Origin of the sequence: Streptomyces sp. NPDC058464 (assembly GCF_042721035.1) — a bacterium.
Taxonomy (GTDB): Bacteria; Actinomycetota; Actinomycetes; order Streptomycetales; family Streptomycetaceae; genus Streptomyces.
In genome coordinates, this window is record NZ_JBHXMA010000023.1 from 1 (window position 1) to 111,437 (window position 111,437).

Here is a 111,437-nt window from a genome sequence, read left to right on the forward strand (position 1 = left end):
GCCCCGATCCCGCGCCGGCGGGCGTCCTCGGCGACGGCGACCGCTTTGATCTTCGCGTACATGAGCATCGACATCAGGACGTACCGCCTGCCGACCGGCAGCTGGGAGAGCCCGGACAGGACCGTGCCCGAGGGGACGCCCAGCAGTGCGCCGACGACCTGGCCGTCGCCGTCCCGCGCGACCAGCGGCAGGGACAGTTCCCCCGCCGCCCGCTGAGGCTCCCCGGCAGCGACAGCCCTCACGAGCCGTTCCCCGGCGTCGGCGCCCGCCAGGGCGTCCAGCAGCCACGTCCCGCACTCCCCACGAGCCAGCGCCTCAAGATGGCCTGCCTCCAGATCGTCGGCCGCCGCCTTCAACAGCGTGGTCATCGCCCCGGCCTCCCCCGGCACCGCGAACCCGATCCGCACACCGTCTGGCCCGGACACACCGTCCAGCATCTGCTGCCGCGTCAACCGCTCCGGCCCCGCTAAGGAACCCGTCTTCGCCGCCCTCTTCGTCCTCTTCTTCTTCGCCATCCCGGGGATCTACCCGCCGAAGGTGCTGCGGATCCGGCGGATCAGGGACGGAGCAGGGAGACGGCCGTCAGGGCGGGCCCGGGCGGATCGAGCAGGGCACGGGCTCGGCGTGGACAGGCGGTTGCGGTCACGAGGCCCGCCGGAAGACGGTGGCCGGTCCAATGACCTGGGCGCCGAACCGGGCGCGGATCTGGTCGATGGCGCTCTCCGCGGGGGCCGCAGGCGCCGGCCGCGTTGTCGTTCCGCCTCGCGGGACCGCATCGGGTGTCGGTCTATGAGGTGGAATCACGCGCTTCGTCGGGGTGTCGCAGGTACTTGACGACTTGGCCGGCGGGAAAGGAGAGGCGGGCGGTGGGGATGACCCACGGTTGCCAGGGGCCTAGGCACGTGGGCAGATCGAGCTGGTGGGCGCTGGCGGCATCGGTGATCTGGCGTAGCGCAGTGTGCAGTTCGGTCCACTGCTGGACTTCAGAGGGACTCAGATCGCCGCGGATCGCGTTGCGCTTGGTGGTCGGCCCCTGTGGAAGCAGCCCGGCCACGAAGACGGACCAGGTGGTGTCGGGAGCGGTGCTGGCCTGCTGGTAGAGGTGCCGGCAGAGATCGGGGCCGAGGGAGGGGAAGGCGACCAGGGAAGCGAGCAGGACCAGTCCGGCGCGGTAAGGGCGGTAGTGGGTGCTGGAAGCGGTCGCCGAGCTGGGGTTGGGGCAGTCGGTGTGGTCGGCCTCGTGGTGAGGCTGGCGGAGCGCGGTCAGCAGACCGTAGCTGTTGGTCAGACGTTTGACGGACCGGGGGGTCAGAGGCAGGCTGGGCGGGCCGACGAGCCGCAACAGGCGTGCCTCTTCCTCGGTGAAGGCGAGGGGGTCGGTCAGCTCCACAAGAGGCAGAGCCTGGACGGCGGGCCCGTACAGGTCCTCGTCCCAGTCAGTGGCGTCGTCTGCGGTGGAGCGGGCCGGGCCGGCTGCGGCTGCGCGGGCAGCTGACGGCTCGGGCGCGCCGCTGTCGGCGGCCGTGGTGGGGGCGGACGAGGCGGGGGCGCGCACGGCGATGAGGGCGTCGAGCATCCGGGCGTAACCGGCATCGTCGACGGGCGGCAGGGCGAGGACGATCTGGAAGATCTTCTCCAGGTACTGGGCGGGCGTGGAGATCCAGGCGTCGTCCATGTCCGATGGTCCGCTGCCGGCCCGGTGCAGCACGTCGCGGTAGTGGGCGGCGACGGAGCGCAGGAGCCAGCGCGGGTCGATGGCGACCACGACCACGAACAGGTCGACGGCCAGCAGCAGGTGGATGGCTTCCAGCATTTCCATGACCCGGGCGGGCGGGCAGCGGTCGAGGTCGTCGATGTAGACGATGATGCGGTCGATCTGCGGTAGTTCGTCACTCGCCTCGTCACGGAGCGGTGCGGTGGTGTCGCCGGGTCCGGGCGACGGGGTGTCGCGGTCATGGGCGGCTTGGGCGAGAAGCACGGCCATCCGCTGGAAGTCCTCACGGATCTGCGTCATCAGCCCGAGCTGGCTGCGGTAGCCGCCGGCGGCGGCACGCTCGCCGACCAGGCCCGCCAGCTGGCCAGCAGCGGTGAGGTTCTGCACCTCCAGCTCCAGCGCGGCCACCTCGGCCGTCGCGACGTCGACCGCGGTCTGCAACGGCGTCCGCAGCCCCTCGACGGCCCGACGCACCCTCTTCCGCGCCTCCGCCAGGCTCTTCCACGCTGGCTTGACCCGGGAGACTGCGGAGCGGACCACCTGCGCCAAGAAGACCACTCCGCTGAGAGCCAGCCACCGGGAAGCGTGCGGCCACACCCACGCGATACCGAAGGGCAGGACCACGCTCGCCACCAGAGCCAGAACGAACCACCCCCACGCGCGCCACCCTGCGGAGCGTATGAGTGCCCGGGCGTTGCCGACGGCGGCGCGTACCACCCGGACAGTGCTCACGCTCTCCCGGTACAGTGCCTCGGCAGGGAGCTCGCGTCCGGCAGCTTCCACGATGCTGCGACGGCCGTTCTCGGCCAGGTTCTCCCAGGGGACCTTGACCTGGGACAGGGCCCGCTGGAGGTCCTCGCGGCGTTGCCGGGCGGCAGCAAGGCGCTCCCGCACTTGGCGCTGGGCGACCAGGTCAGCGGTCAGCCTGGACAGCTGCCGCTGCGCGGTACCCGGATCACTGTCCGGGGCGGCGCAAAGCTGCGCGAACATCTCGGTGACCAGGCTCGCCCACAGGCTTGTCTCGGCGTAGTGCCAGGCGTTGAAGCGGACCTGCCGTACGTACGTGCACGCCAGCTGGCTGCCGCTCACTTCCTCGACTTGCTGGGCCAGCAGATCGAGGAAGTGGCTCTTCCCCTCGCCCCAGTCGCCGAACAGCCCCACCGCCAGCGGCGGACGAGCCGAGCGCGAGGTCACCAGCTCGGCGACAGCACGCGCCTCGCCGTCCCGATCCAGCTCGTCGGCCGCCCGTCCCCCGAACCCGTCCGAACGGTACCCGGGCAACCGAGGCACCGTACGCTCTTCCTGCAGCTGCCACAGAGACAACACCCGGTCGCTGGCGGCGGCAAGGAGCAGCCGGGATCCGTCCCGCGCCCACGCCACCAACGTCGGTCCGCTGTCGGGGTCGGTGGGTGGTTGGCTGAGTGGTTCGGGGGTGTTAGCGCCCTCACGCAACTGCCACAGATCCACGCGGTTGCCGGTGCCAGCGGCAAGGAGCAGCCGGGATCCGTCTCGTGCCCATGCCACCGACATCACCGCGCCGGTGGGGCGGGGTGTTTGATTGTGCGGTGTCAGGATGTCAGCGCCCTGATGCAGCTGCCACAGATCCACGTGGATGCCGGTGCCGGCAGCGGCGAGGAGCAGCCGGGACCCGTCCCGCACCCACGCCACCGACATCACCGCGCCGGTGGGGCGAGATGGTTGGCTGAGTGGTTCGGGAATGTCGGCGCCCCCGCGCAACTGCCACAGATACACCCGACGGTCGGTGCCGGCAGCGGCGAGGAGCAGCCGGGACCCGTCCCGCGCCCACGCCACCGACGTCAGCCCGCTGTCGGGGCCGGTGAGTGGTTGGCTGAGTGGTTCGGGAATGTCGGCGCCCCCGCGCAACTGCCACAGATACACCCGACGGTCGGTGCCGGCGGCGGCAAGGAGCAGCCGGGACCCGTCCCGCGCCCACGCCACCGACGTCACCGAGCCTTCAGGGCCGAGGATTGGTTGGCTGAGTGGTTCGGGGGTGTCGGCGTCCCGGCGCAGCTGCCAGAGATCCACGCGGTCGTCCCCGATGGCGGCAAGGAGCAGCCGGGACCCGTCCCGCGCCCACGCCACCGACCTCAACGGGCCCTTGGAGCCGGGCAGTGGCTGCCCCAACGCCGACCACCGGACAGAAGTACTCGGTTGAAAGGAGTTCGAGGGTGAGGGCGTGGTCACCGCCCGATGATGCATCAACGCCCACGTCGCAATCTCCTGAACGCCCAACCTCGCGTCCGACTGCACCGAGGCACTGACGTTCGTACCCCACGGTGAGGAAAGCAGCCGAGCGCGCACGAGCGCCGGTGCCGGTCCGGGCCACCTCGAAGGCGATGCGGCAGGCGCCCCAGCGGGGGTTCGCCCTGCGCATCTCACACACCAGGGCCTCGACCTCGGCAGGAAGCCTGGTCGGGCTGGTGCGCGGGCGCCGGGACTTCTCCCTCGACCCTCCGAGCCCCCCGGCCTCGTGCTTCGACTGGCCGCGGTGCTGGTGGAGCAGGTGCGGGTGGAGGACGGCAAGGTACTGGTTGTTGCCCGGACCCGGGACGGCACGGCCGTGCCCTGTCCCGACTGCGGTACTCCGGCTCGGCGGGTGCGCAGTCGCTATCGGCGGCGCCTGGCCGATGCCGGCGTCGGCGGGCGCCCGGTGGTCATCGATCTGTGTGTCCGGCGCTTGTTCTGCGACACTGATAGCTGCGCCCGTCGGACCTTCGCCGAGCAGGTGGCAAAGCTGACCGTGAGGTACGGCCGCCGCACGGTCGCCCTCGCAGAGATTGTGCAGGCGATCGCTCTGGCCCTGGCAGGGCGGGCAGGTGCCCGGCTCGCGGCTGTCCTCAACATCCTGATCCGCGGGAGCACCCTGCTCAATGTCGTGATGGCGATACCGGATCCTCCCCGGCCTTGCCTGCGCGTGCTCGGCGTGGACGACTTCGCGACCCGCCGGGGGCGGCGGTACGGGACCGTGCTCGTCGACCTGGACTCGCATCGCGTGCTGGACCTGCTGCCCGGCCGCGAGAAAGTCCCTCTGGTCGCCTGGCTGTCCGATCACCCCGGCATCGAAATGATCTGCCGGGACCGGGCCGGCGCCTATGCCGAGGCAGCGAGCGCCGGAGCACCCCAGGCCCGACAGGTCGCCGACGCGTGGCACCTGTGGGACAACCTGGCCCACGCGGTCGAACGCACCGTCATCGCCCATCGGTCCTGCCTGACCCCGCCGTCGTCGGAGCAACGCGGGCCCACGCCAGTGGCAGCGCCCGATGCCGCTCTCAACCTGGATACCAGCGCCGAGAAGTGGCTGATCACCCGCGCGCGGGAGCGTTACCGGGCGGTCCAGGACCTGCTGGCCCAGAGATGGACGATCAGCGCGATCGGACGTGAGCTGGGACTGGCCCGCCACACCGTCCGCCGCTACGCGCGCTGCGAGAACCCCGACGCCCTCGCCGACCACGCCATCCGCACCACCCGCCTGGACGCCTACCGCCCCTACCTGATCAACCGATGGAACCAGGGCTGCACCAACGCCTCCACACTCTTCGGCGAGATCCAGGCCCAGGGCTACCCAGGCCGCACACCGCAAGCAGTCCGCCGTCTCCTGCGCCCGTTACGCGGCACCGCGAAGAGCGCGCCGGCACCGCCGCCGAAACCCCAGGACCTCAGGGCGTGGATCACTCGTCACCCCGGACACCTACGCGCTGAGGAGGAACAGCAACTCGACGGCCGGGTCTGATGCACGATCGGGTGACCGTCACCCAAACCTGCAGCAGACCCGACGACCTGGACGGGGACGTCGCACCAGGCCACTCCTTTGCGCAGCACGTACACGATGCCCGCCAGCGCGACCCGGTCCGGCACCGGCAGCCGTCCGGGATGACGGTGACGTCTGGGCGGCCGCTCTGGCAGCAGTGGAGCTATTCGCTCCCACAGGCCGTCGGAGACAAGATCGATAGACACCAGCCGGACCCTGCCCAGAAGGACCTTCAACCACCAGCCGACACGCCGATCTCACCTGAAACGCTCATCGGCCCTCCTCCGGCGCTGACCGCCGGTCGGTGAGGCGCTCCTGGTCGGCGGCGTTACCGGCACGAGCCTCGGTGCGGTGACCCCGTGCCAGGTAGTCCCGGACGATCAACTCGACAGCATCCTGCGGGCTCCTGGTGCCGGCCAGCAACATGACCTCAATGGCCAAATCGCTGTCCAGGCTGATGGTGACCTTCGCCATGACACCTCCTGAAGGGTTCCCGCGGAGCCTATCCAAGCGGCTAACGGTCGGCGATGGGTAGGTTGCCGCACGTGGGAAAGAGGGACGAAGCCGGAAACCCAGCCGGTCACGTGGGATCGACCAGCACGATCTTCCGCGAGCGGGCGAAGCGGAAGAACTGTCCGAGCACGACGAGCCGACGGTTTCGGGCCTTGGGCGAGTCGGCGAGGAAGGCTTCGACGTCGTGGACGTCGCTCAGCGCCCAGTCCTGCTTGTCGCGTTCGCCGGCGAGGAAGCGTGCGAGGTCGCGCATGATGGCCAGCGCCGCCTCGACGGTCGCATCGCTGCGAGGCCGTGTTCCGGCTCGGCGGGCCCTCTCGCGCGAGCGCATCATGAAGTCGGCGAATGCATCCACCGCTGGCCGCAGGGTTTCGGGGGTCGCATCGATGCGGCGCTGTCGGCGGCCGGCCGCGAGCCGTTCGGCCTGGTCGGTGGCCATGGCCATGCCGTGACCGGTGAAGAAGGTTTCCAGCGCGCGGGCGAGGGAGCCCATCGAGCGTCCGGAATGACGGGAACGTTCGAGCAGTGCCTGCGGGTGGTTGGGGTGGTCGTCCAGGAGAAGTCGTCCCAGGGAGGTGATCATCGTGCAGGCGCGACTGACGCAGTACTTGGCGGCGATGTCGGCGGCGAAGTCCCGCAGCCAGTCCGGAGGTTCGGCGAGTTCGGCGATCAGATTCTCGGTCCGGACGAAGGGACGGTCGGGGTGACGCTGCCAGCAGGCTGAGCACAATCCCAGCCCTGCATGCCGTCGCACGCGGCCGCATTCGCGGCAAGGCCGGGGCGGCTGTTTGGTCTGGCGGGGACGCGAGCAGTGCCCGCACCGGCCGGTGTCCTCACGCAGATAGCCGGGCCGATGACACCGAGGGCAGGGCGCCTTGGCGGCGTCGCGTTCAGCCGTGCGCAAACAGTCCCGGCACAATGTCGCTGTCTTGTCTCTCACCGGGTGACCGCAGGCGGTGCACACGCGTGAGCAGGTGATGCACCGGCCGGTGTCCTTCTGGAGTACGCGCTGCTGGCCGCAGCGTGGGCAAACAGCTCTGGCCGCCGCTTCTTTCTGCCGGGCGGTGCAGCGGCAGCAGTATTGCCGGTCGATGAAGCCGACCGGGGCCCCGCAGCCGATGCAGTCGCTCTGTTTGACGCCCACGATGCCACCCGGGTCAGAGCGGCGGCATTGAACGGCCGCGGGCTGAGGCCGCCTTGGGCAGGTCAGCGACTGGCCGGGGTGGGGCGGCAGGACGCTCGACGGGGGTGGTGTCGACCTCGAACAGGTCGTTGGGAGTGCATTCCAAGGCGGTGCACAACGCGATCAGGGTGGACATCTTCACCTGGGAGGGCTCTTTGGTGAACAGCGCGGACACCGACGCGGAGGACATTTGCAGGCCGGCACGTTCGGCGAGGAGTCGCTGCAGCTGGGTGCCGGTCCAGACCTCACGCTGGGCGGCGGCCATCCGCAGGCGCCATCGGATCTTCATGCGGGGCTGCCCTCCTCGGCCGTGAGTTCGCCCAGTGTGGTGGTCACCGCGCGGCGATAGGCGTCCTCGATGAACGTCGCGGACGGCCGTAATGGTGGAGTCGGGTATTGGAACTCTCGGAATGAGTGGGACTACTCGTCGAGGTACCGGTGTCTGATGTCGGCTGGTGTGATGAAGAGTTGGCCATCGCGGACCTGCCATTCGGTTGTCCCATCAGCTTCGTGGCTGGCAAGGAACAGACCCTGGACGCGGTCTCCGTCGTCGTCGGAAGCGGGGATCCGAGCGATCTCTCTGATCTGGTCGGTGAACCAGTCCAGTGCCGACTCGCGGATGTCGGCGCCGTAGAAGATGTAGTGGATCCAGTTGATGTGCTGGCGGGGTGAGCCCCATCCGTTGGTGTAGTGGTTGTCTTCGTGTGAGGAGATGATCTCTTGGATGGCGGCGAGTTGTGTCTTGTCGCACTCCAGCCACCCCCTGATCGATACGTAAACGCCCATTGGGATGTCCTCTCTCTGGTCGTCAGTTCTGACGTGACAGCCTTCGGCTCACGTCGGCTGCGTAGGCGCCCCAGTCTCCGGCGGCGGCCCGCTGCCACTTGACGGCGACGGTGATGTCGATGCCGAGGGTGCGGGCGAGGACCGCGGCGGGCAGTTCGGTGGCGAGCTGGAACAGCGCGGTCGAGCGGGTCTCCGCGAGCCGGATGCCGAGTTTGCGGAGCCGTTCGCCCATGGCCCAGGCACTGATCGGGCGGCCGGGCTGGCCTCCAGGGAAGAGCCAGGGTGAGGCCGTGCGGCCGAGGACGGCATGGCTGCGGCGACTCTCGGCTTGTCGGAGGGCCAGTTCCGCGACGAGTGCGGGTAGCTCGACGGGGACGGCGCCGAAGCGGATACGGACGGCTCTCTCCGTCTCCTCGATGCGGTCGACGGTGAGCCGGGAGATCGCCGCAGGCCACTGGGCATAGAGGAGCAACAACAGGCCGGCGAGGCGGTCTTCGGGCTTGAGGGTGTCGTCGTGCAGCAGGCGTCGGGCGGTGGCCCAGCGGGCCTCGTCGTCCATCGGCTGGGAGGGGCCGTTCCATCGCGCGGCCGGGAAACTGAGATCGCGAGCGATCTTCTGGGCCAGAGCCCAGCGCACGAAGTGGCCTGCCTCCTGGCGAAGACTAGCGTCCTCGCTGGTCATCCAACGTTCGAGGTCGGTCTGTCGACACGTGGCAAGGGTCAAGTTCTGGCCCGCAAGCCAGTCCAGGAGATAGACGCCCGCCCGCAGATGTTGCCGCGCGACCTGGAGCTGGTAATAGGTGGTCTCCTTGCCGCGGCTGCGTCGGCGGAGCCAGCGCAGGAGGTGCCAAGTCGCGTACCGGTGCAGGATTTTCCGTCCCTCGGCCGTCGCGTGGGAGGTGACGAGGTCTTTCACGTGCCGTTCGAGCCGAACCATCTGCTCGTCCCGCTTGGGCAGGGCTTCGGTGGCGACGAGAACACTGCGGATGTGCTCGATGACCTTGCTTTCGGGGAGTTCGTCCAGGGCCTCGTGGGTGAGGGGGCGGCGGCCGGAGCCGAGATCGGAAAGGACGGTGGAGACGATGCCCTTGGAGAGCCAGCTCATAGCGGTGGCCGCGCGTTCGGAGCTGGCCAGGGCGTCGTGGAGGGGCTGCAGCTTCGGAGGTATGGCGCCGGTGCCGTCTGCGAGGAGCTCGTGGAGCCGCTGCTTGAGGGTGCAGCGAGGACACGGTCCTGGCGCGTGCAGCCGTTCGGCTTGTCCGCAGGTGGGACAGGGGCGCCAGAGCTCGGCGTCGGGTGTGGTGCAGGGGCCGCAGACAGGGGCGTCGGCGGTGCCGGAGTGGATGCCGCGGAGCCGTCCGCAGACGGTGCAGTGGACCTGGCGCTGTCGGCAGCCGCCGCAGCGGGGCAGGCCGGTGAGCTTCGAGAGTGTGCAGGGTGCGGTGTGGCCGCAGATCGTGCAGAGCACTATGGGCAGGGGACGGCAGTTCGGGCAGATGGGACCGTCGGCGGTGCGGGAGTTGACCATACGTGACTTGCCGCAGACGATGCAGATCTCCAGGTTGGCCGGATCGGTGATCAGGCAGTTCGGACACAGCGGTCGCTCTTGGTCGTCGCGGGTGGCCGGCTCGCGCCGAGCGCCGCAGCGTACGCATTCTTCGATGCGGGACTTGGCGATGCAGTTGCGGCAGACCCGCTGCCCGTCGAGCGGCTTGTCGATGCGGACCACCCGGTGGCAGCGAGGGCAGGCGGGCCGGGCGATCCCGGCGACACCGGCCTCGTGTAGCAGGTCAATGAACCTCAGGATGGCGCGGTGCGGCGCCAGATAGCCCTCCCCGGTCAGCAGACGAGGGTTCTCCTCCAGGGCCCAGACCACTCGCTGCCGATAGTGGGGACGGTGCGGTGCCGTCCGCCGCAGGGCCTCGGCGACCACGTCACGGTCGGCGCCCGGAACGATCGCGGCGATCAGCTCATGAGCGACCGTGGCGGGATCACGGTCGTCGGTGTCAGGACACATCGAACAGCGCGGCAGGCCCTTGCGGTCCCGGAAGCCGATGCGTCGGACGTTTCCGCAGGCAGTGCACTCGGCGGTCTCCTGCCCGCAGACTCCGCAGTACCAGTCCTGGCCCTTGCGTTGGAGAGTTCACAGCTTCTTGCCGCACTCGGCGCAGACCGGGGGCGCGACCGCCGAGGCGCCGGCTTTGCGCAGCTCGATGAGCAGATCGCCGATGGCCCGGGGCGCCGGGGACCGGCCGTCGGTCAGGACCGCGGGCCGTATCGCCAGGGCCTTGGCCAGGCTCCGTGACTTCGCGCGGCCACCCGCGACCGCGGTGACCACAGCCTGGATCGTCTCGACGCCGAGTTCCTTCTCAACGCCGGCGACGAGGTCCGTGATCAATCCGACTGGGTCTGTGACGGCTCGGTCGAGCTGGTCGGCCATGGTCATGAGCGGTCAACACCCCTGATCCGTGCTCGCTTTGGCCGTAGTCCGCCGAGTCCCTCCGCATCGGGCGCCGAGCCGCCGACGGCGGCTTTCTTCGGCTTCTTCACGGTCCCGGCCGCCGCGATGGGCTCGATGAGGTCGTCCATGGTGCAGTCCAGGATGTCGAGCAGGGCCATGAGGATCTTCAGACTCAGTCGCTCGGGTCGCTCGACGACGAGCCGGTAGACCTGGCTGGAGGACAGGGTGATGCCGCGTTCGGCGAGCGGGGGCAGGAGGTCGGTGGTGGAGAACATCCCACGATCGGCCATGACTTTGCGCAGGTGCCAGTGGTAGTCGAGCTTGGCGGCCGTCGCCGGATCCCTCCTGTCAGGCCCTGGCGAACGCCGGGGCCAGTGCCTTGTGCAGGGAAGTGTTCATGAAGTCGTCGCTGACGTGCGTGTAGATGGCCAGGGAGCTGTCGCACTCGTGGCCGACCTGCTGCTGGATGAAGCGCCGGTCCACCCCGTCCTCGGTCAGATGCGTGACGTATGAGTGGCGAAGTCCGTGCGGTGACAACTCTTTGGGAAGCCCCAGGGCGTCCCGGTATGCCTCGAACCGGTCGTTGATCGAACCGGGCTGCAGGCGGCCACCGCGCTCGGTGATCCACAGTGCCGGGAGATCGGGGAATCCGAAGCGGGGGCGGACGTTCTCGACGTAGTCGGCGACCGCCTCGACGGCCCAGTCCATCACCGACAGCACGTTCCGCCGACGCGGCGGCTGGCCCTTCTTCGCCTTGCCGTAGCGGACGTTAAGCGTGCCGTACCGGCCGAACTGCCGGGCCTGCGGGTTGCGACCAAAGTCGACCACGTCGAGCTTGGAGGTCTCGGTCCGGCGTAGGCCCCACCCGTAGATCACCTTGAAGAGGGTGGCATCGCGGTAGGCCGCCAAGGCGCCCTTGCGTTTCGCCCGTACCGCTCGTTCGACCTGGTCGTCGGCGTAGTCGAGGAAGAGCTGCAACTCTTCCCGCGTGAAGGGCCTCGCCTCCGGGTCGCCTTCGTAATCTTGCAGGTGAGGCAGGGTATTCCACTCATGGCAGATCGCCACCGGAAAGGTGCCGAAGGCTTCCTCGCATGCCGGACCCCAGCCGTATCGGGCGTCGATGAGGAGCTCGGTGAACAGCCGGACGATGCCCTGGTAGCTGCGAATCGTCGACGGCGCCAAGTGCTTCTCGCTCGTCAACGACGCTGACCACTCGTCCAGGTGGGCGGGCGTCCATCGCCACGGGTACTCGTTCGTGAAGTCCAGGAACCGGCGGATCAGCCGTTCCCTCGGGTCGATCGTGTCGTCCTTCAGCCCTCGCGACTTCTGCTGAGCACGCCAGCCCCGCAGCATCGCGTCGAACATCGCGTCCTCGGGACGCAGCTGGACCACCCCGGAGACGAGCTCCATGTGGGCCGCCCCGGCCAGGGACACCTTGCGCTGATGCACCACTCCAGACCATCCCTTCTGGAGGGCAGATCATGCATCAGAAGGGCTCGACTCGGCAACATCCCTGCTCAGACGGCCAGTTCGTAGACTCCACGGACTCCTTCCGATTCCTGTCGTGACCAGGTGACCTGCGACTCCTCGCCCGTCTGATGCAATTCCCGAGGGTTGACGTATCTCATGGTCGAGCTGACCGTCCAGTGACCGAGGAGTTGCTGGATCGCCACGAGGTCCACGCCGCGTTCGTAGTTGTGGGTCGCGCAGGCCCGCCGCAGGGCATGCGGGCTGAACCGGTCGGCGGCCGGGCGTCCTTCGATCTCCATCAGATAGCGGAGGCGGTTGCGGATCGTCCCGCGGTGCAGGCTGCCGCCGGACTCGTCCGCGAACAACACCGGCGAGTCGGGGAACTTGCCCCGCACGTCGTCGAGGAACCAGTGCAGAACGAGGTCCAGGCCGTCCAGCATGGGCACCCAGCGCGGCCGCGGGCCGGAGGTGCGAGCGCCTTTGCCGAATCGCACGTGGAGTTTTCCGAACGGGCCCCGCGAGAAGTGGACGTCGGGACGATCGAGCAGGGACGCCTCTTCCGAGCGCAGGCCGGCGTGATAGAGGGTCCGGAACATGGCATAGTCCCTGGCCGCGGGCCCGTACTTGCGGGCGCTGGCGATCCGGGACTTGAGGAAGTCGAAGAACTCCGCCACTCGTTCCGGAGTCGGCGGCGGCAGTTGAGCCGGGGAATCGTCGCCGACATGCCGTGAGGCGTTGAACTCGTCCACCGGGCAGACCAGACGGACACCGAACCCCGCTTCAATCTCAACGGCCTTGCGGACCTGCAGGAACCGGTGAAAGCCCTTGAAGATCTGCACATACTCGCGCCGGGTCGATGCCGCCCGCCCGGCGAAGGCCAAGTCGCCGACGACGCGGTCGATGTCCTCCGGGGTAACGTCCCACGCGGGTCGGCCCAGCGCAGTGAGAGTTCGTTCCAGCAGGCCAATTTCGTTCTCGACCGTCACCGGGCTGAACCCGCGGGCCCGCCACGAGGCGACGAACGCCTCGACACACTCGGCCTGAAACTCCCACGGATCGGCAGTCACCGGCTCCAGCAGGACGGCACCACCCTCGATCACCCGCAACTGGGATGTCACCGGCACACCTTCCTCGCACCTGACCGATCAAGGCAGCACCTGGAGAATCCGAGTGCCACCGCGAAGACCAACGAGGACCGCAGAAGATGGATACGGGCCGGTGGCAGCAGCGATCCTCGAAAAGGAACATGTGCCAGCCCCAGATGGCTGGACGAAGACCTTCACCGACCCTCGCCTCTGCGCAGCCATCGTCGACCGTCTCACCTTCAACGGCACCATCATCGAGACCGGCACCGAGTCCTACCGCCTCGCCCAGACCAAGGCCAAACAACAGGCCGGGCGATAGACCAGCCCCCGCAGTCCGCTCCTACCCAACCATCTGGGGCAGTTCGCGGATCACCGCGTCGATGCCCTGGCTCTCCGCGATGGCAGTCAGCCGTGGACGCAACCTGCCGAGGAAGGACACACCCTCCACCCCGACATCCCCCATCCTGAGCCCTCTGCCAGCCTGTTCGAACACCCAGAAAGTGATCTCGGTCGGCTCCTCATCGACAAGAGCACCGGTCATGACCCTGAACTCGCTGCTGTCGTCCGGATCCCTATCCGTGATGACCAGGGACGCACTCGTCAGGGGAAGGTCCGCGATGAGCGCGGCGACGTGGTCTGTGAGGGCAGCCAGGGTGGCTTCGCGCTGGCTGACGCTCAGTTCCTCCCAGCTCGGACCCACCGCAACCGGCGCCAACTTGCGCCAGTCCAACACAGACGAGACGAAGGCGACTCTGTCCGGCTTCGCCACTTCGGCAAAGCCGGCGAGGAACGTGCTGATGAACGCCGAGGCGGCTTCTGCAGTGAACACGGAAAGCAACGTAGTCGCTTGATCCTGCCAGCGAAAGATCATCCAGAAGACCTGAGGCCGGTCCCCGCCGGAACCCGGGGCCACCACAAGCCGGAACGACGGCCGCGTGAACCATGCAGCGGGGCCAGCTCAGGCCGGAGAGACGGGGCCACCGCAGGCCGTTACTGCCAATGGGCCGCGGATCGGACGGCCGTGGTGTCTGCCGCTTGCCGACCGGGTGCTGGTGGTAGCGGTCTACTACCGCACGAACCTCACCATGCGGCAGCTCGCTCCGCTGTTCGGGGTCTCGCCGACGACGGTGTGGAGGGTCATCCAGCGGCTCGGTCCTCTCCTCGCGATCGCGCCGGTCTCGCGTCCGACCGATGCCACGGGCCGGTTGTGGATCGTCGACGGCACGCTGGTCCCGGTCCGCGACCGCACGGTCGGCGCCTCGAGCCGCAACTACCGGTTCTCCGCGAACGTGCAGGTCATCATCGATGCCGACACCCGCCTGGTCGTTGCCACCGCCCGTCCAGGCCCGGGCAACAAGGCCGACGCCCACGTGTGGCGCCACTCTGGTCTCCCGGACCAGTGCCAAGGGGTCACCGTGCTCGGCGACGGCGCCTACATCAACACCGGCCTGGTCGTCCCGCACCGCAAAGGACCCGGCCGTCCTCTGCTCGCGGGCGAGGAAGCCGGCAACAAGGAGCATCGCCGGGTCCGCGCGCGGGTCGAGCACGCGATCGGTCGTCTGAAGCAGTACAAGATCCTTCGTGACTGCCGGCAGCACGGCGACCGCCTCCACCACGCAGTCCAGGGCGTCGCACACATGCACAATCTCGCCCTGACCGCGTGACCAGCACAGCCGTAAGCGGGCCCTGACCTGCAATCCACGGCCTCCTGCAACATCCTTTAGCCACATGGGGAAGCGTGACCGCGAGGGTGGGGAATTGCCTGACGTCGAACCCGCCCAAGGTGGGGAATTACGTGACCGTCGACACGGCTTCGTGTTGGTGGCAGACACTGCCCTCCCCTCGGGTCCCGGTGGTCGCTGAAGGCGATCCTGTCCGCGGCAATCGTCTCCCTGCCCGGCGGATCGTTCGGGAAGGCTCAGCCGCCGGTCAACCCCGAACCGTGCGACCCAAGGCCGTCCGCGGGTCCCGCTCAGGAAGGTCCAGGGGTATCAGCAGTGCAGGGCGGGTTCCGGCTTCGCACCCTTCACCAGCGACTTCACCAGCGTGAACAACTTGCCGGTCTGGGGATCGTGCTCCAGCCGGGTGCCGACCGGAGCGACGGCCACACGGTACGCCGCGAGCTGCGCCGCACCGGCTTGCCCCACGACCAGCCCTCCCGTGCAGAGCTGGGTGAGTTCATCCGCGTCCTCTGCCTGCAGTTCCGACATCGTGTCTTCGAAGGCGGCGGACGCGGCCTGGACGAGCGCCTGGCGTTGGTGGGGACTCAGGCGCTTCAGCGCGGTGTCACTGACGAAGGGGACGACCATGCGGGGCCACAGCACCAGATTCCCGGTGAGGTACTTCTTGGAGGAGGCGTAGCCTTCGTGGTTGAAGGAGGCGATCGAGGACTCGATGGCGTCCATGTCGCTGACCGACCCGGACAGCGGATACCAGCGGGTGCGTGCGCCCAGAGCGTGGAAGGTGTCGTCCGCCAGCTTCGACTGTGCCACGCCGACGAGCCGCCCGTGCAGACCGGTGGGGGTCGGGGCCGAGCGACTCGCGGTGAACAGGTAGCGAAACTGGCCCGGGAGCAGGCCCAGGCCGGTGATCCCCGGGACGCTCAGTGCGGTGCCCAGCCGCTTGTAGAGGGGGCTCGTGAACAGCCGTTCCTGGGCTGCGTAACTGGTGATCAGCTCTGGCGCGCTGAGCATCCGCACGGGGCCGGGGAAGGCCCGCGTGCCTGCCACCCCCAGATCCGCTTTGCCCGCCTGGACGTCCGCGATCGTGCCGTCCTCGTAGGCGAGCCGGCCCGTCCGCCACTTGAGCTTGGCGTCGATCTGCAGGGATCCCCCGGTCGCCTCTGCGACCCGTTGGATGAACCTCTCCACCGAAGACGTGGTGCCATAGGGCACGGCCATCGTCAGATGGACCACCTTCGGGGACGCTCCCGCCGAGCCGGATGCGGACTGCTGCGCCTTCGGCGCGCCCGACGTGCAGGCGGCGAGCGCCAGCAGCGGCGCGAGCAGCAGCGCCGGGACTCCCAGGATCCTTCTCACCTTGACACCTCCTGGCGCCCTCGGGCGCTCCCTCGTTCAGCAGCTGCGCGTCGTCCACTGCCACAAGGATCTGCACTCATCGGAATCTGACGGTCCGGAGCATGCCCTCGAACCGTGTGACGGCGGCCGAAGGATCCTGGACATGGGTGAGATCTGTCGAGGTCCATGCCACCAGTGGCCTGCTGGGAGCGTCGATGACGACCACTCGAAGTTCGTAGTCGGGCTGGAGGCCGAAGCAGTCCTTGTCGGGATCCGCTTCGGCCGTCGGGCAGCCGAGCGATCCGTCCATCGGTTCATTCGTGGTGCCGGTCAGCAGTGTGGCGGCGCGACCACCGACGGTCGTGGGCTTCTCATCCCGCCAGTTCGCGTGATGTCCGGCCTGCTCATGAAGGAACGCCACATAGCCCTTGTAGGTGGCAGGCGGCTTTTCGGGGCTCCCGCTGCCCCCTGGCCGGTACACGACCGCGGGCAGCAGGAACCGGACCTTGTCGCTCGACTTCACCCACGTCAGGAAGGTACTCGTGTCCGATACCGGCAGCGCTCCCAGCGAGGCGGGGACGGTGATCGTGAACGGCGTCGCGAAGGACCGGCCGGTGTACGCGGGCGATACTGCTGCCGAACGTGAGGGCTTGGCAGCTCGTTCTGCACCGCCACCACAGGCCGCCACAGCGAGCAGAGCGCACGCGCCCACAGGGGAAACCACTAATTGACGAGCGCGCGTACGCCTCATCCGGCCACCCCCAAGGTCGTGAAGTACAACTTTGGGGTCGCTGCATCGGCCGCGGCAAGAGCGAAGACGGGCAGACCGATCGGCACGGTCTCGGTGCCTCACGGGTGATCACCCAAACGTCGTGTCCCAGATACGCATGGACGACCGGCGGCACGCGCGTGAAGAGACCGTGCCGCCCACTGCCATACTCAAAATGGCTTCCCAATGGAGAAGTCAAGCCGTGAGACATGGGCATCAAACCCGTTTGAGAGAGCTCGCGATCTCTCCTAGGTTGACCCGCGTGACGATCGAGGTGCCCTACCAACCCCTGCCGGTCGACCAGTCGGACGTCCGCTACGCCCACGGCCCCGACTCTGCTGTCCAGCCCGGCGTGCCGGTCGGCGAGACAAACGAGTTCGACTGGGACGACAGCGCGATCTACCCGGGCACCTCCCGGAAGTTCTGGGTTCACGTGCCCGCCCGGTACGACCCCGCACAGCCGGCGTCGCTGATGGTGTTTCAGGACGGATGGTGGTACTTGGACCCCGAAGGAGAGGTCCGCGGCGCGATCGTCCTGGACAACCTCGTCCACCGCGGCGACATCCCGGTCACCATCGGCGTGTTCGTCGACCCCGGCGTCTTGCCCGACGCCGCGGACCCGAAGAACCGCAACACTGAGTACGACGCATTCGACGACCGGTACGTCAGTTTCCTCCTGGACGAGATAATCCCCGAGGTCACGCAGCGGTACACGATCACCGAGGACCCTGACCGGTGGGGCATCTGCGGTGGCAGCAGCGGCGGCAACTGCGCCTTTACCGCAGCGTGGCTGCGCCCGGACAAGTTCCGCCGCGTCCTCGGGTACCTGTCCAGCTTCACGCAGATGCCAGGCGGCAACCCCTACCCCGAACTGATCCCCTGTGTTCCCCGCAAGCCACTGCGCATCTTCTTGCAAGCGGGCCATCGTGACCTGCGCTGGAACGAGCCCGAAGCGAACTGGCTCGCCAGCAACCTGCGTGTCGCGGCCGCACTCGCGGAAGCCGGTTACGACTTCCGCCTCGTCCTGGGCGACGGCGGTCACAGCCCCAACCACGGTGGAGTCCTGCTCCCTGATGCCTTGCGCTGGTTGTGGCGGTCGGATGATCGCCCGGACCAGCCGGTCGGCTGGGGCGGGACCACGTTGTAGCAGCGCCGGTCGCGGATCAGGGCCCACAGGACGTTGACCCTGCGACGGGCGAGAGCGATCACCGCCTAAGTATGACGCTTTCCCTCAGCACGCTTGCGACCTTGGAGGGCGGTACGTGGATTAATGTCCCTTTCGACCCTTCGGGGGGGGCGGGTTGGCGCCTGCCTGAACCGGATGCAATACCAGCCTGGCCTAATCGACGGGTTCATTGCCGAGACCGGATTGATGCTGGCCCGGAAGTGGCATCACCTCCGAACCCGATGCGTCATAGCGCCGATCCACGTCGTCGCTTGCCCGTTCGCGGAGCCGGGCCAGGTCATCCGCGTTGGTCGCGGTGTGGGTCTGACCGCGAGAGTGGTGGGCGACATAGACGGCCATGGAAAACCGGTAGCGCCCATGAAGGGCTGTCGTTACCGTCCCAGGGATGGAAATCGAGGTCAGGGAAGTCTTGGACGGACGCCGGGAGGACGACCCGGTTTGGGCACTGATCGATGAACTTGGCCAGAGCGACTGGGTGCGGTTCACCGCGGGATTCCACCTGAGTTCCCACCTGCTCGCCGCGTACTCACCGGACACACTGCTGATGGGCTTCTGCCGCTACGTCGTGCAGCCCATAGGTCCTGACACCGGCTGCCCGCCCATCACCGTCCAGGGGCAAGCGGTACACGAAGCGAAAATCCTCGCCTTCGGCGTTCCCGAGCGGTGGCGTCGGCGGGGTGTGGGGACCGCCTTGCAACGAGCGGTCATTGCGGCGGCCGGCAGGAAGGGCTGCCACCAGGTCAGGTCGCACAGCTCGGGCGAGAACGTCGAGAACCACCAGCTCAAACTGCGGCTCGGCTTCGCCGTTCACCCAACCGTCCGGGACGACGATGACAGGGGCTGCTATTTCATCCTTCCGCTGCCCCAGCGCGGCTAGCTCAATCGTCGCTGGTCATTGCCGCCGCGCCAGCGCGTATGCGAGTTGATACGTGACTTGTCGTCACCTGAACATATGGAACTATGGCATCCCAGCCGGTCGGCGGGCTCGGGCGTGCTGGGCTGGACACCGTGAGCGAGCGAAAGCCCTACAAGAGCGACCTGTCCGACGAACAGTGGGCGCTGGTCGAGCCGGTGATCACCGCGTGGAAAGCAGCGCACCCCTCCGTCAGCGGCCATCAGGGCCGGTACGAGATGCGGGAGATCGTCAACGCGCTCCTCTACCAGGGCCGCACCGGCTGCCAGTGGGACCTGCTTCCGCACGACCTGCCGCCGCGCGGCGCGGTGATGTACTACTTCACCAACTGGCGCGACGACGGCACCGATCAGACCGTCCATGATCTGCTGCGCCGGCAGGTGCGGGAGATGTCGCGGCGCAAGGCGGACCCGAGCCTGGTGGTGATCGACGCCCAAAGCGTGCACGCAGCGGCCGGGGTGCCCGCAGAGTCGACGGGACGTGATGCGGCAAAAAGAGTACCGGGCCGTAAGCGCGGCCTGGCCGTTGACGTGTTGGGCCTGGTGATCGCGGTGATGGTGCTCGCCGCGTCCGTGCACGACAACACCGCCGGCATCGCGCTGCTGGACAAGGTCGCCGCTGACACCGACACGGTGGAGAAGGCCCTGGTCGACCAGGGCTTCAAGAACGCCGTCGTCGCACACGGGGTGCAGGTGGGCATCGAGGCGGAGATTGCCGAGCGCAACCCGGCCCAGAGGGGGTTCGTGCCGATCCTCAAACGGTGGGTCGTGGAGCGCGCCTACAGGATCTTGATGCTGCACCGCAGGCTGGTGCCCGACTACGAGCACCTGCCGCGCAGTTCGGAATCGCGGGTGTACTGGGCGATGGCTGCGGTGATACCGCGCCGGCTGACCGGGGCCACCGCTGCGGCCTGGCGCAGCACATGACCGGCGGGGAGCTGACGCTGCGGGCGGTGCTGGCGCGGATCGAGGAGCGGGAAGGGGAGATCGCCGCGCAGGCCGAGGCAACGAGGGAGCACATCGCGCAGCTGACCACGCGGCTGGACGAGCTCGGCCGGGCCGCCGAGGAGATCCGGATCACCCGCAAGACGCTGCTGGAGCTGCCTGATAGCAGGGGGCGTTGATGTGATCTGTTGGCGCGGATCGCAGCAGGGGTTGTGGCACTGCAGGAAGACCACCACGCCGATGAGGTCGGGTTCGATGCCGTGGCGGGTGCCGATGCAGGCCGGGGCGATCCGCTGGTTCTGGTCCGGCAGGGGTGGTCAGGGGCTGGGGTGCATGGAAGGCGTCCCTTTCGTATGGCGTCGTGGTGGGGAGTCCGCCCGGGCAGTGGCCTCGGAACCGGTGGCCGGAACGGGGCTCCCCACCTTCTCTTCTTCACGGGCCGTGGGGGCCTGACGCACAACTCCTCCGTGCCGGCGACGGGGCAACGAGGAATTCACCGAGGCCCCGGAAAAGGGGCATATCGTTATCCGTCGGAGACGCTCGCTCACCGAATACATCGCATCACTCTGAGAGCTGTATAGTTCAGCCGTCAACTGGCGCCGTCGGCATGCCAGTTCCCCTTCTTCCTTCCTCAGAGCGGAGGCAAGGTGACCCTAGTGCGCAGCCTGACGGGCGCAGACGCAACTCGGTCTCTTTCCAGACATGCATTTTCCGTGCAGTGACCGGGATCTCCCCTAACCCTCCCCCACACATCTCATCGAGAGCCTCCCTCTTTCGTGGCCATCACCGTGCACGAGGACCGGCCCGTCGGTCGGCATGCCGCCGTTCCGGCCGGCAGTCTCTTTCGGCGAATATATGCTCCGCGCGCGAGTGACGCGCTGGCGTTTTCCATGGCGACGTACGCCATGCCCCTCCTGGTCCTGTCCATTACCCGTTCCGCGTCTTTGACGGGCCTGGCGTTCGCATTGGAGTGGACGCCGCGGATCGCGGCGTTCGTCGTCGCCGGCAAGGCGGTCGACCGACGCGGTGCGGCGATCGTCTGCTTCATCGCCTCGCTCGCGCGGACCGTGGTGGTGGCCGTCTCCGCGGTGGCCCTGCTCATGCTGCCGCCGGGCCCGGCGGAGACCGCTGTGACGCTGGTCCTGGCGGCCGTCACCGGCACGCTCTCCCAGTTCAGTTTCGTCGCCAACGAGGCCGTCGGAGCGATCGTCACCCGGCGGGACCAGGCCCGACCGCATGGAATCCAGACGGTCCTGGTCAGCATCGACCAGACCGCCACGGTCGCCGGGCCGCTGCTCGCAGGCCTGCTCCTCCTGGCGGGTCCGGACTGGATGCTCGGATGCCTGGGCGCGGTGTCCCTGATCGCCGCCGTACTCGGCCTGCAGACTCCCCCGACTCCGCTGCGCGCCGCACGCGCCGACGGCACCGGAAAGGGCGGCGCGCTGCGCCTGGGTCTGCGGACGCTGCTGACGCTTCCCGTGCTGGGCTGGCTGGTAACCGGGCTCACCTGTTCCAACCTGGCCCTCGGCCTGCTCCAGTCCGCCAGTCCGGTGATCGTGGTGGAGACGTTCGGGCGCTCCTCCGCCGACGTCGGCGCCATGTGGTCCGCCGCCGCCGTGGCAACCCTGCTGGCCATCACGTGCTGCCGGCTCGTGCTGAGCCGCGTCGACCTCTGGGGGGTGGGCATGGTGTCCGCGACGCTCGCCTCCGCCGCGTGCCTCGCCCTCACCCAGGTCCCCTCCTTCGTCTCCTACACCGTCCTGGTGGCGATCTTCATGGCGGGGGACGGCGGCCTCACGGTCGTACTGCGTACGGTGCGGTCGCTGATCATCCCCACCACGGCACTCGGGGCGACACTCTCCCTGACGATGCTTCTCCTGCTGCTGCCCTTCCCCGCGGCGGGCGTCCTCGTGGCGCTCACGCCGCCCGCCCGTCTCGGCGACGTGATGCTGGCCTGCGCTCTCGTCCAGGCCGCCGCGCTGGCCACCATCTTCGTCAGGCTCCGAAACGAACCCACCCTGCGCATGGTGGCCGCCCGCGGGTGACGTCGGCGCCCTCGCTCCAGGGGCGCGGTGTGTCACTTGATGCCCGTCGTGGCGATGCCCTGAACGATCTGCCGCCGGAAGACCAGGAAGACCGCGATGAGAGCTCCTACTGAGCTTGTACTCGGGTTGTCGTGGGCGGGAGTGACAGCCCGGTTCCGGCGAGGCACTCGTCGATCAGGCCGGGGCGGTACTGGATCGTTCTCAGACCGCGGCGGACGGCTTGGATCAGGTGCTCGGGCGTGGTGAAGGCGGTGTTGGACAGCCAGCCGCGCCGCAGCAGGGACCAGATGCCCTCCACCGGGTTGAGGTCCGGTGCCTAGGAGAGCAGCTGGTAGACGGTCAGCCAGTCCCGGTCGGCGATGAACTACCGCATTCCGGCGGTGAGGTGGACGTTGAGGATGCCCCTATGTTGCGTCAAGCGGCAGAGGGCGACACAGCGAGGGGTGACGGCGGCTGGAGTTGACCGTAGATTTCACGGGCGACGTAGCGTTTGAGACAGCGGATGATCTCGCGTTTCGGCATGCCCTGTTTCGTGCGGCGTTCAAGGTAGAGACGTGTCCGGGCATCACGGCGCAGGCGGGTTATGACGATGCGGTAGAGGGCGGCGTTGGCCTGCCGGTTTCCTCCGCGGTTCAGCCTGCGACGCTGGGTCTTTCCGGAGGACTGCTCGACGGGGCTGACGCCGCACAGAGCGGCGAATGATGCCTCGCTGGCCAGCCGTTCCGGGTTGTCGCCGGCGGCGATCAGCAGGGCAGCGGCGCTGTCGGGCCCGACGCCGATGACGTCCAAGAGCTGCGGATGCCAGCAACGGACGGCCTTGGTGGTCCGGCGGCCGAGTTCCTTGACCTCGGCGGTCAGCTGCTGGATGCGCCGGGCCAGCAGCCGGAGCGTGAACACGGCTGCATCGCCGCCGTCGGGAAGGTCAGCGCACGTGGCGATCAGGGCTGTGTTGCTGAGGCTGGACAGGGCCTCGCGCAGCCCGGGATCGACGCCGAGGAGTACGGCCTTGAGCTGGTTCTTCGCCTGCGTGCGGGCCTTGACGGCCGACTCCTTCGCCAGCCGGAGCACACGCATGTCGGCCGCTGGGCCCTCGCCGGATTTGGGTATGACGTCAGCGCGCCCGGACAGCACCGCACGGGCGGCCTCCGCGTCGACGGCGTCGGTCTTGCCGCGCTTGCGGCGGATGGCGCGGTCTGGCTGATTGACCTCGACGACCTGGACGTCCCCCCGCTTCAGGTAGCGCGCCAGGGCCGCTCCGTAGGATCCGGTGCATTCCACACCCGCCCGGCGCAAGGCGCCGAAAGAGCATGCCCAGGCCAGGAGTTGGCGGTATCCGGCGGCGGTGGCCGGAAACTCTTGGTGGGCCAGCATCGCTCCGAGCACCGTGATCACGGCAGCGACATGCACATCCTTGTGGGTGTCGACCCCCAGGATCACGTCCTCAGCCGGCGGATCTTCCGGCTGTGTGGGCAGAGTCGGCTGGGGCATGCTGGTGATGGTCACGCGGCTCCTCGATCGTCACGGGGCTGTGGCCGACGTCGGGCCGGTGGGCGGTCAGAACTGTGACGGTGCCTTGTGAGGCAAGACCCCTATCGGGACACATCCACTGGTCCGGCGGCAGCAAGCACCGCCCGGGACCAGGGCCGACAGATCCTTAACAAGGCAGCCTGGGCCAGTTGTCCCACGGGTCAGACCCTGGCCCCGGACGGCGCCCCACGAGTCTCACAGTTGTCCCAGACCAGCACGATCGGGCCGCCGAGCTGCTGGTGTGCGGCGTCGAGCAGGCGGGCGTAGTCGGTCTCGGTGAAGCCCTTGCGCCGGCCCTTGGCGGGGCCGCGGTCGAGGTGGATGCGGTAGATCAGCCGGGGCCGGTGGCCGGACTTGGTGCAGACCAGTGCCGCCATGGAGACGCGTTTGGTGCCCGCGGCGGTGACCTTCACGACGGGTGTGGCCTCGTCGGCCCCAGGTGCGGCCCTTGGGCGGCCTCAGCCCCTGGCCGGCTTCGTCCTCGAAGCACAGCCAGGCGCCCAGGTCCGCCGCCGTCTTTTTATGACGGGCCACTGCTCGTCCTTCCAGGCGGCGATCTTCTGCTCGTCGCGCTCGGTGGCCTTGCGGGAGGGGACCTGCACACTCCAGCCGATGCGGTGCAGCAGCAGGTCCAGCCCGGCAAGGGTGTACTTGACGCCGAACCGACGACGCACGACCTCGACAATCCGGACCAGCGTCCAGCACTGGTCAGGCCAGCCGACGGCCGCTGGGCCGGTATCCAATACCGCTTCCAGAACCCGGAGCTGGCTCGCATCGAGCTTGCAGCGGGCACCGCCAGGCCCCTTGGAGACCAGGGCCTGCCGGCCACCTGAAGCCAACGCCCGCCGCCAGCGGTTCGCCGACATCCGGGTCACCCTGAACCGCCGCGCCACCTCCCGGTCACTGGCCCCCGCCTCGATCAGATCAGCGGCCACCAACCGGACCCGCTCACGCCGAGCCCGCTCCTCAGCCGTCAGCCCTCCGCCATCGGGATACCTCATCCCTGCGGAATAGCGCGGCCCACGGCAGCCGTCACGAGTCGTGCCCCGCCCCGTGGTGCAGGCCGTGAGCATCTCCGCGGCGAATCCGGTACAGCACACACGGGCGAAGCGGCCCCTCGGGCACGGTCGGATCCTCGAAGTCGTCGGCTGGATCCCGGGTCATGCCGATCCGCCGCATCACTGCCTGGGAACGAAGGTTGTGGACGGTCGTCGACGCCACCACTTCCAGCAGCCCGAGGGCCTCGAAACCGAAAGCCAGGCAGGCCAGGGCGGCCTCGGTGGCGTAACCGTGACCCCACGCCGAACGCATCAGCCGCCACCCGATATCCACTCCCGCGAACGGCATGTCCTTGCCCACCTCGTCCAAGCCGGCACGGCCGATGAACTCACCAGTCTCCCGTGCTTCGAGCGCCCACCACCCAAAACCTCGCTCGTCGAACTCGGCCTGCATGAGCGCCACCGCGGCATCGCTTTGCTCCCGTGCCAGCAGTTCCCCCAGGTGTTCTCGGACTTCGGGATCGGCATTCGTAGCCGCCCACGGTTCGAGGTCGGACTCCCGCCACCGGCGGAGCAGAAGACGATCGGTTCGCAGCTCTTGCATGCCACCCAGCCAACCCGATCAAGATCAGGGTGTCGATCGGCAATGTCGAACCCTACGGTTCTCGTCCATGCCTGACCCGCTGCGCTGGTCCTCACGGCCTACACCACCCGGCGGCAAACCATCCCGTCACGACTCGAAGTAACCCGCACCGTTAAAGATCTCTAGCTAGTGCCGCATCAAGCGACGTTCGCCCTATGCGCCTCGCAAACCAGATGACGTGAGCCAGCAGCATCTGCAGAATGCCGACGGTGACTGAGTCGTTGCCGTCCATACGAGGGGCTGGTGCATCGTGACTGCTGGTGACTCACCCTCGCTTGGGCCAACCGTTGCCTGTGCCGAGTGCAGGGAGCTCTACCAGCAGGCGGGGCGGGGCAATGGCGACTGGTTCCACTTCATGGTGGTCGAGATGCACCGTCGGCCGGACGGTCAGACCCAGATCACCGGCCACTGGCGTGCGGGTGACTGGATAGATGGGATGTCGCTCGTGCTCCGCACCCGTGATGGCCGTCGCGTGGCCATCACGGGTGCGCAGATGGGGCCGCCGCTCAACAGCGCGTGCGAGGCTCGCGGACAACGGCGACTGGTCGCCCCCGAGCTCGACCTGCTGCCGTCGAGCGGTTGCATCCACGCCGCGAGGTAAGTCCCGAGGGCGCCGGCGATGTGACGCCGTCCGGCGTCCGCTCAGGCGTCATGCTGCTCGGGTGGCTGAGCGTGTGCAGGTCCACGAGATCGATGACGACGAGGGGCGACGGTTGCTGCGGATCGTCCGCCGTGGGACCGGATCGGTGGTGACCTGGCGCCGGGCCCAGATGGCGCTGTTATCGGCTCAGGGCATGCCGGTGACGAAGATTGCCGAGGTGACGTTCACCAGCCCGGACCGGATCCGGGACGTGATCCACAACTTCAACGCCGACGGCTTCGCCTCGCTTTACCCGAAGTACAAGGGCGGCCGGCCCAGGACCTTCACCCTGCCCGAACGCCGCGAGATCAAGAAGATCGCCAAGTCCAGGCCGGTCGAGCGATGACGAGTGCGTCGCGGGCATCGGTCTTGCCCTCACCGCGGTAGCCGTCACTGGCCCGATTGACCACACGGCCGGGAACGTAAAGGACTTCCTGCTCGTGGTTGACGAGCAGGGCGAGTAACAGGGCGGGCTCACCGCCGGCCATGTCCACCGGCCAGGTCACCTGATCGCCGAGAGAGTACGGCGTCAAGGAGCTTCAGGAGCTCCGGCTCGTCGTTGGCAACGCGGTGGGACAAGAGGGTCTCGCCGCCTTCGTTGAGGACGAGGCAGTGATGGTGGGTCTTGCCGCTGTCTGTGCCGGCCCGGATCCGGTTCATGACGCTCCAGATGTCGTGCGGGCAGTTGGTGCCACGGACGGCCTCGCCGGCATGGCCTTACACAGCGATTTTGTTCGCACTTCCCCATCTGGCGGCCGGGTCGTCGTGGGGCGCCGGGCGGCCAAGCCATTGCAGCCATGGTCGGCAGTCAACCAAAAGCCACACCCGGTGTCCCTGGGCGGCCCATCCATACGAAGGGCTCGGCTCATCCCGTCCCTGGAACGTAAGGCCAACCAGCACGCTCAGTGTGCGACACGAAGTCGCTCCAGGTAAGTAAGTCCAGTCACGATCACGTCATGCGGACGGCACCGGGCGGGTGTCGAAGACGCAGGCCACGGTGGCCATCCGTTTCCGGTTGAGTTTCTCGCCGGGGGCGAGCCGGCCCCGTCGTCCTTGGGGCGCGGCCTGGGCGGCCTTGCGGTGGGTGGCCTCGCGCAGGGCCTCGGGCCGCATGACCACGCCCTTGCCGTCGGCCTGGATGACCAGAGGCGTGTCCCGGCTGCAGGGCAGCGGGACCCTGGTCCGGTAGAAGCTGTCGACGTCCACGGCGGCCTCGACGCCGAGTTCTTCCAGACGGCGTTTGCCCACCACCGGCACGCACTGCCGACGGACGGCGGCCAGGGCCTGGCCGAAGGAGCTGCGGACGGCCTCGGTCACGGCAAGACGGCGCAGGCCCAGCGAGTGCCGCCCGGCCGGCAGCGACAGCAGCGCGTCCGCGGGATACACATTGCTCACCCCTGGCCCACGGTGAGCCACACGCCGTACCCGGACATGGCCGAAGACCGTGGACAGCTACCGCTCATGCCCCGTCCCCCGCCACGGACGCGTCCGCGTCCGCGTCCGCGACACGGGGTGTCCACCGCTGGTCGGCGGCCTCCCCCACCAGCGGGATGAACTCTGCGCACAGCTGGCAGACGTCTGAGCCGCGCAGCGCTCTCGCGAGACGGGTCGGCTGCAGCCGCTCGGCCTATAATTGAAGAGTTCTTCAATTGGCTAGTTGCATTGGTTGACAGATGATCGACGGTGTGGAGGTCGGGGTGGGAACAGTTGCTGAGGCGTTGCTGGCGCGGGTGCGGGCGGCCCGGGCCGCTGTGGCGGCCGCCCGGGAGGCGGAGGACCCCTATGCCGTCGCGGTGGCGCAGGACGAGCTTGATGACGCGGTGAGGTTCGCTCGCAGGCATGGGCTCGACGTCGAGGCGACAGAGCCGGACGAGGGGTGATCGGGATGCCGGTTCCGCTGTACGAGGCGAAGGCGGAGTTCTTCCGGATGCTCGGGCATCCGGTGCGGATCAGGGTGCTGGAGCTGCTGCAGGATGGGCCGAAGCCGGTGCGTGACCTGCTGTCCGCCATCGAGGTCGAGCCGTCGAGCCTGTCGCAGCAGCTGGCGGTGCTGCGCCGCTCGGGGATCGTCACTGCAACCCGCACCGGCTCCACCGTGGTGTACGAGCTGGCGGGCGGGGATGTGGCCGACCTGCTGGCTGCGGCACGCCGGATCCTGTCCGTGCTGCTGGCGGGGCAGCAGGAGCTGCTTGAGGAGCTGCGTTCCACGGACGCAGCCCGGTGAAGGGCGGGCACGCGTTCCGGCCGTGGCGCAGACGCCGGGCCGCGGCGGCGACAGAGCATGTGGCGTCGCCCGTGCGGCGCCACGTCGTTTCGGTCCCGGTGGGGCCGGAGGCGGTGCGGCTGGCCCGTGAGGCGGTGGCCGGACGATTCGGTGAGGTGGGTGTCGCGCCGGGTTCCGCGTTCGCCGACGCGGTGCTGCTGGTGGTCAGCGAGCTGGTCGTGAACGTGCTGCGCCACGCGCCCCGGTCTCCGGTCGCGGACGTGGGGATCACGGTCGGTGCGGGGCAGCTGGTCGTCGGCGTCGCTGACGCCGATCCCTGTCTGCCCGACTTCGAACCGGGCGCGATGGGGGCGGGACTGCAGCTGGTGGCCGAGCTGGCCGGCGAGTACGACGGCGACGTCAGCGCGGAACCGGCCATCGACCATGACGGCAAGGTGGTCCTCGTCAGTTTCCGTATGCCGTGACAGGCCAGGTGAACGTGGAGTTCGCAGGACAGGGAGATGACATCGTGAGTGAGGGAGCCGAGGCGGCCGAGCCGCCGGCGAGCACGAAACGCAAAGGGAAGGACAGAGGGAAGGACAAGGACCGCGAGTGGCAGGTCGAGCGCGGGGTTGTGATCCGGGCGGGCTTCTACATCTTCGGCACCCATCTGTTCGCCGGGTTCGTGTGGCTTCTCTTCTACCTCGGCGAGCACGCGCACAAGTAACCACGTCACCGGGGTGTCCGGGCGCCTCCGAGAGGCGCGTCATTACCCCCGGCCTGGGCCGAAAGGCCCTAGGCAACCGCTGGGACATCGGTGACGCTGTGGATCGGCCCAGTCGGTGGACGGACGTTCCTTTCCCGTGGGCGGCTGTCCTGAGTGCCTGCTCTCCGGCGGACCACTCTGGGCGGTGTGGTGAACGGTGTGGATGAGGGAGAAAGGACTGCCGAGGTTGATCGCTGTTGTGGGGCATGCGGATCTCGCGCCCTCGACCCTGGCCCTGCTGGAGGAAGAGCTGTGCGCGCGGCTGGCCCGGTGTGCCGAGGCCGGGCGGACAGGTCTGGTCCGGGTCGGGCAGGGCCTGCCGGTGGCGTTCGGACGAGCCGCGAAACAGGCCGGGCTGGCGTTGGTGACCGTGGTGCCCACGCTGAATCGGGTGCCCGCGCTGCTGCGGGAGCGGGACCGGCGGGCGGCCGGGGAGTTGCTGCTGCTGTCTGCGCAGGTGCGGCTGCTGGAGTACGACCCGGCGGACCGAAATGCTTGTGTGCGCGCCGACGAGCGGCTGGTGCGGGCCTGCGCCCGGGTCGTGGCGATCTGGGACGGCACCGCGTCCAACGGTCGTGACACCACCGCTCACCTGGTGGCCTATGCCCGCAGCCACGGCATCGACGTCGAAGTACTGTGGCCGGACGGTGCCGAACGGGTACCGGACGAAGTGGGAGAGGTGTCGTCCTGACGGCCGGTTCGCCGCTGAGGGTTCGGATGGTCGAGGTGGGGCGGGACAAGACGTTGGAACTGCTGGCCGCGGCGCCGCGAGGACGCGTGGTGTTCTCCGACCAGGGGCTGCCTGCGATCCGTCCGGTCAATTTTCTCGTGGCGGCGAACGGGGACATCGTCATCCGCACGCACGCCGACGACGCTGCATTGCCGGGGCGTGCGTACCGGCTGGTGGGCAGCGACGCTGGTTCCGGGCCGGTCACAGGTCGTTGCCCGCGTAGGACAGGTTGAAGCTTTTGTTGGTCAGCGGGAAGTCCGGGACGATCGTGTCGTTCAGGGCGACCGGCAGGGCGGGCCAGTTGAAGAAGGACGGGTCGACGGGCTTGACCCGGGTGAGAGTGCCGTCGGCGGTGAGTTCGACGCGGGTGACGATGGTGCCGCGCCAGCCCTCGACCAGTCCCACGCCGGTGCCGGGGCCCGCGCCGGGCAGCGGATCGGGCGCCAGTACGGCGGCGGGGGCGTGGAGCTCTTCGGTGAAGTGTTCGATCAGGGCGAGTGAGACCTCGATCTCCTGGGCGCGGACGAGGAAGCGGGCCAGGACGTCGCCGGTGATGTGGACGGGGATGTCGAGTTGTGGACCGTATGCGGTGAAGGGGTGCGCGACGCGGGCGTCGTCGGCGATGCCGCTGGCGCGGGCGACGTAGCCGAGGCAGCCGATTTCCTGGGCCGCGGTGGTCCGCAGGACGGCCGTTCCCGTGAAGCGGTCACGGACCGTGGAGTGGCCGAGGGCGAGGTCGGCGATCTCCTCGATGTCCCCGCGGAGCGCCTTCAGCCGGGCCGGATCGGGTAGGGCGCGCAGGGCTGCGCCGCCGGGGACGATGCCGCCGCGTAGCAGTCGGTGCCCGGTGATCTCTTGATTGAGGCGCAGGAGTTGCTCGCGGACGCGCTGGGCGTGGGCGTTGAGGATGCCGTGGCCGACGTCGTTGCAGAGCATGCCGAGGTCGGCGACGTGGTTGTGGATGCGCTCGAGTTCCAGCAGCAGGGCGCGGGCGCGTTGTGCCGGTGCGGGAACCTCGGTGGCGGTGGCCTCTTCGACGGCCAGGCAGTAGGCGAGCGCATGGCCGACAGCCGTGTCGCCGCTGACGCGCTCGGCCAGCGGTAGGCCGGCGGCGATGCTGCGACCTTGGAACAGTTTCTCGATGCCTTTGTGGACGAACCAGAGGCGTGCCTTGAGCTTGAGGATGGTCTCGCCGACGACGGAGAAGCGGAAGTGGCCGGGTTCGATCAGCCCGGCGTGTACCGGGCCGACGGGGATCTCGTAGACGCCGTCGCCCTCGACTTCCAGGAAGGGGTAGGGGCCTTCCTGTTCGCCGAAGGCCGGCGGGGGGCCGGCGTCGGGGTGCATGGGGTACCAGCCGCGGGGCCAGTGGAAGTGGCGGACGAGGCGGCGGGGCAGGGGGTGGCCCTGGGGGACGATGCCGAACAGGTCGCGCATCTCGCGTTCGAACCGGCCGGCGGGGAAGGAGAGAGGGGCGAGTGTGGGGATCTCCGGCCGGTCGGGGTCTAGGCGGACGTGGAGTTCGGTGCGGGTGTCGGGCGGGCCCGCCACAAACAGGTACACCACCCGCAGTCCGCCCTCGTCGTGGTGGGCGGCGACCAGGGCGAGCCGGTGACCGGCGTCGAGCAGCTCTTGCGCGCGCTGCGGTAGGTCGGTGGCTTCGATCTCGTGGATGCGGCGCATCGCTTCAGCCTCCGATCGCCTGGGCGGCGGCGTGCAGCAGGTCTGTGAGCGGGCCGGTGGCCACGCCCAGGGCGGCGCAGGCAACCAGCCCCAGTGCCAGGGGCCACACGACAGAGGGGCTTTCGTGTGTCGGTGTTCCTGGTCCGAGCAGCATCCGGGCGGTGCGGGCTGCGAGCGCGGCGAAAGCCAGGAGCACCAGCAGCAGAGCGGCCGCGGTGACCGAGCTCAGGCCCGGGCCGGCGGCGAACCCGGCCCGGGCGATGCCGAGTTCGGAGGCGAAGAGGCTGAAGGGCGGGAAGGCCATCAGGGCTACGGTCGCGAGTCCGAACGCCCCTCCCAGCGACGGCGCCTGGGCGATCAGGCCGCGGACGCGTCCGATCCGTGTGGTGCCGGTCAGCTGGAGGATGTGGCCGGAGGCGCAGAAGGCGACGGACTTGGCCAGTCCGTGGCCGGCGATGTGCAGCAGTGCGGCGGACAGGGCAAGGGGGCTTCCGATCGCCGTGGCCAGGGCGATCAGGCTCATGTGCTCCATGCTGGAGTAGGCGAGCATCCGCTTGTAGTCGCGCTGGGCGAGCAGCAGGCCGGCCGCGAGGGCAAGGGTGAGCAGCGCGATGGCGGCGAGCAGGACGCGGGTGAAGTCGGTGCCGAGGGCGGCATCCGCGATGACCCGGTAGCGCAGGATCGCGGTGAAGGCCACGGAGAGCAGGACCCCGGACATGAGCGCGGAGACCGGCGCGGGGGCCTGGCTGTGGGCGTCGGGCAGCCAGGCGTGCAGAGGGACCAGGCCGGCCTTGGCACCGAAGCCGAGGACGACGAGGGTGATGCCGAGGCGGGTGACCGCCGGGTCGAGCCGGTCGGCGCGGGTGACGAGGGTGGGCCAGTCAAGTGCCCACGCCTCCGTGATCCCGGCCTGCCGGGCCGCGTAGTAGATCAGCACGGTGCCGAGGAAGGCCAGCGCGATACCGGCCGAGCAGATCACGACGTACTTCCAGGCGGCCTCCACCGAGGTGCGGCTGCGGCGGTGGCCGACGAGGAAGGCGGTGACGATGGTGGTGGCCTCGATCGCGACCCACAGCACGCCGAGGTTCGCGGTCACCACGGCCAGGCACATGGCCGCCAGGAACGCCTGGACCAGGGCGTGGTAGCGAGGTACGGTCCGCTCGCTCGTCCTCCCGGCCTCCCGTTCGCCGCGCAGATAGCCGGGGGCACTGCCACAGGCGATGAGCGCGACGGTGCCGATGACCAGGAGCATCCAGGCGGTGAGCGCGTCCGCGCGCAGCAGCCCGGAGTAGGCGCTGCGCGGGCCGTCGGCCATGACATCGACCGCGAGCGCGCTCCCGCAGGCAACAATCACGGCGGGTGAGACGAGCGGAGCCCAGTCCCACACAGGGCGCTCCGGCACCTGGACCGGCTCGGGTGACTCCCCCACCACGACGGAGCCATGTGCGGACTCGCGCTGCCGGGCCTCGGTGAGCGCGGCGGCGAATGCCGCGACAGGCGGGCGGCGGCGCGCTCCCCCCAGTGTGTATGCCCCGGCGACCAGCAGTGGTGCGGCGGCGGGTGCGGTGAGCAGCAGGGCGGAAGCGGTGGGGCTCATCAGTCGTGCAGCTCCCGCAGGTCGTCGATGTCGGTGGTGCCGAATGCCTCGCGCATGCGGGTGGTGAGGATCTGCAGCACCAGGACCGCCAGCAGTACGTCGAAGGAGACGCCGAGTTCGACGATCAGCGGCACCCCGGATGTGGCGAGGAACGCGGTGGCGGTGATGCCGTTGTCCAGCAGGAGGAAGCCGACCACCTGGGCGAGGGCCCGTCTGCGGGTCACCAGGACGAAGAAGCCGATCAGGACGACGGCGAGGCCGACGGGCAGGGCCCGGGTGGCGGGGGTCGGGTTCAGGTCGGTCAGCGGGCGGGCCACCGCGTAGGCCAGCAGGGTGAGCAGGGCCGCGGTCAGTAGCGAGGCGGCGACATTGACCAGGGGCTGTGTCTCCCTGCTCTCCGCGACCGTCGTGCCGTACCGCTGCCGGTCGGCGGTGAGCGCGGCCAGCGCCCGGCGCATCAGATACGGCAGGGCACCCGCTCGGAGGAGGCCGATGCCGATGCCTACGCCGATGAGGTCCCAGCGTTGTTCGTGGGCACCGAGGAGCATGGCGAGGGCGGCGAGCGCGATGCCCTGGAGGGCGAAGATCCTGACGATGACGGCCAGTTCACGCACCCACAGCACGAGCACGGCCGCCAGCAGGAACAGGCCACAGGCCAGGTCCAGGAGCTGGGTGTAAAGGCCATCGTTCATGAGGCTCCGGTCAGGAAGTACGAGGCGGTCACCGCGAGGAGCGCCAGCAGGAAGGATCCGGCGAGCAGTTCGGGCACGCGGAACAGCCGGACCTTGGCCCAGCAGACCTCGGCTGCCGCGAGCACCGCGCTCAGCAGGACGAGTTTCGCCGCGAGCAGCACCAGGGCCACGGCAAGGGCGGCCCAGGAGGCGGTGGTGGCGATGCCCCAGGGCACGAACAGGGAGGAGAGCAGGCCGAGGAGCAGGGTGAGGCGCATCTGGGCGCCGAGTTCGACCAAGGCCAGGTCGGGGCCCGCGTACTCCAGCACCATCGCCTCGTGGATCATGGTCAGTTCGAGGTGGGTGGAGGGGTTGTCCACCGGGATCCGCCCGGTCTCCGCGAGTACCGCCACGGCGAGCGCGGCCACGGCCAGGAGCCCGGCCGGGGAGGCGAGACGGGCCGGTTCGTGGGCGGCGCCGGTGACGATGGCGGGGATGTTGGTGGTGCCGGCCGGTATCGACAAGGCGAACACCGACAGCAGGATGGTCGGTTCCACCAGGGCGGCGACCGTCATCTCGCGCGAGGAGCCCATGCCGCCGAACGCGGTACCGGTGTCCAGGCCGGCCAGGGCCAGGGCCAGCGTGCCCAGCGCGATCAGCGACACCACCACGATGAGATCCGCATGCCCACTCACCGGGGTGTCGGTGGACAACAGCGGCACGAGCGCGGCAGTGACCGCGGTGGTGGCGACCAGCAGCGCGGGCGCGGCCCGGAAGGCGGGCCCGGTACCGACCGGGGTGATCGGTTCCTTGCGCAGCAGCTTGCGGGCGTCCCGCCAGGGCTGGAGCACCCCGGCCCCGGCCCGGCCCTCCAGACGGGCCCGTACCTGGCGCATCCAACCCGTCAGCAGCGGCGCCCCCGCAGTGACCGCCACGATCTGGCCGGCCACAGCCGTGTATCCGACAGCACTCATCTGTTCGCTCTCACCAGCCCACCGCCAGGATCAACAGAAGGACGACCAGTCCGGCGAAGCCGTAACCGAGATAGAGGTGAACGCTGCCACCCGCCAGCCGCCGAGCCGCCTGCCCGGCACCTGCCAGGGACCGCAGCACCGGGTCATACAACCGGTGCTCGACCCGGTCGGGCACCCGGCGCTGGAAGCGCACCCGCTCCACCAGGTACGCCGACTCCCGCACCGGGGTGACATCCACGTCCTGCTCGGGTGCGAGGACGTCGTCGAAGACCCGCTGCAGCGGCTCGGCGAACGAGGTCGCGGTGTAGGCCATCCGCGGGGTCGGCGCCCCGCCCCCGCAGTCCCACAACCGGGCGTTCACCCGGCGCCTGCGCCGTCCGAACAGCCGGGGCAGCCCCGCGGCCAGCACCAGCGCCACGGTCAGGGCGGCCACCACCCACACCGGCGACAGCGTCGCGGAGACATCGGCGAGCCGCACCCTGAGCCCACCGCCCGACACCGCACCGCTGCCAGGAAGCCCGACCGCGCCCACGGCCCGGTCGAGGCCGTCGCCCAGCAGCCCGGGCACCAGTGCCAGGGCCGCACTCCCCGCCCCGAGCAAGGCCATCGCCACGAGCATCGACAGCGGTGCCTCCTTCGCGGCCGCCGCCTGCGTGCTGCGCGGCCGGGCGAAGAAGCCCACCCCGAGCGCCTTGACGAAGACAGCCGCGGCGATCCCCGCTGACAGTGCGATCAGTGCCACCGCCAGCGGCAGGACGACCGCCACCGCGACGCCCGGCACCACCAGCCCATGGATCAGGGACTGCAGCAGCAGCCACTCACTGACGAACCCGTTGCCCGGCGGCAGCGCCACCGCACCCAGCGCGCCCAGCGCGAACAACCCGGCAGTGAACGGCATGGACGAGCGCAGCCCGCCCAGCCGGTCCAGGTCCCGCAAGCCGGTGGCCCGCACCACCGAACCGGCCGCACAGAACAACAACGCCTTGAACATGGCGTGGTTGACCACGTGCAGCAACGCCGCGGCCAGCGCCAGCGCGGCCAGCGGCCGGTTGCCGTAGGCGGCGAACAGGCCCGAGGCACCCACCCCGATCAGGACCAGACCCATGTTCTCCGAGGTCGAGTACGCCAGCAGCCGCTTGAGATCGGAGGCCATCGCCGCCTGCAGGATCCCGTACACCGCGCTGGCCCCGCCCACCGCGATCAGCCCCAGCCACCACCAGGCCGGACCGCCGCCGAGCAGATCGACGCCGGTACGAACCAGGCCGTAGATCCCGAGGTTGACCATGGCGGCACTCATCAACGCCGAGACGGGGCCGGGCGCTTCGGAATGTGCGCGCGGCAGCCAGGCGTGCAGCGGCACGGCACCCGCCTTCGATGCGAAGGCGAGCGCGACCAGGACGTACACCAGGCCGCGGACCGTGGGCGACATGGTGTGCGCGCCCGCGCGCAGCGCGGCGAAGGTCTCCCCGCCTGTCTGCCCGGCGAACAGGGCGAAGCCCGCGAGCAGCAGTACCAGGCCGAGGTGGGTCATCACCGCGTACCAGATGCCGGCTTGCCGCACCGAGTCCCGCTCGCGGTGCTCGGCCAGCACCAGCAGCAGCGACGCGAGCGCCATCACTTCCCACATGGCCAGGAACGTGGACACGGATGCCGCGACGGGCACCAGCACGAGGGTGAGAGCGAACAGCGGCAGCACCGCCTGCGCGGTACGTGAGCCGAGCCCGTGCGCGCCGTGCCCGGCCGCGTACCCGATCCCGTACACCGCGACCGCGCCCACGACGGCCCCCGCCACAGCCATGAAGAGGCCCGCCAGCGCGTCCACCGCGACGTGCGCCCCTGCCAGCGGAAGCAGGCCGGGGAAGGCGGCGCTCCAGCGGCCGCCTCCCAGTGCGGCCACCCCCGCCGTACCGCCGGCAACCCCCACACCCGCCGTCAGTACGCCGGTGGCCGGAACGCGCAGCCGGTAGGGCAGCGCGCACCCGGCCGGCGCACCCGCTCCGGCCAGTGCGGTGGCTGTAACGAGGGCGGCCGGGATCACGCTCACCGCCCCGTCACTCTCCTGAGCGCGGCGATGATCTCCGCGGGTTCCGGCGGACACCCCGGGACCTGGAGATCCACCGGTACGACGTCGGACACAGCGCCCTCGACGCCGTGTCCGCCCGCGAACTCCCCGCAGTTGATCGCGCAGTCCCCGACCGCCACCACGAGCCGCGGCTCGCCCATCGCCGCGACGGTACGCCGCAGCGGCTCGGCCATGTTCCGCGTCACCGGCCCGGTCACCAAGGCCACGTCCGCATGCCGGGGCGAGGCCACCAGCCGCGCCCCGTACCGCTCCGCGTCATACACCGGGTTGAAGGCCGCCGCGATCTCGATCTCGCAGCCATTGCAGGACCCGGCGTCCACACACCGCACCTGCACCGACCCGCCCAGCTCCCGCGCCGTCGCCGGTACGTCGCCCTGCGGAGGGCGGGGCGGCGCCGGCTCGGCCACCTTCCCGGTGGCGCGGATCTTGCGCAGCAGGCCCATGAACCCTCCCTGAGTCGGTGAGGACTTCTCCGCAGGGGGCCAACCGGCGATCCCATGAGCAGAGTTACGGCACTTTTCCGACGCTTTGCCCTGATGGAGAATCTTTGTGAAGGCGGCCGCCTCCCGGCACCACAGAGCGCTGTCAACTCTCCGGGGAGACGGCCGCCGTCTTGGGGCCGCCGCTACGACGGCGGCTTCGCCTCCCCCTGCGCGGCCTGCAGGTCGGCGAGCAACTCGGCCTGCCCGGCCAGCACGCCGGAGAGGATGCCCCGTGCCACCCGCAGCAGCTCCGCGAGGTCCGGGCTGGCCAGCGAGTAGTACACGTTGGAGCCCTCCTTCCGGGTCCGCACGAGGTTCGCGCGCCGCAGTACCGCGAGCTGCTGGGACAGGTGCGCGGCCTCGATGCCCACCTCGGGAAGCATCTCCGCGACCGCGTGCTCGCGCTCGCTCAGCAGCTCCAGGACACGGATGCGGGCCGGGTGGCCGAGGGTTTTGAAGAACTCGGCCTTCAGCTGGTACAGCGGTGTACTCACCTGGCCGTCTCCTCCCCCGTACAGCAGCACGGCACCACCGGCCGGGCCTCGGCGCATCGCATCCACCCACTCGTCAAGAACATGCGGCCCATCCTCACCTGCGGCACCGGCCAAGCCGAAACCGCACCGGAGGAGAGGACCGTCGAATCCGCTAGTGATGACCTCAGGAATTGCTAACATTAGCAATTCCTTAGGTCTTGTGAGGAGGGTTGCGTGAGGATCACCCCGCTGCGCGGCAGTGGCGTCGCCTGGTTCAAGTGCCCCGGCTGCCGTCTGAAGTGCCGGCCCACCGCCCTTGCTCCGGACGGCAGCTGTCCGCGCTGCGGCGAGTCCCGCCTGCTGAAGCTGGCCTTCGGAGGCCGTGCCGATCAGCCCACCCCGTATCCCCGCCAGGGATGAACCCTGCGCGGCAGGCGGAGCCGGGGAGGGATGCGACGGGCGACCGAGATCTCCGGCTCGGCAGCGGTGCCTGTTTCCAGTGGGCCCCACCGGGGCGCAACGCCTCGCGCTGGAGGTGGCCTGTCCGGTCATCGTCTGCGTGTTGTCCTTCAGTACGTCGGTGATCGCCGCCGGCGAGCGGTGGCCCGACGAGCGCCTGCGAGCTGCCCTGGAAGACCTGCTGGGCGCAGGCGCCCTCGTCTCCGAGCTTGGCGCCCAGGGCGCGGGTCCGCCGTCCACGGAGGCCGCGGCCGCGAAGGCGGGCTACGAGGACTCCTCCACGCTCGTGCCCGTCCGGGACGGCGACAACGCCTTCGCGCCCGGCCGAGCCGGGTAGGTCACCCGGCGCTCGGGTCACCGGCAGGCCAGCCGGTGCGTCCGGTTCACAGGGGGAGGGTGATCCAGATGCTCTTGCCACCGCCGTCGGCATCCGCGCGGACCACCGCCGTCCCGCCCAGGGCGAGCGTGAGTTCCATGACCGTGGCCAGGCCGCTCGTCCCGGTACCGGTGACCGCGCCATACAGCGGCGGCTGGTAGGGGTGGCGGTCGTGGACGGCGAAGGCCAGGCAGTCCCGCCCGGCCGCGTAGATCACGGTCACCGTCGGGGAGAGGACGGCGGCGTGCCGGACGCTGTTGGTGACCAGCTCGGCAAGGATCAGCAGCGCCGGATCCACTGCGGGGTGACGCAGCCCGATGCCCCACTCGACCAGGGCCTGCTCGGCGGTCTCGCGGGCTGACCGTACGGCGGACGGCTCACTGGGCAACGTGAGCACATGTCGGTGGGGCAGCGCTTCAAGTTGAGCGGACATCATGCCTCCGCGCGGGCGAGGCGGAATCCGGTGACGGTCTTGGGGTGCAGGCGCAGCAGGGTGTCGTGCGGGCCGTGGCTCCAGCCCGCGAGGGTGCGCCGGTAGTGGCCGGCCTCGTCGGGGCCGGTGATCACCTCGGCGGGGCCGGACACGGTGACCGTCCAGCCGGTGCCGGAAACGGCCCGGATGTCGTCGACGTGGTACGTCGCCGTCGCAGGCACCGCCGCGACCGGCACGGGCGTGCGGACGACGAGCCGGCCGTACTCCCACACGTGGTGGGCGGGACGGATCACGGCCAGGTCCCGCTGCGCGTACACCAGCCGGCCCAGTGTGCTGCCTTCCAGCAGCCACAGAGCCTCCGCGCCGGAGACCTCGACCAGGCGAAGGGGGGTGAGGGGAGAGCTCATCGCAGGGCTTCCTCGCTGGAGGTTCGAGGCTTCTGGGCGGGAAGGGCCGGCAGGACTCCGGCCGTTTCCAGGTGATCGCGGGCGGCCCGGATGGCCTCGGGAGTGGTGGCGTACTCCCCGCCCTCGTGGCGCAGCAGGTCCAGCGCGCCCACGGAGTCCAGGACCTGGCGCTGGCCGGGGCGTATGCCGGAGGACATGACGACGATGCCGCGCCGGTTGAGTTTCTCGACCGCGTCCTTGAGGACGAGGGCGCCGGTGGCGTCGATGGTGGTCACGCGGGACATGCGCAGGATGACGACGCGGACGTCGGCGACCTCGGACAGTTCCAGGAGGAAACGGTGGGCGGCGGCGAAGAACAGCGGGCCGTCGATGCGGTAGGCGACGATGTGCTCGGCGAGCAGCGCGTGTTCTTCGGCGCTGTGGTCGCCGCGGTCGAGCGGGACCTGGTCCAGGCGGGCCTGCCTGGCGACGGCACGCAGGGCGAGGGCGCCCGCGACGACCAGGCCGATGATCACCGCGTACACGAGGTCCAGGGCCAGGGTCGCGACAGCGGTGAGCACGAGGATCAGGGCGTCGGAGCGGGTGGCCTTCGCCATCGCCTTGAGCGAGCCGACCTCGACCATGCGGATCGCGGTGGCCAGCAGCACCCCGGCGAGCGCGGCCAGCGGGATCCTGGAGACGAGGGGCGCGGCCGCAAAGACGATCACCGCGAGGACCGCGGCGTGGATCAGGGCGGCCAGTCGGGAACTCGCGCCGGTGCGGACGTTGACCGCGGTGCGGGCGATCGCTCCGGTCGCGGGCACGCCGCCGAACAGCGGGGCGACGATGTTGGCCAGGCCCTGACCGAACAGCTCCCGGTCCGCATCGTGTTTCTGGCCGACCGTCATGCCGTCGGCCACCGAGGCCGACAGCAGCGACTCCAGAGCGGCCAGCGCCGCAACCGCGACGGCGGGAGCGAGCAGGGAGCCGAGCGCGCCCGGGTCCAGGAAGGCGAGGGACGGCGCGGGCAGGCCGGACGGCAGGTCACCGATCGGCTTCGCCGCGTCCAGGCCGGCCACCTGGGCCACGACGGTGGCCGCGATCACCGCGAGAATGGAAAACGGGACGGCGGGCCGCCAGCGGGCCCCGATGATCATGACAGCGGCAACGGCCAGAGCGAAGGCGACGGCGGTCCAGTTCGGATCCTTCGCGAACTCCTCCAGCGCGCGCCAGGTCACCACGAGGACGCGGTCGCCCTCGGGCTTGGGCACCCCGAGCGCGTTGGGGATCTGCTGCAGACCGATCACGCAGGCGATGCCGAGAGTGAACCCCTCGACCACGGGCGCGGGCACGTACTGCATGTACTTGCCGGCCTTGAGCAGGGCGAGCGCGACGAGCATCACGCCGGCCATCAGCCCCACCGTGAGCACCCCACTCGGCCCGTGCGCGGCGACGATCGGCACGAGCACCACCGTCATCGCACCCGTCGGCCCGGACACCTGCAGATTCGAGCCGCCGAACACCGCGGCGAGCGCACCGGCGACGACCGCGGTCGCCAGTCCCGCCTCGGCACCCAGCCCGGAGGAGACACCGAAACCGAGCGCGAGCGGCAACGCGACGATCGCCACCGTCAGACCCGCGAGCAGGTCCCGGCGCGGGTCGCGGCGCATCTCCGCCACATCGCTACGGCCAGGCAGCAGCGCCGCGATCCGGCCCTGGATCCGGGTGAGGGCGGACGTCATCGCGCGGCGACCTCGACTTCCCGCAGCTCGGCCAGCAACTCGTTCTGCCCGGCCAGCATCTCGGTCAGGATCCGCCGTGCGGCCTTCAGCAGGTCGGCGACGTCCCCGCCGGCCAGCTCGTAGACCACCGTCGAACCCTCCCGCGCCGAGGTGACGATGCCTGAACGACGCAGCACCGCCAGCTGCTGCGACAGACTGGAGGGTTCCACCTCGATCGCGGCCAGCAGACCGCGTACCGGCATCGGTCCGTCCTGCAGCAGCTCCAGCACCCGTATCCGCACGGGATGCCCCAGCATCCGGAAGAACTCGGCCTTCGCCTGGTACAGCGGAACGGACACAACCCCTCGACTTCCCGACAGCGCCCCGGCCGGGGCAAGCGAAGGCTGCGCCCACGGCTACCTGCAGACACAACAAACACAGCATCTAGCCAATTGCGAAATTTTGCAATTCAGCATCCGATGGATGCGCTGAGGAGTCCCCCGGTGACGCGGTGGGTCTGTCGGTGAGTTTCGGGACCGCATATCGGTCAGCGCCGTGAACGCCTCGGGTTCAAAACCGGAGGGCTTGCGGTGGGAGCATGGCCGTGCTTCGCGCCGGCTCCGGCCGTCCTTCCTCCCCAAGTCACCAGTCAGAGTCTGCGACCTTATGATCGCGCGGGTTGGTTGGCGATCAGAAGCGTGGTGCCGGCGGGGCGGAAGCCCAGACGTGAGTAGATGCGAGCGACGGCGTCCTCTGCGCAGGCGAGGAAGATGGTGTTCACTCCGTTGTTACGCGCGTGGGCGACCAGGGCCGCCGTGACGGCGGCGGCCAGGCCCAGTTGCGCACGGCACTGGCCCCTGGCGCCTGCACAGGTCGTCGGCAGATTTCCAGCGGGCAGCGTAGCTGACCGAGGACCCCTCACGGGTCACGACGATCGACGGCCACGGCCTCCTCTACGCCGTGCCGGGGTCGGCGAGCGCCTGCGCGTTCCTGGAGACCGCCCCGTATCTGCCCTGGCCGTCGCCGTCTTTGAGTCCAAAGGCCATGGACAACTCCCGCCCATCCGACCCCCTGCGGGAACTGGCCCTCTCGGTCAGCCGCGTCGCGCCCGATGTGCTCTACGCCGATGTCACCACGCCGGACGTCACGGATCTGGAGATCGCCGTGGCACGGGTGATCGTGCCCGGATCCGTCCCGCCCCGGTTCGGGTCTCCCGCACGACCGCGTGCAAGCACCCGCTTCCCCCGAGGAGCCCTCTGCCGGAGCGACCCGCACCCTTTCATGTGAGGTCTGAGCAGTCATCGCGTCCTTGTCCGTAATGGGTAACGGCCCGGTGCGGGCGGAGTGGAGCGGTGCGTTGCGCGGGTACACGCTCCACGCACCGTCCAACTGGCCTCGCGCGTCACCACGTACGCGCGGCTACGGCGGAACCATCCCTCGCTGACGGCATTGTCGAAGCACGAGCCGACCCGGCCCATGGGCGGGTGACGCCGAGCTTGCACCAGGCCCGCCGGAACTTCTGTGAGGCGTAGTCGAGGTCGGTGGCAGCGGCCAGTGCGTAGGCGGCGCGGATCCGGATCGCAGGGTCGGGATCGTGCAGAAGAGGCTTCAAGAGGGGGCATCGGCGGTGATCGCGGCCCGGGCTGCAGCAACCGACCAGCCCGCTGGGTAGCCGGTCACCTCGACGCCGTAGTCGTCGTAGAGGTCGTCGTACTGGGTGTCGGCGCGGTGGAGCAGCAGTTCGCCACGGGAAGCAACGCCGAAGTAGCGGGCGCGGGCCGGGGAGGAGACTTCAGCGAGCGCGTCAGCACGGTAAGGGTGGCGGGGGTCGGCAGCGATCCGAATCAGGAACGGTACGGCGAGCACGGCGGCGGCCCGCATGTCGTTGGCGCACATGCCGCTCACAACTCCCGTTCCGGTGCGAACGGGCGAGCCGCAGGAGTGGAGCAGGCGGACGGCCTCCCTGACGTGATCCCCCTGCGGGAAGTTCTCCCAGGGCACTTCATCGAGCAAGAATCCGTCCTTGACCTCGGGCCGTATGGCGGCCACCACCGCACGCACATCGAACGGCCCGCCCACAAATGAGGACAGGTCTGCCCCGTCCGCCAACGCCCGGCACATCGCGAACGTCGGATCAGTTCGCCACTCGCCCACGTCACACCACCCCACCGCTGAGTCCGACGGAGTAGATCATCCCCGAGCGGACCGATATCGCTGTCGAGCTACTGCTCTCACGCCGCCGGGGCGGCGCGAGGCCGGCATTCTCTGGGCAGACCACGCGGACGCGTAATCGTTAGGATCACCTGTTCGAAGCTGGACATTAAACGACAAGCTCAACAACGGCCCGACCAGTGCCTGGCCACGCCACGTCACGATGACGTGACGCACTCACCGCGGTTGATGGTTCCCCTTGCGACACGGGGACACCAAGCACGTATTCCGTCACCGACCACATCGCTTACGGCGGCGGGCCGCGACCAGGGCCCGCGGGGCGATCTTCCGGTGATACGCGACGTGGCTGGTTGTTTTCTTGGAGGTCATGCCACGCATCCAACGTGCCGTGCAGCGAAAGGCTGTCCGCGTTCCAGCACCACCAGGACTGCGCGTTTCATGGTCCAGTGGGGGCGGAGAGACCTGACGGCGGACTGGTGTGCCACGTCGTTGGACGGACGGCCCCGACCGTGAGGTACGACAGTCGACTACGCTGCGCCCGGCGCAGGCAGTGGAAGCGCTACCCGTCGTCCCAGGCCGAGCTCCTCGGCCGCGTCGTTGCCGACCACGGCAAACGCTCCCGCGGGGACCCCGGGGAGGGTGGCCACGCGGGACGCCACTGCCAGGAGTTCCCGCTCACCTGCTCCGGTGACGAAGAAGACGTAGGCGTCCCCGTCGTCCTCTCCGTCGTCGAAGACCTCGACATCGCCTTGGTTTTCGAGAGCGAAGAGGAAGTCCTCGACGTCCTCGATCCAGGGAAATGGGTAGGCGCCGTCGGGCAGATGGGGTGTCGGCAGCAACGGCACATGGATCTCGACGACTGTGGTGGGCACGGAACCATCCTGCACCAGCGTCTCCGTCCGGCTCCGCCAGGGGCCGACCTCGTCAGCACTCCTGACGAGGTCGGAAGGGCTCACTGTGAAGTCCTTCGCCGACACCATTCACGTCGGCCGGATCCTGGATGAGCGGGCCCGTGATCTCCTTCATCTGCTCGCGCAGGGACCATCCGGCCAGGTCCTCGCGCCATCGGCTGCGATGCACGGAGATGCCGTACTCGGGGTCGCTCTTCCTCCCTGCGTAATCGCGGTCGGCGAAGGGCGGTCGAGCGGCACGCCACGTCTCTGCCGGGATGAGCATGAACTCCGGCCGGTCACCGCCCGTTGGAAAGATCACCAACGCGACTGCGCGATGAGGTTCCAACGGGAAGTGCTTCTTGCGCATGAATACATAGCTGTCGCGGATGCCGACCCGAACCGATTTCACCTGGACCAGCAGATGCCGACCCGCCCCAAGGTCAACCAAGAGGTCGACTCCGCGGTCGTCTGCCACGGGCTCGTACACCTGGTACTCGGCCAGCGCGAACTCGGCGGCCACCAGGAGTTCCGCCGCGGATCCCAGCATCGCCGGACTCGCCGCTTCCCATCGGCCGCCCTCGATCCGGCTGTCATCCTCGCCCATGCCCTCTGGCCCCCTCGCAGTCCCGGCCCCCGCCAACTCACGATGGAAACAGGTCCATGCGCGAGGGGCCACTCCCCATCCACTGTCCGGGCCCGTGGCTACCGGGGGGAGGCAGTGGGCCGGGGCAGCCAGGACGTCGACCTCAGGTACTTGACGACTGTGGACGCCCGCCCCAGATGATCCGCAGCACTCGTCGCGTCGACCTGGCGAACATCATGGACCCCAAGCTCGTAGCCGCCACCCTCGGCATGGACCCCCAGGCCACCCTCATCTACCTTGCTGATCACATCGACCCAGGACGTCTGCCGGACCAGCACCAGTAGAGGAACCTGCATGCGGCACCTCATGCCCTCATTCGCCCTCGCTGCCCTCCGGCGCGGCCAGCAGATCGAGCAGTTCCTCGGCAGGGTCGAACACGATGGTCACCGAGGGCTGCGGTGGGTCGCCCTCAGCCCCGGCTCATCCGGCGTGACGATCTATGTGAGTGATGTCGAAGACGTCGGCACCGACAACTTCTTCGACATCACCGAGTTCCCGCCCCTGGATCCCGAGGAGGAGACGTGGGGACGGATGATCGCGGTCCTGCCCACCTCTGAGGACGCCTTGCACCTTGCCGAGCGTGACCTCTCCGCAGTCCCCCGACGCTGGGTCAACCAGGGCATCGTCTGTGACGAGTATCAGGACTTCCGCAAGATGAACCAGTGAGGTTCGGCGCCGCCCGGCACTGGGGTCCGTCTTCAAAGGATGCTGACGGACGGATTAGAGGCAGCCGCCCGGGGCTGAACCGACCACCTCCGTTGAGTTCGTGGGCTGCCGATGGCAGGGTGCTGCCGTGGGTCGGCGCCCGGCCTCGTCCGAGGAGAGAGGAAGGCCTCTGTATGGCCTACGGCTGCATGGCATCGATGAAGACCCGACCTGGTTTCCGCGACGAAGTCGTCTCCATACTTCTGAGCGCTGTCGACGGCCTTCGCGAGGCAGGATGCGACATCTACATCGTCGGCTGGGCAGACGAGGACGACACGACGATCTGGGTGACCGAGGTCTGGAAGACCAAGGGACATCACGATGCTTCTCTGGAACTGCCCGAGGCGAAGGCGGCCATCAGCAAGGCCATGCCGATGCTCACGGGAGAGTTCACCAAGCAGGAAGTGTTGGTCGCGGGCGGCCTCGGGCTCTGACGATCACCCGTCAAAGAGATCGTGCCCGGACCAGGAGCGACGCGAGATTGACCGCTGCTTCGTAGGAGGTGACGGTCTTGTCGAACCGGGTGGCCATGCCTCGAAAGCCCTTGAGCTGGTAAGACGTCATTTCAGTTGGGGTGATCTTGCGGCAGTCCGGGGTGATGGCTGCTGCGCTTGTCGAACGGCCGTCCGTTCCCGGTGTATCTGCGGCTTCCCACCGGGTCTGCGATGTGAAGTGAACGAGTCCCGGGCGACGTACGCAGCAAGCTGCCACAGCCAGGCCACTGCCCGCGGCGTTCGGCCGCGACACGGTGCTGCCCTGTCTACCCAGCCGAGTTGTTCAACCTCCTGTCTCAGCAAACTCGTCGCCCTAATGTTGGCTGATGGGTGCATACCGCATTGACCGGCCGGCCGACCTCGACGTGGTCCGTGAGTCCTATGACAGGGTGGCCGACAACTACGCCGAGATGGTGGCGACGACGGGAATGGGCGACATCCGTTGCCATCCCTGGCTCAAGGCATCGATCGACGCCTTCGCCGACACCGTGAGCGAACTCGGGCCTGTCCTCGACGTCGGCTGCGGGCCCGGAACGGTGACCGCCTACCTCGCCGAACGCGGACTCGACGTGTCCGGAGTCGATCTCTCGCCCGGCATGATCCAAAATGCCCGCCGTCTTTATCCGCACTGCCGCTTCAGCGTCGCCTCCGCCACCGACCTCAGCCTCGAAGAGGCGTCCCTCGGCGGCGTACTCGGGTGGTGGTCACTGTTCAACCTCCCGCGCAACGTCCTTCCTCAGGTCCTCACCCTGTTCGCGCGGGCCCTGAAGCCGGGCGGACACCTCATCACCGGAACGCACGTCGGTGACGAGGACGCAGTGCGGACGGAGGCCTACGGAGGTGTGCCCGTCCACTGGACGACGCACAAATGGCGGCCGGAACAGTTCGTCGGCCTGATCGAGCAGGCCGGACTGCGCCCTGTCGCCGAACTCCGGCTCCCGGCAGATCAGTTCAGTGGGCCGGGTCTGGTCGTCATGGCCGAGCGCCCCGTCTGAGATTGGACGTCATTTCAGTGGGTGAGCCTGCGGTGACATACGAAGGTCGCGGCGATGGCGAGGAAGTGTTCCGGCTTGCGTTCGTAGCGGCGGTGGAGGCGTCGGCAGCCGGACGGCCAGGACTCGGTCCGTTCCACGACCCAACGGTGCCGGCCCAAGCGTCGGGACGACTCGATGCCCTCGCGGGCGAGGCGGTGCCGGATGCCTCGGGAAGAGAGCCAGCGCCGCAGATACCGGTAGTCATCTCCCTTGTCCCCGTGCAGTTTGCCGGGCCTGCGGCGCCGTGGGCCGCGACGTGAGCGGATGGGCGGGATACCGCGGACCAGCGGGATCAGGGCCTGGCTGTCGTGGAGGTTCGCCGCGGAGACACCGATCGACAGGGGCAGGCCGCTGCGGTCGACGATGAGGTGGATTTTCGAACCCTTCTTGCCGCGGTCGGGCGGATTCGGTCCTGTCAGCTGCCCCCTTTGAGGGCCCGGATGCTGACGGAGTCGATCGCGCACCGGGACCAGTCCAGACGCCCCCGGGAACCCAGTTCGTCGAGAACCAGGCGGTGGAGCTTGGCCCACACACGGGCCTCGTTCCACTCGGTGAACCGGCGGAAGGCTGTCACGCCCGACAGCCCGAAGCCCGGCGGCAGTTGGTTCCAGGTACAGCCTGAGGTGGCCACGAAGATGATCGCGGCCAGCCCCTCACGGTCCCCTCGCCGACGATGTCCACCATCCTGCGGCCGTTCCGGAGCCGCCGGAACCACTCGCTGGAACAACTCCCGCAGTTCTGCTGGCGCCAACCGTTCGACAAGCGCAGCAGCCATCACCTCAGGCTGCCGCAAGATCACGCCAACTGAAGTGATGTCTAAGCCTTGACGGGTGCGGCCGAGGCAGCCCTGGCGGCCTGCTCGATCTTCGCGCAGTAGGCCGCACGGGCTTCCTCGTCGATCTGTGTCTCGTGTTCGGGGCGCATCCCGGTCCGGCCGTCGAGGCCCTCGCGCAGGATGTCGGCGTGCCCGGCATGGCGGTTGGACTCGCCGAGGACATGGACCATGACGGCGAACAGGTTCGTGTTGGGACAGGGCTCCGGCCACCACGGCACGTGGCCGGGGGCGTCGAGGGGAAGCTCGTTGATCGTCACGTCCGAGTGTTCCCACGTGCGCCGGCAGAACCCGATGATCTGGTCGCGGGTCTCGTCCTCGGCCGCCCACAGGTCACTGCCGTCGTGGTCCTGCCACCGGGGCAGCGGTTCCGGGGAAGGCCGGTCGAAGACCTCGCCGAAGTACCTGGCCTCGACGGTGGCCACGTGTTTGACCAGGCCGAGGAGGCTGGTCCCGGTCGCTGTCAGAGGCCGACGGGCGTCGTATTCGGACAGGCCGTCGAGTTTCCAGAGCAGCGCCCTGCGGTCCCGCCGCAGTCTTCCGTGCAGGTTGTCCTTCGCGAATTCATCGATCATGCGGCATGAGCCTGCCATGGGCAGCTCGTGGTCTCAAGATCCCGTACGCGGTCCGCAACGACCGGCAGAGCCAAGGGGCCCGGCCATGACCGCCGCCCTGACCCGCTACAAGAAGCCCGCGAAACCTGCCACGTGAGACAACCTCTAAGACGGCGTTGTTGTACCGAACCTGATGGACGGGTTTCCGCAGGTCAGGTGTGATCTTGCCCCGGGTGCGGAAGGGTTGCTTCGTCGGCGGAGGTGTTGGGTGGCGTCGGTCGTGGGTCTGCTGGAAGCAAGGGAGTTGGCCGCGCGGGAGCGTGTGGAGGGGCTGCGGGAGGAGGTTGACCGGGTCCTGGCCGAACTCGCCGATGCCGAGACCGATTGGAAGGGCTGGGTGATCGCCCGGCAGCGTGTTGGCGAAGTCCATGCTGAATGCCCGAAGACGGGGGCATCTGCGGTTGCACCGACGTCCGCAGGTGGGGACCCCGCTCCTGTGGCCTCGCCGGAGCAGTCTGCGCCGTCTCCGGCGAGGCCGGTCAGGCCGGGCTCGATCGTGCCGGTGTGGCGTCCCGGGCTCGCGGCGGGTGCACTCGCGGTCGACTACCAGCGCATCCTCGCTCTGCTGGCCGGGAGGTCTTCGCCAGGCGGTGAGACGGTATCGTGCCAGGAACTCGCGGCCGGCCTCGGGCTGGAGCCGACCTCGGCGAACATCGAGGGCCGGGTGCGCTCGCAGGGCTTAGCGGAGCTTGTTGACGGCTTGCTCGGTGTGTTCGGGCCGGGTCTTCAGCTCGGTCGTGACGTACACGCTCATGGTGAGCCCCCTCTCCTGGGGAGGTTGTTGTGCACGGTTTGGGCGGTGGCGAGCGATGAGTTCGGCCGGTGCCGTGACGGGCCGGACGTTCTGGGGCGGGGCGTGGTGAAGGGGGCTGGGCTGCTGCCCGCGGCGGGGCTGGGTGGGTATGCCGTCGCGGGTGCGGCCGTGGTGGGGGAGGCTGGTCGCGGCGCGGGCCGGGTCCTAGGCGGTGGTGATCGTGCCGTCCCACTCGCCGCCGGACGGGACGGAGGCGTGCTGGTGGATCAGTTCCCAGCCGTTCTGCCGCCGTTCGAAGCAGTCGGTCTGCCGGGCCATGACGTGCTTGGTGGCGCCGTTCTTGAGCACGATGTCCGTGCTCTGCACCGTGCAGACGATGCCCATGTCTCCGTTGACCTTCGCGTCCAGTTCGAGGATGTCGACTTTGCAGGACTCGAAGTTGGCGAAGGTGTCGTCGAACAGCTTGCGCGCCGGCGCGATGCCCCTGGACGCGAACGGGGGGATGTCGAACCAGAGCACGTCCGGCGCCCAGTGGCGGGTGCTCTGCGCGCCGGTCATCGACTCCGCCATCTCGCGGACGATGGCGATGATGGCTTCCTTGTCCTGCTCGATAGTCGTCATGACGTTGCTCCTTTCGTCTTGCGGCCTTGATCGGCCGCTACGGGCAAGCCTGCGGTGTGCCGTCAGGGGAGGTGCAAGACCCGGCCCGGCGGCGAGACCTCCCCTGAGGGGAGGTCTCCTGCCCCGGGGCGTGCCGCCTGTGCTGGTCACCTGGGGGCTTCCCCGAGAAGCGGGACGTTCAGAGGGCGACCAGGGCGCGGAGGCGGTCGGCGAAGGCGCGCTGGGCGGCCCCGCAGTGCGGGGCGAGGCGGTCCCATCCGTGCGGGACGCCGGGATGGACGTGCAGTTCGACGGGGACGCCCGCGGCGGCCAGGCGCGCGGCGTAGGCGATGTCCTCGTCGCGGAAGATGTCGAGGTCTCCGGTGTCGATGTAGGCCGGGGCCAGGCCGGTGAAGTCGCTCAGGCGGGCCGGTGCAGCGACCGGGGAGACATCCGCGGTTCCCAGTGTGTCGCCGAGCACCGCCTTCCACGCCGTGTAGTTGTCGTCGTAGGTCCAGGTCAGGAAGGGTTCGCGGGCCGGGTCGGGGTTCTGGTTGCGATCGTCGAGCATGGGATAGACCAGGATCTGGCGGGCCAGGGGGATGTGCCGGTCGCGGGCCAGGATGGCGGTGGCCGCGGCGGGTGCGCCGCCGCCGCTGTCGCCCATCACCGCGATGCGTGCGGTGTCCACCGCCAGTTCGTGCGCGTGGCCGGTGAGCCAGGTCAGGCCGGCGAAGACGTCCTCGGCGAGCATGGTGCCACTCGCCTCGGGCGCCAGGCGGTAGCCGACGGACAGGAACGGCACCCCACTGTGCGCGACGTACCAGGAGATCAGGGTGTCGTAGGCGTCCAGGTCGCCCAGGATCATGCCGCCGCCGTGGGCGTAGAGCACCGCCGGGCCCGGCGCCATGGTCTCCCCGGAGGCGTACCAGCGCAGTTCGATCCGGGCGCCGTCGGGCGCCGTGGCGAAGTAGGTGGTGGTCCTGATCCCGGTGACCGGGGGGACCAAGGCCGCCATGGCGGCCTGGCCCAGGGTGCCGGCCTCGCGGATCGCCTTCCAGTCCCCGCGCTCGCGGGCGGGCGCGCCGGCGGCCTGCCCCGCGAGGGCTGTCAGGAGGGGGACGAGGTCCGGGTCGAGGGTGTAGTTCACGGGACGTGGTTCTCGCTTTCCAGAGGTGGACGGATGCGGGCGCAACGAGGTGGCGGTGCACGCAGCCCGGCGGGACGCTCTGCGTGCGCCGCGGGCCTCGGGCGGGCCGGACGGCGCGGCACCCCTCAGTACGGGCAGGGCTGGTTGCGGATCACGGCGAGGCTGACGATCTTGCCGTCGCGCACGCTGAAGTAGTCCGACATCACCAGTTCCACCGGAAGGCTGGTCTTGTCGTAGGTGCCGTCATAACGCGAGCGCACGATGATCTGCTCGTAGTGCTCGACGACCTCGACCGTCTCCATCGTGACGCGGTCGCCGATCATCTCCTTCTCCGCCCAGGCCCGGATGGCACCAATGCCCCGGATCTCGCGGCGCGCGTCATTCACGTAGGCGTCCTCGGCGAAGGTGGCCACCATCCGGTCCAGGTCGAAGGCGTTGACCGCCGCCAGGTACTCGGCGACGACGGGCGGCACAACCGCAGTCGTGGGCGTGGTCATGATCAAGGCTCCCTTCAGGCCGGCGGCCCGGCTGACCGCCTGCACACAGCCTCGGACCTGCCCCGACGAGAGGTACAAGACCCGCGAGCGCCCGCGCATCTCCCCTGAGGGGAGGTGGCAGAGTGGCAGGCATGGACGCGACACTGCCGATCGGGGACTTCGCGAGGGCCACCCACCTGAGCGTGAAGACGCTGCGCTACTACCACCGGGTGGGCCTGCTGGAACCGGACGAGGTCGACCGGCACACCGGCCACCGGTACTACACCACTGCACAGATCCCCACCGCGCAGATCATCCGCCGCTTCCGCGCCCTGGACATGCCCGTCGAGCAGATCGCCAAGGTACTTGCCGCCCCCGACCTCGACACCCGCAACGCCCTGCTCGCCGCGCACCTGCACCAGATGGAGCAGGAGCTGGCGCGCACCCAGAGCGCGGTCGTCTCGCTGCGCGACCTGCTCACCCGCCCGCCGGGCGGCACCCGGGCCGAGATCGGGCGCCGCAGCGTTCCCGCCACGCCGGCGGCCGCGATCACCGAGACCGTGGACGTCGCCGAGGCGCTGACCTGGTACCAGGGTGCGCTCGGTGAGATCTACGCGACGCTCGACGCCCAGGGTCTGGCCGCCGGCTCACCCGCCGGGGGGATCTTCAGCACCGACCTGTTCACCCACGAACACGGTCCGGCAACGGTCTTCGTGCCCTGCACCGAACCCGTACGCCCGATGGGCCGGGTCGACGCGCTGGTGGTACCGCCTGCCGAGCTGGCGACGATCATCCACCGCGGCCCGCACACGAACATCGACCTGGCCTACGGAACCCTCGGCGCCTACGTCGCCGAACACGCACTGGCCGTGGACGGCCCGATCCGCGAGTACTACCCCGTCGCACGCCGCGAGAGCCCGGACCCGGCCACGTGGCGCACCGAAATCTGCTGGCCGATCTTCCACACCGGACCGTCCCCCCACCAGCCCGCCGAGCCCAAGGGCGACGGCGGCCGGCAACGGACGACGCCGCTCCTCACGGACCGAGCCAGGAGAACCGGCCCTCAACAGGCGAAGCCATCCAACTGGCGAAGCCAGGGAGCACAGCGTGATCGTGCCGGTGTGGCGTCCCGAGCTCGCGGCAGGGCAACAAGCGTGTCCCACCGTCCAGAAACCACCAGCTCGCCACACCCCACCGGTTCCAACTAGCGTGTTCAGGCTCAGCAGTGAGCTGTGACACGACAGTTGGCGCTTTGTCACGAGGACTGGAACCGCCGTGGGTGACAGAAAGCTCGAAAAGTCGGCGTATTGGGGGCCGGTCGTCGCGACAGCGAGCGGGACCGGATCAACCGAGACGACGCCGACCATCCACACTCACGGGACCAGCGGGTGAGATTGTCGGCGCCCCGGCGCCGCTCAGTCACAGCCCCCTATGGCCGAGTGGGTCCGGCTGACGGGACGCGTTGTCGGCGCAGGAGCAGCCCTGCGGGCCGCCACAGGGCGAGGGCCAGGCCGAGGCCGAGCGGGATCTGCAGGAACTGCCGGATCACCGGAGGCCCGGGCTTGTCCCCCCGCCTGAGCGGGGCACGGCCCTGCGGATCGACGGTCACCGTGTAAGTGCCGCCTACCACCCGCTTCCAGCCCATGAGCCCGTTCTCCTCGAACGGAGCCAGCGGTGGGCCGTCGAGGACGGTGACCGTGTAGAGGTGGACGCCATCCCCCATGCCATCGCCGGCGGACCACCGAATCTGTCGGACCCTGACGTGTTCGGTACGCCCGTGCTCGTGCAGTACCTGCTGATCCAGCTCCTTGTTCTGCAGGAACAGCACCCCGAGGAGGCACACCGGACACAGCAGCCACCGGATGTCCCAGTACCAGCACGTGCGCAGGAACACGCATGCGAGGAGGAGTGCCAGCGCGCACAGCTCGTCGATCCACGGGGCGTGCGCGACGAAGGCTATGCGCACGATCAGACGGACGACCGCCCACAGCGCCAACGCCACGCCGGTGCTTGCGGCACCCACCAGCACCCACCAGCACCCGCCGGCCCACGCCTGTCCGCCCATTGCCTGCTTCGTCCGCGCTCGCCCTCACAGCCGCCTCGGGCACCGGGGATCCGGACCGGGCGTGAACGGCCGCCGTGGCGCAAGCTGCCGGATGCCACCGACCCAGGAGAGTGGCTGTTGGGCGAATCCCGTCCACGCGGCAACAGCCGTGCAGGTCACCAAGCGTTCAGTCCGCTTACGTGGGGTCGGTCCAGAGCCGTTCGTGCTTCGCCGTACTACCGCCTGTCCAGTCCCTACGCGTCGGGGTCCCTCCGGGCGATCCACGAGCACGGGGTGCCTGGCGGTGCCTAATTCCGCGTCAGGCAACGTTCGCCCTGTTGAGGAGCCACGCGAACACAGCCGCGCCGATGGGTACGGCGACAACGTAGCCGACGAGGATACCGACGTCTGAGTCAGCCAACGCGGGAAGGGCCCAGTTCGCTACTGCAGCCACGAACAGTGTCACCGTTGCCAGCGCAAGGAGGGCGGCAACAACGGCGAGCCGTCGGGGCGGTCCCGCACGGTACAACTCAACCGCAGGCCAGACCGCAAGCATGCTCGTGGAGAGCATGCCGAGACTGGGGTCGGGCAGCCACCCGAACGGCCACGCCAACAGGGTGCCGATCCCGAAGAAAGCGAGGCCGACGAGTTCCAGCAAGACGGTCTCCAGCACCAGGTCCCACGGACGTTGCCGGATCGAGCCGTTCCTGCTGTCCTTCTCATCGGCCACGTCGGCACAGTACCCACCGTCAGGGCGGTTGTTGCCTGATACGGCACTAGGAGCCCACTAGGAGCTGTCTGACGAATGATCAACCTCATGCCGGCCTGGGGCGGTAGGCAATGGCCTTGCCGTGGCGGTCACGGCCAGCGATGCTGGGCCGATGCCGGGGCAGCGCAAGAGAAGGCGTCAGCGCAAGGACGAGATGCGGCGGGCTGCTGACCGCTTTGCGCCGGAGGCAGGCCGCTGGGAAGTGCGTTTCGAGACCCAGGACGAGCCCGAGTGGCGCGAGCACATTCGCCGCCTCCGAGCATCGGACACGCAGATCGACTGGTCCGCAGCGCGGATGGACACCCTCTGCGGGCGCCTGATGCAGCCGACTACGTACCGGCTGAGCCTCTTCGTGCGGAACAAGGTGCCTGTCCCGGGCAAGGACTCCTCCGACAATTGATCTTGTGGCTGGCCGGGGTGAATTGACGGATGCGGCGTGGAGCGTATAGAGCCCTTGCTGCCGCAGGTGGACGGGCGTGGTCGTCCGTGGCGTGATCACCGGCAGGTGGTCAATGGTGTGTCGTGGCGGTTGCGGGCCGGTGCTGCGTGGCGTGATCTGCGCGAGCGGTACGAGCCTTGGCAGACCGTCTACGAGCTTTTGCCGCTGGGAGGCAGGCGGGACCTGAGCGAAGCTCCTGGAGCACGTCCAGGTCCGCGACGACGCGGTGGGCCGGGTGAGGTGGACCGCCTCGGTCGACTCCACGATCAACCGGGCCCACCAGCACGCGGCCGGCGCCCGCGAAAGAGGGCCGCGGACGGGGACGAGCTGGAGGATCCGGGCTGACCGGGTTCACCCCTGCCCGCAGCGGCCCGGGCGCCGCAGAGGAGCCGACCGAGCCCGACGGCGCCCCGAGCCTTCCTGGAGACGGACAGCCCGATCGCCGCCGACGACATCGCGGACGCCTCGCTCGCCACGTCGCACGAGGCACTGAGGCCCGGTTGGGCAACACCGCGTACGAGGGCTGGTGCGAGATGGCCGCCCGCACCGCCTGCGGCTGCCCGCCGAAGCACCCGTCCGCGATCGCCCACCGGAACCGCAGCGGACCCGGGCACACCACCGAAGTCGGCGGGCACATTGGCCACTCCACCAGCGTCCGGTACCACCCCGCCGCTGCCTCGGATGGATTCCCGGCGGCTGCGCCTGACCCGTGGGGCCTGGGCGCCCGCAGGCGGGCGCCCAGGTGTTCTGTCCATGGAGGTTGGTGACGGGGCCGGGTCGACTGGCGAACCGGCATGGCGGTGTTGTCGCTCGCCATGGCCCCGGGCCGGGGCTGTTTCGCTAACTGCGCCGACCGGAGGTAAGTGAGTGGATTCCGGTGTCGATGAGTTGGGCTGCGCGTTGGACGTCGGCGCTGACGGCGTCGTGCAGTTCCTCCGGGGTCCGGGCGAGGTTCAGGTGCTTGCGCAGTGCCCGGAACTGAACGGGCCACAGTGCGAGCAGGGCCGTCGCGGCTACCTGCGGTTCGGGGTCGTCCGGGCTCATCCCGGCGCGCTGGGCCAGGACTTTGGCGGCTACGGCGACTTGCTGGTCCGCCGTGTCACGCTGATAGGCCCGCAGTGACGGGGTGGATCTGATCAGCATGCCGAAGCGCAGAAGCATGGCCTTGGCCTCGGCCGGGTCGCTCTGCGCGTTCAGCCACGCCATGATGTTCGCCAGCTCGCCGGAGAGGATCTTCAGCGCCGCGTCGACCGGCGACAGGTCTGGATCGGCCAGGGTGGTTCGCAAGGAGTTCAAGGTGGCCTCGCCCAGGTCAAGGACGAGGGACTCCTTGGTCGGGAAGTAGTTGAACACCGTCTTCTCCGAGACTCCGCACGCTTCTGCGACCTCGGCGACCCGTACGGCGTCGAAGCCCCGTTCCATGAACATCTCGGTGGCCGTGTCGGACAGCCGCCGCCGCAGAATCCTCTTCTTGCGCTCCCGCAGCCCCTCGACGGCGGGTTCCTCGTCGCGCGGCCGCAGGGCCGTCCAGTCCACGGTGCGCATGGTCATCACCGAAGCATAGTCCAGTCCCTAAATATTTTCTGCTACTGTAAATTTACAGCCACTGAAGATTAATGTCGGGCTTGACGCCTGCATGCGAAAGGAGACCCTCCATGAGCGCCATCCACATCGTCCGCGACTACCCGCACCCGCAGCAGAAGGTCTGGCGAGCGGTCACCGATCCGGAGCTGGTTCCCCTGTGGACGGCTACCGGCGCCGGCGCTCGACCCGAGGGTTTCGCCACCACGGTCGGCACCACGTTCAGGTTCGTCGCGAAGCCAAAGCCCGGCTGGAGCGGTGTCGTGGTGTGCGAGGTGTTGGAGGTCCGCGAGCCTTCGCTGCTGCGCTACTCGTGGCAGGACGAAAGCGGTGGCGAGGTGACCGAGGTCGCCTACCGGCTCGAACCGCACGGCAGCGGAACGACCTTCACCTACGACCACACCGGCTTCACCGGCGCCGGAGGCTTCTTCATGGCCAAACTCCTTGGCGCCGTCCGCACCAAGATGCTCACCAAGGGCCTGCCCGCAGTTCTGAACGACCTCGACGACCAAGGCAACCTGCGACCGGCAAGCCCCCTCGGCCCCAAGCGGCTCTAGCAGGGCCGGCACGAGAACTCACTGAACAGCGGGCACATCCGAACCTCACCGCCCTTCGGGGTCACCTCCGCGGCCGGGGGCACGGGTCAACTCCCGTGCCCCCGGCCATCGTCATCGTCATCGTCATCGTCAGAACCAGAAAGACCCGCATGGTCCACCGCAACGCACCCCTGACCCAGACCGGTCTGACCGAAGTGATCCTGCGCGACGTTCGGCGCCCACTGCGGCTGCCCAGCAGACAACGCCGGGGCGCTGCCCCTGCTCGCCCACGCCCTGCAGGCCACCTGGCAGCAGCTCAACGACAACACCCTGACCGTGGACGGCTGCACCGCCAGCGGCGGCATCCACTCCGCCGTCGAAGCCGGCGCCGAACGGGCCTACGCCGCGCTCTCCCCCAGCGCCCGCCGCCGCCTCGCCCTGGGCCCGCTCGCCGCCCACGGGCCCAACCCCACCGCCACACGCCAGGCGGTGGAGGCCTTCGCCCGGGCCCGGCTGCTGACCCTGGCCACCGACCAGGTCACGATCGCCCACGAAGCACTGCTGACCCCTGAAACAACTGCGCCTGACCGTCGTTGCCCTCTCGGTACTGCTCGTGGTGACCAGCGCGGCCAGAAGAAGGAAGCGGAAGTGCGGCGCCGGGATGCCGGGCAGCGTGCCGAACGGCCAGCGTCTGCATTCCGGGCGACACGACCAGCCGGTGGGCCGGAGCAGGACCCGTAACTGCGGATGACGCCGAACCCGTGCTCCCCGATCGGTTCGGGAAGTCCGGGAGAGTCCCGTTGTCAGTGGTGGGAGGCATGATGCCGGTCATGACGACACCAGTAGCAGAGATCGTGGATACCGTCGCCTACGCGCAGGCGGTCGAGGAGGCCGTCGGGGCGGCGGCCGCGTACTACGCGGGCGGCACGTCGCCGCTGGACGACGACGCCTACGACCGGCTGGTGCGCTCGATCGCCGCGTACGAGGCCGTTCACCCCGAGCAGGTGCTGCCCGGCTCCCCGACCGGGAAGGTGGCCGGCGGCGCGGTGGGGGGCGATGTCCCGCACACGGTGGCGATGCTGAGCCTGGACAACGTGTTCTCCCCGGAGGAGTTCACCGCCTGGACCGCCTCCCTGGCCCGTCGTATCGGGCACGAGGTCGCCCGCTTCCACGTCGGACCGAAGCTGGACGGCCTCGCGATCGCCGCCCGCTACACCGAGGGCCGGCTCTCCCGGCTGATCACCCGCGGGGACGGGACGGCCGGGGAGGACGTCTCGCACGCGATCGGCATCATCGAGGGACTGCCGGAGCATCTGGCCGAGCCGGTCACCGTGGAGGTGCGCGGCGAAGTCCTCATGACCAGCGCCCAGTTCGAGTACGCCAACGAGGTGCGCACCGAGCACGGCGGGCTGCCGTTCGCGAACCCGCGCAACGCCGCGGCGGGCACGCTGCGGGCCAAGGAGCGCCTCTACACGGTGCCGATGACGTTCTTCGGCTACGGACTCCTCCCCCTGCCCGGCACCGACCCGGTGCTCGCCGAGCGGCTGACCGCGTCCGCGCACAGCGACCTGATGGACCTGGTCGCCGAACTCGGCGTGCACACCAGTGCCCGCACCGACGTTCCGGACGCCGTCGTCGAATCCGTGGAGCAGGTCCTCGCCCGGGTGGAGGAGATCGGCGCGGTCCGTGCCGGGCTGCCGTTCGGGATCGACGGCATCGTCATCAAGGCCGACTTCGCCGCCGACCAGCAGGCCGCAGGCTCCGGCTCCCGCGCGCCCAGGTGGGCGATCGCCTACAAGCTCCCGGCCGTGGAGAAGATCACCCGGCTGCTGGCCGTGGAGTGGAACGTCGGCCGCACCGGGATCATCGCCCCGCGCGGCGTCCTCGAACCGGTCGTCATCGACGGCTCCACGATCACCTACGCCACCCTGCACAACCCGGCCGACATCACCCGCCGCGACCTGCGCCTGGGCGACCAGGTCATGGTCTATCGCGCCGGCGACGTCATCCCCCGCATCCAGGCCCCGGCCGCGCACCTGCGCACCGGCGACGAGCAGCCCATTGCGTTCCCGGAGGCCTGCCCGCGCTGCGGATCGGACATCGACAGGAGCGAGGAACGCTGGCGGTGCACGCAGGGCCGCAACTGCCACCTGGTCGCCTCCCTCTCCTACGCCGCCGGCCGCGACCAGCTCGACATCGAAGGCCTCGGCACCACCCGCGTCGTCCAGCTCGTCGAAACCGGCCTCGTCACCGACCTCGCCGACCTGTTCGCCCTCACCCGCGAGCAACTGCTCGGCCTGGACCGGATGGGCGAGACCAGCACCGACAACCTCCTCGCAGCGATCGCGGCGGCCAAACTGCAGCCGCTGTCGCGGGTGCTGTGCGCACTCGGGGTACGCGGCACCGGCCGGTCCATGTCCCGCCGTATCGCACGCCACTTCGCCACCATGGACTTGATCCGTGCCGCCGACACCGGGGCGATGCAGCAGGTCGACGGCATCGGGGTGGAGAAGGCCCCCTCGATCGTCGCGGAACTGTCCGAACTCGCCCCGCTCATCGACAAACTTGCCGCCGCGGGCGTCAACATGACCGAGCCCGGCGCCACCCCGCCCGCCCCCGCCTCCGCCTCGGCCTCCGCCGACGAGGCGAGCACCGACGGCGAGACGCCCGTGGCCGCCGCGGAGGCGGGTCCGCTGGCCGGGATGACCGTCGTCGTCACCGGCACGATGACCGGAGCCCTGGAGAAGCTGTCCCGCAACGAGATGAACGAACTCATCGAACGCGCCGGCGGCCGCTCCTCCTCCAGCGTCTCCAAGAAGACCACCCTCGTCGTCGCCGGCGAGAACGCCGGTTCCAAGCGGGCCAAGGCCGAACAACTCGGCATCCGGCTCGCCTCACCCGACGAATTCGCCGCCCTGGTCGCCGACTACCTCAATTGAAGCCCCGGCACAGCATGTTCTGCAGCTCACAACGGCTTGCACGACCTGAGCGGGAACAAAGTGGCGGTGGTTGACCGTTCATGTGTACGTGACCGCGGAGGGGACAGTGTCCCCGGGCCTCACCTATAGCCCATGGGGACGATCGTCCGGCTGAAGCCCCATGGAGCCTGCCGCCGAGAGGCGACCGCCCTCCGCACGTCACCACCCACGGCCCCGGCTGGTCTCCCCCGTCCAGCCGGGGCCCTGTCACGGGGCATCAGCCGCCTGGCCGGGCGCGCCGCGATTCAGAGCATAGGGTGGGGTTCCGTACGTAGGCAGCGCGGTCCCTGCCCGGCACCCGCCTTGCAAGACGTCGTCAGCCCTGCTCGTACGCGAGAAGCGGCCAGGTCAGGGCTGCGCGGCGTGGAACGCGAGATACCGGCTGAAGGCTTCGTGGCTGTCGGGAGTGAAGTGCCATTCCAGCAGGGCCGACCGCAGCTCCGGCTCGGTCAGCCAGCCATACCAGGCGACCTCATCAGGATCGGCGGCCACCGTCTCCGGCACCACGGCTTCGTGCACGCCGAGCCAGTGAGGGCTCAAACCACTGCGGTTGAGGAACGTGAACAGCAAGCGTGGCAGCACGCGAATGCCCAGCTCTTCGGCCAGTTCCCGCGCGGCGGCCTGTTCATAGGACTCACCGACATCCACGGCGCCACCGACCACGACCTCATGGAGCCCGGGGAAGCGCGACAGCTGCTCCGACCGCCGATGGACGAGGATCCGCCCGCGCTCATCACGGCACACCGTCACGGCGACCCGGTGCAGCCACCCCTCCCGGATGGCCTGCCTGCGGCTGACCACCACCCCCAGCGCACGATCCTGATCGTCGACACGCTCCACCAGTTCGTCCACGACGCACACCCTGGCAGAGCCCACCGACAACGCCGCTTCCCGGCGCCCCACGGAGGCGGACCGCGTATGTCCGAGAGGAGTCTCGGACATACGGGCACCGGCCTCGGACGGTGACTGATCGGGGCACGGCTCAGCCAAGGTAGAAGTCCCTGCGTGCCTTGACGAAGGCCTCGATCGACTGCGGGGGGATGCCCGTCACGCGCTCGACGCCGTCGGTCGTGCGGTCGTAGCGGTTGTCGCGGTGCAGCTTGGCCATGGTGATGATGTGCTGGACGACGTGCGGCGGCAGTCCCAGCTTCGGGAGCTGTGCCTCCCACCTCTGCGGGGGCACGTCCACGTAGGAGACCTCGCGGCCCAGCGCCCGGGAGAATTCCGCTGCCAGTTCCGTCATGTCGACCGAGCGCGGCCCGGTCAGCTCGTAGATCTGCCCGATGTGCGGAGCTGGATCGCGGAGCACGGTGGCGAGGACCCGTGCGACGTCGTCCACGGCGACCGGTGAGGTGCGTCCGCTGCCGAACGGCAGGGCGATCGTGCTGTTCTCCTTGATCGTCCGGGCCGCCAGATCGGTGAACAGCGGAGTGTCCAGGAACACCGTCGGCCGGATGTGCACCACGGGCAGGCCGGACCAGTCCAGCACCTGCTCCGTCAGCCAGTGCAGCCGTTGCTGGTGGGACTCCTCGGTGCTGGTGGCGGTCATCTGCGAGACGGTCATCTGCGACAGGTCGACCAGGGCTTCCAGCTGTCCGTACTCCCTTGCCACGGAGGCCACCACGGTGGCCGCCAGCAGGTGATGCGGCGACACAGCCATCCCGAAGTACATGCGCGTCACGCCCTGCAGTGCGGCCGCCACCGTTTCGGGCCGAGTCAGGTCGCCGACGACCACCTCCGCGCCGAGCGCCCGCAGCTCGGCCGCGCGCTCGTCCTCGCTGCGCACCATGAAGCGCACGGGTACGTCCTGAGCACGCAGTTGCTCGAAGACCGTACGGCCCACGCCGCCGGCGCCGGGGATGAGCACAAGGTTGCTGGTGACCATCAGTGGATCTCCTTCGCATGAGGTGAGTGTCGGAGTCGAGGTGTGATCGGGCCGGTGGGCGACGCGGCACGGGCCTCGTCCCCGCGAGAACGTTCTTCGAGGGTTGTCTGGACCATCGCCTCGGGCGGTCGGGCGGGACGGCCTGGGCCGGGCGGTCGCCTGCGGTGTGTCGCGGGCTGACGGGGGGTCACCGCTGGGCTTCCACGGTCTGGCGCCGGGATCTGTCGGCGCCGGCCGCCGCGGCGGCCTTGCGCGGCAGGAAGGCCAGCACGACGGCGGCGCCGAGCAGGGCGACGGCCGCGGAACCTACGGCGGCGATGTGCATGGCGTGGATGAAGGCGTCGTTCGCGGGCCGCACCAGCGTTCTGCCGGCCGGTCCCAGCTTGTCGGCGACGGCCAGGGTCGCCTGGACGGATTCGCCTGCGGCGGGCCGGTCGGAGGGCGGCAGCATGCCCAGGTGGCCGTTGATGCCGTTGCGGTAGCTGGTGGACAGCAAGGATCCCAGCACGGCGACGCCCATCGCCCCGCCGACCTGGCGGAAGGTGTTGTTGATCGCGGATCCGGAGCCGGCCTTCTCCCGCGGCAACGACGACATGATCATGACCGTGGCGGGCGGCATCACGTGGGCCATCCCCGTGCCCATCAGGAAAAACAGCACTTCCAGCACCCAGATGGGAGTGCTCTGGCCGAGGAGCAGGAAGCCGGCGAAGGCCGCGGCGGTCAGGACCAGGCCGGTGGCACACACGGCTCGGGCACCGAAGCGGCCCACGACCAGCCTCGCGCGCGGGGCGAAGAACATCTGAGAGGCGGCCAGTGGCAGCACGAGCAGCCCGGATTGCAGGACGCTGTAGCCCCGGACGCTCTGGTTGTAGAAGACGCTGAAGAACGTGACCCCCATGAGGGCGAAGAAGACCAGCCCGACGGCGGCGACGGACGCGGAGAAGCGCCGGTTGCGGAAATACGTGACGTCGAGGGCCGGGTGGTCGCTGCGGGCCTCGTGGACCACGAAGCAGGCGAGGACCGCCAGGCCGGCGAGGATCGTCGTCCAGGACTCGGGCCGGGTGAAGTCGCCGTACTGGCCGCCTTTGATGATGCCGTAGACCAGCAGGGCCAGACCGATGATCGACAGCAGTACGCCGAGCGGGTCGAGCCTGCCCGGCTCGGGGTCCTTGGAGTCGGGGACGATCGCGGCCATCGCGGCCATCGCCGCGATCACGATCGGCACGTTGACCAGGAAGACCGAACCCCACCAGAAGTGCTCCAGCAGGATGCCGCCGGTGATGGGGCCAAGAGCGATGGCGAAGCCGACCACACCGGTCCAGATCCCGATGGCCTTGGGCTGCTCCTCGCGCTCGAAGACGTTCATGATGATCGCGAGCGTGGCGGGCAGGATGAACGCGCCGCCGAAGCCCATCACGGCCCGGAAGGCGATGAGTTGCCCGGAGGACTCCGACATCGCGGAGAGCACGGAGCCCACGCCGAACACCAGCATGCCGAGGAGCAGCACCTTCTTGCGGCCGAGGCGGTCACCGAGCAGGCCGGCGGTGAACAGCAGTCCGGCGAAGACCAGCGTGTAGGAGTTCACCGCCCACTCCAGCTGGCTCTGGGTGGACCCGAGACCGGTGGGAGCGGGCTGGGCGATGGTCTTCATCGCCACGTTGAGGATCGAGTTGTCGAGCATCACCACCAAGAGGCTGGAGAGGAGCACGGTCAAGATCGCCCAGCGTCGGCGGTGGACCGCCTCGGGAACCCTTCCTCCCTGGCTCGGTGGCGCGGGTGGCATGGACGCGGCGGGCGTCGAGGGCTCGGTGGGGCCGGGCGGTGGTGACACAGGAGTTCTCCAGTGCTGTCAGTGACGATGGGATTTCGGAGCGGATCACGCGGGCCTCGGATGGTGGAGGCGGCGGCAGGCTCTGCTCTCCCCGGCTGGCGATCCGGCCAATTAGATGTTGGATGGAATCTAATAGAGGGGTAGGATAGATGTCAAACGACATCCATTAGAGGAGAGTGATCCCATGGGGCGCGTGTCCCAGGCGCAGGCACAGGAGAACCGGCAGCGCGTCGTCGCGACCGCCTCCCGGATGTTCCGCGAGAAGGGCACCGCGGTGAGCGTCGCCGACCTGATGAAGGCCGCGGGGCTCACTCATGGCGGGTTCTACAAGCAGTTCGCATCGAAGGAAGACCTCGTCGATGAGGCCATCACTCACGCCTTCGAGAATCCGGCGCCCCACTCTGCGGCCGCGGCAGTCACACCGGAGGAGGGCGAGGACCACGAGGCCGCCCGCCAGGCGATGATCGACGACTACCTCTCGATCTGGCACCGCGATCACGCCGCAGACGGCTGCCCGGTCTCCGGATTCGCCGCCGACCTCGGGCGCGAGCCCGACCAGGCCGCCGGCGCCCGCGAGGTCTACATCAACGGGGTACGCAACCGCGCCGCCCGGCTGGCCACGAGCGAGGACGACGGCCTGGCCCAGCTCTGCACCCTGGTCGGCGCCCTCGCCCTCGCCCGCGCCACCCGCGGCAACCCGCTCTCCGAAGAACTCCTGCAGGCCGCACGCACAGCTCTGACCGAGAGCGGCACCAAGGGGTCCTGACGGGCCGGTTCGGGGGCCGGCTCTCCAGCCACCGCCAGGCGAGGATCCCGACGTCGGCGACGGCGTCCCGCTCTCCGACGAAATACCCCCTCGATGGCGTCGGGAACGGCGGCACCGGAGGGCGCCACCAGCGCACGCAACTTCGTCCGGCCGGGCCCGCAGGAACCGTCCTCACCCGGTGTCGGTCTCGGTCCGGAGGTCCTTGTCCTGCAGCCGGTGCTGCCGTTCAGGGAGAAGCCTACGTAAGGCCGGTAGAGCCCGTTGGCCCCTAGCCAGCGGGGACACACGCCGCCACGGATGGGAAAGTCCCTCGGATCAGTTCGCCGGCCTGCGAGTTAGGAGGTGCGGGCGCGAGGGCGGCGCAGGCCATCACTATCTCCCAACTCCATATGCGGCACCGAGCCGTCGGGTCCCCTGAACGGCGCCCACGGGGCCAGGGAGGGGCCTCAGAATGCGTCAGGGCCGATCATCCTGCTGCCACGCACGGGGAAGCCGCGGGTTCCATCACTGGCCAGGCGGGGGCTACCGACGGAATTCGCCGACCTGTGGAGATGCGCCCTGCGCCGTGTGGATCTCCCGTGCTGAGGTGCGATGCCTCCCGGGCGATTTCCCATCCGCCGGCGCGTGACCGAGTGCGGCAGTCGGCCGCTCGCGCGCCGGCGCCGACAGGGGTAGGGCTCGTGATTCTTTCGGGTGAACCGCCCCCGGACCCGGCCCCGGGCGGTGCCGATCCGGCGTCAACTTCACGGTGGGCGATCGGGAGACCACGGGGGTGGACCACAGCAAGCAACCCCAAGATCACTTAGCGTGCGAGTGCGGTTACTTTCGGTCGGCTGCCATGGAGTGGTTCGGCTGAGCAGGGCCGCACTCGTGCGCCGGCCCATTGGAAAGCAGAGCCCGGCAGGCAGCCACGCGATGGTGCACCCTTCGCTCGGGAACGAGGAGGCAGCACATGGCGAAGGCGAGGTTCGAGCGCAGGAAGCCACACGTGAACATCGGCACGATCGGGCACGTCGACCACGGCAGACGACGCTGACCGCGGCCATCACGAGGATGCTGCACGACAGGTTCCCGGACCTGAACCCGTATACGCCGTTCGAGGACATCGACAAGGCGCCCGAGGAGCGTCAGCGCGGCATCACCATCTCGATCGCACACGTCGAGTACCAGACCGACGCCCGTCACTACGCGCGCGTCGACTGCCCGGGCCACGCGGACTACATCAAGAACATGATCACCGGGGCGGCGCAGACGGGCGGCGCGATCCTCGTCGTCGCCGCCACCGACGGTCCGATGCCGCAGACCCAGGAGCACGTCCTGCTGGCCGTCACCTGTCCAGCCACATTTCGTCGGTGGTTCAGGCGGGTGTTGTGGGTGCCGGAAACACGTACCACCAACGTCGGCTTCTGCCGAATGCCTTCACGGCGTCGAGCCGAAACCCTGGCTACCGTCGGCTTTCCCGTCCGGCAGGCTCGTCGCCCTCGCGGTAGAGCACCAGGTGCTCGTGGTAGAGAACTCCGTCGCGGATGTCGCCGGTCGCGGTGAAGCCGGTGTCGTCGACGTAGTCGAGGTGGTTGCCGGTGACGGTGTAGCTGCCGGTGTAGGCACTCTGACGGTTGCCGCGGGCTTCGTCGTAGCGGCCGTTCGGCAGCAGTTCCTGGCGGATGAATCCGTCGGCGGTCACCCACATGCCGACGTACGGGTGCGGGTCGCGGGGCGTGTCGTTGCTGGTCATGCCTCAACGATCAGCCCGGCGGCCGATGACAACCAGGCCGCTGTCTCCCCAGGTGAGGGCTTCCTGGGTGCCACGCACCCACCCTCGCGAACCGGCCGGATCGTGGGTGCCGGACACCTAGGGACAGAGCGGCCTGGTTCCGGCTCCGTCACGCGACGAACCTGGTGGTCAGGCGGCTGCAACAGCCGCCGGACACTCGCCTCGGACCCGCGTCGACGCTCACTCCCGCAGCGGACACACCGGTGAGGCGACTCCACCGAGGAGCACGCAATGACCATCACCGCCACCGACACCGTGTGCTGGAACCCCGAGGCCCTCGACGAGATCCTCTCGAACGACGAGGGACGTCCCGTCCTGTTCACGAACGCCAGGATCCTGACGATGGACCCGCTGATCGGGGCCATGGTCGGCGCCGACATCCTGTTCGTCGGCTCGCTGATCGTGGGGGTCGGCCCCGGCATCGTCAGCGCGGCAGGGGACGACAACGCCATCGTCGTCGACGCCTCCGGCACGACCGTCGTCCCCGCCGTCATGGACGCGATCGCACTGGCCGGCGGCCGCGAGCACCGCTCGGAGTACGTCGCGACACTGGCCCCCGGCAACACCACCGACTTCCTGGTGGTGCCCGACGAACTCGCCGACGACGTGCCGACCGCGGTGGCCACCCTGCTGACCCACCCGGAGCGGGTCCGCGCGCTCGTCTCGGCGGGCCGGCCGGTGCTGTGGGCCGGCTCCGACGTCCCCGGCCGGGCCGCCGCACCCGAAGCGGGCATCCCGGACGCGGAGGACCTGACCGGCAGCCCGCGGGTCGGTGTCTGGATCGACCGGAACGACTTCCTGCACCAGGAGCTCACCGCCGACGGCCGCTACGACGAGACCCGGGGCGGCCGCCCGCACGCCTACCAGGGCCGGTACTGGATCGACGGTGACCGCATCGACTACCTGGACGACCTCGGCTTCTGGGCCTACGGCGAGTTCCGGGGCGACGAAGTGCACCACGCGGGCTACGTCATGAAGCTCGGCTGACTCGCCCGTCCCCGCCCCCTTTCCTCCGCCGTACCGAAAGAAGACTTCTCATGAACCTCAACGACACCACCAGCGCCGCCGTCCTCGAAGAGCTCCGGCGCCGGCCCGCCGATCGGCGGCGCATCCTGTTCACCGGCGCCACGGTCGTCACCATGGACCCCGGCCTCGGTGTCGTCGACGGCGCCGACCTCCTCGTCGAGGGTGACACGGTCACCGCCGTCGGCCGCCACCTCGACGCGGCGGACGCCGTGGTCGTCGACGCCACCGGCACGATCCTGGCCCCCGGCTTCGTCGATACCCACCGGCACGCCTGGGAGGCCCAGCTGCGCCGGATCATGCCGGACGTCGACGACCTCGGCGGCTACGTGTTGGCCACCCTGGCCGGTTACGCCACGGTCTACCGGCCGCAGGACATGTACACCGGCACCAGACTGGCCGCGCTGACCGCGATCGACAGCGGCATCACGACCATGCTCGACTTCTCCCACAACTCCCGTACCCGCGAGCACTCCGATGCCGCAATCGAGGCGCTGCGCGACACCGGCATCCGCGGTGTACACGCCTCCATGGGCCCGCACTTCGGTGACTGGGACCGGCAGTGGCCCGGCGACCTGACCCGCCTCAAGGAGCAGTACTTCGGCAGCGACGACCAGTTGCTCACGCTGCGCCTGGCGACCCTGGCCACCGACGAGATCGCCGGACCGGCGCTCGCCTACGGCCCCGAACTCGCCCGTGTGGCCAAGGAACTGGGCACCGGGGTGAGTGTGGACGCCGTCTTCGGTGCCGCCTCCTCCGACGCGGTCCTGCGCTGGGCCAAGGACGGCATCCTCGGCCCCGGCGTCACCCTCATCCACTCCACCGGGCTGACCCGCGAGGCGTGGCAGGCGATGGGCGCCTCCGGCACCACCGTGGCCCTCGCGCCGACCTCCGACGCCCAGATCGGCCTGGAGACCGCGGTCCCCGCCGTCGACGAGGCGCTGTCCGTCGGCATCCGCCCCGGCCTGAGCATCGATGTCGAAGTCGCCCTGGCCAGCGACATGTTCACCCAGATGCGGGCCCTGCACGCCATCCAGCGGATGCGCGCCGTCAACGCCGCCTACGGCACCGAGCGTCAGCCCTCCCGCATCACCACCCACGATGTCCTCGACTTCGCCACCCTGCAGGGCGCCCGCACCAACGGCCTGGCAGGCGTCACCGGTTCCCTCACCCCGGGCAAGAAGGCCGACCTCCTGGTCATCCGGGCCGAGGACCTCAACAACATGCCGCTCAACGACCCGATCGGCACGATCGTGCTGGGCTCGGACGCCCGCAACATCAGCGCGGTCCTCATCAACGGCGAGCCCCGCAAGTGGGCCGGACAGGTCCTCGACGTCGACCTGGCCGCCCTGCGCGGCGAGGTGCACGCCTCGCGGGAGTACGTACTCAACACCCCTGCCGTCTAAGCGTTGTCTCACCCCGTTCCGTGGTCCCCCCGGCCGCTCCGCCTCGCTCCTTTCCCGTCGGCCGGGGCCCACTTGGAGTCCCCATGTCCCACCCCACTCCCACCACTTCCCCCGTCGCCTCTGCCTGTCGACCGTGCTGCCGACGTCGTCGTTCGTCGCCGTGTACACGGCAGTGGCCATCGCCGGCCCGGCCGGTATCGCCGGGAACTCCGCCGCGATCCTCGCCCTGCGGGCGCGGCGACTCGAACTCGCCCTGTTCCGGGTCAAGCGGGACACCCTCACGGACCTGCGCGACGCCGGCCGTATCGACGACATCGTCCTGCGGACCGTCAGCAGACGCTCGACGTGGAGGAGGTCCGGCTGCGGGCGGGGCAAGTCCGGCCCCCTGGCCCCCGGTTCCGACCCGAGGTCAGGCCTCGGCGGCGGTGAGCGCCCCTAGGGCACTGGCCTGGGTCCGTCAGTCAGTCTGGTTCGGGCCGGTACCGGCCCAGCGCTCGCCGAGGGCGTTGAGGGAAGTCCGGTCCTGCACCCACAGGGTGTCCGCCTGCTTCCGCACGTAACTCCGGTACGTACCCGAGCCGGTGGCGGTCGCCAGGTCGGCGAGGTTGCGCAGCGCGTTCGGAGCCTTCACCACGATCACGGCCACGGGGCGACACCCCGTGCACCGACGCGAAGTTCGGCGGCCCGATCCTCGGCGAGTCGAAAGCCTGCTATACCGCCGCCGGCGGCCCGGCCGGATACGCCACGAACTGCGCGGACGAGACCAGGACCCGCGCATTCAGCGGACAGCAGACCGTGGCCTACGGCGCCCAGGGCACCTTCGTCCACCGCGCGTTCACCGGCGGCACCGCCTGCACGACCGCGGCGTTCGGCGGTGCCGACCCGCTGCCGAGCGTATGGAAGGGCCGCTACCTGACTCTCTGCGCACTGCGGCAGCCCGCCCAAGTCCGCTGGGTGGGCTGCCGGATCACTCGGGGTGCGCTACTGCCTCCTTCTGAAGCTGCACCGCCGCGAGCAGGCTCAGCCTCGGCTCCGCCTGGCGCAGGGCCTTCACCGCGGCGACCGAGTCGACATCCCCGGTGAAGCCGACGGCGGCCAGCCGGGTGCGGACCCAGCGGGCACGTAGTCGGGCATCGCTGGCGGAGGCGGTGGACTCGACCAGTGCGGCGGCGCGTTCCAGGCCCGAGCGTTCCTGCGGCGAGGCTTCCGCCAGTGCCTGACGGAGTGCCGCCGCGACCTCGTCCGCGTCCCGGATGGTCAGCACGAAGGTGTTCTTCGTGCTCAGTCCCTTGAGCCCTGTCATGCGGCTCAGTCTGACGGCCATGGTCGGTGCGCGCCAAGCGACTTGAGGAGGCTCAGAGGTGTCGCCGGGCCCTACAGCTCGCCGGGCTGGCCGTAACGGTAGTAGAACGGGCCGATCTGGCCGGCCAGTGCGCGGGTGAGACCGGAGCTGTCCTCCAGCAGCCCGGCGCCCGGGTGGAGGTCGCCGAGGTACACGGGGTCGAAGCCGGCGTCGGTGGTGAGCCGGGCGGTGATGTCCTTGGCGTCCGGTTCGGCCGCGTACAGGTTGCTCGGTGTCACGCGCTGCTCGCCGATCTGGTCGTACGCGGACGCGAAGACCGTGTTGAACGCCTTCGCCGTCGGGCCGCCGACGACGGACCTGACCTGGTGCGCGAGTGAGGGGAAAGCGGTGTCGCGCTCGCTGTAGAGGTTGCTCACGTCGATGGTCACCTGGCCGTTCAGCCCGGTGACTCCGCGCAGCGCCGTGCCGACGAGGTGGTCGGGGACGGCCACGACGACTTGGGCGTCCGAGGCTTCGCCTCCGTCCCGGCCCAGGATCCTGACCTCGTGGCCGGCCTTCGCCCACAGCCGGGCCAGGCCGCCGCCGACCCGCCCTCACCCGATCACTGTGATGTTCATGCCGGTCCTCTCCATGCCGGAACGAACGTCAGATGGCCTGCGCGGTGGGCAGGATGGTGATCTCGGTGAGGTTGACGTGGCGCGGGACGGCTGCCATGAAGGCGACCGTCTCGGCGATGTCGACGCTCTGCAGGACGTCGATGTCGTGGATCAGGTCGGCCATCAGCTTGGACGCGTCCGGGTCGGTGACGTGGTCGGGGAGCTCGGTGTCGACCATGCCGGGCTCGATGGTGGCCACGCGGACCATCTTGGGCCCGAGTTCGACGCGCAGCAGCCGGGTGAGGTGGCTGATGTACGCCTTGGTGCCGGAGTGGACGGAGAACTTCGTGAGGATGCGGGTGGCCGCGATCGAGGAGGTGTTGATCAGGTCGGCGGGCTTGCCCGCGGCGGCGGACTCCGTCAGGTGCGGGACGAACGCGGCGATCACGTTCATCAGGCCGCCGATGTTGAGGCCGATCTGGCGCTGCCAGTCGTCGACCTTGAGCTCCTCGATGCCGGAGATGAGCTGGACACCCGCGTTGTTGAACACGAGGTCGGCCTTGCCGAAGCGCGCGGAGACCTGGTCGGCGGCGGCCTGGACGGCGGCCCGGTCGGTCACGTCGACGGCCAGGGCGAGCGCGGTGCCGCCGGCGCTCTCGATGTTCTTGACCACGCCGTCCAGCCGCTCCTTGCGCCGGGCCAGTACGACCACGGTGGCGCCGAGTTCGGCCAGGCGCTCGGCGGTGACGGCACCCATGCCGCTGGAAGCGCCGGAGACGACGGCGACACGGCCGGCGAGAGGGGTACCGGTGAGCAGGGCAGCAGACATCACAAATCCTCTGTCCCTTTGATCACAGGAGGGGGAAGAGGGGTGAAGGGGAAGGCTCCGGGTGCCCGAACGGGTCTGGCGGGTCGGGCACCCGGCGGAGCGTCGACGTCAGGCGGCGTCGGCGTGCGCGGTGGCTGCGGACTTCTCGCGCCACGGGGCGAGGTCGTTCTGCACCTGCTGGTACTTGACGTCGAGCCGCTCCATCGTGTCGCGCCCCAGGTAGAGATGCGTGGGCAGCTTCTCGGTGGCGGCCACCTCGACGATGAGCGCGGCGCCCTTGACGGGGTCGCCGAGCTGGGCGTGGTTGGCCTGGTCGATCCAGTCCAGCGTGACGTGCGCGGGGGTGTCGTCGTAGTCGCTGATGCGGTTCTGGGCGACCGAAAGGGAGCTGGCGTCCAGGAAGTCGGTGCGGAAGACGCCCGGCTCGACGACCATCGACTGGATTCCGAACGGCGCCATCTCGGCGGACAGCGCCTCGCTGATGCCGGCGACCGCGAACTTCGACGCGGAGTACAGGCTGACGCCCGGCTCGCCCTCGAATCCGGAGCGGGAGCCGATGTGCACCAGCCGGCCCGAACCCTGCTTGCGCATCACGGGCAGTACGGCGCGGGTGACGTTGATCAGGCCGAAGACGTTGAGGTCGAACAGCGACCGGGCCTCCGCGTCGGTGATCTCCTCCAGTGCGCCCAGCAGGCCGCGGCCGGCGTTGTTGACCAGGACGTCGATGCCGCCGAACCGCTCCACGGCCGCCTCGACCGCCTGCGGGATGCTGTCGTTGTCCGTGACGTCCAGGGCGACCGCGAAGACCTTGTCGGAGTTTCTCAGATCGTCCGGTACGCGCTCCGGATTTCGTACGGCGACCACGACATTGTTACCGCCTGCCAGAGCGGCACGGGCGATTTCCGCGCCGATTCCGCGGGAGGCACCGGTGACAAACCACGTAGCCATGGGAAAAACCTCTTTCATTGATTTCCCCTGACGTATTCGAGTCTGTCCCTTCTCCTCAGGGGTGTGAAGGCTGTGGTTTTCCTGGGAGTCCTACACCCAGGATGACGCTCAGGTGCCGCATGCGGGGTTCTGCTGGTGCGGCACCCCGGGCACGCTGACGGAGCCCAGCAGGGCCAGCCCGTCGGCGGAGGGCGAACCCGGCTCGGCCTGCAGGATGACGAGCTGCTGTCCTGGGACGCTGCGGATGTTCAGGGCCTCGTGCCGCAACTCCAGGTCACCCACGACCGAGTGGTGGACCTGCTTGATCTCGTAGGGCGGGACCCGGCTGTACTCGCGTGCCCACAGGGCCCGGAACTCGCCGCTGCGCACCGACAGCTCACCGACCAGTTCCAGGGTGCGGGGGTCCTGCGGGGTGCTCGCGGCGGTCTGCTGGAGGTCGGCGATCGCCCGGTGCCTGGCCCGCTCCGGGCTGCGGTAGAAAGTCTTCGCCGCAGGGTCCAGGAAGAGCATGCGCAGGACGTTGTCGTGCTCCGCGAAGTCGCGGTAGAGGGCGTCGGCGAGTGCATTGGTGGCCAGCAGGTCCTGGGCGCGGCCGATGATGAAGGCCGGCGTCAGGGTCCAGCCCTCGATCAGCTGCCGCAGGTGCGGGCGGACCCGCTCGACCCGGACAGGTGCCTTGGTACGGCGGCCGCCGGGCAGGGCGAGTCGGAAGAGCGCCCGCTTGTCCTCGTCACCGAGTTGCAGCACGCGGGCCATGGCTTCCAGGACCCTGGGCGAGGGGCTGACTTCACGGCCCTGCTCAAGCCGGCTGTAGTAGCTCAGGCTGACCCCCGCCAGCGTCGCGACCTCGTCGCGTCGCAGCCCCGGCACCCGTCGCCGGCCGGCGGCGGGCAGTCCCGCCGCTGCGGGGCTCAGCCGCTCCCTGCGGGTGCGGAGAAACCGACCCAGCCCTTCCATCGGGTCGAGGTGCGTGTCGTTGTCCATGTCATCGAGGCTAGGTGGAAAACGCCCGGGAAAGTCCCGCCGACGGTGGGTGCATTACACCCAGGATTACGGACTCCACACAGCAGGACCGCGGCGAACCACTGCTCGCCATTTCGGTCACCCCCCGTCCCCGACCCCCGCCCTCTGTGATCACCGGGCAACCATCCGTGATATTGCATGACTGGCGCTTCCCATCGCCCGAAATCCATCTACTCTTGCCGCATGAGCAATGGGACGCCTTTGGGTGATTTTCTCCGAGCCCGCAGAGAAGCCCTGAAGCCGCACGACGTCGGTCTCCCCGAACACGGACGACGCCGGGTACCGGGACTGCGCAGAGAGGAAGTCGCGCTGCTCGCCGGAGTCAGCTCCGACTACTACATCAGGCTGGAACAGGGACGCGAGAACAGCCCGTCCCCCCAAGTCGTCGATGCCGTCGCGCGCGCACTGAAACTCGACGCAGAGTCCACCGACCACCTCAACCGCCTCTGCCTGGCCGCCTCGCAGCGCCCGCACAACCGGGGCGAAGCCGGCGTCAGCGCGCAACTGCTGCAGCTGATGGACGGTTGGGACCACACTCCTGCCTTCGTCGTGGGCCCGGCCCTCGACATCATGGCGGGCAACTCCCTGGCCACGGCCCTGCACAGCGGTTTCGAGACGTTCGGCAACCTCGCCCAGATGGTGTTCGTGGACCCGGCGGGGCGCGACTTCTACCAGGAATGGGAGCGAGCCGCGCACTCCTGTGTCGCCGAGATCAGGGCCGCCTACGGCCATGACCCCGAGTCCGCCCGCATCGCCGAGGTCGTCGCGGAACTGACCTCCCAGAGCGCGGAGTTCGCCGCACTCTGGCAACGGCACGATGTCAAGGGCAAGTCCCAGGAGGGCAAGCACCTCAAGCACCCTCAGGTCGGGGACCTGCACATCAAGTTCGCGACTTTCACGGTCAACGGGGCCCCGCACCAGCAGCTGGTGGTCTACCAGGCCGAGCCGGCCAGCCCGACGGCGACCGCCTTCGAGACGCTGCGGGCCATGGCCGACCAGCCGCAGCAGGCCCGGGCCGGAGCGGTGGACGCGGGCAGCTGAGTATGTGAGCTCCCGCGCAGGCTGGTAGTGGCACGCCCAGGAAGAACGCGGCCTTCATAGCGGTGTGCCCGCCTGCCGACACTCGATGCCACAGACCGCACGGCACCGGGAGCAGGCAAGATCACCGTGAACGACCTTCAGCCGCACCCCCTGGACCAGGTTCACCGTCTCATCGAACCCAGCCCTGTCATCCCGGTCACCACCCGGCACCGCGGCATCCCGAACGTGATGACCAACGGATTCAACATGCTGGTGGGCCACGCCCCGCCGCTGATCGCCTGCACGATCGGCCCCTGGGACCACAGCCACCTGGCCCTGGTCGAAACCGGGGAATGCGTCGTGTCCGTCCCTACCGCCGACATGGCCGCCACCGTCGTCGACATCGGCAACTGCTCGAGCGCCGACATCGACAAGTTCGAGGAGTTCGACCTGACCGCCGTGACCGGTGAGAAGGTCCAGGCACCGTTGGTGGCCGAATGCTTCGCCAACATCGAGTGCCGCGTCGCCGACACCAGCCTCGTGGCCCCCTACAGCCTCTTCCTGCTGGAGCCCGTCAGGGCCTGGACCGACCCTTCGCAATCCCAGCCGCAGCTGTTCCACCACCGCGGAGACGGCACCTTCACCCTCGACGGACCGACCATCGACCTGAAGGACCGCATGACCAAGTGGCAGTACCTCCTGTAGACAGGCCCGGGACTACTGATCTTTCCGGAGGTTCGGTGGGGGTGGTGGCCGTGTGGGTGGGAGGCTGTCGGGGGGCATCTCAACAGTCCCCTTCCGTTGCCGACTCCTCTCTTCCTCCCCTGTCGCGGCCTCAGTTGGCGGAGGTGCGTCGTGTTCGGGCAGTCGAGTTGTTCGAGGGCGGCGTCTCGAATGCGGAGATTGCGAGGGCGGTCGGGGTATGTGCCGAGAGTGCAGCTCAGGATCCATGCACCGGATCGTAGAAGGCCGTCCAGCCGCAGCGAGCAAGAACCGGGGAGCTGACGAGGTTCAGGCCGTGTTCTACGGGTCTGGCGTTTGGTCGAGGGCGTCCCGTCGCGCTGTGCGTCGCTCCCACATGCTGCGCGCCACTGGTTCCAGCGCCCGGCCCTGGCTGGTCAGAATGTAGCGGACGCGCGGAGGCCGGCACGGGGTGCGGTGACGCTCGATGACGCCCGCACTGGTCAACTGGGTCGGCCTGTCCGAGGGAGCGGGCAGGGCGGCGGACAGTTCGGAGTATGTGGTCTGACCGCGGCGTAGGAACTCGCGGACTACCAGCGGCGTCCACCGACCACCCAGCGCGGCGAGGGTGATGTCAACAGGGCACCGCGGTTCGTGGCCAGGCGGGGCGGATCAGTTGCGCGTGCCGGCCGGTGGGCCGACGACGGTGGTGAGCTGGAGTTTGGTCTCGTCCTCACTGCCCGACGCGGCGGTCATGATAACAATCTTGAGCTCCGTGTCGCCGTCGGTCAGGACATCGCAGTCCACCGTGACCGGGCCCACCGACGGGTGATCGACCCTCTTGTGGACCTCGCGGTTCGCGGTCACCTCTCCCGTCGCCCACAGCTCGGCGAACCTCTCGTTGCCTGCGTTCAGGTCGCGGACCAGCGCGGCCAGGCGGCTGTCCCGGGGGAAGCGGCCGGTGGCGCGGCGCAGATCGGAGACGAGGGCCGCGTCGGCGGTGTCGGGGTCCGTCTCGGTGACCGGCCACAGCGCGAGGGGGGTGTGATCGACGTCCACCGGGAACCTGTCGCGGGCGAAGTTGCGCATCCGCGGCGGCAAGGCCAAGGGGTCTCCCAGCAGGGCGGCCCACCCGTGGTTCCACCACACCAGTTGCCAGTCCGCCGCGAACACGGCCACCGGTACGTCTCCGAGGCGGACGAGTACCCGTTGCATACCGGGCGGGAGATGGTCGCAGATCGTGCCGTCCGCCGGCGGCACGATCTGGGCCAGCCGGTAGAGGTGGTCCCGCTCGGCGGTGGACAGTTGGAGAGCGCGCGCCAGGGACGCCACCACCGACGCCGAGGGTGTCGTGGCCCGCCCCTGCTCCAGGCGCACGACGTAGTCGACCGACACTCCGGCCAGGTCGGCCAGTTCCTCGCGCCGCAGCCCGACAGCCCTGCGCTTGCGGACGACCGGCAGCCCAGCGGCCGACGGGGGCAGCCGGTTCCGCCACGTGCGGATCATCGCGCCCAGCCCAGCTCCGGGGGGTGTCGTCGTCATGCTCTCCATCCTCCCGCGTCCCCGATCACATGCGGGGGCGCGAGGGTGGTACTGGTCTTCCCACCGTCGAAGCGTCCCTGGTCCGGCTCCCTCGTCAAGGCAACTATCGAAGGCATGACGATCACTTTCATCACCGGAGCCAACAAGGGCATCGGCCGCGAGACCGCCCGCCGCCTCATCGCGCGCGGTCACACCGTTCTCGTGGGAGCCCGCGACCGTGAGCGGGGTGAGGAGGCAGCCGCCGCGCTGGGCGCACGCTTCGTCCCCGTCGACGTGACCGACGACGCGTCCGTGGCCGCCGCCGCCGCGGACGTCGCCGAGCACGAGGGCAGGATCGATGTCCTGATCAACAACGCGGGGGTCCAGGGTCCCTTCGGTGATCCCGGCGACCTCACCGCCGCCGACGCCCGCGCCGTCCTCGACGTCAACGTCATCGGCGTGGTCCGCACCACCACCGCGTTCCTGCCGCTGCTGCGCCGTTCGGACGACCCCGTGATCATCAACGTCAGCAGCGGGATGGGCTCCCTCGCCTTCACCCACGACCCCGGCCGGTCCGAGTCGCACGTCGTCGTGCCGCTGTACGCCTCCTCGAAGGCGGCGCTGACGATGTTGACCACGCAGTACGCCAAAGGGCTCAAGGGCATTCGCGTCAACGCCGCCGACCCCGGCTACACCGCGACCGACATAAACGGTCACAGCGGCTCCCAGACCGTCACCGAGGGCACGGACGCGATCGTCGCCCTCGCCACCGAGGGGCCCGGTGCCGGCACCGGACGCTTCATCGACCGCCATGGCGAGATCGCCTGGTCCTGAGACCGGCGGTGCCGGGTCACCGGCCCTGAAGAACAGAACGGGCAGAACATCGAGACCGTCCCGGACAGGAGAACCGCCGCCGCTACCGGCGTCGGCGGAACCTCCGGCCGAGGTGATCAGGACCTACAAGCCGGGGCCCGGCACGTCGAGACGGTAGCCGCCGTCGGGCCCGGTGACCGCGCGGTCCGGACGGCGTTCCACATCTCCGCCGCCTTCTTGGTGGCCGCCGCTCTCGTCGCCGCGTTTGTACTCAAGCAGAAGGGCTGGGAGAGCGTCGCCGAGGCAGACGCCGCCGTCGGGATGGCGGAAGGATGACGATGCTGCGGCAGCTAGGGTTCCTGACCGGAACTACTGTGCGACGCACTGGACTTGCGAGTGAGCACGGAGACCACCCGCGCCACCCACCTCCTGCGCGCCCTGCTCGTCCTGACGAATCTTGAAGTCAACCGCTGACAGACGATCTACTCCGGAGACTGCCGCCTCCGACCAGCGTGAGAACCTCGGGAGACCGTCACGCCAGCCCTTCGACCTGTGCCTTCAAGTTGGCGGAGGCTCACTGTCGTGACGCCTGCCAGGGGTGCGCAGGATTGCCAGCGGCCGGCTTCGGCCATCGCAGGCCGGATGGATCTTCGTAGTCAGGCCTCCGCGGGATCGGACGAGGGCGTGAACGTCCGGTTCGCCCTGCCGGCACTTCCCCTTCGCAGCCAGTGGGCACAGCGTGCTGATGGGCCCGTACGACGGTCGAGTCGATCTGGACAAGCCAGTCCAGGCTGCCGGCCGCGTCCACAGGGCCCTGGAGCTGCTGGAGAGCCCTGGTGAACACGTCACTCAGGGCTTATCGGTGGAAACAGGTTTAAACAGGTGTAAACAGTCTTCCAAAGTGCGTAACATTCCGGCAGATCACGCCACGAGATCCCGGTACGGATCTTGTAGACCGTGCCGTTGACGACTCGACGGTCCATCGCCCGCGGCCGCCCCGTAGCCGCTCGCGATATCAGCGGGGCGAGTAACTCCCCGTGCTGATCAGTGAGTTCATGACGATCTACCACCCCGTGTTCAGCCGGGCTCGGACGGTTGTGTGCTGGTTGATGATTTCCGGTTCCTGGTCTGTTGTGCGGTTTTTCGGGCCGTAGGCCTCAAGTGGGCAGCGGGGGTGGGTCGGTGTCCGGCGTCGGTGGGGTGAGGATGGCGCGGAGCGCTGTCTGGAGTTCGGTGCGGAGCCAGGTGTGGGCGGGGTCTGTGTCGTAGCGGTGGTGCCAGGCGACGATGACCGGGACAGGGGGCAGGTCGAGGGGCAGGGGGCGGGCGCGCAGGCGCAGGCTGGTGCAGGCCGGTCGGCATACCTGTTCGGCGACCGCGGTGAGCATGGTGGTGCGGGCGGTGAGGTCGAGTGCCGCCGCGGTGGTGGGCAGGGCGGCGCGGACGCGCCGGCGGAGGCCGATTTCGGCGAGGGCGGCGTCGATGGGGCCGGTCAGGCGCCCGCGGCGCGAGACGGTGACGTGCTCTGCCTCGGCGAAGCGCTGAGGGGTGAGGGTGCCGGTGGCCAGCGGGTGGTCCGCGCGCATCACGGCCACCATCCGGTCGGTGCCGATGTGGGTGGCGGCGATCTCGGGGCGTTGCGGAGCGGCGGCTGCGACCTCCAGGTCGGTGTGTCCGCGTGCGAGGTCGGCGGCGTCGGCGGAGGGTTCGGCAAGGAGTCTGATCGAGACGTTCGGTGCGGCCTCGGCGACGGCCGCGGTCAGGAGCGGGGCGAGCGCCGAGACGAGGGCGTCGTGGCAACGCAGGGTGAAACTGCGTTCGAGTGTGGCGAGGTCGAGTGCGGTCACGGGGGTGAGGACCGCGGTGGCGCGGGTGACCAGGTCCCGGGTCTCCTCACGCAGTGCGAGTGCGTGCGGAGTGGGCGTCATGGTGCGTCCGGTGCGCACGAGGATGTCGTCGCCGGTGGCCTTGCGGATGCGGGCGAGGGTGCGGCTCATGGCGGGCGGGGACAGGTGCAGGCGGTCAGCGGCGGCGGCGACGCTGTTCTCCTCCAGCAGTGCGTCGAGGGCGACCAGCAGGTTCAGATCCACATGCACCACGGTAACTGATGACCTTACAAGAGTGCACTGGAAATCATATGTGCGTGCTCGTAGCGTTTACGGCGTGAGGGGCCGACCGGTCCCGAATCCCCAGGTGAAAGGGCTGCATCATGACCGTTCCTCCCGCTGCTGACGCCTCCGCGACCTCGATCGCCCCGGCCCAGGACCGAAAGCTGCTCGACACCGTGGTCGAGATCGCCGCCGAGGCCGGCCGCGCCCTGGAGGCGAGGTACTCGACCGCAGCCCGCCCTGCCGAACGCCACGACATGTTCCGGACGGGCACGGCCGACGGACAGGTGTCGCTCGACATCCTGCGCCCGGCCCTGACCGCGCTGCGCCCCGAAGCGCGCTGGCTGACCGACGAGTACGAGACCACCGAACTGCCGGCGGGCGAATGGTGGGTGGTCGACGAGGTCGAGGGCAACGTCAACCACGTGCACGGACTGCCCGAGTGGGCGGTGACCGTGGCACTGGTGCGCGACGGGCAGACGGTGCTGGCCGTGGTGCGCCAGCCCGTCGGTGACCTGACCTACACCGCACTGCGCGGCGCCGGCGCCCACCTCAACGGCACGCCGCTCAAGGTGTCGGCGAAGACCGAACTGAACGCCGCGATCGTGGTGACCGGGCAGGCCGAAGCCGACCAGGACGGCACCTACCGCCGCATCGGACAGTCGATCACCGCGATGCTCGACAGCGCCCTGCTGGTCCGCGCCAGCGTGCCCTCCACCTTCCCGATGCTGCTGGTGGGTGCCGGACACAACGACGTCTTCTGGCAGTACGAGCCCGTCCTGCCCGGCGTCGCGGCCGGCGCCCTGATGATCACCGAGGCCGGCGGCACGGTCACCCGGATCGACGGCACACCGTGGACCCCGGGCGCCGACACCATCCTGGCCACCGCTCCGGCACTGCACGACCCGGCCGTCCAGGTCCTGTCCACGATCGCCTGACCACACACACGGCCACCGCACACCATCCAGAACCGGGAATCTGTCATGAACGTGACCATCCTGGGCGCCTCCGGCGCCGTCGGGCTCGCGCTGACCCGCCAGGCCCTCCAACGCGGACACACCGTCATCGCCCTCGCCCGCACCCCGGCACGCATCGACGCGCCCGATTCGCCGCGGCTGATCCGTGTGGCCGCCGACGTGCGCGACCCGGCCGGCATCGCACAGGCGCTGGACGGCAGCGAGATCGTGCTCTCGGGGCTGGGCGTGGCCAAGGGGGACAAACCCGGCGTGCTCACCGCCGGTTCCCGCGCGGTGATCGAGGCGCACCCGGGCCGGATCATCTGGCTCGGCGCCTACGGCACCGGTCCCTCCGCTCAGGCCGCCGGATTCGCCACCCGCACCCTGCTCAAGGCGATGGGCGCGGAACTGACCGACAAGGTCACCGCAGACGGTGCCGTGCTGGAAGCCGGGGGCACCGTCTTCCACTCCGGGCCCTTCGCGAACGGCCCGGAGAGCCCGACCCGCCGCACGGTGGGACTGGACGAGACTCCCAAGCGGTTCTTCCCCGCACGTATCAGCCGGGAGACGGTCGCCGCCGCCATGCTCGACGAGGCACGGACCCCGCGCTTCCCGGGACGGATCGCCGTCCCGCTGGGGAGCTGACCCCCGCTCGGCGCCGCCGCGCCCGCCGCAGACCGGGGCCCGGCGCGGCGGTGGGGCCGCCGAGCCAAGGACAGGGAGAACGGTGGTGTCGTACGCGGAGTCCGGCATCGGCGCCACCACGGCCGGTCGCGGAAGGACAGCGACATGAAGGTCGTTCAGATCACGGGTCTGGGTGCGGCGGACGACGTACTGCCGATCGACGAAGTGGACCCTCCCGCTCCCGGCACGGGTGAGTTGCCGGTGTCGGCCGGGGCGTCCAGGGTGAACGGACACGACGTGCTCGTCCGCACGAGGAAGGCGCAGACGGTATCGGGACGCCGGTTCCCGATGGGAGCGGGGAGTGACATCCATGGCGCCCCAGGACAGGGCGGGAGTGCACAGGTCTCCGCCGGCACCGGTGACCTGGTACCCCACCTGTGAGCAGTCGAGATCGGGCAGTTCGGTGCAGCCGCACAGGGCCAGGGCGTCGCGCAGGGCGTGCGCCTCGTCAGGGGTGCCGTCCCAGAGCCGGGCGAGGTCTCCGGTCAGTTCGGTGGAGCCATGCATGGTGGCGGCGACCTGACCGATGACCACCGCGCGCGATCCGGCGTCATGGATCGCTTGGAGCAAGGGAAAGGGGTCGAAGCCCAGCGCCCCGTCGGTAGCGAAGGTGCCGAGCAAGTCGTCGGCCTCCTATGGGCGACGCCCTATGGGGACACCTTCTCGCGTTGCGTCTTCGGTCCGGGCGATCGCCTGCCGCAGGTGGAGGGGAGCTGTCTGGCTCATGGACCCATCCAACACGGCCAACCTCTACCACTGATCAGAAATGGTCCGGGCTGGTCATCCCGGCGAACTGGGCGGCCATTCTCAGTACCTCGGGGCTCGCCCAGGGGTTGTCCCGTAACTAGAGATTTTTAACGGCTGGGATTACGAAGGAGCACATCCCCTTGGAGGGGCTGTGGATGCCGCGCGGAGCCATCGCTCCGGCAAAGTCGACCGCCAAGATCGGCGGCAGGCTACTGATCGCTGCGACCGTCGCCTTGCACGTCTACGATGTGGTGGCCGCACCGAGCGGATCCAGGCGGCCTCCACGACGATGTCAGCACTGCGGGCGGCCTCGCGGGCGCGGGTTACGGTTCCGGGTTCGGGGCAGACCTCCGGACTGTCGGACCCGCGGTCGGCGGGATCTTGGGAGGTGTCGTCGGTGGCGTGGTCGGTATTGGCATCGTGGACGGGATCGAGGATCTGTCGTAGATGAGGACTTGGCTGGACAGGCTGTTCAGGAAGGAGCGGCCCCGCATCGTGAATGAGGATGCGGCGGCGGTCTCGTCGCCGGGCCCGGTATGGAGCGATCCGGAGATCCCGGACGAAGAGCGCGCGGTTCTGCTCGTACGCCTCATCGAAGACCCCACTGCGCGCGAGGACGATCAAGACGACGCGGCGTCGGATCTGGAGTTCCTCTCCGGTCCGTTCGTCGAGGCGGCCCTGATCCGGGCCATCCGGGCGGGGGACTTCCGCAGCGACTTGGCCCAGCGCTGCGCCGAGTCCCTCGCCGGAATCTGGGCCAGGGAGGGCCACGTGGACCCCGCCTTCCTGGCGGAACTGCGCAGCCTGGCGAAGGATGAGGTCTTCGGCATCCTCGGCATCCGCGCCCCACACCTGCTGCCGCCTGGCGCGCCTCTAGAAGACCTTTAACGGCTGAGGCTGCGGTGGTTGGAGGTCGAGTCCGGTTTTGGCGATGAGTCCCTCGATGAGGCGGGGTCGGTACTGCACCTGTTTCAGCAGCGTCTTCACCCGTGCGGTGAGCTGGTCGAGGCTGTCCTTGGTGAGGTTGGCCAGCGACCTCTTCAGGTGCGACCACACGCCCCCGGCCGGGTTGAACTCCGGATCGTACGGCGGCAACTGGTAGACGGTCAGCCATAACCGGGCGGCGATCATCCGTCGCATCATGTGGCTGACGTGCGTGTTCAAATTGTCCCAGACCAAGACAATGGGACCGCCGAGCTGCTGGTGTGCGGCATCGAGCAAGCGGGCGTAATCGATCTCGGTGAAGCCCTTGCGCCGGCCTTTGGCGGGGCCACGGTCCAGGTGGATGCGGTAGATGAGCCGTGGCCTGCGGCCGGCCTTCGTGCAGATCAGCGCCGCCATGGAGACCCGTTTGGTGCCCGCGGCGGTGACCTTCACAACCGGGGTGCAGCCCCGGCGGCCCCAGGTGGGGCCCTTGGGCGGCCTCAGGCCCTGACCTGCCTCGTCCTCGAAGCAGAGCCAGGCGCCCAGGTCCGCCGCCCTCTTTTTATGACGGGCCACTGCTCGTCCCTCCAGGCGGCGATCTGCGCCTCGTTGCGCTCGCTGGCCTTCCGGGCCGGGACCCGCACGCTCCAGCCGATGCGGTGCAGCAGCAGATCCAGCCCGGCCAGGGTGTCATCGACGCCGAACCGGCGGCGCACGACCTCGCCGATGCGGGCCAGCGTCCAGCACTGGTCACTCCATCCGCACGCGGCCGGCCCGGCCTCCAACACCGCCTCCAGGGCACGCAGTTGGCCGGCATCGAGCTTGCAGCGGGCGCCACCGGGGCCCTTGGAGACCAGCGCCTGGCGGCCACCCGAGGCCAGGGCCCGACGCCACCGGTTCGCCGACATCCGAGTCACCCGGAACCGCCGGACCACCTCCCGGTCACTGGCCCCCGCATCGATCAAGTCAGCTGCCGCGAGCCGCACTTGCTCACGCCGATCACGCTCCTCGGCCGCCAGCCCACCCCCATCGGGATACCTCATCCCTCCGGCACAGCGCAGCCGACGCCAACCGTGACGACCCCACGTAACCCACACCGTTAAAGATCTCTAGTTCGGCTGATGCAGCCGACTGCCACGGCGGTGCTCCGTAGCACTCGCCTGCGTGCCGCCGGTGTTGTCAGTGCTCCGGGATACGGTGCGGTGTGATGGGCCGGACGGAGATCGTGAGGGACTCGCGGCCATGGGGGGTGGGTCGGACAGGCCCCGGCAGCCAGCTCGGGACTGGAGACGTTTTGCCGCGCTCCACCCCCCACCTCCGCTGTTCAAGAGGCGTTCCGCCCGGCTGTTTCGCGGGTGCGCCGATATCTGTCTCGCCCCCAGGCCACGCCGAATCCTGTGGCAACGGCCACATTCGATCTCTACAGTCAACGCATGCCCATCGACGACGAGCACCCAGGTCCCCTCGACGTCGCTGCGATGCTCACCGACCAGACGAGCGCGTGCAAGGCAGCACGCGAGGCCATCGCTGCCGGCGGTGAGGTGGAGATCTTCGACGGGTCGGCACCCCACTGGATGGTCCACGGCATCACCGCAACGAGGCTGAGACTGTCGTTGAAACGCGGTCTACCGAAGACCATCGGCCTCGAAGAGACCGTTGGGATCCTCGCGCGGCACCGCGGCGAGCAACTGCGTACCGGGTCCGTCGTCGCGGCAGACCGGCTCTCGTTCTTCACCTTGTACTTCGACGACACCGGGACCGAGCTCTTGGCGTGCTACGGACGCTCTGCGACACCGTTCGAGCCCTGACGTGATCCGCATCCACATCCGCATCCACATCACCGGCGCCTGCACGACCGCAGCCGTTACCGACGGCCTGAATCTCAGCTTCGTGTAGCAGGTCGTGGGGGCATCTCAACTGCGGACAAGCGTTTCGGACAAACCTTGGCGGGTCGTCTCAACGATGGTGCGGCGACAGCGGATGAGGGTGCCGGCGATACCGACGAAGGCGAGGAAGTGTTCAGCCTCGTGCTCGTAGCGGCGGTGCAGGCGGCGGCAGCCGTTCAGCCAGGACATCGTCCGCTTGACCACCCGCCGGTGCCGCCCCAAGTGGCCGGACGGCTCGATGCTGCGGCGGGCCATGCGCGGCACGATCTGCCGACGGCGCAGTCGGCCTCGCAGGTGGTCGAAGTCGTAGCACTTGTCCGCGTGCAGCCTCGCCGGGCAGTCCTGAGGGTCGGCGCCGGAGATGCCCACCGAAACAGGCAGCCCGCTGCGGTCGCCGATGGCGTGAATTCTCGAACCAAACTCCCCTCGATCGATCGGTCGGTCGGTCGGATTCGGTCCGGTCAAGGGCCCTCTTTGACCGCGCGGATATTAACCGAGTCGATCGCACGGCGCGACCGGTCCAGCCCGCCGGCCGCGCCGAACCCGTCCAGCACCACTCGGTGCGGCTTGGCCCACACCCGGGCCCGCGACCAGTCCGTGAATCGCCGGTGCACCGTCTGCCAGGAGGCACCGAAGACCGGCGGTGGCTGACGCCAAGTGCCGCCTGGGGTTGCGATGAAGTTGATCGCGGCCAGTACTGCGCGGTCATCGCATCGCCGCCGGCCCCCGTCTTGGGCGCGGACTGACGGTTCCGGCGCCACGCCCTGGAAGATCTCCCACAGCCCGTCCGGCACCAGGGCCTGACAGGTCGCGTCACCGCCCCCGCACCCAACAGCAACGTCACCCGAACGGCCTAACCCGACATGTCGCCCACATGGATGAACATCAAGCTGAGTACTGTCCCAACCGAGGCAATCCGTGAAAGGCGAACCACATGCGCATTCGACGAATCCTCGCCGCCGTCATCGCCACGGCAGCTCTCGCCGGACTCGGCCTCACAGGCGCTCCCACCGCCACCGCCGCCAGCCTCACCCCGGGTGAGTGCGAGCAGGGCGGCGGAACGGTCAACTGGGCGAACAACACCTGCAAGGGCGGCATGTACGACGGGCAGATGGTCGACTGAACCCCACTGGGCGCCCCGCAACCACGCGCTGCGGGGCGCTCCCGCGGAGCGTAGCCGGGAGAGTCGCAGGGACCCGACCCGTCGGGCACGCTGGGTCCGAATCGGCCCGGAAGCACCATCGCACCGGCCGATCCGACGCATAGCCGGTTCGCGTCCAGATCAGCACCAGGGCCTGTCCGGTCGAGAACAAGGGCAGCCCTCCGCCCCGGCTGTCACGGGGTGGATTTAATGCCCAGGTGGTGAACTGGACGCAGATGCACGACTGCTACACGGACGTCGATCGCGTTCCCGTGCTCCTGGATCGGTTGGAACGCGAGGACGACCCCGAAGCGTGGGAGGAACTGGGATATCGCCTGGTCCTCGAACACGACCTCGTCTTCCCCGCCGGCTTCGCCGCGCTGCCGAGCCTGGTACGTCTCGCATCGAGGAGCACACGAGCTCGTGGACTGGCAGGGGCAATCCTGCGCCGCGCGGCGGGACACCACGGCTGCGACGATCTGCTGGCGGACTGTACCCACGCGATCACGGAGTTCCGCAAACTGCTGGACCAGCATCTCGAATCGCGACCGGTCGACTTCCTCGCCGTCTTCCTCGATCTGCTTGCAGCCAAAGGGGAGTACCACTGGAGCGCCGTCCTGGGAGGCTTCACGGACGACTCCCACCACCCTGGCCTGCCCCCACTGCGCCGTGGACGTGACGATCGCCATCGGGGACCGCGGGCGTTTTTCAGCGATCCGGGACTGGAACCTGGGCGACGTGAAGCACCGCAGCCTACGGCCCGCGACCTCCGCTGAACTCTCCGGCACTGGCAGGTGGATGCACGAGACTGCCCTCCGCGACGGACACGAGGCGCTCGCCCACGGAATCGTCCACCTCCTGGGCCAAGGGCGCAGGAGAGCGGCGAGACTCAGGAGCGAAGCCACAGCCGGATCGCGGTGACGATCACCGTGCCGTGGGAGACGTAGGCCCATTCGTCGAACCGAGCGGCCACGGCACAGAAACCTTTGAGAGCGTTGATCGTTCGCTCGACCTCGTTCCTGCGGGCATGGCACGTTCGGTCGAAGCCGGCTGGCCGACGGCCCTTGCTACCGCCCTCGCTACCGCGCTGTTGCCGATGGGCCCGCTGGTCGCGGCGGTCGGGGATGGTGTGCCTGATCTGTCGACGCCGCCGATGGTGACGGTCGCGGCGGGAACTGTACGCCCTGTCGCCGCTGAGGTGAGCCGGCCGAGTGCAAGGACGCCCGCCAGTCGGGCGCGGCACCACGACGCGCTCCAGCACCGGGATCATCCGCGTCACGAGGGCGCCGACGCGGGTGGGCGGGACCGAACGAAGAACCACCGCTGCTCCACAAACCACCGGGTGGTCATCGACGCCGACACCCGCCTGGTGGTGGTCGGCCGACCGCTGCCGGGGAACCGCGCCGCCATCGCCTTGAGCACCTCGTCGGTGGTGCGGCGGTCGAGGTAGGACTCGTCGACGCATACAACGCCGGCCAGTGGGATGTCCTCGTCGGCGGCGGACACCCGCGAACCCGTCGTCAGGCGGACTGTGCGAACCGCGTGGAGCGGCGGATTTCTACGGCCGTGTGGGCGATCCCGAGCCTCGGTGTCTCCTGAACCATCGTCCTGAACCACTGCGGATCGCTCCGCGAGTGCGGTACCTGGCGGACTCCGCGCGGGTCAGGCCGTCAGGCGTCCTGGGCTCCCTCCAGGTCCCCTTGGGGGCTGCCCGAGGGTGCCAGGGCGACGAACAGCGGCATCTTGTACAGCGGTGGAGGTTCGCCGGCCAGTCCGAGTCGCTGCCAGGCCAGCCGGGCCGAGATCTTCAGCACGCGGCGTGCGCGCATGATGAGCAGGACGGCGAGCGGCAGTTCCACCAGTACGGCCGAGGCTATGCTCCCCCACACGTCGCCTCGCCCCCAGCTCAGGGAGACGTCGAACCAGGCATCGCAGACCAGGAGCGTGGCGGCCACGAAGGAGAGCGGAACCAGGGCCTGCCGTCGCAGCCAGACCGCGACTCCGGCGCCGGCCAGCGACACGAGCAGCATGACGTCGAAGCCCACCCAGACCATGGGCCAGTACCGGGCCTCGAAGCGATCGGGCAACGAAACGGACAGGTAGACGGTCCAGGGAACGAGCAGGAACGCGGACAGGGCAAGTTGCCCCACCGCCCGGCGGTGGCGGCGGCGCACTGTGGGACTGTCCGGTGAGAATGCCGCCTCGGCCGTCATGCCTGTCGTTGCGGTGGGGTTGCTCTGCTTCCTCATCCTTGCCTGTCCCTGGTATCAGCTCCCGGCCCGGGCCGACTCCGTCGGTGACCACACCGCTGATCGCGTCTGACTGGCGACGCGCGGGCGTGAGACCACGCCGCGAGACCTGTCGAGCGTTCTTCGACAGGACGGAGAGCTCCCGTCCTGTCCGCAGACGGAGCCGCTGCCTTCGACGGCGGCGACCATGAGCGCACGTCCAGCGTACGCAGCTGGTCCCGGAGACCGGCGAGCGGGGCGGTGGTCGTACGACCACCGGTGGCCGGTGGGGTTGTCCGAGGTCTGCCAGTGGTGTCCCGGCCGTCGGAGTGGGGAGCGGCCCCGTAGCCCCGGCCGCCTCCGGTCAGTCGTCGGCCTGCCGGATTCCGTCCCGCAGGGCGATGTCCCGGGCGAGCGTGAGGCTCCCGATCAGCTCGGCACGGGTGCCGAGGGCGGAGGCGGCGACGAGGACGCGGTTGTCGAAGCCCGGCTGGGCGAGCCGTTCGATCGAGTCACGGACGCCGTCGACGAACGCCTCGCCCGCCTGGCTCATCTCGCCGCCGATGACGACGGCCGCGGGGTCGAGCAGCGCGCACAGGTTGGCCAGGACTCGGCCGAGGGTACGGCCGGATTCGGCGAAGATCTTGCGGGCCACCGGGTGGTGGGCGATCTCCGGCAGCCGGGACCGCAGGTCGGTGTCGCCCGGGTAGAAGTGCTGGACCTGCTGGAGCACCTGGCGGACCGAGACGATCGTCTCCAGGCAGCCGCGGTTGCCGCACCGGCACCAGTCGCCGTCCGGGATCACCTGGGTGTGCCCGATCTCGCCCGCGGCCCCGAAGCTGCCGCTGACCGGGATCCCGTGGACGATGAGGCCCGCCCCGATGCCGTCGGACGCCTTGACGTAGATGAGGTTGCCGCGGTGGTCGGCGGCGCCGTGCCGGTGTTCGGCGAGGGCTCCGAGGTTCGCGTCGTTGTCGAGGGAGACCCTCAGTCCGGTCCGGGAGCCCAGTTCGGCCGCCAGGTCGAGCCCGGACCAGCTGGACAGGATGGTGGGCGAGGCGATCGCCCGTTTGCTCATGTCCAGCGGCCCCGGTATGCCGACGACGCACGCACTCACCGGACCGTCGACGGTGAGCCGGACCTCCTCGACCGTCTGGCGGATCATGTCGGCCGTGATGTCCAGGGCCGCGGTCGGCCGGGCGTCCACGTCGATGGCCACCCGCCGCTCGGCCCGGACGGTCAGGTCGAGGGTGGCCGCGGCGACGGTGAGGTGCCGGTGGCCGACGTCCGCTCCGACGACCGCGCCCGCCGGATAGCGCGGCCGAAGGCGGCGGCCTGGGCGCCCGCGGCCGCCCCTGTTCTCCCCCTGGTGCTCGGTCAGCAGCTCGTCGGCGAGGAGGCCGCGGACGACGGCCGCGACGACCGGACGGCTCATGCCCAGCGCCGTCTGGAGTTCGGGGCGCGACGCGCTGCCGTGCCGCCGGACATGGGCCAGGACCTCGTCACGTGCCGACACGTGTCACCTCCCTGTGAGGGCGTCAATTTATGTCGGGCAAGAACGGAATTCCAGAGGGTTGACGCATCGAATGTGCGAATTTAACCTCCTTGAGCGTTCGATCTTTTATAGAGCCACCTGCTTCGACTCGAATTCTGTCCAGCGGAGACATAAATCGTCGAGCACTTCAGTGGTGAGGAGTTCGCATGGAGCTCGATCGGAGCTCGGTACGACGCCGCGGCAGCCGTTTACGCCGTACGGCGCTGATCGCGGGAGTGAGCGCGGCGCTGATCGCCGGGGGCACGGCCGTGGCTCCCGGCGCCTCGGGCGCGGGCAGTTCGGGCGTGACCGTCAAGGTGTCCCCGCGCGTCGCCGCTCTCATCGCCCGGATGACGCTGGACGAGAAACTGTCCTTCGTCCACGGCGGCACCGATCCGGAGGCGCTCGGGCAGGCCGGATACATCCCGGGGGTGCCCCGCCTCGGCATCCCCGAACTGCGGCTCACCGACGGTCCGGCGGGCGTCCGGGTCAACGAGCACGCCACCGCGATGCCGGCACCGGTCGCCCTGGCCTCGTCCTTCGACGACGGGCTGGCCCGGGAGTTCGGCCGGACCGTCGGACGCGACGGCCGTGCGCTCGGGCAGGACGTCCTGCTCGCGCCCATGACGAACATCATCCGAGTGCCGTACGCGGGGCGGAACTTCGAGACGTTCAGCGAGGACCCGCTGCTCAGCTCCCGCATGGTGGCCGGTGAGGTGGAGGGCGTCCAGAGCCAGGGTCTGATCGCCACCGTGAAGCACTACGCGGAGAACAACCAGGAAGACAACCGCATGGGGGTGAACGTCAACGTCGACGAGCAGACCCTGCGTCAGATCGAACTGCCCGCTTTCGAGGCCGCCGTGAAGGCCGGCGCCGGGGCGGTGATGTGCTCGTACAACTCGGTGAACGGCAACCACGGCTGCGGCAGCGAGGAACTGCTCGACTCGATCCTCAAGGAGCAGTGGGGCTTTGCGGGCTGGGTCATGTCGGACTGGGGCGCCGCCCATGCGACGACCGACATCGTGAACGGCCTCGACCAGGAGATGCCGAGCGGCGTCTACCTGGGCGGGGAACTGAAGACCGCGATTACCGACGGCACCATTCCCGTCTCGGAGCTGAATGATTCGGTCGCGCGCATTCTTCAGCAGATGACGAAATTCGGTCTCCTCGACGGTGCGGCGACCCGGCGGCCCGCACGCGATCCGAAAGGCGGCGCGAAAGTCGCCCAGAAGGTGGCCGAATCCGGCGCGGTCCTGCTGAAGAACTCCGGCGGAGCGCTTCCGCTGACCGGCAAGGACACCAGCATCGGGCTCATCGGGCCGACCGCGAAGACACCGAAGGTCACCGGCGGCGGCAGCTCCAACGTCGTACCGGACTCCGCGGCCTCGCCACTGGACACCATCACCGCGCGGGCCGGCCGGCATGCCACGGTGCGGTACGCGGCCGGCGGCGACACCGGCGACCCCATTCCCGCCTCGGCCCTCAGCCCCGCCCTGCCGGTGGACGCGGACGGCACGATCCCCGTCACACCGGACTCCTCCTTCTACTACAGCGGCACCCTCACCGTGCCGACCGACGGCGACTACTCCTTCGTCTTCGACCTTCCCGCCGCGTACGGCCTGGTGAAGATCGACGGGAACAGCGTCATCACCGGTTTCCTGGGCTCCAGCAGCGCCACGGTGCACCTCACGGCGGGAGCGCACAGCTTCGAGGCCGGCGCCCTCGCGATCCAGGGCGGACCGACGAAGGTCCGGCTGAACTGGGTCACCCCGGAGGCCGCGCAGGCCGCGCGGGAGCAGGCGGTGGCGCTGGCCCGCCAGGTGAAGACCCCCGTCGTCTTCGCCTACGACGACGGCACCGAGGGCTTCGACCGGAAGAACCTCTCCCTGCCGGCCGACCAGGACGGACTCATCTCCGCCGTCGCCGACGCCAACCCGAACACGATCGTCGTCCTCAACACCGGGTCGTCGATCACCATGCCCTGGCTGTCCAAGGTCAAGGCGGTCCTCGACATGTACTACCCCGGGGAGAACGGGGCCGAGGCCACCGCCGCGCTGCTCTACGGCGACGTGAACCCCTCGGGCAAGCTCACCCAGACGTTCCCCGCGAGCGAGTCCGCCACACCGGTGGCCGGAGACCCCCTCAGGTACCCGGGAGTGGGCGACCAGGAGAACTACTCCGAGGGCATCTACGTGGGCTACCGCTGGTACGACAAGGAGGGGGCCGCCCCGCTCTTCCCCTTCGGCTACGGGCTGTCGTACACCTCGTTCGCCTACCGCGATCTCGCGGTACGGCAGAGTCACGGCGCGTTGACCGTCTCGTTCACCCTGAAGAACACCGGGACCCGTGACGGTGCCGAGGTCGCCCAGGTCTACGTCGGCGAGAGCCCGGGGACCACCGCGCCGCAGGCGGTGCGCTCGCTCGGCGGCTACCAGAAGGTGCGGCTGCGCGCGGGCCGGTCGACGACCGTACGCATCCGGATCGACGCCCAGCAGCTGAAGTACTGGAACACGTCCTCCCACACCTGGGTGCTCGGCACCGGGAAACGGGACGTGTGGGTCGGCTCCTCGTCGCGGACGCTGCCCCTGCACGGCAGCGTCGGCGTCACCCGCTGACGGCCCGGTCCCTCGTCTCCCGCCAGAGAGGTCCCCATGACTGCCAGCAGAATCCGTGCCGCCCTGGGCGGCGTGCTGATCCTGTCCATGAGCGCCGTCGGGCTGCTGCCCGCGACGGCGTCCGCGACAACGTCGACGGCTGCGTCCGTGGCCGCGTCCGCGAGAGCGGCGAGCGTAGTGCCCACCGACGAGGGCGCCGTGCGCGGTGCCGTCTCCCAGGGCGTCGAGCGGTTCGTCGGCATCCCCTACGCGGCGGCCCCTACCGGCTCCCGGCGCTGGAAGCCGCCGCGGCCCGCGGCGCGCTGGACCGGTGTCCGTGAGGCCACCGCCTTCGGCAACCCCTGCCCCGTACTGCCCAGCGGCAACGGTCCGCGCAGCGAGACCGAGGACTGTCTCGACATCAACGTGTGGCGGCCGGCGGGTGTGCGGGCCGGCGGCCGTCTTCCCGTGCACGTGTTCATCCACGGCGGTGGCCTGACCAACGGCAGCGGCGCACAGAACGACGAGTCGAAGCTCGTACGGGAGGCGGGTGTCATCGGCGTCTCGCTCAACTACCGGCTCGGTGTCCTCGGCTTCCTCGGGCTCCCCGCCCTCACCGAGGAGGGCGGCGAGTCCGGCAACTACGGCTTCATGGACCAGCAGGCGGCGCTGCGCTGGGTGCAGCGCAACATCGCCGCGTTCGGCGGGGACCCCGCCGCGGTCACCATCGACGGCGAGTCCGCGGGCGGCTGGTCCGTCTGCGGGCATCTGGTGTCGCCCGGCTCACGCGGTCTGTTCGCCCGCGCCGTGATCCAGAGCGGCTCCTGCCCCAGCGAGCCGCAGGACCAGGCCGAGGCCACCGGAACGGCGTTCGCCCGGCAGGCGGGCTGCGACGGCACCGACTCGGCGGCCGTCCTCGGCTGTCTGCGGTCGGCTTCGGTGGGTGCGCTGCTCGATGCGAGCCGGTCCTTCTCGGCCGCCTTCGTGGACGGCACGCCGACGTTTCCGGTCGAGGTGCGCGAGGCGGTGGACAGCGGGCGGTTCGCGCGCGTGCCCGTGCTGGTCGGCGCCAACCGCGACGAGGGCCGCACCTTCGCCCAGGGCTACATAGGGGCGGGCAAGGAGGCCTATCTCGCGTTCGTCCAGGGCGTCGCCGGGGACCGTGCCGACGAGGTCCTCGCCCGCTACCCCTGGCCCGAGACGTCCGACGCGTACACCGCGGCGTACCTCGTCGGCGCGATCATGACCGACTCCGGGATGATCGGCGGGATCGGCGGGTGCGGGCAACGCTCGCTCGTGCGGACCTTCGAGCGCTACACCCCCACCTATTCGTACGAGTTCGACCACCGGACCGGGCCCGGCCTGACGCAGATACCCGGCTACGTCTGGGGAGCCGGCCACGCCGCGGAACTCGCCTACATCTGGCCCAGCTTCGACAACGGCACGCCGATCGCCCCGCTCTTCGACGCCGGCGAACGGCGGCTCGCCCGCGAGATGACGCAGTACTGGGGCGCCTTCACGAAGACCGGCCGTCCGCACGTCGCCCGGCAGGCCGCCTGGCCCGCCTACCACAGCGGCAAGGAGGTGACGCTGTCGCTGCGGGCGGGGGGCAGGAGTGTCCTGATCGACGACGCCCGGTTCGCCACGGAGCACCAGTGCTCGCTCTGGGACACCGTGCCGGTCACACACGGCTCCTGAAAGAGCGTCTGGTGCGGCGGGCATCGACCAGACCGCGCGGATACGGGCGTCGCGCCGGCCGCCGTCGTCTTCCGCGCCCGCGGCTGCCGGTCGGTTCGGCCAGCAGCAGGATCCGGGGGGAGGTGGGCAGTTGCTCGGCGAGGGTGACCTTCTGCCGGCTGGGTACGCGCAGCGTGCAGGAAGTAGTGGTGAAGAACGGCGTCTTGGTCTCCGTCGGCGACTTCCACACGCCCCCGGCATGCGGCTGACCGCCCGCCCCGACCTGGTGGTGCGGCCTACCGTGTGTGATCGTCTGCCCAGCCCCACCACCCGGCTGACTGGGTCACCACACCGGCCATCTGCCGAAGTGGGCGGTCGGTCGGCTTCGACGCCCTTGAGCGGCCCCGGAATTGGCTTGTTCGGGGGCCGCTTGTGCCTGGGCCCGTTAACGTCGAGGTCGTGGAAATCGATGAGGATTCCCTTTTGGCGGAGCAGATTGCCTACTACCGAGCTCGCGCGCCCGAGTACGACCGGGTCTATGCCGAGCGTGAGGATCTGCGCAAGCTGCTGGCCCTGGCCGACGTCCTCCCGGTTGCCGGGGATGTGCTGGAGCTGGCCTGCGGAACGGGGCAGTGGACCGGGGCGTTGGCCGCGCGGGCGCGCTCGGTGACTGCTGTCGATGCGTCACCGGAGGTCCTGGGCATTGCGCGGGCGCGGGTCACTTCCGCCAACGTCCGGTTCGATCGGGCCGACGTGTTCCAGTGGCAGCCGCCGCGCCGCTACGATGCTGTGTTCTTCGCGTTCTTTCTCTCCCATGTCCCGCCGTCTCGGCTCGGCGACTTCTGGAACACCGTCGCTGCCGCCCTCGCGCCCCATGGCAAGGCCGTCTTCATCGATGAAGGCCCCGCTGCGGCCGCCCGTGAGGAAGTGGCTTCGGACGTGCGTCGACTCGACGACGGCAGCCAGTACCGCATCGTGAAGGTCCTCCACGAACCGGCAGAACTCACCGGTGAACTGGCCGCGTTGGGGTGGTCGGCCGACATCCGGCCACGGGAGGAGTTCATCATCGGTATCGCCGAACCACGTTCCGTGCCCGTCACCTGGCGCGCTCAGCCCCCTCTCGCTTGAACTGCTGTTTCTCGTCTGCCGCCTTGACCGGCTTGTTCACCAAGTGTGCTGCGGTGGCGCAGCGGACGCGGTGGCGCCGGCCATGGCGGCCTCGGTGCCGATGGCTACAGCCTCCAGCCGCGCAGCTGGTCGGCGACGTCCTGGACGCTTATGCGGGTGTCACGCACCTTGCGGACCAGGTCGGGCAGCGCGCCGTAGGGTGGGTCGATGCCTTCGCCGGCCTGCGCCATGTACTGGGCAGCGAGGAACGCGGCGTAGAGGCTGTTGCGGTGCGGGAGCGGCTCCAGGCGCACGATCGTGTGCAGGAGGGCCGCGGCACGCCAGGCCGTGTCGGGGTCGGCGGCCGCGAGGGTGGGCAACCGGGTCTTGTGGCGGGCGACGGCCGCAACCAGCGCGGAGTAGTCCGAGACGGTCAGGTCGTCGTGGCCGAGCGCGTTCTCCTGGACGTCCAGCAGCCAGGAGACGTCGATGTAGAGGGGCGGCATCAGGCGGCAGCAGCCCCGTTGCCGCGCTCGGCGGGCGGCACCTCGTCAGGGAAGGCCTCGTCGAACTCGCCACGCAGCCGCTCGGCCCATTCGGTCGCACCGGCGACGAACTGCTTGCGCTGCATCTCGCGGATTCCGAGGTCGTGCAGGTACTGCTTGAGGCTCTTGCCCTCGGCGGCGGCCGCGGCCCGCACGCCTTCGAGTTCCTCGTCGGTGAAGGACACGTTCAGGGATGGCATAGACCGATGGTACCTAGTAGGTGCCTGCAGGTGAAGCGGGAAGCCGGAGCGGCCCTCCAGCAGCCCGCCGTCTGGTCTTGCTGCTCCAGCATGCCAGGAGCCCGCGCCCCTCGGCCCGTACGGCGTTTCCGGCCAACACGGCTGGACGGTGAACTTGCTGCGTGATCACCTTCCGGGGAAATTTCTACAGCACTGTAGATCGAAATGCGGAGTCGACCGACACCCTCAAGTCGATCTCGCCGATGGTCGAGCCCATGCCGGTGCTCGGCATGAGCGGGCGGGCCGCCTCCCACGAGTGGAGACGGCCTGCCCTCCTGCGATGGCGTGGCTGCTTCGCCCGTCGTACCTCACCAAGGGGCCGGGGCCGGTGGCGGGGCCACCGGGGGCCGGTCGTCGCAGGTGATGGTGTTCGGCAGTTCCCAGGACGCCAGCCAGGGGCCGGTCGTGCCGCCGCCGTCGTTGCCGCCGAGGTCGTTCACCGCGAACTCGGAGCCGGAGGCGGGGAAGTTGAAGGAGCCGCAGTTGTTGATGCCGACCGCGCCGACGTTGCGGGCGTCCACGTTCTCGAAGGACGCCGATCCGGCGGAGCGGGCGCTGAGCACGGAGGTGCCGGTGCCGTCCACGCGGATGTCCTTGAAACGGACGCCTCGGATCGCGTACTTGTCCTTCACCGGAAAGTCGGAGACGAGCATGATCGCGTTGTAGGTGTTGTCGAGGAAGTGGTCGCCGGTGACCTGGATGTCGGCGTCGATGTCCCGTTCCAGGGCGTAGAACCAGATGGCTCCGAGGCCGATCTTCCAGTTGAGCTCGAAGGGGCCTGAGCGGACTGTGGTGTTGTCCGTGATCCGCAGGTGCCCGGTGAAGGGCTCCGCGCCGAACCGGGAGCCGACCTGGATGGCGCTGCCCTCTCTGATCGGGTCGGCTATGAGGTTGCCGGTGACCGTGTTGTCGGTGCCGCCGTACAGGGCGATGCCGTTGGCGAGGACCGGGGTCTGCACGGTGTTGTGGGCGAAGACGTTGCGCGCGTCGCCCGCCTTCTCCGACCACATGGCCAGACCGTCGTCGCCGGTGTTGCGGACGAAGGTGTCCGAGACGCTCGAATCGGTCACGCCGGTGTGGAAGTTGAGGCCGTCGGCGATCTGGTCGGCGATCTGGGTGCGGGTGACTCGCAGTCGGGTCATCGGGCCGTCGAACCACATGCCGACCTTGGTGTGGTGGAGGTAGAGGCCGTCGATCGTCGAGTCGCTCAGCGCTCCGCCGAGGGCGTTGACCTGGTCGGTGTCGATGCGTTCGCGTACGTCGCCCTCGACGGCGAAGCCCGACAGGTGGACGTCGTGGCTGCCGCCGTCCGCGGCGTCCTTGCCGTAGAAGCCCACCCCGGTGTGGACCGAGCCGTCGGGGGCGGGGGTGTCGAGGGTGACCTGGTGGCCCTTGACGATCGTGTACCAGCTGCCGGCCCCGACGATCGTCACGTCGTCCACGACGATGTGGCGGTTCACCTGGTAGGTGCCCGGCGGCAGGTACACCTTGAGGTGCCGCTTCTTGGCGTAGGCGATGGCCCGGTCGAAGGCGTCTGCCGCGTCACGTCGGCCGGTGGGGTCGGCTCCGAAGGCGACGACGTTCGCGGCATGCGTCTCGACGTGGGGCGCGCCGACGAGTTGGGTGTCGAGCAGGTCGATGACGGTCCAGGCGGCCGTGCTGTTCCTGGGCGCGGTGAGGCGGACGGTGTCGCCGGCCGCGTACCGCTTGCCGAGCAGCAGTCTCTGCTCGTCGTAGAAGTGGCTCGGCCTGAACGGCTTGTCGATGGTGGGCGCCGGGGTGGTGGCCGCGGGAACGCAACCGCATTCGGTGATCCACCAGTCGGGGTGCAGCAGGTCGCCCTGGGGGTCGTTGCTGAACGGGTACTGGTTGTAGAGCCAGGAGTACTGCGAGGTGAGGGTCATCGTGGTGCGGTGCCGGCCGTCCACGGAGACATCGAGGGGTGCGGTGATGCCGCCGCCTCCGGGAGCGTCGGGGATGCTGTACCGCACGGTGAGGGCGCTGGCCGCGTGCGGCAGGGTGAACTCGACGTACTGGCCCGGCTTCAGGCGTACCGCCGTGCGGCCGGACGCCTCCGAGGGCAGCGTGTAGGCGGCGCGGTCCGGGCCGATGACGGTGCCGTCCGTCGCCGCGTTCTCCGCCTCCTGTTCGTCGAAGTCCACCGCGGCGCCCCGCCCCGCGACAAGGGCGGGGTCGAGCCCGGCCCGGGTCACCGTCGCGAGGCCCGCACGGCCGGCGTGCCACGACGACGCCGGGGCCGGAGCCCCGAGGCCGAGCACGAGTCCGGCGGTGACCGCGGTCAGCGCCACCAGGGTCCGAGCCGGTCTTCGCGCACGGCCTCTCAGCCGCTCCGCAGCAACGTGGTCGGTGTACCGCGCCATCGGATTCTCGTTTCTCTGGGAGCGGAGGTCACCGAGGGCCGCTCGGTGCGCGGCAGCACGACGGGAACGGGCCGTGCCGCTGCGTACCGGGACATTAGGGCGCGACAGGACGGCCGGACAAGACAGCGGACACTTCTTTCCATCGACTGATACATATTCTGCAATGGATTGTCGATTACTTGCGCTTGGATCTCCTTCCAACATGAGCAGCAGGCGGCCTCGAACCGTTGCCCATCAGCCCGTGACCTGCGATGATCCAATCTCGATTCGTGTTCACGGGGGGAGACCGAAGCGTGGGACCCTTGAGACCGGGCAGTGACGACACCCTGTCCCGTCGGAGCCTGAGACGACCGCGTACGACGCTCCTGGCGGCACTGGGCATCACCGCCATCTTCGTTGCGGGGTGCGGAAGTTCCAGCGATGACGGACTGCCGGTGCGGTTGGTCAACGAGTCGGCCTGGGGTGCTCGCGTGCTCGGCTGTCCGTCCTGCGGAGAGCGCGGCGTCACGGTCGTGGGCGACCCCGACCAAACGTCGGACGGGGGCGGTACCTACTTCGGGTGGACCGAAGAACGCGCATGGCCTGTGAGGTACAGGGTGGTCGTCCGGGGAGTGGAGTCGGTCTGCCCCGTCATCGACCCCGAGCCCGCCAAGGCAGTCGGCGAAGTCGGCACCCGAGACATCATCTACGTGGTGGACAAGACCGGGACATGTGTCGCCGGCCCGGCGAGCATGGACGACGTGTGAGTGGGCATTGAGGTGTCGCTTGCACCGTTGAAGCAAGCGGCTGGTCCGATGGCTCGCCTACAAGAGCATCCGGAAGCGAGCACCAGCCGCTACGAGACCACCGCAACCGCAGCACGCATGACGGCTTGTGCAACTCCTCGTTTCTCCGCGCTTGCGCCAGCGCACGGACGGCCGACATGTTCCGCCTGGCCGGGAGCATGAGGGGTGGCTCCCGACCAGACGCCTGCCGTCGACCCGCGCCGTCGGCCCGAGGGGGCATCGGCTGCGGCGTGAAGTGACAGCAGTATCGCGACGAGGGTGAACGGCAGAGCCGTGAACCGGTACCAGTGCTCGGAACGACGATCCGCACCGTTCCTCGCCACGCAACGCTGGGCGCCGGGTCCGGTGGAACCCCCGCCGGCGTCGGCATCTGTCCGATCTGCCGGCCGCCGGTAGCCATCGTGCGTTCCCGGTTGCCCCCTGTCGCGACCCGTTCCGCTCATCGGACCGTCACCGTTGGCGCAGCTCACCGTAGATGGCGGTCCGGCGGGAAGACGGGAACGGTCGCAGGTCGGGCCCGGTGACGCGGCCGTGACGATGTGGTGACGGCGGGCCCTGCACCGTCGACGGCATGCGAAAGCACGGATGCAGGCACGGACGCGGCCGCCTCGACGGAGACTTTCGATCCGGCCGCCGGAACGTGGCGGGTGACCGCGCCCACCACCGGATCCTGCCGCTGCGCTTCGAGCAAGTCCTCGTGCTCGGTGGCACCGGGGCTCCGGAATCGACCGGCGGCCGCCGGTCCGTCATCGCCTACGACCCCGCTCTCGACACCGGGACCAAGGCCGCCGGCCCGAATGCCGGCCGATCCGGCCTCGGTGTGGTGGAGCCCGCCGGCAATCGCGTCCTGGTCGCCGTCGGCGTCGCGGCCACCGGCGCGGTGGCCGGAAGTCCCGACGCCGCCGCGTCGGCACGAACCGGAGAGGTGCTCATACCGTGACTCAGCCACAGGACTTCCGGCTCATGATCGGCGAAGAGCCGTTCGACCCCATCGAGGTACCGGCGGCAGCCGAAGTCCTCGCGTCGGCCAGGAAGCCGATGGTCGTCCAGTTCACGGCCTCCCTCAACGGGCCCGACGCCGACCGTCTGAAGGCCGCGTACGGCTTGAGGCTCGACCGGTTCATCCCGAACCTGGCGTTTCTCGAGCGGCTCGACGACGCGACCGTCGGCAGGCTGCGGGCCGATTTCCTGGTGCGCTCGGTCGTCGCGCTGGACCCGGCGCTGAAACTCGCGTCCTGGCTGCCCGCCACCGGCACGCCGCTCGACCTGATCGCGACCCTGTTCGCCGACGCTGACCTGGCCTCCGTCGGCGCGGCGGTGAGTGCGCTGGGTGCACGCGATGTCGTGCTCACCGACGGCCGGCCGCTCGGCAGCGAGCAGTACGTCTCGTTCGCCCTCGACGACCGGGCCCTACTGCCGCAGGTCGCGGCCCTCGACGAGGTGGTGTTCGTCGAGCCGGAGCCGGAGCGCGATGTGACCGACGTGCCCTCGGCCGAGGTGTTCCAGTCGGGACGGACCGGCGGCCCGGCGGACGACACGATCTGGCGGCGCGGGCTGCACGGCGAGGGCCAGATCCTCGGACTCATCGACAAGGGCCGTCTCGACCTGAACCACTGCTTCTTCAATGATCCCGATGAGTCCAAGGCGAACGAGGACCATCGCAAGGTCCTCGGCATGTTCGACCAGAACGACGTCGGGGCGCACGACCACTTCATGTTCGTCGCCGGCATCGCGGTCGGCGACCAGCGCAGCGCCGACGGCAGGACGAGCACCCTTCACGCGAACCGGGGTGGCGCGTACGAGGCGAGGATCGTCTGCAACAGCATGGGCGACCTGGTCGCACCGGTAAGTCGCAAATACGTGGAGCTTCTCGACAGGGGGAAGAAGGCGGGGGCCTTCATCCACAGCAACAGCTGGTCCGGTCTGGTCACGACCTACAACGCCGACGCGGTCGACGCGGACAGTTTCAGCTTCAAGAACGAGGAACACCTGATCATCGGCGCTGCCTCGAACACGAACGACCGGGGATCGGGCAACGGCGCGCCGGGGATCGCGAAGAACGTGCTGTGTGTCGCCGCCGCTCAGGCCTTTCCCGACCACATGACCTTCGGCAGCGGAAAGAGCGGGCCGACCGTGGACGGGCGGCGCAAACCCGATCTCATGGCGGTGGGCAACGGCATCCAGTCCGCCCTCCTGAATCCGAGGACCCCGCCCGCCGTGTACTGCGACACCGGCCTCCCGAAGAAGAACCCCACGCTTGCCGCCACGAGCTGGGCGACCCCGAACGCCGCTGCCGCGGCCACGCTCGTGCGCCAGTACTTCACGGAGGGGTGGTACCCCAACGGGAGGAAGGAACCGGATCGCAGCGTCCATCCGTCCGGCGCCCTGATCAAGGCGGTGCTGCTCAACTCGACAGTCAACATGACGGGCATCGCCGGCTATCCGTCCAACACCGAGGGCTGGGGGCTGATCCAGCTCGATCGCACGCTCTTCTTCGAGAAGGATCCGCGTTCCGCCCGCCGTCTGTTCGTGAAGGACGTACGGCACAGTGCCGGGCTGTTGCCGCAGACCAGCGCCACGTACCGCTATTTCGTCGGCACCAGAACCGAGCCGCTCAAGATCACGCTCGTGTGGACGGATCTCCCCGCGTTCGAGGGTTCCACGCAGACGTGGCGGAACGTCATCCGGCTGGAAGTCGAGGACGCGCTGGGTGTCAAGTACCTGGGCAATGACATCGATCCCGCCACAGGTTTTTCCCACGAGGGTGGATCCGGCCCCCAGGACTTCGTCAACAACGTCCAGATGGTCATCGTAGACAACCCGTTCACAGGCCTCTGGAAGATCACTCTTCGAGGAAGCTTCGTGTTCGAACGACAAGGCTACGCACTGGTCGTGTCGGGGGGATGACGTGAACGCACCCGGTACCGCGCCGCAGTCACCGGACTTCCGCCTCATGATCGGCGACGAGCCGTTCGACCCCATCGAGGTACCCGTATCGGTCCAGGGGCTCGCGACGGCTAAGAAGGCGACCATCGTCCAGTTCACCGCCTTGCTGACCGAACCCGACGTCGCCCGGGTGAAAGCCGCGTACGGTCTGGTCCTCGCTCGGTTCATCCCGAACCTGGCCTTCCTGGAGCGGCTCGACGACGGGACCGTCGGCAGGCTGCGTGCCGACTTCCTCGTGCGGTCGTGCACCGCACTCGATCCGGCGCTGAAGCTCGCGCCGTGGATTCCCGCCACCGGCACCCCGCTTCGGCTGATCACGACCATGTTCGACGACGCGGACGCCGGCACCGTGCGATCGGCACTGGACGCGGCCGGCGCCCGGGACGTCCGGATGATCGACGACCGCCCGGCCGGCAGCCACCTGTTCGCGGAGTTCACTCTCGACGACCGTGCGGCTCTCCCCCTGATCGCGGCCATCGACGACGTCGTCTGGGCGGAGCCCGAACCGGATGCCGTGGATTTCAACGTGGAGGCGGCGCAGACGATCCAGTCGGGTGGGGTCGGCGTGCACGGCGGCACGATCTGGGACCAGGGCCTGCACGGCGAGGGCCAGGTGATCGGCATCATCGAGAAGGACGGGACGATCGACCTGAACCACTGCTTCTTCGCCGACGAGCCGAACGTCCCCGGTCCCGGCCACCGCAAGATCCTCTCGCTCACCAGGAAGAACGACACCAAGGTGAACGAGCACGCGATGTTCGTCGCGGGCATCGCGGCCGGCGACGACCGCGCGAACCCGGGCACCCACCCGCACCGGGGCGGGGCGTTCGCGGCGAGGCTAGTCGTCCGCACCCGCGACAACCATCTCCTGAAGATGCTCGAGGACGCGAAGGCCGCGGGCGCCACCATCCACAACAACAGCTGGGGGCTCGCGGACATCACGAGCTACGACAAGACGGCTCGGGACGCGGACGAGTTCAGCTTCCGCAACGAGGACCATGTGGTCGTCGGCGCCGGCGCCGGGTTCCACGAGGCGGACAACACACCGCCCGGGATCGCCAAGAACGTGCTGTGCGTCGCGGCGGCCAAGGCCTTCCCCTTGGAGATGAGCGACGGCGACGGGCTTCCCGGGCCGACGAGCCCCGACAAGCGCCGGAAGCCCGAGATCATGGCCGTCGGTGGCGGCATCAGCTCGGCGCTGGTGAACCCCGCGTCGCCGTCCGCACCGTACTGCCTGACCGGCGAGCCGCAGGTGTTCGCGGCGGTCGCCACGAGCTGGGCCGCGCCGAACGCGGCGGCCGCGGCCGCGCTCGTGCGCCAGTACTTCACGGAGGGGTGGTACCCCACCGGCAGGAAGCGGCCGGACCGCCGCCTGCTGCCGACCGGCGCGCTGATCCGGGCGGTGCTGCTCAACTCGACCGTCGACATGACCGGTCGTCCCGGGTACCCGAGCCTCACCGAGGGCTGGGGGCTCATCCGGCTCGATCGCACGCTCTTCTTCGACGGCGCTCGCCGCCGGGTGGACGTGCACGACGTGCGGCACAGCGCCGGCCTGGAGATCGGGCAACGGCGCACGCACGAAGTCGTCGTCAGCAGCATCACCGAACAGCTCAAGATCACGCTGGTGTGGACGGACGTTCCACCCGCCGAGACCCTGCACACCCTGCCTGCGCGGAACCTCCTCAGGCTGGAGGCCGAGGACCCCGGGGGAATCGCCTACGTCGGCAATGACATCGACATTCCCACCGGGCTGTCGAGGCCGGTCGGGTCCGGCCCGCCGGGCCCACCGGATCTCCGCAACAACGTGCACATGGTCATCGTCGACCATCCGCCGGTCGGCAAGTGGAAGATCACGGTCGAGGGGTCCGTCGTCTTCGGTCAGCAAGGTTACGCGCTCGTCACGTCCGGGGCTTTGAAGTGAACGCCTCCGCTACGGGCCACCCCGACCGCCGAACCGGGAGCGAAAAATGGCACTGACCGTCGAATCGCTGATGCTGGAGATGGGGCGGGCGTTCGCGCCGCTCGAACAACGCCTGCGTGGCGGCGAGATCCCCCTCCTGTTCGCCGAGATCGGGCTGCCCGCACCCGACGTGGTCCTCGGTGCGCAAGCCGTGCAGACCGCGATCGGGGGCACCGCGACCGCGCTGAGCGCACTGCCTCGCGTGGTGGCGGACCTGGCCGCGGCGATCGACTCCCGTGACACCGCCCGGATCGCGACAGCGGTGGCGGCCACGGCGCAGATCATCAAGAGTGTCACGACGGCGATCGACGTCGTGTCCACGGCGATCAGGGCGGGGGCGCAGGCGGCCGGACCACGGCAGGCCGAGGTCGAGGCGTTCGCCTCGGAGGTGGGGCAGCGGTTGCTCGGTTTCGCGCTGGCGACCTACCTCGAAGAGCAGATACCGATGGCCGGGTATTCACTGGAGCTGCTCGGTGTCCTCGAGTCGACTCCCCAGGCCGCGACGCCGGCGGCGCCCGCGCACGTGCGCCGCGTCCTGCGGTTCGACCGGCTGAACGCGCTGCTCCACGACCCTGTCGACGTCCTCTCGCAGCTCTACCGCTGGGGCACGCCCGAGTTCGACTGGGACCTGTTGCTGCGCCGGCTGGCGATCTTCCTCGGCGCGGTCACGAACTTCGCGTTCGTGCAGACCGGGCCACCGCCGTTCCTGCGTGTCGCCGCGGTCGACATCGGCGTCACCGACGACCCGGTGCCCGGCGTCCAGGCTCTGCTGCGTCTGGCGGCCGCCGAGGGGCTGAACCTGGTCCTGCCGATCGGCGACACCGTGGCGCTCGTCGTGACGTCCGACGCGGCCGTGGAGGAGAAGGCCGCGGTCGAACTGCTGCCGCCCGCCGATCTCCGGGTCGTCCCGCCGGCGGCCGAAGTCCGGGGCGGCGTGCGGTTCGGTTTCCAGGCCCCGTACGCGGCCGGGGCCCCGCCGATCCTCGTGCTGGGCACGGCCGGCGGCTCGCGGATCGAGGCGCGGCTGCTGCGCGCGACGGCGGGCGCGGACCTCGAATGGAATGCCGCCGAGGGACGTGCTGACGGCGAACTCGTGGTGGAGGCGGCCGTCGAGGGCGGCAAGGTCGTCCTGGACCTGGCCGACGCGGACGGGTTCCTCGGCACGATCCTGCCGGCCCGCTCGATCGAGCTGGACGTCGACCTCGCGCTGGCGTGGTCGTCCGCCACGGGGCTGCGCTTCAAGGGGGCCGCCGGGGCGGAGGTCGACGTTCCGGTCAGTCTCGGCGTCGGTCCCGTGACCGTCACCAGCCTGCACCTCGCGCTGTCGCTGGCCGGTGGGGACGTCACGCTCGAAGCGTCGGGTTCGGTCGATGCCCGGCTCGGCCCGGTCTTCGTGGCGGTCCAGCGGACCGGTGCCGTGCTGCGGATGTCGCAACCGGACAGTGGCGGCAGTCTGGGCCTCGCCGACTTCTCCCTCGGGTTCAAACCGCCCTCCGGGGCGGGCCTGTCGATCGACGCGGGCGGGATCTCGGGGGGCGGGTTCCTGGCGTTCGACCCGGACCGCGGGGAGTACGCGGGCGCGCTGGAGCTGGAGTTCGCGGATTTCCTGGCGCTGAAGGCGATCGGGCTGATCACGACGCGCCAGCCGGACGGTTCGGCCGGGTTCTCCCTGCTGCTTCTCCTGACGGCGGAGTTCGGCAGTGGAATCCAACTGGGGTACGGGTTCACGCTGTTGGCCGTCGGTGGCCTGGTCGGGCTGAACCGCGGCATGAACCTGGCCGCGCTCGTCGAGGGCGTGCGCACCGGGGCGATCGAGTCCGTGGCCTTCCCGAGGGACGTCATCGCCAACGCACCCCGGATCCTCTCCGACCTCGCCCGGTTCTTCCCGCCCGAACAAGGCACCTTCCTCATCGGCCCCATGGCCAAGATCGGCTGGGGCACCCCGACCCTGGTCAGCATCTCGCTCGGCGTCATCATCGAGATCCCCGGCAACATCGCCGTCCTCGGCGTGCTCAAAGCCGCGCTGCCCACGGTGGACGATCCGCTGCTGGTCGTCCAGGCACAGTTCGTCGGCGCACTCGAACTCGACAAGTCACGGCTGTGGTTCTTCGCGAAGCTCTTCGACTCCCGCATCCTCGCCATGACCATCGACGGCGGCATGGGCGTCCTCGTGGCCTGGGGCGACAACCCCGATCTGGTACTGACCGTCGGCGGATTCCATCCCGCATACCGGCCGCCACCCCTGCCGTTCCCCGTTCCCGACCGGCTGTCGGTGGACCTGCTCAACCGCGGCAACCAGCTGATCCGGGTGCTCGGCTACTTCGCCATCACCAGCAACACGGTCCAGTTCGGCGCGAAAGCCGAAGTCCGGCTCGGATTCAGCGGCTTCGGCGTCGAAGGCCACCTCGGCTTCGACGGACTGTTCCAGTTCTCCCCGTTCCGGTTCGCCGTCCACATCTCCGCCCATGTGACCCTCAAGGCCTTCGGTGTCGGTGCCTTCGGCATCGACCTCGACTTCCAGCTCGAAGGCCCCGCGCCCTGGCGCGCACACGGACGCGGCTCCATCGGCTTCCTGTTCTTCTCCATCTCCGCCGACTTCGACATCACCTGGGGCCAGGACCGCGACACCACACTCCCGCCGGTCGCCGTACTCCCCCTGCTCGCCGCCGAGATCGGCAAGACCGAAGGGTGGGAAACCCGGCTGCCCTCCGGCGGCAACCGGGCGCTGGTCAACCTGCGGAACCTGCCGGACACCGGCGAGTTGGTGCTGCACCCGCTGGGCAGGCTGTTCGTCCGGCAACGGGCCCTGCCGCTGAACGTGCGGGTGGACCGGATCGGCGGGCAACGCGCCGCGGACGGCAAACGCTTCCGCGTCACCCCGGTGCCGAACAGCGGACTCTCCACCGCCGGCGAGACGGCTGACCGGTTCGCCATGGGGCAGTTCCAAGATCTCTCCGACGCCGCCAAGCTGTCCCGGCCCTCCTACGAGACGCAGGACGCCGGGCTCGAACTCGTCGCCGACAAAGCCCTGGCCACCGCCAGGGTGGTCCGCCGCAGCGCACGCTACGAACTCCACATCATCGACAACAGCACCACCACCCCGGCGGCGGGATTCGCCGCAGCCGCAACACCGGTGAAACGCTTCCACACCGTCAGCGGGCCGGTCTTCGACCAACTGCTCAACGGCAGCAGCACCAGCCGCGCCCCCCTCTCCGCCCGCCAGGCACAGCAGAAACAGCCGTTCGCCGCCGTCGACACGGTCCGTGTCACCGAGCAGCGGTTCGTCGTCGCCTACCTCAAGAGCAACCGGCAGGCGTTCCCGCCGAGCGTGCCGGGGCGGCCGTCCCGCGGTGCGCCGGCGACGTTCCGCAGCCGGACCACCGCCGAGGACGCGCTCGCCGACTTCGTCGCCGACGACCAGAGCCTGGCCGGGCTGTTGCACGTCATCCCGGCGTCCGAGGCGGCCATCACCCCGGGCGTGCCCGGTACCTGGTCCGCCGCCGGTGTCCTGCCCGTGCCGGTGTCCGAAGTGGACCTGGTGCCGCTGGCCACCGGCCGGACCCTGTTGGCCGGCGGCACGGACGCGGCCGGCGCGCCGGTCGCCGCGACCGCGTTGTTCGACCCCACCTCGGACTCATGGGCAGCCGGTCCGCCGCTGCGCACCGCCCGGGAGCGGCACACGACCACGGGCCTCGCCGACGGGCGCGTCCTCGTCACCGGCGGGCGCTCGGCCACGAACGCGCTCGCCTCGGCCAAGGTCCTCGACCCCGCCGAGGGCGCCTGGACGCCGGTGCCGGACATGAGCACGGCCCGGCACGGGCACACGACGACCCTGCTGCGCGACGGACGGGTGCTCGTCGCGGGCGGCTCGGGCGTCCGGCCCGGGCAGGAGGACGGCGCGCTCGCGTCGGCCGAGCTGTACGACCCGCTCACGCGAACCTGGACCGCTGCCCCGCCGATGACCGACGCCCGCACCGGGCACCGGGCCGTGCCGCTGGCCGACGGCCGGGTGCTGGTCGTCGGCGGTGCCCTGCCGACCGGAAACGGCCGGGCGAACGCACTGGCGTACTGCGAGCTGTACCACCCGGTCACCGGCTGGTCCCCCACCGGCAGCCTCGCCGAGGCCCGCACAGGCCACCAGGCGACGCTGCTGCCGGACGGCAAGGTGCTGGTCACCGGCGGCGACCCGGTCGTCGCCGCCGATGGCACCCTCGACCCGCACAGCCTCGCCTCCGCCGAGCTGTACAACCCGGTGACCGGGTTGTGGACGGCGGTGGCGGCCATGCCGGGCGGGGGCCGCAGCCGGCATCGGTGCTTGCTGCTGCGCTCCGGAGTCGTCCTCCTCACCGGCGGCTCAGGGGCCCCGGAGCTCACCGCCGGCTACCGCTCCGCCCTCGTCTACGACCCCGGCGACGACGTCTGGACCAGCGTCGCCGGCCTCACCCTCGGCCGCTTCGGCCACGCCATGACCGAGCTGACCGACGACCGCGTGCTCGTCGCCGCGGGTGCCGCGGGTGCCGCCGGTCCGACCACCGATCCCGCCGGCACCGGCGAGGTGTTGATCCCGTGACCCGGCTCCTGGAGGAACGACACACCATGACCACATTCACCGCGGCCACCGTCGGGACATGGACGACCGACGCCCACGACCTGATCACCCCCGCCGCCTGGTACGGCCAGCACGACGGCCCCGTGCTGCTCCAGGACGGCACCGTCCTCGTCGCCGGCGGCGCCGACGCCACCGCCTCCGCGATCCCCGACACGGCTGTCTTCACGCCCGCGGCCGGGGCCGGCGAGTGGCGGGCCAAGGACCCCCTGCACACACCCCGGCAACTGCACACCCTCACCCTCCTCGCCGACGGGAAGGTCCTCGCCGCCGGTGGACTCAATGGCACCACCGGCCTGCGGACCGCCGAGGTCTACGACCCCGGCACGGGCAGGTGGACCGCGACCGGTCCGCTGGAAACGGCTCGCTGGGGCCACAGCGCGACGCTGCTGACAGACGGGTCGGTCCTCGTGGCAGGCGGCCGCGCGGCCCGCAGCGGCGGCGGTACCACCGCGTTGCGGTCGGCGGAGCGGTACGACCCCGGCCACGGCGGTGAGTGGCACACCGTCGCCGCCATGACCGACGCCCGGACCGGTCACACCGCCGTCCTGCTGGCCGACGGGGTCGTCCTGGTCGTCGGCGGGGTCGCCCCGACCGGGGCAGCCGACGACGCGGCCCTCGCGTTCTGCGAGCTGTACACCCCGGGCGAGGACGACGCGCCGGGACAGTGGGCGCCGACCGGGAACCTGGGGCACGCCCGCCACCACCACCGGGCCACCCGGCTCTCCGACAAGACCGTGCTGGTCACCGGCGGCACCGCCCCCGGCTCGCCCGGCGCCGCGCCGTTCGACCCGTTCAGCCGGCGGACTGTCGAGCGGTACGACCTGGACACCGGTACGTGGACCGAGCGGGCCGAGATGCCGTCGGGCCGGGCGTTCCACCGCGCCGTCGCGTTCGGATCGGGCCAGGTCCTGGTGGCCGGCGGGTCCGCGAGCGACCGGGACGAGGCCGGGTACCGCAGCGCGTTCGTCTACGACGTCGCGGGCAACACGTGGACGCCGGCGGCCGGGCTCACGACCGGGCGGTGGTCGTTCGCCGCCACCGCGCTGTCCGACGACCGGGTGCTCGTCGCCGGTGGTGCGGTCCGGTCCGGCCTGGCGGCCGCCGACCCGGCCGGCGTCGAACTCACCGCGACCACCGAGCTGTTCGACGGGAGCACGCCGTGACCAACGCGTACTCCTTCCTGCCGTGGCTGCGCACCGGCATCAGTACCAGGATCACCGAGAACCCGCAGACCGCCGAACGGGCCCATGTCGAAGTGCGACTCCAGGTCCTGGGCGACGCGCTCGACGGCGGCACGATCACCCTGCCGCCCGTCACGAAGAACGTCCAGCTCTACGGCCCCGGGGACGTCGTCGGAGTGGACCCGAGGGCGATCTCGCGGACCGAGCCGCGGCCGGGCGTGAGCACCGTGGAGCCGAACTTCCTGGCCCATATCGAGTTCTCTGAGGAGGACTTCGTCTGGCGGTACAGCCCGGCCGCACCGGACGGGACCACCCAGCGTCTCGCGCCGTGGCTGGCGCTCGTCGTGCTGGCCGCCGGCACGGAGTTCGCGGAGGTGCCGGGGCCCGGGCACCCGCTGCCCGCCATCACCGTGGCCGACCCGGCCGGCACGCTGCCGCCGCCCGCCCAGCTCGGCGCCTGGGCGCATGTCCACGTCAACGGCGCCCTGGCCGTTCCGGTCGCGACCGACGACACGGTCGCGGCGCTGGCCGCGCTCGGGGAACTCCTGCGCACCAACCCGGACAGCGCCTGTTCCCGGCTGATCTGCCCGCGCCGCCTGCGGCCCGACACCGCGTACGAGGCGTTCCTGGTGCCGGCGTTCGAAACCGGGCGGCTCGCAGGCCTCGGGCTCGACCCGGCGGCGTCGCCGGGCGCGCTGTACTCGAGCTGGGGCCCGCCCTACCCGAACCGGCCTGCCGAGGGCCAACTTCCCTACTACCACCGGTGGGGATTCAGCACCGGCACCGCGGGCGACTTCGAGTTCCTGGTCCGGCTGCTGCGACCGCAGGCCCCCGACCCGCGGGTCGTCCGCCGGGGCATGGACGTGCACCGGTCACCGGGCCTCGGGTTGCACGGGATCGACACGCCGGTCGAGCTCGGCGGGGTGCTGCCCCTCGGCGGCGCCCTCAAGGTGCCCGTACGGCAGGACGCGCCGGTCGACCCGGCCGAGAACTGGGACAACTTCCTGGGCACGCCGCCCTCGGCGCCGCCGTATCCCCACCCGTTCGAGCGGGCGCTGGCCGATGTGATCAACCTGGCCGACGACTACCAGCGGCACGCACCCGCGGCGGCGCACACGGCCACTCCCCTGGCCGGGCCTGCGGCGGCCCTCGCCGCCGGACCGGACGGCGCAGGCCCCGACCCGATCATCACACCCCCGCTGTACGGCCGCTGGCACGCGCTGACCACCCGGTTGCTGAACGACGAAAACGGCACGGACGTGCCGCCCGAGACGAGCCACAACTGGGTGCACCGGCTGAACCTGGACCCGCGGTTCCGGGTCGCGGCGAATCTCGGCGCCCGCGTGGTCCGGGACCGCCAGGAAGACCTGATGGCGGCCGCGTGGGCGCAGGTCGGCGACGTGCTGGTCGCCAACGGCCGGATCCGGGCCGCCCAGTTGGCCCGCGAGGTCGGTCACGTGCTCCAGGCCAAGCACGTCGACCCGCCGACCGGCGGCAGCCCGGCGGCACTCGCGGCGGCGCCCGCGCTGTCGGGCCGCTCCCTGACCCTCACGGCGCCGGCCCACTCCCGGGTCACGACCACCGCGGGCACCGGGACCGGTCTCGTCGCCGACACCGCGGACAAGGTCGCGGTCGGGTTCCGGGTGGCGACCAGCCAGGTCGCGGCGGCACCGGTGTCACCGGCGATGCGCCGTATCGTCCGGCCGGGCTCCCGGCTGATGCGGACCCTGCCGTTCGACGGTGCGCGAGCGGACGGCCTGCTGTCCCGGATGGACGCCCCCGTCGACCCGGTCACCGCGGCGCCCGTCAAGATCACGCCCGGGGCGCTGGTCACCCCGGCCGACCTGGCCGCCACGCTGCACCCGGACCGGCCACCGAGCGCGGACCCGGTCGACGTCCTGGCGCACAGCCCGGACTTCGTGCTCCGCGCCGTCGACGACCCGGTCCGGCCGCACCCCGGCACCACCGACAGCGAGGAGGCGCTCCGGTTCAAGGCCGCACTGCGCGAGCTGCACCAGGGATTCGACACGAGCATCGCTGTGGGGAACACCCGCAGGCCACCCCAGCTGGACGTGCTCGGCACGACGACCTCGGTGCTCGCCGGGCTGCGTGCCGACGAGACCGTGCCCCGGGCGCTGCTCGAGGGGTCGGTCAGCCTGCCCGAGCGGCTGCGGCCGTTCGCGGCGGAATTCACCGAGGCGATGGCCTACCCGGTCTTCGATCTGCCGATGTACCAGACTCTGCTGGCGCTTTCGGCCGACTCGTTCGTCCCGAACCTGAACCTGGTGCCGCCGAACTCGATCACCCTGCTGGCGAACAACCGGGAGTTCATCGAGTCCTACCTCGTGGGGCTCAACCACGAGATGGCCCGC

At 69.6% G+C, this 111,437-nt stretch carries 110 protein-coding genes and 15 pseudogenes (1 of these 125 running past the window's edge); 55 read left to right on the plus strand and 70 right to left on the minus strand.

The annotated features are described in order from the left end of the window. Together ACFWPQ_RS27950 and ACFWPQ_RS27955 are read right to left on the minus strand one after the other, a co-directional pair. Positions 1-425 (minus strand): annotated as a pseudogene (locus ACFWPQ_RS27950) (N-acetyltransferase); the annotation flags it as partial. A gap of 362 nt (positions 426-787) precedes the next feature. Continuing rightward, on the minus strand, positions 788-3,859 hold the full coding sequence (locus ACFWPQ_RS27955) for a P-loop NTPase fold protein (protein ID WP_384040353.1): 3,072 nt from the start codon (positions 3,857-3,859) through the stop codon (positions 788-790). Between the two features lie 364 nt (positions 3,860-4,223). On the opposite strand from ACFWPQ_RS27955, the gene ACFWPQ_RS27960 reads away from it, so the two are divergent. Further along, positions 4,224-5,465: an ISL3 family transposase gene (locus ACFWPQ_RS27960; protein WP_384040356.1), complete on the plus strand. Its 1,242-nt coding sequence runs from the start codon at positions 4,224-4,226 to the stop codon at positions 5,463-5,465. Between the two features lie 38 nt (positions 5,466-5,503). Here the strand turns inward: ACFWPQ_RS27960 and ACFWPQ_RS27965 are convergent. From ACFWPQ_RS27965 to ACFWPQ_RS28010, 10 genes and pseudogenes are all read right to left on the minus strand, one after another. Further along, positions 5,504-5,719: pseudogene (locus ACFWPQ_RS27965) on the minus strand (transposase); the annotation flags it as partial. A 34-nt stretch (positions 5,720-5,753) separates the two neighbouring features. Beyond that, on the minus strand, positions 5,754-5,957 hold the full coding sequence (locus ACFWPQ_RS27970; RefSeq protein ID WP_200698015.1) for a hypothetical protein: 204 nt from the start codon (positions 5,955-5,957) through the stop codon (positions 5,754-5,756). Between the two features lie 106 nt (positions 5,958-6,063). Continuing rightward, complete coding sequence (locus ACFWPQ_RS27975; RefSeq protein WP_384040359.1) at positions 6,064-6,750, minus strand: hypothetical protein; 687 nt, start codon at positions 6,748-6,750, stop codon at positions 6,064-6,066. 403 nt (positions 6,751-7,153) lie between these two features. Further along, positions 7,154-7,468, minus strand: coding sequence for a helix-turn-helix transcriptional regulator (locus ACFWPQ_RS27980; RefSeq protein WP_319171778.1), 315 nt, complete (start codon positions 7,466-7,468; stop codon positions 7,154-7,156). 131 nt (positions 7,469-7,599) lie between these two features. Beyond that, positions 7,600-7,965 carry a hypothetical protein gene (locus ACFWPQ_RS27985; protein ID WP_384040362.1) on the minus strand — a complete coding sequence of 122 codons (366 nt, stop codon included), beginning with the start codon at positions 7,963-7,965 and terminating at the stop codon, positions 7,600-7,602. Between the two features lie 22 nt (positions 7,966-7,987). Next, the gene (locus ACFWPQ_RS27990; protein ID WP_384040365.1) at positions 7,988-9,982 is read right to left on the minus strand and encodes a site-specific integrase; all 1,995 of its coding nucleotides are present in this window, start codon (positions 9,980-9,982) and stop codon (positions 7,988-7,990) included. Positions 9,983-10,108: 126 nt separating this feature from the next. Beyond that, positions 10,109-10,411: a hypothetical protein gene (locus ACFWPQ_RS27995; RefSeq protein WP_384040368.1), complete on the minus strand. Its 303-nt coding sequence runs from the start codon at positions 10,409-10,411 to the stop codon at positions 10,109-10,111. Continuing rightward, positions 10,408-10,701 carry a helix-turn-helix domain-containing protein gene (locus ACFWPQ_RS28000; RefSeq protein WP_384040371.1) on the minus strand — a complete coding sequence of 98 codons (294 nt, stop codon included), beginning with the start codon at positions 10,699-10,701 and terminating at the stop codon, positions 10,408-10,410. The genes ACFWPQ_RS27995 and ACFWPQ_RS28000 overlap by 4 nt, the downstream gene beginning before the upstream one ends. Positions 10,702-10,774: 73 nt before the next feature. Next, positions 10,775-11,878 (minus strand): tyrosine-type recombinase/integrase, encoded by a 1,104-nt coding sequence (locus ACFWPQ_RS28005; RefSeq protein WP_384040374.1) that lies wholly within the window; start codon positions 11,876-11,878, stop codon positions 10,775-10,777. Positions 11,879-11,943: 65 nt separating this feature from the next. Beyond that, on the minus strand, positions 11,944-13,014 hold the full coding sequence (locus ACFWPQ_RS28010) for a tyrosine-type recombinase/integrase (protein ID WP_384040378.1): 1,071 nt from the start codon (positions 13,012-13,014) through the stop codon (positions 11,944-11,946). A 145-nt stretch (positions 13,015-13,159) separates the two neighbouring features. On the opposite strand from ACFWPQ_RS28010, the pseudogene ACFWPQ_RS28015 reads away from it, so the two are divergent. After that, positions 13,160-13,300, plus strand: a pseudogene (locus ACFWPQ_RS28015) (ATP-binding protein); the annotation flags it as partial. Positions 13,301-13,321: 21 nt separating this feature from the next. Here the strand turns inward: ACFWPQ_RS28015 and ACFWPQ_RS28020 are convergent. Beyond that, a complete protein-coding gene (locus tag ACFWPQ_RS28020) occupies positions 13,322-13,810 on the minus strand; it encodes an ABC transporter substrate-binding protein (protein WP_384040382.1) in 489 nt (162 codons plus the stop codon). Positions 13,811-13,916: 106 nt separating this feature from the next. On the opposite strand from ACFWPQ_RS28020, the gene ACFWPQ_RS28025 reads away from it, so the two are divergent. Beyond that, complete coding sequence (locus tag ACFWPQ_RS28025; RefSeq protein ID WP_384040384.1) at positions 13,917-14,645, plus strand: transposase family protein; 729 nt, start codon at positions 13,917-13,919, stop codon at positions 14,643-14,645. Between the two features lie 327 nt (positions 14,646-14,972). Here the strand turns inward: ACFWPQ_RS28025 and ACFWPQ_RS28030 are convergent, their stop codons facing one another. Next, positions 14,973-16,019 (minus strand): TRAP transporter substrate-binding protein, encoded by a 1,047-nt coding sequence (locus tag ACFWPQ_RS28030; RefSeq protein ID WP_384040387.1) that lies wholly within the window; start codon positions 16,017-16,019, stop codon positions 14,973-14,975. 76 nt (positions 16,020-16,095) lie between these two features. Further along, entirely contained in the window at positions 16,096-16,521 is a 426-nt protein-coding gene (locus ACFWPQ_RS28035) for a hypothetical protein (RefSeq protein ID WP_384040389.1), read from the minus strand. 508 nt (positions 16,522-17,029) lie between these two features. On the opposite strand from ACFWPQ_RS28035, the gene ACFWPQ_RS28040 reads away from it, so the two are divergent. Beyond that, entirely contained in the window at positions 17,030-17,914 is an 885-nt protein-coding gene (locus ACFWPQ_RS28040; RefSeq protein ID WP_384040392.1) for an alpha/beta hydrolase, read from the plus strand. Between the two features lie 192 nt (positions 17,915-18,106). Here ACFWPQ_RS28040 and ACFWPQ_RS28045 read toward each other — a convergent pair whose 3' ends face one another. Continuing rightward, positions 18,107-18,292 (minus strand): hypothetical protein, encoded by a 186-nt coding sequence (locus ACFWPQ_RS28045; protein ID WP_384040395.1) that lies wholly within the window; start codon positions 18,290-18,292, stop codon positions 18,107-18,109. Positions 18,293-18,338: 46 nt separating this feature from the next. Between ACFWPQ_RS28045 and ACFWPQ_RS28050 the strand changes: the two genes are divergently transcribed. The 4 genes from ACFWPQ_RS28050 (at position 18,339) to ACFWPQ_RS28065 (ending at position 21,855) form a co-directional block, all read left to right on the plus strand. After that, positions 18,339-18,830, plus strand: a complete 492-nt coding sequence (locus tag ACFWPQ_RS28050) for a GNAT family N-acetyltransferase (protein ID WP_384040398.1) — start codon at positions 18,339-18,341, stop codon at positions 18,828-18,830. Between the two features lie 131 nt (positions 18,831-18,961). Continuing rightward, complete coding sequence (locus ACFWPQ_RS28055; RefSeq protein WP_384040401.1) at positions 18,962-19,792, plus strand: IS5 family transposase; 831 nt, start codon at positions 18,962-18,964, stop codon at positions 19,790-19,792. After that, positions 19,789-19,989 carry a hypothetical protein gene (locus tag ACFWPQ_RS28060; protein ID WP_384040404.1) on the plus strand — a complete coding sequence of 67 codons (201 nt, stop codon included), beginning with the start codon at positions 19,789-19,791 and terminating at the stop codon, positions 19,987-19,989. Before ACFWPQ_RS28055 ends, ACFWPQ_RS28060 begins: the two co-directional genes overlap by 4 nt. A gap of 597 nt (positions 19,990-20,586) precedes the next feature. Then, entirely contained in the window at positions 20,587-21,855 is a 1,269-nt protein-coding gene (locus ACFWPQ_RS28065) for an MFS transporter (RefSeq protein WP_384040407.1), read from the plus strand. 106 nt (positions 21,856-21,961) lie between these two features. Here ACFWPQ_RS28065 and ACFWPQ_RS28070 read toward each other — a convergent pair. The 5 genes and pseudogenes from ACFWPQ_RS28070 to ACFWPQ_RS28090 all read right to left on the minus strand — a co-directional run. Beyond that, positions 21,962-22,252, minus strand: a pseudogene (locus ACFWPQ_RS28070) (IS630 family transposase); the annotation flags it as partial. 17 nt (positions 22,253-22,269) lie between these two features. Continuing rightward, complete coding sequence (locus ACFWPQ_RS28075; RefSeq protein WP_384040410.1) at positions 22,270-23,358, minus strand: IS110 family transposase; 1,089 nt, start codon at positions 23,356-23,358, stop codon at positions 22,270-22,272. A gap of 185 nt (positions 23,359-23,543) precedes the next feature. Next, complete coding sequence (locus ACFWPQ_RS28080) at positions 23,544-23,795, minus strand: transposase (protein WP_384040412.1); 252 nt, start codon at positions 23,793-23,795, stop codon at positions 23,544-23,546. A gap of 45 nt (positions 23,796-23,840) precedes the next feature. Continuing rightward, positions 23,841-24,383, minus strand: a complete 543-nt coding sequence (locus ACFWPQ_RS28085; protein WP_384040415.1) for a winged helix-turn-helix domain-containing protein — start codon at positions 24,381-24,383, stop codon at positions 23,841-23,843. Positions 24,384-24,414: 31 nt separating this feature from the next. Further along, positions 24,415-24,984 carry a GNAT family N-acetyltransferase gene (locus tag ACFWPQ_RS28090; protein WP_384040418.1) on the minus strand — a complete coding sequence of 190 codons (570 nt, stop codon included), beginning with the start codon at positions 24,982-24,984 and terminating at the stop codon, positions 24,415-24,417. A gap of 289 nt (positions 24,985-25,273) precedes the next feature. Here ACFWPQ_RS28090 and ACFWPQ_RS28095 point away from each other — a divergent pair, with 289 nt between their 5' ends. Together ACFWPQ_RS28095 and ACFWPQ_RS28100 are read left to right on the plus strand one after the other, a co-directional pair. Beyond that, on the plus strand, positions 25,274-25,624 hold the full coding sequence (locus ACFWPQ_RS28095; protein WP_384040421.1) for a hypothetical protein: 351 nt from the start codon (positions 25,274-25,276) through the stop codon (positions 25,622-25,624). 61 nt (positions 25,625-25,685) lie between these two features. Further along, positions 25,686-26,003: pseudogene (locus ACFWPQ_RS28100) on the plus strand (transposase); the annotation flags it as partial. Here the strand turns inward: ACFWPQ_RS28100 and ACFWPQ_RS28105 are convergent. Both ACFWPQ_RS28105 and ACFWPQ_RS28110 read right to left on the minus strand, forming a co-directional pair. Continuing rightward, a pseudogene (locus ACFWPQ_RS28105) lies at positions 25,993-26,323 on the minus strand (IS110 family transposase); the annotation flags it as partial. The pseudogenes ACFWPQ_RS28100 and ACFWPQ_RS28105 sit on opposite strands and share 11 nt — an antisense overlap. Before the next feature lie 303 nt (positions 26,324-26,626). Then, positions 26,627-27,148: pseudogene (locus ACFWPQ_RS28110) on the minus strand (ISKra4 family transposase); the annotation flags it as partial. 212 nt (positions 27,149-27,360) lie between these two features. On the opposite strand from ACFWPQ_RS28110, the gene ACFWPQ_RS28115 reads away from it, so the two are divergent. The 6 genes from ACFWPQ_RS28115 (at position 27,361) to ACFWPQ_RS28140 (ending at position 29,595) form a co-directional block, all read left to right on the plus strand. Further along, entirely contained in the window at positions 27,361-27,543 is a 183-nt protein-coding gene (locus ACFWPQ_RS28115; protein WP_384040425.1) for a hypothetical protein, read from the plus strand. 5 nt (positions 27,544-27,548) lie between these two features. After that, entirely contained in the window at positions 27,549-27,887 is a 339-nt protein-coding gene (locus ACFWPQ_RS28120; RefSeq protein WP_384040428.1) for an ArsR/SmtB family transcription factor, read from the plus strand. 71 nt (positions 27,888-27,958) lie between these two features. Further along, the gene (locus tag ACFWPQ_RS28125; RefSeq protein ID WP_384040431.1) at positions 27,959-28,351 is read left to right on the plus strand and encodes an ATP-binding protein; all 393 of its coding nucleotides are present in this window, start codon (positions 27,959-27,961) and stop codon (positions 28,349-28,351) included. Between the two features lie 44 nt (positions 28,352-28,395). Continuing rightward, positions 28,396-28,593, plus strand: coding sequence for a DUF6126 family protein (locus ACFWPQ_RS28130; RefSeq protein ID WP_384040434.1), 198 nt, complete (start codon positions 28,396-28,398; stop codon positions 28,591-28,593). A gap of 226 nt (positions 28,594-28,819) precedes the next feature. Further along, entirely contained in the window at positions 28,820-29,323 is a 504-nt protein-coding gene (locus ACFWPQ_RS28135; protein WP_384040437.1) for a DUF834 domain-containing protein, read from the plus strand. Between the two features lie 26 nt (positions 29,324-29,349). Then, positions 29,350-29,595, plus strand: a complete 246-nt coding sequence (locus ACFWPQ_RS28140) for a pyridoxamine 5'-phosphate oxidase family protein (RefSeq protein ID WP_384040440.1) — start codon at positions 29,350-29,352, stop codon at positions 29,593-29,595. On the opposite strand, the gene ACFWPQ_RS28145 is transcribed toward ACFWPQ_RS28140, so the two are convergent. From ACFWPQ_RS28145 to ACFWPQ_RS28175, 7 genes are all read right to left on the minus strand, one after another. Then, the gene (locus tag ACFWPQ_RS28145) at positions 29,564-31,045 is read right to left on the minus strand and encodes an NADH-quinone oxidoreductase subunit C (RefSeq protein WP_384040443.1); all 1,482 of its coding nucleotides are present in this window, start codon (positions 31,043-31,045) and stop codon (positions 29,564-29,566) included. The genes ACFWPQ_RS28140 and ACFWPQ_RS28145 overlap by 32 nt on opposite strands. A gap of 4 nt (positions 31,046-31,049) precedes the next feature. Next, a complete protein-coding gene (locus tag ACFWPQ_RS28150) occupies positions 31,050-32,642 on the minus strand; it encodes a proton-conducting transporter membrane subunit (protein ID WP_384040446.1) in 1,593 nt (530 codons plus the stop codon). After that, complete coding sequence (locus ACFWPQ_RS28155) at positions 32,642-33,334, minus strand: hypothetical protein (RefSeq protein WP_384040449.1); 693 nt, start codon at positions 33,332-33,334, stop codon at positions 32,642-32,644. Before ACFWPQ_RS28155 ends, ACFWPQ_RS28150 begins: the two co-directional genes overlap by 1 nt. Next, a complete protein-coding gene (locus tag ACFWPQ_RS28160; protein ID WP_384040452.1) occupies positions 33,331-34,287 on the minus strand; it encodes a respiratory chain complex I subunit 1 family protein in 957 nt (318 codons plus the stop codon). The genes ACFWPQ_RS28155 and ACFWPQ_RS28160 overlap by 4 nt, the downstream gene beginning before the upstream one ends. Positions 34,288-34,297: 10 nt before the next feature. Continuing rightward, complete coding sequence (locus ACFWPQ_RS28165; RefSeq protein ID WP_384040455.1) at positions 34,298-36,331, minus strand: proton-conducting transporter membrane subunit; 2,034 nt, start codon at positions 36,329-36,331, stop codon at positions 34,298-34,300. Continuing rightward, positions 36,328-36,813 carry an NADH-quinone oxidoreductase subunit B family protein gene (locus tag ACFWPQ_RS28170; protein ID WP_384040458.1) on the minus strand — a complete coding sequence of 162 codons (486 nt, stop codon included), beginning with the start codon at positions 36,811-36,813 and terminating at the stop codon, positions 36,328-36,330. Before ACFWPQ_RS28170 ends, ACFWPQ_RS28165 begins: the two co-directional genes overlap by 4 nt. A 182-nt stretch (positions 36,814-36,995) precedes the next feature. After that, a complete protein-coding gene (locus tag ACFWPQ_RS28175) occupies positions 36,996-37,346 on the minus strand; it encodes a metalloregulator ArsR/SmtB family transcription factor (RefSeq protein ID WP_361305377.1) in 351 nt (116 codons plus the stop codon). Positions 37,347-37,559: 213 nt separating this feature from the next. On the opposite strand from ACFWPQ_RS28175, the gene ACFWPQ_RS28180 reads away from it, so the two are divergent. Then, positions 37,560-37,745, plus strand: coding sequence for a hypothetical protein (locus ACFWPQ_RS28180; protein WP_384040462.1), 186 nt, complete (start codon positions 37,560-37,562; stop codon positions 37,743-37,745). 142 nt (positions 37,746-37,887) lie between these two features. Then, positions 37,888-38,121, plus strand: coding sequence for a hypothetical protein (locus ACFWPQ_RS28185; RefSeq protein ID WP_384040465.1), 234 nt, complete (start codon positions 37,888-37,890; stop codon positions 38,119-38,121). 46 nt (positions 38,122-38,167) lie between these two features. On the opposite strand, the gene ACFWPQ_RS28190 is transcribed toward ACFWPQ_RS28185, so the two are convergent. The 8 genes and pseudogenes from ACFWPQ_RS28190 to ACFWPQ_RS28225 form a co-directional block, all read right to left on the minus strand. Beyond that, complete coding sequence (locus tag ACFWPQ_RS28190) at positions 38,168-38,593, minus strand: ATP-binding protein (protein ID WP_384040468.1); 426 nt, start codon at positions 38,591-38,593, stop codon at positions 38,168-38,170. Next, positions 38,593-39,000 carry a pyridoxamine 5'-phosphate oxidase family protein gene (locus tag ACFWPQ_RS28195; RefSeq protein ID WP_384040471.1) on the minus strand — a complete coding sequence of 136 codons (408 nt, stop codon included), beginning with the start codon at positions 38,998-39,000 and terminating at the stop codon, positions 38,593-38,595. The genes ACFWPQ_RS28190 and ACFWPQ_RS28195 overlap by 1 nt, the downstream gene beginning before the upstream one ends. Next, positions 38,997-40,721: a SulP family inorganic anion transporter gene (locus ACFWPQ_RS28200; protein ID WP_384040474.1), complete on the minus strand. Its 1,725-nt coding sequence runs from the start codon at positions 40,719-40,721 to the stop codon at positions 38,997-38,999. The genes ACFWPQ_RS28195 and ACFWPQ_RS28200 overlap by 4 nt, the downstream gene beginning before the upstream one ends. After that, the gene (locus ACFWPQ_RS28205) at positions 40,718-41,059 is read right to left on the minus strand and encodes an ArsR/SmtB family transcription factor (protein ID WP_384040477.1); all 342 of its coding nucleotides are present in this window, start codon (positions 41,057-41,059) and stop codon (positions 40,718-40,720) included. The genes ACFWPQ_RS28200 and ACFWPQ_RS28205 overlap by 4 nt, the downstream gene beginning before the upstream one ends. Before the next feature lie 305 nt (positions 41,060-41,364). Beyond that, positions 41,365-41,574, minus strand: a pseudogene (locus ACFWPQ_RS28210) (GNAT family N-acetyltransferase); the annotation flags it as partial. A gap of 734 nt (positions 41,575-42,308) precedes the next feature. Further along, on the minus strand, positions 42,309-42,854 hold the full coding sequence (locus tag ACFWPQ_RS28215; protein ID WP_384040480.1) for a hypothetical protein: 546 nt from the start codon (positions 42,852-42,854) through the stop codon (positions 42,309-42,311). 545 nt (positions 42,855-43,399) lie between these two features. Continuing rightward, a complete protein-coding gene (locus ACFWPQ_RS28220; protein WP_384040483.1) occupies positions 43,400-43,744 on the minus strand; it encodes a hypothetical protein in 345 nt (114 codons plus the stop codon). Positions 43,745-43,796: 52 nt separating this feature from the next. Continuing rightward, the gene (locus tag ACFWPQ_RS28225) at positions 43,797-44,369 is read right to left on the minus strand and encodes a hypothetical protein (RefSeq protein ID WP_384040486.1); all 573 of its coding nucleotides are present in this window, start codon (positions 44,367-44,369) and stop codon (positions 43,797-43,799) included. A gap of 176 nt (positions 44,370-44,545) precedes the next feature. Here ACFWPQ_RS28225 and ACFWPQ_RS28230 point away from each other — a divergent pair, with 176 nt between their 5' ends. The 4 genes from ACFWPQ_RS28230 to ACFWPQ_RS28245 all read left to right on the plus strand — a co-directional run bounded on the left by ACFWPQ_RS28230 (position 44,546) and on the right by ACFWPQ_RS28245 (position 46,602). Continuing rightward, positions 44,546-44,692, plus strand: a complete 147-nt coding sequence (locus tag ACFWPQ_RS28230) for a hypothetical protein (RefSeq protein WP_384040489.1) — start codon at positions 44,546-44,548, stop codon at positions 44,690-44,692. Positions 44,693-44,702: 10 nt separating this feature from the next. Beyond that, complete coding sequence (locus ACFWPQ_RS28235; RefSeq protein ID WP_384040492.1) at positions 44,703-45,074, plus strand: hypothetical protein; 372 nt, start codon at positions 44,703-44,705, stop codon at positions 45,072-45,074. 173 nt (positions 45,075-45,247) lie between these two features. Continuing rightward, on the plus strand, positions 45,248-45,547 hold the full coding sequence (locus tag ACFWPQ_RS28240; RefSeq protein WP_384040495.1) for a putative quinol monooxygenase: 300 nt from the start codon (positions 45,248-45,250) through the stop codon (positions 45,545-45,547). A gap of 386 nt (positions 45,548-45,933) precedes the next feature. Continuing rightward, complete coding sequence (locus ACFWPQ_RS28245; RefSeq protein ID WP_384040498.1) at positions 45,934-46,602, plus strand: methyltransferase domain-containing protein; 669 nt, start codon at positions 45,934-45,936, stop codon at positions 46,600-46,602. Positions 46,603-46,616: 14 nt separating this feature from the next. Here the strand turns inward: ACFWPQ_RS28245 and ACFWPQ_RS28250 are convergent. Further along, positions 46,617-47,356, minus strand: a protein-coding gene (locus tag ACFWPQ_RS28250; protein WP_384040838.1) for an IS5 family transposase whose coding sequence is annotated in 2 segments (ribosomal slippage) — positions 46,617-47,066 and positions 47,069-47,356 — 738 coding nt in all. Because the reading frame shifts where the segments join, the coding sequence is not laid out codon by codon here. Here ACFWPQ_RS28250 and ACFWPQ_RS28255 point away from each other — a divergent pair. Then, positions 47,315-47,449 (plus strand): hypothetical protein, encoded by a 135-nt coding sequence (locus ACFWPQ_RS28255; protein ID WP_384040856.1) that lies wholly within the window; start codon positions 47,315-47,317, stop codon positions 47,447-47,449. The two genes, ACFWPQ_RS28250 and ACFWPQ_RS28255, sit on opposite strands and share 42 nt — an antisense overlap. Positions 47,450-47,457: 8 nt before the next feature. On the opposite strand, the gene ACFWPQ_RS28260 is transcribed toward ACFWPQ_RS28255, so the two are convergent. The 4 genes from ACFWPQ_RS28260 to ACFWPQ_RS28275 form a co-directional block, all read right to left on the minus strand. Then, a complete protein-coding gene (locus ACFWPQ_RS28260) occupies positions 47,458-48,048 on the minus strand; it encodes a DinB family protein (RefSeq protein ID WP_384040501.1) in 591 nt (196 codons plus the stop codon). Between the two features lie 997 nt (positions 48,049-49,045). Further along, entirely contained in the window at positions 49,046-49,462 is a 417-nt protein-coding gene (locus tag ACFWPQ_RS28265) for a nuclear transport factor 2 family protein (protein ID WP_143604716.1), read from the minus strand. 178 nt (positions 49,463-49,640) lie between these two features. Next, positions 49,641-50,591 (minus strand): alpha/beta hydrolase fold domain-containing protein, encoded by a 951-nt coding sequence (locus tag ACFWPQ_RS28270; RefSeq protein ID WP_384040505.1) that lies wholly within the window; start codon positions 50,589-50,591, stop codon positions 49,641-49,643. A gap of 125 nt (positions 50,592-50,716) precedes the next feature. After that, the gene (locus ACFWPQ_RS28275; RefSeq protein WP_384040508.1) at positions 50,717-51,088 is read right to left on the minus strand and encodes a nuclear transport factor 2 family protein; all 372 of its coding nucleotides are present in this window, start codon (positions 51,086-51,088) and stop codon (positions 50,717-50,719) included. A gap of 131 nt (positions 51,089-51,219) precedes the next feature. Here ACFWPQ_RS28275 and ACFWPQ_RS28280 point away from each other — a divergent pair, with 131 nt between their 5' ends. Then, complete coding sequence (locus tag ACFWPQ_RS28280; protein ID WP_384040511.1) at positions 51,220-52,275, plus strand: MerR family transcriptional regulator; 1,056 nt, start codon at positions 51,220-51,222, stop codon at positions 52,273-52,275. A gap of 221 nt (positions 52,276-52,496) precedes the next feature. On the opposite strand, the gene ACFWPQ_RS28285 is transcribed toward ACFWPQ_RS28280, so the two are convergent. Both ACFWPQ_RS28285 and ACFWPQ_RS28290 read right to left on the minus strand, forming a co-directional pair. Continuing rightward, positions 52,497-53,090, minus strand: a complete 594-nt coding sequence (locus tag ACFWPQ_RS28285) for a hypothetical protein (RefSeq protein WP_384040514.1) — start codon at positions 53,088-53,090, stop codon at positions 52,497-52,499. Positions 53,091-53,430: 340 nt separating this feature from the next. Further along, the gene (locus tag ACFWPQ_RS28290; RefSeq protein ID WP_384040517.1) at positions 53,431-53,841 is read right to left on the minus strand and encodes a hypothetical protein; all 411 of its coding nucleotides are present in this window, start codon (positions 53,839-53,841) and stop codon (positions 53,431-53,433) included. A 151-nt stretch (positions 53,842-53,992) separates the two neighbouring features. Between ACFWPQ_RS28290 and ACFWPQ_RS28295 the strand changes: the two genes are divergently transcribed. Together ACFWPQ_RS28295 and ACFWPQ_RS28300 are read left to right on the plus strand one after the other, a co-directional pair. Then, positions 53,993-54,280 carry a hypothetical protein gene (locus tag ACFWPQ_RS28295; RefSeq protein WP_384040520.1) on the plus strand — a complete coding sequence of 96 codons (288 nt, stop codon included), beginning with the start codon at positions 53,993-53,995 and terminating at the stop codon, positions 54,278-54,280. A gap of 4 nt (positions 54,281-54,284) precedes the next feature. Then, positions 54,285-54,658 (plus strand): annotated as a pseudogene (locus tag ACFWPQ_RS28300) (IS5 family transposase); the annotation flags it as partial. A gap of 501 nt (positions 54,659-55,159) precedes the next feature. Here ACFWPQ_RS28300 and ACFWPQ_RS28305 read toward each other — a convergent pair. Beyond that, positions 55,160-55,870: a TetR family transcriptional regulator gene (locus ACFWPQ_RS28305; RefSeq protein WP_384040523.1), complete on the minus strand. Its 711-nt coding sequence runs from the start codon at positions 55,868-55,870 to the stop codon at positions 55,160-55,162. Between the two features lie 104 nt (positions 55,871-55,974). Between ACFWPQ_RS28305 and ACFWPQ_RS28310 the strand changes: the two genes are divergently transcribed. The 3 genes and pseudogenes from ACFWPQ_RS28310 to ligA all read left to right on the plus strand — a co-directional run bounded on the left by ACFWPQ_RS28310 (position 55,975) and on the right by ligA (position 59,375). Beyond that, a complete protein-coding gene (locus ACFWPQ_RS28310; protein ID WP_384040526.1) occupies positions 55,975-56,457 on the plus strand; it encodes an SRPBCC domain-containing protein in 483 nt (160 codons plus the stop codon). Between the two features lie 246 nt (positions 56,458-56,703). Then, positions 56,704-57,177: pseudogene (locus ACFWPQ_RS28315) on the plus strand (hypothetical protein); the annotation flags it as partial. An 89-nt stretch (positions 57,178-57,266) separates the two neighbouring features. Next, positions 57,267-59,375: an NAD-dependent DNA ligase LigA gene (gene ligA / locus ACFWPQ_RS28320; RefSeq protein WP_384040529.1), complete on the plus strand. Its 2,109-nt coding sequence runs from the start codon at positions 57,267-57,269 to the stop codon at positions 59,373-59,375. 387 nt (positions 59,376-59,762) lie between these two features. Here ligA and ACFWPQ_RS28325 read toward each other — a convergent pair whose 3' ends face one another. The 3 genes from ACFWPQ_RS28325 to ACFWPQ_RS28335 all read right to left on the minus strand — a co-directional run bounded on the left by ACFWPQ_RS28325 (position 59,763) and on the right by ACFWPQ_RS28335 (position 63,082). Further along, on the minus strand, positions 59,763-60,266 hold the full coding sequence (locus ACFWPQ_RS28325) for an NUDIX domain-containing protein (RefSeq protein ID WP_384040532.1): 504 nt from the start codon (positions 60,264-60,266) through the stop codon (positions 59,763-59,765). Positions 60,267-60,396: 130 nt separating this feature from the next. Next, positions 60,397-61,299 (minus strand): NmrA family NAD(P)-binding protein, encoded by a 903-nt coding sequence (locus tag ACFWPQ_RS28330; RefSeq protein ID WP_384040535.1) that lies wholly within the window; start codon positions 61,297-61,299, stop codon positions 60,397-60,399. 187 nt (positions 61,300-61,486) lie between these two features. After that, entirely contained in the window at positions 61,487-63,082 is a 1,596-nt protein-coding gene (locus ACFWPQ_RS28335) for an MFS transporter (protein ID WP_384040841.1), read from the minus strand. Positions 63,083-63,314: 232 nt separating this feature from the next. On the opposite strand from ACFWPQ_RS28335, the gene ACFWPQ_RS28340 reads away from it, so the two are divergent. Both ACFWPQ_RS28340 and ACFWPQ_RS28345 read left to right on the plus strand, forming a co-directional pair. After that, positions 63,315-63,896, plus strand: coding sequence for a TetR/AcrR family transcriptional regulator (locus ACFWPQ_RS28340; RefSeq protein ID WP_384040539.1), 582 nt, complete (start codon positions 63,315-63,317; stop codon positions 63,894-63,896). Positions 63,897-64,848: 952 nt separating this feature from the next. Beyond that, positions 64,849-65,222, plus strand: a pseudogene (locus ACFWPQ_RS28345) (GTP-binding protein); the annotation flags it as partial. 118 nt (positions 65,223-65,340) lie between these two features. Here the strand turns inward: ACFWPQ_RS28345 and ACFWPQ_RS28350 are convergent. Continuing rightward, positions 65,341-65,631: an Atu4866 domain-containing protein gene (locus ACFWPQ_RS28350; RefSeq protein WP_384040542.1), complete on the minus strand. Its 291-nt coding sequence runs from the start codon at positions 65,629-65,631 to the stop codon at positions 65,341-65,343. A gap of 270 nt (positions 65,632-65,901) precedes the next feature. Between ACFWPQ_RS28350 and ACFWPQ_RS28355 the strand changes: the two genes are divergently transcribed. From ACFWPQ_RS28355 to ACFWPQ_RS28365, 3 genes are all read left to right on the plus strand, one after another. Continuing rightward, a complete protein-coding gene (locus tag ACFWPQ_RS28355) occupies positions 65,902-66,657 on the plus strand; it encodes an Atu4866 domain-containing protein (RefSeq protein ID WP_384040545.1) in 756 nt (251 codons plus the stop codon). Between the two features lie 50 nt (positions 66,658-66,707). After that, positions 66,708-68,099, plus strand: coding sequence for an amidohydrolase family protein (locus ACFWPQ_RS28360; protein ID WP_384040548.1), 1,392 nt, complete (start codon positions 66,708-66,710; stop codon positions 68,097-68,099). A gap of 133 nt (positions 68,100-68,232) precedes the next feature. Beyond that, entirely contained in the window at positions 68,233-68,538 is a 306-nt protein-coding gene (locus tag ACFWPQ_RS28365) for a hypothetical protein (RefSeq protein WP_384040551.1), read from the plus strand. 18 nt (positions 68,539-68,556) lie between these two features. Here the strand turns inward: ACFWPQ_RS28365 and ACFWPQ_RS28370 are convergent, their stop codons facing one another. The 6 genes from ACFWPQ_RS28370 to ACFWPQ_RS28395 all read right to left on the minus strand — a co-directional run bounded on the left by ACFWPQ_RS28370 (position 68,557) and on the right by ACFWPQ_RS28395 (position 72,759). Then, positions 68,557-68,745 (minus strand): hypothetical protein, encoded by a 189-nt coding sequence (locus tag ACFWPQ_RS28370; RefSeq protein WP_384040554.1) that lies wholly within the window; start codon positions 68,743-68,745, stop codon positions 68,557-68,559. A gap of 321 nt (positions 68,746-69,066) precedes the next feature. Continuing rightward, complete coding sequence (locus ACFWPQ_RS28375; protein ID WP_384040557.1) at positions 69,067-69,402, minus strand: hypothetical protein; 336 nt, start codon at positions 69,400-69,402, stop codon at positions 69,067-69,069. 71 nt (positions 69,403-69,473) lie between these two features. Then, positions 69,474-69,893: a dinucleotide-binding protein gene (locus ACFWPQ_RS28380; protein ID WP_384040560.1), complete on the minus strand. Its 420-nt coding sequence runs from the start codon at positions 69,891-69,893 to the stop codon at positions 69,474-69,476. A 154-nt stretch (positions 69,894-70,047) separates the two neighbouring features. Next, positions 70,048-70,830, minus strand: coding sequence for an SDR family oxidoreductase (locus ACFWPQ_RS28385; protein WP_384040563.1), 783 nt, complete (start codon positions 70,828-70,830; stop codon positions 70,048-70,050). 105 nt (positions 70,831-70,935) lie between these two features. Next, positions 70,936-71,775, minus strand: coding sequence for an SDR family NAD(P)-dependent oxidoreductase (locus ACFWPQ_RS28390; RefSeq protein WP_384040566.1), 840 nt, complete (start codon positions 71,773-71,775; stop codon positions 70,936-70,938). Positions 71,776-71,883: 108 nt separating this feature from the next. Continuing rightward, positions 71,884-72,759: a helix-turn-helix transcriptional regulator gene (locus tag ACFWPQ_RS28395; protein ID WP_384040569.1), complete on the minus strand. Its 876-nt coding sequence runs from the start codon at positions 72,757-72,759 to the stop codon at positions 71,884-71,886. Positions 72,760-72,981: 222 nt separating this feature from the next. Between ACFWPQ_RS28395 and ACFWPQ_RS28400 the strand changes: the two genes are divergently transcribed. Both ACFWPQ_RS28400 and ACFWPQ_RS28405 read left to right on the plus strand, forming a co-directional pair. After that, positions 72,982-73,839 carry a helix-turn-helix transcriptional regulator gene (locus ACFWPQ_RS28400; protein WP_384040573.1) on the plus strand — a complete coding sequence of 286 codons (858 nt, stop codon included), beginning with the start codon at positions 72,982-72,984 and terminating at the stop codon, positions 73,837-73,839. A 126-nt stretch (positions 73,840-73,965) separates the two neighbouring features. Beyond that, a complete protein-coding gene (locus tag ACFWPQ_RS28405) occupies positions 73,966-74,523 on the plus strand; it encodes a flavin reductase family protein (protein ID WP_384040576.1) in 558 nt (185 codons plus the stop codon). 318 nt (positions 74,524-74,841) lie between these two features. Here the strand turns inward: ACFWPQ_RS28405 and ACFWPQ_RS28410 are convergent, their stop codons facing one another. Together ACFWPQ_RS28410 and ACFWPQ_RS28415 are read right to left on the minus strand one after the other, a co-directional pair. After that, positions 74,842-75,132: a winged helix-turn-helix transcriptional regulator gene (locus ACFWPQ_RS28410; protein WP_384040844.1), complete on the minus strand. Its 291-nt coding sequence runs from the start codon at positions 75,130-75,132 to the stop codon at positions 74,842-74,844. A gap of 39 nt (positions 75,133-75,171) precedes the next feature. Next, the gene (locus ACFWPQ_RS28415; RefSeq protein WP_384040579.1) at positions 75,172-76,050 is read right to left on the minus strand and encodes a helix-turn-helix transcriptional regulator; all 879 of its coding nucleotides are present in this window, start codon (positions 76,048-76,050) and stop codon (positions 75,172-75,174) included. A gap of 105 nt (positions 76,051-76,155) precedes the next feature. Between ACFWPQ_RS28415 and ACFWPQ_RS28420 the strand changes: the two genes are divergently transcribed. Continuing rightward, a complete protein-coding gene (locus ACFWPQ_RS28420; protein ID WP_384040582.1) occupies positions 76,156-76,854 on the plus strand; it encodes an SDR family NAD(P)-dependent oxidoreductase in 699 nt (232 codons plus the stop codon). 824 nt (positions 76,855-77,678) lie between these two features. Here the strand turns inward: ACFWPQ_RS28420 and ACFWPQ_RS28425 are convergent. Beyond that, complete coding sequence (locus ACFWPQ_RS28425) at positions 77,679-77,903, minus strand: transposase (protein ID WP_384040585.1); 225 nt, start codon at positions 77,901-77,903, stop codon at positions 77,679-77,681. Between the two features lie 87 nt (positions 77,904-77,990). Further along, entirely contained in the window at positions 77,991-78,923 is a 933-nt protein-coding gene (locus ACFWPQ_RS28430; protein WP_384040588.1) for a LysR family transcriptional regulator, read from the minus strand. A 119-nt stretch (positions 78,924-79,042) separates the two neighbouring features. Here ACFWPQ_RS28430 and ACFWPQ_RS28435 point away from each other — a divergent pair, with 119 nt between their 5' ends. The 4 genes from ACFWPQ_RS28435 (at position 79,043) to ACFWPQ_RS28450 (ending at position 82,216) form a co-directional block, all read left to right on the plus strand. Then, positions 79,043-79,879 (plus strand): inositol monophosphatase family protein, encoded by an 837-nt coding sequence (locus ACFWPQ_RS28435; RefSeq protein WP_384040591.1) that lies wholly within the window; start codon positions 79,043-79,045, stop codon positions 79,877-79,879. Between the two features lie 45 nt (positions 79,880-79,924). Continuing rightward, on the plus strand, positions 79,925-80,542 hold the full coding sequence (locus tag ACFWPQ_RS28440; protein WP_384040594.1) for an NAD(P)-dependent oxidoreductase: 618 nt from the start codon (positions 79,925-79,927) through the stop codon (positions 80,540-80,542). 144 nt (positions 80,543-80,686) lie between these two features. Next, the gene (locus tag ACFWPQ_RS28445; RefSeq protein ID WP_384040597.1) at positions 80,687-80,962 is read left to right on the plus strand and encodes a hypothetical protein; all 276 of its coding nucleotides are present in this window, start codon (positions 80,687-80,689) and stop codon (positions 80,960-80,962) included. A gap of 861 nt (positions 80,963-81,823) precedes the next feature. Beyond that, entirely contained in the window at positions 81,824-82,216 is a 393-nt protein-coding gene (locus tag ACFWPQ_RS28450; RefSeq protein WP_384040600.1) for a hypothetical protein, read from the plus strand. On the opposite strand, the gene ACFWPQ_RS28455 is transcribed toward ACFWPQ_RS28450, so the two are convergent. Continuing rightward, positions 82,202-82,798 (minus strand): transposase, encoded by a 597-nt coding sequence (locus ACFWPQ_RS28455; RefSeq protein WP_384040847.1) that lies wholly within the window; start codon positions 82,796-82,798, stop codon positions 82,202-82,204. The genes ACFWPQ_RS28450 and ACFWPQ_RS28455 overlap by 15 nt on opposite strands. After that, the gene (locus ACFWPQ_RS28460; RefSeq protein ID WP_384040603.1) at positions 82,753-83,295 is read right to left on the minus strand and encodes a winged helix-turn-helix domain-containing protein; all 543 of its coding nucleotides are present in this window, start codon (positions 83,293-83,295) and stop codon (positions 82,753-82,755) included. The genes ACFWPQ_RS28455 and ACFWPQ_RS28460 overlap by 46 nt, the downstream gene beginning before the upstream one ends. 390 nt (positions 83,296-83,685) lie before the next feature. Between ACFWPQ_RS28460 and ACFWPQ_RS28465 the strand changes: the two genes are divergently transcribed. After that, the gene (locus ACFWPQ_RS28465; RefSeq protein WP_384040606.1) at positions 83,686-84,060 is read left to right on the plus strand and encodes a hypothetical protein; all 375 of its coding nucleotides are present in this window, start codon (positions 83,686-83,688) and stop codon (positions 84,058-84,060) included. Between the two features lie 105 nt (positions 84,061-84,165). Here the strand turns inward: ACFWPQ_RS28465 and ACFWPQ_RS28470 are convergent. Both ACFWPQ_RS28470 and ACFWPQ_RS28475 read right to left on the minus strand, forming a co-directional pair. Continuing rightward, positions 84,166-84,474, minus strand: a pseudogene (locus ACFWPQ_RS28470) (hypothetical protein); the annotation flags it as partial. Between the two features lie 14 nt (positions 84,475-84,488). Then, positions 84,489-84,935: pseudogene (locus tag ACFWPQ_RS28475) on the minus strand (transposase); the annotation flags it as partial. 137 nt (positions 84,936-85,072) lie between these two features. Between ACFWPQ_RS28475 and ACFWPQ_RS28480 the strand changes: the two are divergent. Together ACFWPQ_RS28480 and ACFWPQ_RS28485 are read left to right on the plus strand one after the other, a co-directional pair. After that, entirely contained in the window at positions 85,073-85,261 is a 189-nt protein-coding gene (locus ACFWPQ_RS28480) for a hypothetical protein (protein ID WP_361296987.1), read from the plus strand. Positions 85,262-85,497: 236 nt separating this feature from the next. Then, a complete protein-coding gene (locus tag ACFWPQ_RS28485; RefSeq protein ID WP_384040609.1) occupies positions 85,498-86,055 on the plus strand; it encodes a hypothetical protein in 558 nt (185 codons plus the stop codon). 113 nt (positions 86,056-86,168) lie between these two features. On the opposite strand, the pseudogene ACFWPQ_RS28490 reads toward ACFWPQ_RS28485, so the two are convergent. After that, positions 86,169-86,552 (minus strand): annotated as a pseudogene (locus ACFWPQ_RS28490) (IS5/IS1182 family transposase); the annotation flags it as partial. A gap of 30 nt (positions 86,553-86,582) precedes the next feature. Between ACFWPQ_RS28490 and ACFWPQ_RS28495 the strand changes: the two are divergent. Beyond that, a pseudogene (locus tag ACFWPQ_RS28495) lies at positions 86,583-86,681 on the plus strand (IS5/IS1182 family transposase); the annotation flags it as partial. A 268-nt stretch (positions 86,682-86,949) separates the two neighbouring features. Here ACFWPQ_RS28495 and ACFWPQ_RS28500 read toward each other — a convergent pair. Next, the gene (locus tag ACFWPQ_RS28500) at positions 86,950-87,453 is read right to left on the minus strand and encodes a hypothetical protein (protein WP_384040612.1); all 504 of its coding nucleotides are present in this window, start codon (positions 87,451-87,453) and stop codon (positions 86,950-86,952) included. Positions 87,454-87,871: 418 nt separating this feature from the next. Next, positions 87,872-89,023, minus strand: a complete 1,152-nt coding sequence (locus ACFWPQ_RS28505) for an ROK family protein (RefSeq protein ID WP_384040615.1) — start codon at positions 89,021-89,023, stop codon at positions 87,872-87,874. Positions 89,024-89,208: 185 nt separating this feature from the next. On the opposite strand from ACFWPQ_RS28505, the gene ACFWPQ_RS28510 reads away from it, so the two are divergent. From ACFWPQ_RS28510 to ACFWPQ_RS28520, 3 genes are all read left to right on the plus strand, one after another. Next, the gene (locus ACFWPQ_RS28510) at positions 89,209-91,656 is read left to right on the plus strand and encodes a glycoside hydrolase family 3 C-terminal domain-containing protein (RefSeq protein ID WP_384040618.1); all 2,448 of its coding nucleotides are present in this window, start codon (positions 89,209-89,211) and stop codon (positions 91,654-91,656) included. Positions 91,657-91,692: 36 nt separating this feature from the next. Beyond that, entirely contained in the window at positions 91,693-93,333 is a 1,641-nt protein-coding gene (locus ACFWPQ_RS28515) for a carboxylesterase/lipase family protein (protein ID WP_384040621.1), read from the plus strand. 444 nt (positions 93,334-93,777) lie between these two features. Further along, positions 93,778-94,440 carry a class I SAM-dependent methyltransferase gene (locus ACFWPQ_RS28520; protein WP_384040850.1) on the plus strand — a complete coding sequence of 221 codons (663 nt, stop codon included), beginning with the start codon at positions 93,778-93,780 and terminating at the stop codon, positions 94,438-94,440. 104 nt (positions 94,441-94,544) lie between these two features. Here the strand turns inward: ACFWPQ_RS28520 and ACFWPQ_RS28525 are convergent, their stop codons facing one another. The 3 genes from ACFWPQ_RS28525 to ACFWPQ_RS28535 form a co-directional block, all read right to left on the minus strand. Continuing rightward, positions 94,545-94,925, minus strand: a complete 381-nt coding sequence (locus ACFWPQ_RS28525; protein ID WP_384040624.1) for a toxin Doc — start codon at positions 94,923-94,925, stop codon at positions 94,545-94,547. Next, entirely contained in the window at positions 94,925-95,164 is a 240-nt protein-coding gene (locus tag ACFWPQ_RS28530) for a hypothetical protein (RefSeq protein WP_181803443.1), read from the minus strand. The genes ACFWPQ_RS28525 and ACFWPQ_RS28530 overlap by 1 nt, the downstream gene beginning before the upstream one ends. 347 nt (positions 95,165-95,511) lie before the next feature. Then, positions 95,512-97,584: a glycosyl hydrolase family 28-related protein gene (locus ACFWPQ_RS28535; protein ID WP_384040627.1), complete on the minus strand. Its 2,073-nt coding sequence runs from the start codon at positions 97,582-97,584 to the stop codon at positions 95,512-95,514. A gap of 584 nt (positions 97,585-98,168) precedes the next feature. Here ACFWPQ_RS28535 and ACFWPQ_RS28540 point away from each other — a divergent pair. The 7 genes from ACFWPQ_RS28540 to ACFWPQ_RS28570 form a co-directional block, all read left to right on the plus strand. Continuing rightward, positions 98,169-98,330, plus strand: coding sequence for a hypothetical protein (locus ACFWPQ_RS28540; RefSeq protein WP_384040630.1), 162 nt, complete (start codon positions 98,169-98,171; stop codon positions 98,328-98,330). 610 nt (positions 98,331-98,940) lie between these two features. Further along, a complete protein-coding gene (locus tag ACFWPQ_RS28545) occupies positions 98,941-99,309 on the plus strand; it encodes a hypothetical protein (RefSeq protein ID WP_384040633.1) in 369 nt (122 codons plus the stop codon). Beyond that, positions 99,306-101,276 (plus strand): S8 family serine peptidase, encoded by a 1,971-nt coding sequence (locus tag ACFWPQ_RS28550; RefSeq protein ID WP_384040636.1) that lies wholly within the window; start codon positions 99,306-99,308, stop codon positions 101,274-101,276. The genes ACFWPQ_RS28545 and ACFWPQ_RS28550 overlap by 4 nt, the downstream gene beginning before the upstream one ends. Before the next feature lies 1 nt (position 101,277). Further along, entirely contained in the window at positions 101,278-103,236 is a 1,959-nt protein-coding gene (locus tag ACFWPQ_RS28555) for a S8 family serine peptidase (RefSeq protein WP_384040639.1), read from the plus strand. Between the two features lie 46 nt (positions 103,237-103,282). Beyond that, complete coding sequence (locus ACFWPQ_RS28560; protein ID WP_384040642.1) at positions 103,283-107,845, plus strand: DUF6603 domain-containing protein; 4,563 nt, start codon at positions 103,283-103,285, stop codon at positions 107,843-107,845. Positions 107,846-107,871: 26 nt separating this feature from the next. Next, complete coding sequence (locus ACFWPQ_RS28565) at positions 107,872-109,047, plus strand: Kelch repeat-containing protein (protein WP_384040645.1); 1,176 nt, start codon at positions 107,872-107,874, stop codon at positions 109,045-109,047. Further along, positions 109,044-111,437 carry the 5' portion of a hypothetical protein gene (locus ACFWPQ_RS28570; protein WP_384040648.1) on the plus strand. 801 nt of this gene lie beyond the right edge of the window, so 2,394 of the gene's 3,195 nt are visible here — the first part of the coding sequence; the start codon lies at positions 109,044-109,046; its stop codon lies beyond the right edge, outside the window. Before ACFWPQ_RS28565 ends, ACFWPQ_RS28570 begins: the two co-directional genes overlap by 4 nt.

Excerpts from the sequence above, each read along its gene's own strand:
- ACFWPQ_RS27970 (WP_200698015.1), bottom strand. The coding sequence starts at position 5,957 with ATGGCGAAGGTCACCATCAGCCTGGACAGCGATTTGGCCATTGAGGTC.
- ACFWPQ_RS27980 (WP_319171778.1), bottom strand. The coding sequence starts at position 7,468 with ATGAAGATCCGATGGCGCCTGCGGATGGCCGCCGCCCAGCGTGAGGTC.
- ACFWPQ_RS27985 (WP_384040362.1), bottom strand. The coding sequence starts at position 7,965 with ATGGGCGTTTACGTATCGATCAGGGGGTGGCTGGAGTGCGACAAGACA.
- ACFWPQ_RS27990 (WP_384040365.1), bottom strand. The coding sequence starts at position 9,982 with ATGTGTCCTGACACCGACGACCGTGATCCCGCCACGGTCGCTCATGAG.
- ACFWPQ_RS27995 (WP_384040368.1), bottom strand. The coding sequence starts at position 10,411 with ATGACCATGGCCGACCAGCTCGACCGAGCCGTCACAGACCCAGTCGGA.
- ACFWPQ_RS28000 (WP_384040371.1), bottom strand. The coding sequence starts at position 10,701 with ATGTTCTCCACCACCGACCTCCTGCCCCCGCTCGCCGAACGCGGCATC.
- ACFWPQ_RS28045 (WP_384040395.1), bottom strand. The coding sequence starts at position 18,292 with ATGGCCGTCTATGTCGCCCACCACTCTCGCGGTCAGACCCACACCGCG.
- ACFWPQ_RS28050 (WP_384040398.1), top strand. The coding sequence starts at position 18,339 with ATGGAAATCGAGGTCAGGGAAGTCTTGGACGGACGCCGGGAGGACGAC.
- ACFWPQ_RS28060 (WP_384040404.1), top strand. The coding sequence starts at position 19,789 with ATGACCGGCGGGGAGCTGACGCTGCGGGCGGTGCTGGCGCGGATCGAG.
- ACFWPQ_RS28085 (WP_384040415.1), bottom strand. The coding sequence starts at position 24,383 with ATGAGGTATCCCGATGGCGGAGGGCTGACGGCTGAGGAGCGGGCTCGG.
- ACFWPQ_RS28090 (WP_384040418.1), bottom strand. The coding sequence starts at position 24,984 with ATGCAAGAGCTGCGAACCGATCGTCTTCTGCTCCGCCGGTGGCGGGAG.
- ACFWPQ_RS28120 (WP_384040428.1), top strand. The coding sequence starts at position 27,549 with ATGCCGGTTCCGCTGTACGAGGCGAAGGCGGAGTTCTTCCGGATGCTC.
- ACFWPQ_RS28140 (WP_384040440.1), top strand. The coding sequence starts at position 29,350 with ATGGTCGAGGTGGGGCGGGACAAGACGTTGGAACTGCTGGCCGCGGCG.
- ACFWPQ_RS28145 (WP_384040443.1), bottom strand. The coding sequence starts at position 31,045 with ATGCGCCGCATCCACGAGATCGAAGCCACCGACCTACCGCAGCGCGCG.
- ACFWPQ_RS28150 (WP_384040446.1), bottom strand. The coding sequence starts at position 32,642 with ATGAGCCCCACCGCTTCCGCCCTGCTGCTCACCGCACCCGCCGCCGCA.
- ACFWPQ_RS28155 (WP_384040449.1), bottom strand. The coding sequence starts at position 33,334 with ATGAACGATGGCCTTTACACCCAGCTCCTGGACCTGGCCTGTGGCCTG.
- ACFWPQ_RS28160 (WP_384040452.1), bottom strand. The coding sequence starts at position 34,287 with ATGAGTGCTGTCGGATACACGGCTGTGGCCGGCCAGATCGTGGCGGTC.
- ACFWPQ_RS28170 (WP_384040458.1), bottom strand. The coding sequence starts at position 36,813 with ATGGGCCTGCTGCGCAAGATCCGCGCCACCGGGAAGGTGGCCGAGCCG.
- ACFWPQ_RS28190 (WP_384040468.1), bottom strand. The coding sequence starts at position 38,593 with ATGTCCGCTCAACTTGAAGCGCTGCCCCACCGACATGTGCTCACGTTG.
- ACFWPQ_RS28195 (WP_384040471.1), bottom strand. The coding sequence starts at position 39,000 with ATGAGCTCTCCCCTCACCCCCCTTCGCCTGGTCGAGGTCTCCGGCGCG.
- ACFWPQ_RS28200 (WP_384040474.1), bottom strand. The coding sequence starts at position 40,721 with ATGACGTCCGCCCTCACCCGGATCCAGGGCCGGATCGCGGCGCTGCTG.
- ACFWPQ_RS28225 (WP_384040486.1), bottom strand. The coding sequence starts at position 44,369 with ATGGGCGAGGATGACAGCCGGATCGAGGGCGGCCGATGGGAAGCGGCG.
- ACFWPQ_RS28230 (WP_384040489.1), top strand. The coding sequence starts at position 44,546 with ATGATCCGCAGCACTCGTCGCGTCGACCTGGCGAACATCATGGACCCC.
- ACFWPQ_RS28235 (WP_384040492.1), top strand. The coding sequence starts at position 44,703 with ATGCGGCACCTCATGCCCTCATTCGCCCTCGCTGCCCTCCGGCGCGGC.
- ACFWPQ_RS28240 (WP_384040495.1), top strand. The coding sequence starts at position 45,248 with ATGGCCTACGGCTGCATGGCATCGATGAAGACCCGACCTGGTTTCCGC.
- ACFWPQ_RS28245 (WP_384040498.1), top strand. The coding sequence starts at position 45,934 with ATGGGTGCATACCGCATTGACCGGCCGGCCGACCTCGACGTGGTCCGT.
- ACFWPQ_RS28255 (WP_384040856.1), top strand. The coding sequence starts at position 47,315 with ATGTCCACCATCCTGCGGCCGTTCCGGAGCCGCCGGAACCACTCGCTG.
- ACFWPQ_RS28260 (WP_384040501.1), bottom strand. The coding sequence starts at position 48,048 with ATGATCGATGAATTCGCGAAGGACAACCTGCACGGAAGACTGCGGCGG.
- ACFWPQ_RS28265 (WP_143604716.1), bottom strand. The coding sequence starts at position 49,462 with ATGACGACTATCGAGCAGGACAAGGAAGCCATCATCGCCATCGTCCGC.
- ACFWPQ_RS28275 (WP_384040508.1), bottom strand. The coding sequence starts at position 51,088 with ATGACCACGCCCACGACTGCGGTTGTGCCGCCCGTCGTCGCCGAGTAC.
- ACFWPQ_RS28280 (WP_384040511.1), top strand. The coding sequence starts at position 51,220 with ATGGACGCGACACTGCCGATCGGGGACTTCGCGAGGGCCACCCACCTG.
- ACFWPQ_RS28295 (WP_384040520.1), top strand. The coding sequence starts at position 53,993 with ATGCCGGGGCAGCGCAAGAGAAGGCGTCAGCGCAAGGACGAGATGCGG.
- ACFWPQ_RS28305 (WP_384040523.1), bottom strand. The coding sequence starts at position 55,870 with ATGACCATGCGCACCGTGGACTGGACGGCCCTGCGGCCGCGCGACGAG.
- ACFWPQ_RS28310 (WP_384040526.1), top strand. The coding sequence starts at position 55,975 with ATGAGCGCCATCCACATCGTCCGCGACTACCCGCACCCGCAGCAGAAG.
- ligA (WP_384040529.1), top strand. The coding sequence starts at position 57,267 with ATGACGACACCAGTAGCAGAGATCGTGGATACCGTCGCCTACGCGCAG.
- ACFWPQ_RS28330 (WP_384040535.1), bottom strand. The coding sequence starts at position 61,299 with ATGGTCACCAGCAACCTTGTGCTCATCCCCGGCGCCGGCGGCGTGGGC.
- ACFWPQ_RS28335 (WP_384040841.1), bottom strand. The coding sequence starts at position 63,082 with ATGCCACCCGCGCCACCGAGCCAGGGAGGAAGGGTTCCCGAGGCGGTC.
- ACFWPQ_RS28340 (WP_384040539.1), top strand. The coding sequence starts at position 63,315 with ATGGGGCGCGTGTCCCAGGCGCAGGCACAGGAGAACCGGCAGCGCGTC.
- ACFWPQ_RS28350 (WP_384040542.1), bottom strand. The coding sequence starts at position 65,631 with ATGACCAGCAACGACACGCCCCGCGACCCGCACCCGTACGTCGGCATG.
- ACFWPQ_RS28355 (WP_384040545.1), top strand. The coding sequence starts at position 65,902 with ATGACCATCACCGCCACCGACACCGTGTGCTGGAACCCCGAGGCCCTC.
- ACFWPQ_RS28360 (WP_384040548.1), top strand. The coding sequence starts at position 66,708 with ATGAACCTCAACGACACCACCAGCGCCGCCGTCCTCGAAGAGCTCCGG.
- ACFWPQ_RS28375 (WP_384040557.1), bottom strand. The coding sequence starts at position 69,402 with ATGACAGGGCTCAAGGGACTGAGCACGAAGAACACCTTCGTGCTGACC.
- ACFWPQ_RS28390 (WP_384040566.1), bottom strand. The coding sequence starts at position 71,775 with ATGGCTACGTGGTTTGTCACCGGTGCCTCCCGCGGAATCGGCGCGGAA.
- ACFWPQ_RS28395 (WP_384040569.1), bottom strand. The coding sequence starts at position 72,759 with ATGGACAACGACACGCACCTCGACCCGATGGAAGGGCTGGGTCGGTTT.
- ACFWPQ_RS28400 (WP_384040573.1), top strand. The coding sequence starts at position 72,982 with ATGAGCAATGGGACGCCTTTGGGTGATTTTCTCCGAGCCCGCAGAGAA.
- ACFWPQ_RS28415 (WP_384040579.1), bottom strand. The coding sequence starts at position 76,050 with ATGGAGAGCATGACGACGACACCCCCCGGAGCTGGGCTGGGCGCGATG.
- ACFWPQ_RS28420 (WP_384040582.1), top strand. The coding sequence starts at position 76,156 with ATGACGATCACTTTCATCACCGGAGCCAACAAGGGCATCGGCCGCGAG.
- ACFWPQ_RS28435 (WP_384040591.1), top strand. The coding sequence starts at position 79,043 with ATGACCGTTCCTCCCGCTGCTGACGCCTCCGCGACCTCGATCGCCCCG.
- ACFWPQ_RS28440 (WP_384040594.1), top strand. The coding sequence starts at position 79,925 with ATGAACGTGACCATCCTGGGCGCCTCCGGCGCCGTCGGGCTCGCGCTG.
- ACFWPQ_RS28445 (WP_384040597.1), top strand. The coding sequence starts at position 80,687 with ATGAAGGTCGTTCAGATCACGGGTCTGGGTGCGGCGGACGACGTACTG.
- ACFWPQ_RS28460 (WP_384040603.1), bottom strand. The coding sequence starts at position 83,295 with ATGAGGTATCCCGATGGGGGTGGGCTGGCGGCCGAGGAGCGTGATCGG.
- ACFWPQ_RS28465 (WP_384040606.1), top strand. The coding sequence starts at position 83,686 with ATGCCCATCGACGACGAGCACCCAGGTCCCCTCGACGTCGCTGCGATG.
- ACFWPQ_RS28480 (WP_361296987.1), top strand. The coding sequence starts at position 85,073 with ATGCGCATTCGACGAATCCTCGCCGCCGTCATCGCCACGGCAGCTCTC.
- ACFWPQ_RS28510 (WP_384040618.1), top strand. The coding sequence starts at position 89,209 with ATGGAGCTCGATCGGAGCTCGGTACGACGCCGCGGCAGCCGTTTACGC.
- ACFWPQ_RS28515 (WP_384040621.1), top strand. The coding sequence starts at position 91,693 with ATGACTGCCAGCAGAATCCGTGCCGCCCTGGGCGGCGTGCTGATCCTG.
- ACFWPQ_RS28525 (WP_384040624.1), bottom strand. The coding sequence starts at position 94,925 with ATGCCGCCCCTCTACATCGACGTCTCCTGGCTGCTGGACGTCCAGGAG.
- ACFWPQ_RS28530 (WP_181803443.1), bottom strand. The coding sequence starts at position 95,164 with ATGCCATCCCTGAACGTGTCCTTCACCGACGAGGAACTCGAAGGCGTG.
- ACFWPQ_RS28535 (WP_384040627.1), bottom strand. The coding sequence starts at position 97,584 with ATGGCGCGGTACACCGACCACGTTGCTGCGGAGCGGCTGAGAGGCCGT.
- ACFWPQ_RS28545 (WP_384040633.1), top strand. The coding sequence starts at position 98,941 with ATGCGAAAGCACGGATGCAGGCACGGACGCGGCCGCCTCGACGGAGAC.
- ACFWPQ_RS28560 (WP_384040642.1), top strand. The coding sequence starts at position 103,283 with ATGGCACTGACCGTCGAATCGCTGATGCTGGAGATGGGGCGGGCGTTC.
- ACFWPQ_RS28565 (WP_384040645.1), top strand. The coding sequence starts at position 107,872 with ATGACCACATTCACCGCGGCCACCGTCGGGACATGGACGACCGACGCC.